The sequence below is a fragment of the Martelella alba genome (genome assembly GCF_005217455.1).
Lineage (GTDB): Bacteria > Pseudomonadota > Gammaproteobacteria > Enterobacterales > Enterobacteriaceae > Acerihabitans.
In genome coordinates this window covers 115,343-227,395 of the sequence record NZ_SZPQ01000001.1, presented here as the reverse complement: position 1 = coordinate 227,395, position 112,053 = coordinate 115,343, and the positions used below count along the sequence as shown (strand labels likewise).

Here is a 112,053-nt window from a genome sequence, read left to right as displayed (position 1 = left end):
GTTGGAAGGACATCTGGACCAGCCCCTGTCCCTGGACAATGTCGCCGCCAAGGCAGGTTATTCCAAGTGGCATTTGCAGCGAATGTTCAAGGAAGTGACAAGCCATGCCATCGGCGCCTATATCCGGGCGCGCAGGCTATCTAAAGCGGCGGTGGCGTTGCGCCTTACCGGTCGGCCGATACTGGATATCGCCCTGCAATATCGTTTTGATTCGCAGCAGACTTTTACCCGGGCATTTAAAAAACAATTCAACCAGACGCCGGCGCTGTATCGCCGTTCGGAAGAGTGGGATTCCACCGGTATTCGGCCGCCGATACGGCTGGGAAAATGGGACATGCCCCTTCCCCGGTATATTACCCTGCCCTCCATGCATCTGGTGGGAACCACCCAGAGCTATTCCTGTACGCTGGAGCAAATCAGCTCTTTTCGCTTTGAAATGCGGGTTCATTTCTGGCGCCAGTATCTTGGGGAAGCCAAGCGCATTCCCCCTGTTCTCTACGGCCTGAGCTACACGCAACCCAGCAATGAGAAGGACGACGAACAGGAAGTGTTTTATACCACCGCGATCGAACCCCGCAATGTGCCGGATAACATCGAAGGAGGCCAACCGGTGGAACTGGAGGGCGGCGACTATGCGCAGTTCATCTACGATGGGCCGCCAGACGGCCTGCAAAGCTTTATTTTGTCGCTCTACGGCACCAGTCTGCCGACGCTGAATATGACCCGCCGCAAAGGGCACGATATCGAGCGGTTCTTTCCTGAAGAGAAAGTGCAAAAAGAGGGGGCGCCGAATGGATCGATACCCCAGATTATCCGCTGCGAATATCTGATCCCGGTGCGGCGTTAACGCTGTAATTCATCCAACGCGGGCCTGTCCAAGTGAGAGATATCGCCCGCGGTTTCCACCACCCATCCCGGCGCCAGCCATGGGCTTTGCTGGAAATCCATCCGCGAGAGCGAGCAATTGCGCAACCGCAGCCGCCGTTCGGCATAAGGCGGTAAACCCAGCACGGTGCTGATAAGGCAGCCCAACGCCATACCGTGGCTGACCAGCAAGGGAACGCTGCCCGCCGGTAATTGCCGGCAATCGTCCAATACCGCGTGCATACGCCGCGACAGCTCGGTCATGGATTCGCCCCCAGGGATTCGTCCATCTGGGGTACCGTCCACCAATTGCTTTCGCCAACCTTCTTCCTCCGTCGTCAGCGTATCAATATCGCGCCTCTCCAGCACCCCCATATCCAGCTCGCGCAGGCGGGCATCCAACGCGACATCACAGCCGCAGGCCCGCGCGATTATCCCGGCGGTATGTCGTGTACGACCGAGATCGCTGCTGATAACATGGGTGACGCCAAGGGCCTTGGCGCGCTCGGCAACCTGTAGCGCCTGGCATTCGCCATTGGCGGTTAACGCGCTGTCGGACTGTCCCTGAATACGACGCAGGGCATTCCATTCTGTTTCGCCATGGCGAACAAGATAAACCTGTAACATGGTGGTTTTCCGTTATACTGCATGAAATTGTTCGGAGTGATAAAAAAAAATGTATCTCATCGCGGCCGCAACCACCAATCCGGCTAAAATCGACGCCATCCTCCAGGCCTTTATCGACACGTTCGGCCCGGACAGCTGCCGAGTGGACGGCATTGTAGTGGACAGCGGCGTGCCGCCCCAGCCCATAGGCAATGCCGAAACACGCCTCGGCGCGCGCAATCGGGCGGCCGCCGCCCGTCAAGCCTGTCCCGAGGCGGATTTCTGGGTCGGTGTCGAGGCTGGTATTGAAGATAATATGACCTTCGCCTGGATGGTGATTGAAAATGCGCAAATCAGGGGTGAATCGCGCTCTGCAGGTTTAATATTACCAGAAAGTCTATTACAGGGAATCACCGCCGGGCGAGAATTGGGCCAGGAAATGGCGCGATTGACCGGTATTGAGGATATCAAGCGCCGTGGCGGCGCCATCGGCGTGTTCACCCACGGACTGCTGACCCGCAGCAGCGTTTATTACCAGGCGCTGGTCCTGGCGCTGGCGCCTTTCCATAACAACATTTATCACCGCCGCTAGGACGCGGGGGCATTGAGCAATTGGTGCCGCAACCAGTCGATAAGCGCCGGCGACGCCGCCTTGAGGCTGTTGGAGCCGCGGGTGATGGTGGCGATGCCGGTGCCAAGTTCATTTTTCACTTCCCGCTGACTCATCTCCCCGGCCAGCAATGCCCGGACGATACGCACCCGCATACCGAGCGCCTCCCGTTCATCGGCGGTAAGCATCAATTGCAGCAAGGGAATGTGCAGATTGTCGGTGAAAGCCTGTCCCAGCAACGCGGCGAAGTACTGCCAGTCCTCATCGCGTCCTTTGGGTCCGCCGGTCTCGGTGTGCGCTGTATCCGTCATAATTAACCGCCATACTCGTTAACGAGTACAGCAGTCTACCTTATTTTTCGCCGATTCAATAGCGCCGCAACCACTCGGCGTCGGTCAGCACCTTGGCCGGCTGGCGCAGGAAATAGCGATAAAATGCATCGTAAGCCAGGACATTTTTGACATAAGCGCGGGTTTCGGCAAAAGGCATGCTTTCAATGAACGCCACCGCGTCGATGCGTCCGGCGCTATTGTCCAACCAGGCGGTAACCCGTCCGGGCCCGGCATTGTATGCGGCGCTGGAGAGAATGCGATTGCGGCCAAACATCTGATAGACATATTCCAGATATTGCGTGCCAAGCTGAATGTTCATTTGCGGATCCAACAGTTGAACCGGATTCATGTAAGCGGCGATATTGAACATTTGCGCGGTATGTCTGGCGGTGGTCGGCATCAGTTGCATCAAGCCGGCGGCGCCGACCGGCGATTGCGCCTTGGGATTCCAGGCGCTTTCCTGGCGGGCGATGGCCATGGCGTAACTCTGGTTGATGCCCTTGCCTTCGGTGTCCCGGCGGAATTCGTCGGCCCAGGCCAGCGGGAAACGCTCCTGGAGATGGTCCCAGAGCTTACCGATAATGGTGGCCTGGACACTCATATCCGGCCACTGCTGTTGCAGGGCATAACGGGCCAGGCCCTCCTGTTGCGGGCGGCTCAGGCTGGCCACCAGCCCGTCCCATTCCCGGCGGGCGAGATTATCCATCTGCCAGTACATCAACTCGCGTACCCGGGCGATTTCCGGCCGCTGCAACAATGCCGGGTCCGGCGCCTCCGCGGGCGCCACATTGATCATATATTTCACGCCCAGTTTTTGCGCCGCCACCATCGGGTAAAATCCCCGTTCCTGCATTAACGCGCGCAGGATAGGCTCCCCCTCGTCCCGCCGCCCCTGATTAAGCAGCAGTACCGCGCGCCAATAGCGCCATTCGTCCTTTTGCTGCGCCGCTTCCGGCAGGCGGGCCAGCCAGACGGCCACGTCCTTCATGTCGCCCTGCCCCAGCGACATGCGGATACGGCGCTCCAGCAGCGCGGTGGAATGCCCGCTCAGAATGACATTGTCCCGCCAGGCGGCTTGCTCCGGCGTGACATTGGCGCCCATCAATTGCCAGGCGACCCTCTCCTGCATCACCTGTTGCTGATCCGGGCTCATTTTCTGTAACCTGGCCAAGACCGGCAGCATGGCGCGGGCGTTTTCCACATCGCTGCGCGCCAGGCGGGCGAAGGCGATAAGCGTAGCCTGGCGAGTCAAATCGGTGGGACCGACACTGCGGGCGAAACCTTCCAGTGTCGCGGGATTGTCCTGCAACGCCGCCAACGCGCTGCCCATGGTCTGGTATTCCAGGGGTAATTGTTTGGACAGATAATTGACCAGGCCGGTGTTATCCTCCTGCATGGCCAACCGCATGCGCTCAAGGGTGGCCAGCGGCCCGCGTTCTCCCGCCTCATCCCAGGCGCCGAACAGCTTATTGCAACTGTCCGGCAGGGAATGCCCGTTCAGCCAGATTTCCTTGGCGCCGTCCCAGGCCGTTTGCGCATCGCCGGTGGCCCATTTGGCGTAATAGTAATTGCAGCGGGCGGCGATCGGCTTGGGCGGCTGGGGACTGAATGCCAGCAGGCTCTGCCAATCCTGACGCCTGGCCAGTTCGTTGACAAATCGGGACGACAGCGATTGCGCCGGCGGCAGGGTGGGATTAGCGGCGATGAATGCCTGAACATCGCCCATACTCGCCTGCGACAAATCCTGCGATAGCGCCCGATATTGCAGATAGGGGTAGAGAGGGTAGTTACGCAGGGTCGGCATGAGCTGCGTCACCACATCCATCTGATTATTGTCCCATGCCTGTTTAATCTGCATATAACGCTGACGTTGCGCGTCAATGGAATCCGCCCTGGCGAAACCCACACTGGCCAACAGGCATATCCCCACGCCGAAATATCGCCATCCGTCCACTTTGAACATCAATTTTTTTCCTCAACGTAAGTCTTGTTTCCGTCCGAAAACGGATGCCGGTCCGACCGGCCGGGCGTAAAACCCGTCTCTTGTCACCATGCTAGCTAAGCGGCCCGGTCTATGCCAGCGGCGACGGCGTAAATCCATGTTATTTACTTTTCCGGTGATAACGCCCTTATGGTCGTTCCTGTCCGGATGCTGACGCGGCAACGGCTGGGATCGCTCGCCGAAACCCGATACACTGCGTCGTCGACATGCCCGCCCGCCGACGCCGAGATCAGCTTTTTTCTCAGGGCCGGTGACATAACCATTACTCAGACCTCGGGATGATGGTTTTGACGTCGCGGGCCGCCGCTGCAATTGCCCGGGTCTGGCGACGCTGGAAATAAACGTTGGTGATAGAGGTTGCGGTGACCACCACGATCTCGATAATGACCGCCGCCTGGCTCCAGTCGATGTAATTAAACCAGTCCATGATTTTCCCTAGCGCGATCAGCAGGCCGGATGACGAATACGCCCCGGCCGTCGATATTTTTTCAGGCATTTTCATACTCCGACCTCCTCGATGTTCCGAGGTCCATGGTGATGAGAGGATCAGCCCCGATGCCGTAGGCGCGGGATCATTTATCTGTTCGTCAGATTTGGCAACGAGGCCGAAAGGGAGAAGCCACCTGATGGCAGCTAAAATAAAGTGGGTTCTATACCCATAAAAACATCGACACTCTATTTAATTATAGGTATTATACCCACATCAAGACAAGATAAGGTCACGATGGAAAGCGCTAAGTTAATCAAACTCTTGATGGATGATGGATGGATAGCAAGGAAACAAAAAGCCGCCAGCCACATCACACTTGAAAAGGAAGGGGTAAGGGAAATCATCACCATCCCGCATCCCAGAAAAGAAACCTCAAAAGGAATTTTACGACAAGTTAAGAAAATTTCAGGATTGAAGGTTATTTAACTCACGGGGCGGCGCAAGCTGCCCTTAATCGCGCTTTCCATCCTCAAATAAATAGTCAAGCGAGGTATTTATGATCTATCCAGTTTTCATTTTCGGCACTGCAAGCGGCGAATATGACGGTTATTTTCCCGATATCCCCGGCTGTTTTTTTGCCGGTGACACATTGGAAGATGCCGTCCGTGATGCCGAAAAGGCATTCAGTGTCCACGCCGAAGCGCTGACAGAGCGTGGCGAACACGTTCCCGCGCCTGCCGATCCCTCAGCCTACATTCACGATGAGCGCCTGGCTGAGGATGACGGTTTCTTGGGCTTCGTTGAGTTGGATCCGACAAAGTACGAAACCAAAGCCGTCAAGTTTAACCTTACTATGCCCGGCAATCTTATCACGGCCATTGACCGCTATATCAAAACAAACGGGCATTACAAAAACCGCTCGGCGTTTCTTGCGGATCTGGCTCGAAAAGAAATAGCCAGAGGGTGATTAGCATGGCCCCTATCTGGGGCCGCTCTTAAGCTTGCGGCGGAGTCCTTGCGATTTCTACTTTAGTCTGCTGGAAACGCTCTTCTTCCAGCTCAACCCCTATTGCGCTGCGCCGGAGTTCCAAAGCGGCTTTTATTGTGCTGCCGGACCCCATGAAAAAATCGGCCACTGTGTCGCCGGACCGGCTGCTGGTCTGGATGATATGGCGCATCATTACCGCCGATTTCTCGCATGGATGTTTGCCGGGGTAATGCCGGACCGGCGGGAATGTCCATACATCGGTATACGGAACCTCGGCATTAACGGCGAACGGCCGGCGCAATCGCGGGTACTGCTGGCGCAACTCGTCATATTCCACCACCAGCCCGGCATAGGTTTTGCTCAGGGCGTCATATTGTTCGACCAATCCTGAGTGCCGGCCCACCAGCAGACTATCAATACCGGCGGCAGCGGCCTTTTCAGCGAACAGCTTTCGCAACGCAGCGTACTGCGCCAGGTTCGGCAACGGCCATTGGCTCTCGGAAAACCCATGCGAGCACATCTGCGTGCCAGTGGCGACATTGATTTCAGCCGCCGACACGCCTAGCAGCGCACGCGCGTCGCGAAAATAGTCAATTAGGGGCTTGAATACCTGCGCTTTCAATTCTCGGCATTGGGTTGCGTAGCCAATCGCGCCCTTGGCGACCCCCTCAGAGCCATCATGTCCAGCGAACAAGATCCGCTCAGTGGCTGGAAAGTAGGTTCTCAGGTCTTCTTTGCGCATTCGCCGCCAGGGGCCTGAAGGTTTTGCCCGGATAATATGATTCAGTACATCAAAACGCTGGCGTACCAGCAATTCGGTGTCCGCTGCCAACCGTGATCCGAAAAACAGGTACAGGCTACCCACCGGTTTCAGCACGCGCCAGAATCATCAGCGCCAACCGGACTGAGTTATTATCGTCTCATACATACAGAAAACAGGATCCAGGTAAACATGCCGGGAGAGTCAGTCTGACGGACACGCTTTGCTGATGGTGGCGGCAAGAAATTCCATAACGACAGCAGCCGAGGGATCGCGTCTTAACTCCGGATAAGCGACCAGCCAGATATCTCTGACAGGTGGGCGCGAATTGACGGCCAGTTTTACCAGGGAACTGTCAGCATCTCCCATAAAGCAGGGTAAGGTGACAAGACCCAGGCCGCTTCTGGCGGCCTGTTGCTGTGCCATCAGATCGCTGGCCCTGAATATTACACGCCTTCCTTCCAGCAGTGATTCCAGCCAGTTTTGCTGCGTAATATGTTCAAGAGAGCGCTCATAAGCTATGAATACCCAGTCTTCAGGCGGGGTTTCCCGCCAGGAACGGGAAGCATAAAGGCCAAAATGCATTGTACCAATCCGGCGGATCAGCAAACCGGGGTCATCGGGTCTCGTCAGGCGTACCGCTATATCCGCTTCACCCTTACTCAGCTGAGCATGATGTGAGACGCCTGCCAACGAGAGCGCGATGTCAGGATGGCTTTGCGTAAAACCTGCTATGGCAGGCGCAATCAGCTGTGCGGCCACAGCGGGAGATGCACTGATCCTGATACTAAACGCAGGTGAAGTTGATAACGATTTTGCCCGTATATGAATCCGGTCTGCGATCCTGTTCATTTCATTCGCTACCGAGGCAATCACTTTTCCCTGTTCAGTCAGGCGGGTTTGCCGGGGTAAACGTTCGGTAAGGCGAAGTCCGAGCGAAGTTTCCAGCGCCGTTATACGGCGGCTTACCGTTGCGTGATCCACATTAAGTTCTTTAGCCGCGGCCGACATGGACCCTTTACGCGCCAGCGCGAGAAAACAATTTAAATCCTGCCAGTCCATTCATTCCCACCTTGTGCATATCCGCACATGCATAGCGCTTTTATACCCGTATTTTTCTGCATGTAAACGACTTTATAATTTTTCTCACTTAACAGTGAGGACAGGATATGCCAACCGCAATCATTATCAGCCAGCCAGGTGGACCCGAAGTACTCCACGCCACTGAAATAGAAATCAAAGCCCCCAGCCCTGATGAAGTTCAGATCCGGCATGAAGTGATAGGCGTTAACTTTGTTGATATTTACTATCGATCAGGCCTTTATCCCCTGCACTCTTCGCCAGCTATACCCGGCTTTGAGGGGAGCGGCACAGTAACGGCAATCGGGCATAACGTCCGGGGCTTTGCTCCGGGTGACAGGGTTGCCTATACCGGCAACCCGATGGGAGCCTATGCCGAAATAAGGAATATCCCGGCCAGTCGCCTTGTTAGCATTCCCCAGAGTATCGATATAAGAACCGCCGGAAGCTCTATGTTACGCGGACTTACCGCACATATGCTTCTTCATAAAGTGAGAAATGTCAGAGAGGGCGACTGGATTCTGGTACATTCTGCTGCCGGGGGACTTGGCCAGATTGTTACGCGCTGGGCAACAATGAAAGGCGCACGCGTCATCGGCACAACGGGCTCTGCCGATAAAGTTAAAATTGCGCAGGCAGCAGGGGCGAAAGAGGTTCTCCTTCATACCGACGCCGCATGGGCGGATAAGGCACGTGAAATTTCTGATGGTCGTGGCGTACATCTTGCCATTGATGGGATCGGCGGAACCCTGCTCTCCGCAACGCTCGGCGTGGTACGCCCATTTGGCACGGTGGCAAGTCTGGGCCAACCGGCTGGTCCCATTCCTCCGGTCCGCGTTGAAGAACTGGGGTTCGCCCGCTCAATCGCACTGATGAGGCCAAGCTCCATGGCTTATGCTGATGACGCAGAACTTTACGCGCAGGGAGCGAGAGATCTTATATCGGCCCTTCAGAACGGACTTATAAACCCTGTCGGGGCACAATATCCTCTGACTCATGCCGTTGAGGCGCACGCAGACCTTGAAGCTGGCCGCACCACAGGAAGCGTGATATTGACTGTTTAGCACAGGATGTGATCAGAAATTGAAAACACCGCCTCTGTGATTTTTACCGCCCCATTTCACGAGTTTCATTTTTAAGCGCCGAAGAGGTATCAAATACTGATACCTCTTCGGACCAGTACACTAAACTGCCAGCACGGGTCTACAGGCTTTAATACCCTTTCCAAAACAGATGCCGGCGTTAATAGGGTCGTTCAACTGCTTGAATCGGCCAAAGCCGCGCTGAAACGGCAGCAAGCCATGACAGGTTTTCGTCCATTGAAAATGGTCTCTGTTTTGCTGCGGGAACATGGCATAACGCGGAAAGATCCATGAACGTTGGTTTTTGCCCCAGCCATTAATGCCAAGGGAACAGGCGCCGGTGACCGCTATACGCCTACATCCATTGGTGATAGCTGGGATCGAACCGTAAAACGGGCTAAACTGCGCCATCGGAATGCCTATCAATCCCGACATGCTTATGCATGTCGGCTCTTGTCGACCGGGGCTAACCCGGTATTCATCGCAAACCAGATGGGCCATGCCAGCGCGCAGAGGGTATTCAATGTATATGGCGGCTGGATACCCGATCAGAATACCGAACAGCTCACTTTATTAAATGCTAAACTCGGAAAAAATGCCCCATACATGCCCCACAAACAAAGTGGGACATAGATAAACCCAGACAGCAAGAGGCTTATAACAACGTGGCTCAATACGTCTATACCATGCATCGCGTCGGAAAAATCGTGCCGCCGAAACGCCATATTCTGAAAAATATCTCTTTGAGTTTCTTCCCCGGCGCCAAAATCGGCGTGCTCGGATTGAACGGCGCAGGCAAATCTACCCTGCTGCGGATCATGGCGGGTATCGATACCGATATCGAAGGGGAAGCGCGGCCTCAGCCCGGCATCAAAATCGGTTATTTGCCCCAGGAGCCGCGCCTGGATACCGAGAAAACCGTGCGGGAAGAAATCGAGGCGGCCGTAAAGGATGTCAAAGACGCCTTGAGCCGGCTGGATCAGGTCTATGCCGCTTACGCCGAACCGGATGCGGATTTCGATAAACTGGCAAAAGAACAAGGCGAGCTGGAAGCCGTCATTCAGGCCCAAGACGGCCATAATCTGGATAACCAGTTGGAACGGGCCGCCGATGCGCTGCGCCTGCCGCCGTGGGACGCCAAAATCGGCGCCCTTTCCGGTGGCGAGCGCCGCCGTGTCGCCATCTGCCGCCTGTTACTGGAAAAACCGGATATGCTGCTGCTGGACGAACCCACCAACCATCTCGATGCCGAGTCGGTGGCCTGGTTGGAACGCTTCCTGCACGATTATGAAGGAACGGTGGTGGCCATCACCCACGACCGCTATTTCCTGGATAATGTCGCCGGGTGGATTCTGGAGCTGGACCGGGGCGAGGGCATTCCCTGGGAAGGAAATTATTCATCCTGGCTGGAACAAAAAGATCAACGCCTGGCGCAGGAAGCCTCGGCAGAGGCCGCACGGCGTAAATCCATCGAGAAAGAGCTGGAATGGGTGCGCTCCAACGCCAAAGGTCGTCAGTCCAAGGGCAAGGCCCGCCTGGCCCGTTTTGAAGAACTCAACAGCGTTGAATATCAGAAACGCAACGAAACCAGTGAACTTTTCATTCCGCCCGGACCGCGGCTGGGAGACAAAGTGCTGGATGTCGCCGGTCTGCGCAAGGCCTATGGCGATCGGGTGCTGATCGACGATTTGTCGTTTTCCCTTCCCAAGGGGGCCATTGTCGGTATTATCGGTCCCAACGGCGCCGGCAAATCCACCCTGTTTAAAATCCTCTCCGGCAAAGAGCGGCCGGACAGCGGCACCGTTACCCTGGGCGAGACCGTGCAATTGGCGTCGGTGGACCAGTTCCGCGACAGTATGGATAATGGCAAGACCGTTTGGGAGGAAGTTTCCGGCGGCCAGGATATTATGCGGATCGGGAATGTCGAGTTGCCAAGCCGGGCCTATGTCGGCCGGTTCAATTTCAAGGGCGTGGATCAGGGCAAGCGCATCGGCGAATTATCGGGCGGCGAGCGGGGTCGCGTACACCTGGCCAAGCTATTGCAGGTGGGCGGCAACATGCTGCTGCTGGATGAACCCACCAACGATCTGGATGTGGAAACCCTGCGCGCGCTGGAAAACGCCTTGCTGGAGTTCCCCGGCTGCGCCATGGTCATTTCCCATGACCGCTGGTTTCTGGACCGTATCGCCACCCACATCATTGATTATCAGGACGAGGGTAACATCGAATTTTTCGAGGGTAATTTTACCGAGTACGAAGAATACAAAAAACGGACCCTCGGCGCGGACGCCTTGCAGCCCCACCGCATCAAATACAAAAAGATGGCCTGATGATTCCCGCCAGGGGACGGCATTTATGCCGTCCCCTCTTCCCCCGCCGTCCAACGCCGGCGACGCGATCAGTCCTGCCCCAAAAGGCTGCGCACCAATTCAATGCATTTCAGAAAACGCTGGTCGTAGTCGGGCGCATCGATACGCACATAGGGGATGTTGTTGGCTTCGAGCATCGTCTCCAATAATTGCTGAAAAGCCTGGCGTTCCGAAGGGTTACCCAGGCTGCGCAGGCCGTCCGCCACCCAGGGGGTGTTGTTTTTCAGCAGAATCACTAAATCGAAGCGGTACTCGTCGATCATCGCCTGCACGAACGGATGCTCCCGGCCATGGTAGCGTTTGCAAAACGCCTGGGTCGTCACAAAATCGGTATCGATAAACGCCACTTTATTGGCGTATTTCACCGCGAAGTCGATATATTGCGCCTGTCCAAGGGCGATTTTATCGTAGTCGGAATACTGCAACGCCATTTCGTCGCCGCCCAGATGGGAAAATACATATTCGCGGCCATATTCCCAGGCGCTGCTGGTATTGAAGATGTTGGCCAGCTTGTTGACCATGGTGGATTTGCCGCTCGATTCGCCGCCTATCAACGCGACGGTCCGCACAAAGAACGGCTTGACCTCGGTGGGAATATATTCCCAATAGCGGAACGGATCCTGACGTATCTGCTCGCCGCTAATGGACATAAATGAACGGTTAGGATCAACCAGCACCGTTTCGATGCCCAGGTGCTCAGGGTATTGATCCGCATCCCGCGCCTCGCTGGTATACACCATTCCCGGTTCAATGCCTTTTTCCGCCATAAAAGCCCTGATGCCCCGGCTCCAGACATCCCAGCCATGGGGATACGGCTCCATGCCTTGTTCGTTGAAAGCGTGGATATGGATATTTTTCTGATACTTGAACGTTTGCAAAAGCCAGCGCAACCGATCGCTTAGCGTCGGCTGTTGCGACATGGCGCTGTCCTCGAACAGCCGCCGATCGCGCGACTCATCGAACCCCAGGATCACGTGCAGCTCATCCACCTGGCTGCTGGCGCGCTGGATAAGGTAGATATGCCCGGTATGCAGTGGATAGAACTTGCCGAACACCACGCCGATTTTCTTGACGCGCCGCGGGAACTCCAGCCCGAGAAAGCGATGGATCGCCTCAAGTTTGCGGGCGCTGGGGCTTTGTATTTTGGCGTTGAGCAACTGGCTGAGATAGCCCTTGGTAACGCCGCATCCCTCCGCGACCTGCTGCAATGTGCATCCTTGCTGTTTAATCGCACTCTTGAGGTAATCGAATGACGACATAAACCTCTCTCTCATAACCCTGTTTCATGGCGGGACGGGACCTGCCGGCCCCAAAGGCCCGGCCCCGCCGGGCGCCGCCCCGGTCGGCATGGCGTCCCTTGACGGCGCAACGCGCGGTTCAGTCCCATTCATCCAGGATGGCCAGTGCGTCGGCCAGCTTTTTCACGCCGAACACCTGCATGCCCTCCTGGCTTTTTTTCGGTACATTGGCAAACGGCACAATGGCCCGGCGAAAACCGTGCTTGGCCGCCTCGGCGATACGCTCCTGTCCGCTGGGCACCGGCCGAATCTCTCCCGCCAGTCCCACCTCGCCGAACACCACCAGATCCGCCGGCAAGGGACGATCGCGCAGGCTCGATACCATGGCCAGCATCAAAGCCAGATCGGCGCTGGTTTCATTGACCTTGACGCCGCCCACCACGTTCACGAACACGTCCTGATCAGCCATTTGCAGACCGCCATGGCGATGCAGCACCGCCAGCAACAGCGCCAGACGGTTTTGGTCCAGGCCCACCGCGACCCGCCGCGGGTTGGCCAGCATCGACCCGTCCACCAGCGCCTGGATCTCCACCAGTAGCGGCCGGGTGCCTTCCCATACCACCATCACGCTGCTGCCCGAGGTCAGCTCGTCGCCGCGGCTGAGGAAAATGGCCGACGGATTGCTGACCTCCCGCAACCCCTGCTCCGTCATGGCGAAAACCCCCAGTTCATTCACCGCACCGAAACGGTTTTTATGGCTGCGCAGCGTGCGAAACCGGGAATCGGCATCGCCATCGAGCATCACCGAACAGTCGATGCAATGTTCCAGCACTTTGGGGCCCGCCAGCGTGCCGTCTTTGGTGACATGACCCACCATCAGAATGGCCACGCCCTGGGTTTTGGCAAACCGGGTCAAGTAGGCGGCGGTTTCCCGAACCTGGGCCACGCTACCGGGCGAGGATTGAATATCCGCCATATGCATGACCTGGATGGAATCAATCACCATCAGCCGGGGTTTCGCTTCGGCGGCGACCAGGCAGATTTGCTCGATACTGGTCTCCGACAACATATTCAGGCCGGCGGTCGGCAGCGCCAGCCGCTGGGCGCGCATGGCGACTTGCTGTAACGACTCCTCGCCGGTGACATACAGGGTTTCCATCTGTCCGGCCAGGCGGCACAAGGTCTGTAGCAACAACGTGCTTTTACCGGCGCCGGGATTACCGCCGATAAGGATGGCGCTGCCCGGCACCACGCCGCCGCCCAGCACCCGATCAAATTCGCGAAAGCCGGTTGAAAAACGGGGCAACGCCTCCGGACTGATATCCGCCAGCTTGCGCACCCGGCTGACGCCGGCCTCGCCGGCGTAGCCGCTGAACCGTTCATTGCGCGCCGCGGCGGGCGAGGCGGCCAGCCGGATTTCGGTTATGGTGTTCCAGGCCTGGCAGGCGGTACATTGCCCTTGCCAGCGCGGATAGTCCGCCCCGCATTCGTTACAGACAAACGCCCGTTTTGCCGCTTTGGCCACAGATACCTCGCATAACGGTTAAAGCGTGTGGCGCGCCTGACGATCCGCGCTTTTGAGATTGCCGCTCAGAATGCACAGGATGCCGAGCAGATCCGCATGGCGAATCACCACCTTGCTTTGTTGGTTGACTTTAGGCTTGGCACGATAGGCAATCCCCAATCCCGCCGACTGTAACATCAATAAATCGTTGGCGCCGTCGCCGACCGCCACGGTCTGATGGCGCGGTATGGACAGCGCGTCCGCCAGCCGGGACAGTTCACGGGCCTTGTAATTTGCGTCGACGATAGGTCCGGTCACCCGGCCGGTGAATTTACCGTCGACGATCTCCAATTCATTGGCCGCCACCGATACCAGACCCAGCCTGTCCCGCAGTTCATCGGCGAAATAGGTAAAACCGCCGGAAGCAATGGCCACCTGCCAGCCCCGCGCCTTGAGCCTCGCCACCAGCCCGGTCAGGCCGGGCATCAGCGGCAGGCCCTCGCGCACCTGACGCAGAATATCCGCATCGGCGCCCTCAAGCGTCGCCACCCGGTGTCGCAGACTGGCGGCGAAATCCAATTCCCCGCGCATGGCGCGCTCGGTGACGGCGGCGACCTGTTCCCCCACTCCGGCCAGTTTGGCGATTTCATCAATACACTCTATCCGGATTGCGGTAGAATCCATATCCATAACCAGCAGTCCGGGTTCGCTGAGCCGGGGCGTTTTGCCGAAAGGCGCCACATCCAGTCCCTGTCGGTGGGCGAGCGGCAGCGCCGCCGGATTAAACGCGCCGGCCAGCCTCACCACCTGGTAATCTTCAACGTGCCAGGCGGAAACGATGACCATGGGGACGCCAAGGGCGCACTGAAAATGGCTCAGGGAAGCCTTGTCAAGGTGTTTGCCATACAACAGCCAGCCGGTATTCCCCGCCCAGTAGTCGAGCGGCATCACCTCGTCGCCGCTAAGCGACAGCGGCAAACCGGACCATTGCGAGAGGGTGTCGGGCAATCCGCAGTATGTCAGACTGATTGGCATTCGCTACTCCTGTTGTAGGCATACTCGCGATAAACGGCAAGATAAAACGACGCGCATCAAGCTATCCTATCGCCGGGGCTTCTGGCAACATAAAGCGTCTTTACTTGCATAGGTATGCCATGACCCGCGCCAAATTGTCGTTCCGATTACACCGCACCGTCATTGTCCTGATTTGCCTGACGCTGCTGGTGGCGCTGATGCAAGGCGCCGCCTGGTTCAGCTTGAGCCAGCAGATGGCCCGCTCGGCCCAGGTGGACGAACTGGCCGATACCCTGGTACGCCAGCTTGCCGATCAGTTGGCGCCGCTGATGGACGACAGCGACGGCAACAATGCCGCCATCCAGACGATTCTCGATAAACTCACCGCCAATAGCCGGATCCTCGACGCCGGCGTCTACGCCATGGACGGCAGTCTGGTCGCCCGGGCGGGAGAAAACGTCAGCGTCCGGGACAGGCTGGCTATCGGCCATCCCCGCGCCGGCGGTTATTTCAACCATCAGTTGGTGCGGGCCATTACCAACCAGGACGGCCCCTGCGGCTTTGTCAGGCTGACATTGGACACCCATATCCTCAAAACCGAGGACAAGCAGGTGGATAACACCACCAACCTGCTGCGGTTGATGATCTTGCTGGCGCTGGCCATCGGGATCATTCTGGCGCGCACGCTATTGCAAAACCGACGCAGCCGCTGGCAGCAATCGCCGTTTTTACTGACCGCCAATCATCCGGTGGAAGAACATAAACCCGAGGAAGAACGGCCCGACGACCCGCCTCCGGGCAATAAGCACCCTTAGGGCCGCCGTCGCGGATGGCGGCGGCGTTATGCAATCGGGCCGATAATCCCGGCATGCTCGACAGCGGCGGCGCATATCCCCGGCGTTTTAAGCATCATCGTCCAGCAGCACCGATTCCAGCGCCACGCGGATCATATCGTTAAAACTGGTCTGGCGCGCGGCGGCGTCCAGCGCCTCGCCGGTGCGGATATGATCGGATACGGTGCAGATTGTCAAGGCGCGCGCGCCGAATTCGGCCGCCACCCCGTAGATACCCGCGGCTTCCATTTCCACACCCAAGATGCCGTATTTTTCCATGACATCGAACATCTGCGGATCGGGGGTATAAAACAGATCCGCGGAAAACAGGTTGCCGACCCGGACCGTCACGCCGGCGGTCCGCGCGGCGTCCACTGCGTTGCGCAGCATGGCGTAATCAGCGATCGCCGCGAAATCATGCCCCTTGAAACGGGTGCGGTTGACCTGCGAATCGGTGCAGGCGCCCATGCCGATCACGACGTCACGGACGTTCACATCGCCGCGCAGGGCGCCGCAGGACCCCACCCGAAGGATCTTTTTCACGCCATATTCGGTGATAAGCTCTTTGGCATAAATGGAACAGGAGGGGATCCCCATGCCGTGCCCCATCACCGAAACGGAACGACCTTTATAGCGGCCGGTATAGCCCAACATGCCGCGCACATCATTTACCTGGCGCGGCAGGGTAAGAAAATGATTTGCGATATACTGGGCTCGCAGGGGGTCCCCCGGCATCAAAACCACATCGGCAAAATCCCCTGGTTCAGCATTGATATGCGGCGTCGCCATATATTTTTCCTTATTTTTATCAGAAACGTTCGGCCCACCGGGACCGGTCTACCACATCGCCGCGCCATACCGCATCGGCGAGAGGCCGAAATACTGCGCCACTGTCTGGCCGATATCGGCGAATGTGGCGCGATGCCCGTAGGAACCGGCTTTGACCCCGGGACCGTAGATCAGGACCGGCACATGCTCACGGGTATGATCGGTGCCGGTCCAGGTAGGATCGCAGCCATGATCGGCGGTCAGGATAAGCATATCCTCTCCCGTGACCTGCGCCATTAATTCCGGCAGGCGCCGATCAAATAGCTCCAGCGCCGCCGCATAACCGGCCACATCGCGTCGATGTCCGTAAGACGAATCGAAATCGACGAAATTGGTGAAGACAATGGTCTTGTCTCCCGCCGCCGCCATTTCCCGCAACGTGGCATCAAACAGCGCGTCCAGGCCGGTAGCCTTGATTTTTTTGCTGATGCCCACCTGAGCGTAAATATCGGCGATTTTGCCAATGGAAATCACCTGGCCGCCCTTTTCTTCGATCAGTTTCTGCAAGACGGTGGCCGAAGGCGGCGCCACGGCCAGATCGTGGCGGTTGCCGGTTCGCGCGAACCGGCCCGGTCCGTCGCCGATAAACGGCCGGGCGATGACCCGGCCGATATTATAACCGCCCTCATTAAGCAGTCTACGCGCGATTTCGCACAGGTCATACAGCCGTTGCAGACCAAAGGTCTCCTCATGGCAGGCAATCTGGAACACCGAATCCGCCGAGGTGTAAAATATAGGTTTGCCGGTCCGCATATGCTCGACACCTAAAGCGTCGAGTATAACCGTGCCCGATGAGTGGCAGTTGCCCAAATACCCCGGCAAGTCCGCCGAACGCACCAGTTGCTGCAACAGCGCCGGCGGAAAACTGTTTTCCGTCCGGGGAAAATATCCCCAGTCGAACATCACCGGCACGCCGGCGATTTCCCAGTGGCCGGAAGGCGTGTCCTTGCCGGAGGAAAGCTCGCTGGCATAGGCGTATGCCCCGATTATGCGGGCATGTTCATCCAGGCCCGGCGGAAAGCGGCCGGTGGACTCCTGGGCGGCTTTGCCCAATCCCAGCCGGGACAGGTTGGGGAGCGTCAACGGCCCCCGCCGGCCCCGGTCCGCCTCGCCGCGCAGGCAGCATTCGGCGATATGGCCGAGCGTATCGGCGCCCCGGTCGCCAAACTTGTCGGCATCCGCGGCAGCGCCGATACCAAATGAGTCGAGCACCATGATATAAGTACGTTTCATACGTTCTCCTGCTTGCGGCGCAACGCCCGATTAGGGCGCCGCGCCGTAAAATCATTGTCGCCGCCGAGGCTTAGCCGGTATGCGCCAAGGCGATGAAAGGTGGCGACATCGGACTATCCGTCAAGGCGTTCAATACGGCGATAGATCACCGGCAACGACGCCGGCGGTCTCGCGGCGATGACCATTGCCGAGCGTACCGTCCCGGCGGCCTGCATCCAGCTATCCTCGCTGGCGGCATGGATAACGGCCAGCGGCTGTCCGATCTCCACCGCATCGCCCAACCGCGCCACTTCCGTTAAGCCGACGCTGTAGTCGATGACGTCGCTGGCGCGCCGGCGGCCGCCGCCCAGGGCGACCACCGCCATCCCCAGCGCCCGGGTATCCATGGCCTCGATATAGCCGGCTTGCTCGGCCAGTACCGGCTTGCTCAGCGTGGCCGCGGGCAAATAATCGTCGTACCGGTCCAGGAAATCCCCCGGTCCGCCCTGCGCGGCGATCATCCGGCCAAAGCGTTCCGCCGCCTCGCCGTTGTCCAGGACGCGCAACAACCGCGTCCGCGCCCGCGCTTCGTCATCCGCCAGGCCGGCCGAAACCAACATTTCGCCGCACAGCGCCATCGTCACCTCGAACAATCGGGGATTACGCTGCGCGCCGGTGAGAAAACGCACGGCCTCGCGGACTTCCAGCGCATTGCCGGCGCTGGAAGCCAGCACCTGGTTCATATCGGTCAGCAGCGCCGTCGTCCGGCAACCGGCGCCATTGGCCACGCCGACGATGGCCTCCGCCAACGCCACCGATTGCCGGTAGTCCGCCATGAGGGCGCCGGAGCCGACTTTCACATCCATGACCAGGGCGTCCAGACTTTCCGCCAATTTTTTCGCCAGTATGGAGGCCGTGATAAGCGGAATGGAATCCACGGTCGCGGTGATATCGCGGGTGGCGTAAAAGCGCTTATCCGCCGGGGCCAGGGAATTGGTCTGGCCGATAATCGCCAGGCCGATAGTCTTGATCTGACCGCGCAAAGCCTCATCGTCCGGGAAGATGTCCAGACCGGGAATGGATTCCAGTTTATCCAATGTCCCGCCGGTATGGCCCAGCCCGCGACCCGACACCATCGGCACATAACCGCCGCAAGCGGCTATCATGGGGCCCAGCATCAACGAGGTGACGTCACCCACGCCGCCGGTGGAATGCTTGTCTACCACCGGGCCGTTCAGACGGCAGTCGCGCCAATCCAGCACATGGCCGGAGTCGCGCATGGCCAACGTCAACGCCACCCGTTCTTGCAGCGTCATGTCATGAAAAAAAACGGCCATCGCCAGCGCGGCGATCTGGCCTTCCGAGACGGTGTTATCCCGGATACCGTTGATAAAAAATCGAATCTCGTCTTCATTCAGCGTTTCACCGTCGCGTTTTTTGCGTATGATTTCCTGAGCGAGATACACAATAGCCCCCTGCGCGGCCCTATCGGCCATCAACCGGTAAAAAGGATTCGGCGGCGTATCCGCCGTATTTGTTACAGGCGCGTGAGCCGATCAGTAACCTTGCCCGGCGCGCGGCGCGTCATAGCCGAGCGCTTGGAGCAGGCTGGCCAGCAGGCTGGAGGCGCCGAAACGGAAGTGGCGCGCATCGGCCCAGTCCGGTCCCATCATGCGATCGGCCAGGGCCAGATAGGCCGCCGCCTCCTGCACGGTGCGAACGCCGCCGGCCGGTTTAAGACCGACTCTTTCCCCGGCATGGCTGGCGCGAATCGCCGTCAGCATAATCTCGGCGCTTTCCAGCGTCGCATTGACCGCCACTTTGCCGGTGGAGGTTTTGATAAAATCCGCGCCGGCGTCAATAGCAATATCGGCGGCCCGGCGAATAAGCGCCGCCTGCCGTAATTCCCCGGTTTCGAGAATGACTTTCAGCAGTACGCCGTGTTCGGCGCACAACGCTTTACAGCGGCCGACCAGGTCGTAGCCCGCTTGTGTTTCACCGGCCGCCAGCGCCCGATAGGGGAACACCACGTCAATTTCGTCGGCGCCGGCAGCGATAGCCGTCCGGGTTTCCCCCAGCACGGCCTCGATACCGTCTCCGCCGGCGGGAAAGTTGACCACGGTGGCGACGCGAATCCCCGGCGTACCCTGTTGATTGAGGGTTTGACGGGCAATAGGGATGAAACGGGGGTAGATACAGACGGCGGCGGTATTGCCGGCCGGACTTTTGGCCTGGGCGCAGAGCGCCGCGACTTTTTCATCGGAATCGTCGTCGCCCAGAGTGGTCAGGTCCATGAGACCCAGGGCGCGGCGAGCCGCGATGGTTAATTCGTTCATAGTACTCTCCAACGTTCCGGTTCCTTGGCAGGTAACCGAATCCATAAAAGGAGGGGGCATCCAACGCGACCCTCCGCATGTTGGCGAGCGGACTTGGTTCCTTGAAGAAGGCCCGGCCATACGTACCCGCCAGGCATCAGAGATCCTTCTCACCGCATAAGCCTTACCAGACATACGGGACGGCACCGCCCCGTCTTACGCGCGAGTGTATTTTTTCATATTTGACGCGAATATGCTGCCCGGGCTGTGAAAATTATGCGTTTGATCGCGTCAATTGGAGTAAAAACCGCCGATTAATGCGGTAAACCAAATAACGCGCAGGTATTGTGATAAATCACCTCGGCCAGGTGTTCCGGGGGGTCATCGCGCAGTTCGCATAACGCCTGGAATGTCTGACGCACCCGTTCCGGCCGGTTCGGCCGACCTTGAAAACCGCATAGCGGCATATCGGGCGCATCGGTTTCCAGCAACAAGCGTTCCGCCGGCAACCGGGCTATGGCCTGGCGGGTTTTGCTGGCGCGCGGGTAGGTGATGGTGCCGCCTACGCCGATATAATAACCGAGCCGGATAAATGCCTGCGCCTGCTGATAACTGCCGGCGAAACCATGCACCACGCCGGTACGGGGCAGATTGAAACGGCGCAGCAGGGCGGCCAGCCGGTCGTGGGTGCGCCTGGAATGTAAAATCACCGGCAAATTATACTGTTTGGCAAAATACAGCTGATCCTCCAGCAAGGCCGTCTGGCGGGCGGTGCAAGGGTCGTCCATATACTCGTCCAATCCGATTTCCCCCAGCGCCACCAATTTGTCGGGCGCCTGGCGCAAATAGCGCTCAAGCTGCGCCAGGCCTTCGTCGTTATGTCGGCGAATAGCGAGCGGATGCATTCCCAGCGCGGCATAAAGCGGCCCATGTTGCCGCGCCAGCGCCAACACGCCGGCAAAATGCTCAGCACTCACCGCCGGCACAATGATTTTCCCGACGCCCGCCTCGGCCGCCCGACGCAGACTGTCGTCCTCGTCGCCCTGAAACGGCGGAAAATCGAAATGACAATGGGAATCGATAAATGGAAATTTCATAGACTTTTGTAGCGCGGCGATTTTTTTTGCATTAAAACGCGATTTTTTTTGCAACGCAAAAAGTTAAGATTTTGCATAATGCAAAATTAATCGCATATCGTTAATCACCAGTCTCGGTAAAACGGCAGACTTGTCCATCGACAACGATATGGTTCAGCAGTAGCATGAATCGTCTAGACCACCATACTAGACAATAATGCATTTCTCTATTGATCGGATTTCAGCCCGCCATGAGCGGGCATTTTTGTATGCGGCCAGAGAGGAGAAGATGCGCTTAAGCCATCCGCAGACCGCTTTAGATAGTTATCCCTTTGAAATAATAATAGTTTTGATACAGTTTATAGAGCGATACAATCTCAGCATCAGTAAGCGCCCGAGAAAAAGCCAGAACCGCTCTAATAAAGCATGTGGTGGTTAAATTACCATCCACCGACCCGCCAATCTTTATGCTACCGGTAACGTTATAGGGTGCGGCGGATCCTTGCGCAATAGCAGATTGAAGCGTTCGTGGTATTAGGGTGTTGACCGCAATGAGTCCTGAATTATTGTTGTTCAAAATGAACCGCGACGAAAAGAAGTCCTCGGTTTGTCCGGACGGCAAGGCGGTTGGGACAATCTGAGTAGATAAAGAGCTGCCGCTAGAATTTAACCAAACGGAACCTTCATGTGTAGCGTCATACCACCGGACGCCTTTTGAACGCTGAGGGCTAGCCACTTGTATAACGCCTAATAGGGGGAATTGACCAGTACTTGCCCCAGCGATGGAAATCATGGTCATATCACTGGCATTGTAGTTACTGATTTCTATACCCGTATTAACATAAGCAGCATCGCTAAACGTTGCCCCATAAGCTCCCAATGCCGGAGAGCCCACAACGGTCATTGACGAGCCAACCCGGTTACGGGTTAACGATGCGCTATCCCCAGAGTCGAAATCCGCCTGCAAAATACAATTGGCAAACAATGAGGGAACTTTGGTAATGTCGTTAGGGTAATGCAAATTAATATCGGTCAAGTAATTGCCGGCGGTAAAAACCGAATCGGTGTGAATATCAATTTTAGCCATCATTAAGCCCTTAAAATGCGTGGTAGAACACCACTAAGTCGTTGTAGAGATTTTCGCCGGTTAAGGGCGAAACCCGGGTTTCTGAGTCATGGATATTGCCGCGCGACGCCAGGCCGTCTTGAGGGGAATTCCCGGCTATACCCGTATAGGCGTAAGCAACATAAGTTGCGGTTCCGGTTTTTATCACGGTAACAGTTTTTCCTGATACCGACACCGCCGAAATAACAGCGTCTGACGTTATGCCGTAGTTGCCGGGATCAGTCAAAAAGGTCGTATCGATGACCAAGTCCCCGACAGCGTTCGGCACATCAAAAGTAATTTCCGTCTCAGTCTGGGAAAAATTATTCGGCATCAAGCCGCTACTCGTTGCCCCATTTAAAACCGCAGCCAATTGTATCCCAGCTACATCCCCCTCAGTCCGATAAGAGGTATCGGTTAAATGGTCTTTGTCCTGGTAGTGCCGTCTATACTGGGTGGTGAGTAAGAAAAATAAAGCGGGATTATCCCGGATGACTTCATACTGGGCGTTTCCAATTGGATTATTGACGGAATTACCGGCTGTTCCCCCATAGGCCCTGGTATTTGAAAACTGGCATATCCCCATCTTTAGAACAAATGACGGGCTACCCATCAACTCCTGGATATATATTTCAAAACTACTTCTCAACGTTAAAAGGCGTTGCTTATAAACAGATGCCGAGGTGCCCCCCGCAGCATCCTGGTTACCATGGGTAAAGACCATGATGGGATGATATTTTAAGCCCATTTGCTTGGCAATCGCATAACCCTGCTGCATTGCCATTAGAGTTGTATTGTATGAGACGGTCCCCGCCGAAAGGTCCACAATGGTTTTACCCGACGCCCCGGTTGAAGAAACCAATACGGTATTGCCGTTAATCGTATGGAGCTGGTAACCTATACCCGATAAATTAGATTCCCGCGTGGAGCCCTTGCCGAAGTTTTCCCGCATCGGCACTAAATACTGAGCATCGGATAACACCATAGTGGTATCTGTTGCGGCAGCGTCAAATTTAGCGCCGCCATTGAAACAAAATGCATCATAGGGATACGGAGCCGTCACCGTAATGGGATTACGAACCGATACCGTACCACCCGCAACTGATAATGATTGCCCATCACCTACCACATGGTAAAGATAGCCGTCATTCTCATTCATCCTATTTGACGCATCCGCTGCCATTCTGGCAGCAACAAAATCATCCCCATTTTGCTGCGAAGCGAACTTTATATAAAATGTACCGTCGCCGTTATCCACCACAACGGGGTTTAAATTAAGAAATGAATCATTTGTTAATTGAGTAAGGGTTTTGCCGTTCTGTAGCAAATACAGGTTATTATTGTTTGAAAAGACCAGAGGGTTTGATGCTGCGGCCGTAGATGCGCTATTGCTTTCAACCGATTTTATCGTACCGTCTATATATTGAATGTAATTCGCATTACCTTCACTGTCAGCGCGAATATAGTCGATGCCGTCGAATTCGGGGTCGTTACTATAATACGTGAAAATATTCCCAATTTGATGCGACCCATCATCATAAAACGTCGCCAGTACGGAGCTGTCAGCGTCTTTGACGATATTCACAAAATTGGTTGCGCCCACTAATTTGACGGAACTACCGAACATCATCGACGCGGCACGTAAAAGACCACTGGACATCAACGCCAGGGCTGTGTTCCCGCTTTCATCCGCCCAGGCCCGCAGTACGCTAGATATTTTTGTCCCGTCGCTCTGATAGGACATAACGCCATTTTGTAATACCGACCCATCATCATAAAACGTCGCCAGTACGGAGCTGTCAGCGTCTTTGACCACCTGGTAGTAATTGCTCCCGCCAACGATTTTAACCGAGTACCCGAACATTAGGCTGGCGATGCGCGCGAGCCCATTAGTGAGAATAACCAGGGTGGGATTGCCGTCTTCATCAGCCCAGGCATGCGCTATGCCGGGAGCAGATTGAATTTCTGGTATGATGGCATAAACCGCATCCACCGCCTCAATGCTCGCATCAATCGCCGCCCCTGACGGATACGTTTTCAGCGCTCCGTTAGAATCGAGAACAGGCGTGGCCACCCCGGAAACGTTTTTACCCTCAACGGCCCAAACAGTATCATCATCAGAACGGTAAGAGAAAGATGCACCTTCTGGTATTTTCCCCGCATCAATTGCCGTCTGAGCAGTAGCTAAATCGGCGAAAGGAAGTTCACCAGACTTAATAAGTCCATTATAGGCTTCCAATTGAGCCTTAAGATATTGCGTCCTATTAGCCAATTGATTAGCTGGTACGTTTAATACGCCACCAGGGCCAGCTTTAGCCCGCTCGGTTTCTTCCAATTGATGAACGCCAGATTCCCATGACGGTGTTTCAGGTAAATCAGCCATTATTCACCTCGGTCGTGGTGTCAGTCGTGGATGTGGTGGCGGGGACAGACACAGCAAGCCATTGGATATTAGGTGCAGTCGATGTATCAACGCGATTCAATAAAACCCGATAGGACTGCAATGCGGTTAGTTGGGCTCTCTCAGCATCCGTGGCCATTTCTAAATTGACCGCGTCTTGCAAAATAGAGATTTGTTCTGTGGCAGACGCAATTAGGGCTGTCTTTTGGGTGTCAGCGACGGCAATGTCTGCCGCGCGCTGTGCATCTGTGTCCGTTACCCATTTCGAACCGTCCCATTTATCGTAAGGCGTGGCAGGAGATGATGTTGTAACATTATCGGACAATGGGCCAATGGCCGTGATAATCTCGGTCGCCAGCGTTTGAGTATTATATACTGTTACCCCACGATAATCGGCCATGACAGACCAGCTGGAATTATCATCGGAACGGACGATGGCCTGATTGTCCACTTTTCCTGGGGGCGCATCGAGACACGAACACGCAGGAATACCGACGCCTAATGCACAATATTCTTCACTTTGACAAAGAAACTCTCCCGTTGATGTATCAAAATGAAATACTGTCACCATCCCCGCCTGGGTGGCGATTTTATTATCGTCAAAAACCGCGTTCTTTTGGTCAGACATTATGCCGCCCTCACGATATAGTTAAAGGCAATATTTTTTACAGTGTTTTCAGAATTACCGGTTGAATTCACCGTAATGGTATGGGTATGCGAGCCCAGTGTTAAATTGTGATAATGAGAGCCGCTATTTGACGTCGTGCCGAAATCCGTGCCCATATTCGAGCCCACCGCCTGATCGCTACCGCCGGATTTTTGCATCGAGCTACCCCAGCCATGATTGTGATCACCCTGGGTATCGGTCTGTTTCGTGCCAAGGTCGGTCGACGATGCTGACGCACTATGGGTATGCGATTTTACGCCATCGGCTTCCTGACTGAGCAACGTTCGACCGGACGCTGGCAACCCCTTAATCGTCTGGCCGCGCAAATCAGGTAATACACCACTGGTATAAACAGCGGCTAAACTGGGGTAAACAGCGGCGCTAAATGACGCGCCATTGCAAATTAGATAACCCGATGGCGGCGTGCTGGTCGGCCACGGAAGCGGAATGCCATAAGGAACTGAAATATTGGCGTTCACCAATATCGCATTAATCGCCTGGAGTACCTGGGTATTATTATCACCGTCAGGATTGATATTGGCGGCTGATAACAATGACAGCAATTCACTTTCGACAGCGCGGAGTGCCGACTGAACATTATTTAAAAACAACGCGGGAACGGCAGTACCTAATGCCCCTGTTCCGGGGTTCCCATCACTAAACTCATTATTCGGTGCATCGACCGGCGGCATAAGGCTTTGCATACAGACTCCAGTTAATCGGTATCTTTTTCGACATAGCCCGTTAAGGGCTGTTCGCCATCCAACAAGGCAGTGCCATCGAGATAAAGCGGGTCTTGAATTTCAGACGCGTAACGGAAATAACACAACGTATGCGCGGGTTTCAGGTCGTTAAAGGTGCTTTCTAATATCTTGTCGCCTAATGTCATTAGCCGTTCACCGACCCGCGATGTTCCGGTACGAAAATAATAAATCGGTACCTGTAATCCATATACATTGACGCGCCAGGTAAAAATAATGTCGTCGATATAAAGCGTATCGCCGCACCGGCTTGTGCCGGCACGAAACGGCTGCAATTCATCAATGGTAATGGTGTAGCCAATACTCTTGGCTAAATTGATGAAATACGGAATATCTAGGCCGCCAGTTTCCGAGAGCTTGATTAAGATAATGTCCAGCCGTTCCTGATAGCCGCTGTCCGCTTTGGGCGTGATATTTAATACCCGCTCCCAATCCTGCAATAAATCACCGGCATAAAACGGCGTAACGCCATCCAGCGCGGCATTGGCTGAGCTGTCGACATTATCGAGCATATCGGCTTCGGCATTGATTTCAGCGGCCAGGCGGGGCTGGGCAGTGTCATAGGCCACGGGCGGGAGCAATGCGGCCAATAGAGTTTTATTACTCATAATTGCGATACCGTAATATTTCCGGCGCGGATCCACTCGACGACGGTATCGTTGACAGTGGGGGACACATTACCCGTAGGCGTAACAATAACCCGGTCGACCACGCCGGTGATATTTGATACCAATGCCTCCGCCTGTGAACGGATAAATGGGTCGCCCGGCGGCAGCTTATTGATGTAATCATCCAGGGCCGAGATAATTGCGGTCGTTGCCGCATCCAGCGTGACACCGTCTAATGAGACCTGAATTTCCAGGTCCACGGCTTTAATGGTCGGTCCCAATACCAGGCAATTTTTGGCCGTCACCGGCCGCACATCGTCGATATAGGCTTGTGTCGCGGCGATAATGTCATCGGACGGTAGTCCGCTGGCAGACGTGATAACCACATCCACCGTCCCCAGGCCCCGGCGCAGCGGGTAAACATAGGCCGCCGTCACGCCATCCACCGACATCGCCCAACGGCGATAATCGTATTGATTGCCGCCTGCCGGCGCGCGACGGATGATGTCGAGCAACCGGGCCAGCAACTCGGTATCGCTTTCCTTGTCCGTTCCGCCGGACATGATGCCGATGGCCACTGTGCTGTCGAACCCCGTGGGGGTACTGTTGAACGTGCCCGACGCGACGGCCGTGGTATTGCCGGCCGCGCCGGCGGTGGAGTAATTGGCGGCCACCGTCCCATTGCCGCCATTGTCCAGGGTTACGGCGGCGGTAGTGGTATAGGACAGGTCGCCACGAGTGATGATAAGACCCGCGTCAGCGCTGGCGCCTGGCTCGCCGGTGACAGTGATATTCCCGTTTGCGGTGGTGGCCGATTTGCGAAACAGATTGCGCGTACGCGCATGCCATTCGAGATATTCCGTATCCGCCGTGTCTGGAAATATTTGCCGGACTATCCAGCCCTGATACTGATAAATGCCGATGGCGAGGCTGGCCAACGCGCTGGCGCGGACATAATAATCGCTATCGACGCCAGTATCCGCACTCGGTAGTTGATTGCTGATGTCGCGCAGAAAATCGCTGCGAATATCATCAAACGTTGGCGTGATATACGGCATTACGCGACCCTCACCTGGTGCTGGTATTCGACGGTGTTGCCGTCTGCCTGGATAACGGTGATTAAAAGAAGCAGCCATCCTGGCTGCCCGGAAAACGTCTCAACCGTGATGCTCTTTGCCCGACCGTCGGTATCAGCCGTGAGCGGTGCGAGCGCCTCTTCGACATACTGGCGGGCGAGTTTCTGGACGCGGGTTACATCTTTCTCTCTCCTCAGCAAGTAGAGTTTTGACCCGACCGCCGGCTGGGCCCACCAGGAGCCGAGCGGGATGGTCAAACGCAGATACACTGCGTTAGCCAGGGTTTGGGTGCTGGTTCCGGTGTAATCGCCGGTTGTCGGGTCTAATAAATTGTCCACGCTGCCATGGTGGCAGCGCGAAGGGGAAATGAAGAGATGAAGAGGTTCAGTGGATTACATTTGCTGATTCGGCGGGTCTGTTACACCGGCCGGATCATCGTGATGATGGGTGTGTTCGTCATAAATAGCACGGATTTCGTCAATCGTCGATTTGCCGTCCGCTATTTCTTGCGTCCCTTTGAGTAGCGGCGTATCAAATTCCGCGCCATTAGTTGCCGCGACATTATAATCTTCCGATTCGACCGTGTATTTTTTGCATTTGACATGGTACTCGTCGCAATCGACATCAACAACGCGCCCTTTTTTGATGGCCACATAGGCGCCTTCGGCGGAATAAATAGCAGTCTCGCCGCTGGCCAACTGCGCAATTCGCAGCGTATCGTTTTCAGTCGCAATAATAATTGAATGCGACGTCTGACCGCCCAGCGGCAAAATAATGCATTGGGTGCCGGCAGGCGGGCAACTGGTGAACCCGAAATGCTGGAACATCTCGGCGTCTTGTAATTGCTCGCCGGCAAAACCGTTAAGCTGCACCTGCTGAATTTTAAGGGCACTATTAACGCGAGTTAAACGGCCCCTAAAAGCAAAGCGAATACCGCGCAAGGCGGCGCGAATGCGTGAATCAATTTGGTCCCACATCGATTATTCCCAAGTCTTTTTGACGTTTGCCTTTGCGGGCCTTTTTCTTCTTCGGATAGGCATCGGGGATCCAGACGCCGTCCTCTTTGAGGCGCAACGTAGTTACCGTGCCGTTCGGCCGGCCGCCGGAGAATTCCCGGCCCATCAGAAAATAGATGGCGTTAATCCCGTGTGGCTCGCTGATGACGTGAATGCGCTGCCCCGGCTGCCAGAGCGTTCCGTCGCTGGTACGATGCCCCTGCACGCGAACGACCAGGCTGTAACCCGCAAGCCGGGCGTCGGCCATCAACTTACGGGCGCGGTATTGGACCTGCGCCAGGTCGTCGGCGTCATGCATAACAACAATCTGCGGCCGGTAGTAACTGACCGTCGGGTCTTGAACGGTATAACGCAGCCCATGCTGGCCGGTCTCAGCAACGCCGGTTGTCATGACGTCGTCGCTGACCGTTACCGAGCTGCTATCGCTCACATCAATGATGCCCAACTGCTTGGAATTGGTGGTATGCGCGTGCCCTTGAGCCAGGACAGTGAGCTGTGAGAAACACCGCTCGATGCTGCTGTCATCGCTGATGCTGAGCACGTTGTTGCCCTCACCGCTGCGACGCATGATGAGGGTGGCAACCGGGTCGGCGGTATAGTCCGGTCCGCCGATAATCAGCGTGCCGTCGGGGGCAAACCAGGGCCACAGGCCGCGCCCGGCGCACGAACGCAGCAGCGTTTCCCAGGCACGCTCGCCAGGCTCGGCGGTGATTTTGTCATTGCGTATCGAGCTCTCGGCATGCAGCTCGATGTTCTTGATACCCAGCGGCCGGACGACCTGGGCGATCACTTCTTCCAGGCTGACCTGGCGGCTGGTGAAAATCGGCGAGGCGCAATCCACCAACACGGCCGCGCCGTCACGGCCGGCCAGGTTCAACGACACCTGGTCACGGGCGACTTGGCGGCCGGCCCGGTCTATCCGGCCGCTCATGACGACATCCGGCCCGACGCGCACCTGGACCGGGGCGCCGCGCACCACGTCGGCCGGGAAAATACCGGTCGATAAGCCAAGACGCATGGACCAGGCATCGGCAGGGATGAGGAAATCGCTATCGATGCTATAGCTGTTCCAGTCTGAATGCACTTTACCGCCGACGATGACCGAAATTTTGTCCTCGTCTAAGTCTTCCGCCTGCTGCTTATTCTGCGTAGCCATAGAGGACATTTCCCGGCAGCACGTTATTGGGGTCACGTAACGATGGATTAAGCAATTGCAGCTCGCTGGCGCGGGTATAATCGCCATACCACAAATGCGCCACCAGGTGAAGGTTGCCGGCGCTGGTGACGGTCCGCTGTATCAGCGGCGGCTTGGCGTTAATCAGCGCTAGCGCCATGGTCTGCACCGATAACGCCATGTCTTTGAGTTCGTCGATGACCGGCTGGTACTCCAGCGCGATGGACGTCGATGCGCTGCTGACGGTTTCCATCTCCTCGGTCCAGGTATCGCGCAGCAAATCGATGGCATCCTGGATGGCCTGGCGGGTGTTACCGGCGATGAGCTCGATGTCATTGGGCGTCAGTACAGCCGTCAGCGTTTCATCGCTCAGCAGGTCGGACGCCTGTTGCGCCAGCTCGATGGCCACACTGATGTGCACCGTCACAATCAGCTCTTTGATGTCATCGGTGGTCACGTTCGCCGGCATGGCCACCGGCGCGGTGGTATCACCCGTCACCAACCCGGACGGCATGGCGGCCACTTCATCGGTCTGGGTCTTCACCGCCGCCCAGTCGGCCATAACGACCGCCGGCGCACTGGCGTACACCGTCGAATCGCCGCTGATGGACGACATCGCCGCGTTGCTGCGCAGACTCAAGGATGACTGTAAATCGGTCATAAATGCCGACGGAAAGTTGACAAAATCCGTGGTGCTATTGACGAAACCGACCACATCACTACGTAAAATCGACATCATATTGAGGCCGGCGACGCCCAGCGCCTTTGCCCTGGCCAACTGCTGGCGCACCGTGCGAAGCGGCTGCATGGCGTTTTCCAGCAGGGTCGATGTGCTATCCAGGAGACTTTGCACCTGGTTGAAAATGGCATCCGCCTGGCTGAGTGGCCAATCACGCGTGAAGAATTTGATGTCGAGACCGGACTGCAAGAACTGGATATCAATGGTGCAATAGTCCGGGCTCTCGGCTTCGTGGTTCACTTGGTAGAGAAAGCACTGCATGCTCGGCATAGAGCCGAATACCGGGTGGATCAATTCGCCGGCGCCCTGGGTGTCGAGCGCCGCCAGGAACGATTGCAAGCGTGACTCGTAATCATCGCCCCAAAATACCGCCTGCACCTGGAGACTGCGGGGCTTGGCGCCCAGGTCCTCAATGTTGGCGCCGTTCTTATACGGATATTCGTGCTGGGCAATGTCGCGCTGAACACTGTCGCGGGTGTTGATAATGTCGAACTGAACGCCCCGAAACGACGCGTCCAGGAGAGAGTCAGCCCAGGCCATCAGTGCGGCCCTCCCTGCGGTCCCCGGGCGGCAGCCTGGCTGTTGTATTCGTTGGTCGCCTCGGCCACCACCTTGCCGTCAAGGACAAGCTGCGTGGTGATGTTGATGGGCGTTTGATAGCCGGAACGTTCCTGGTAAGTCGGCCTGGCGTAGCCATTCGCGGCGGGGGCTTGGAGATAGGTGGGTGGCGTCCACCAGGGCACGGTGCCGTTAGCCTCGTCGTGGTCTAACCTGTCCAGCCAATCCTGATTTTCTTTGGCGTAGCCCGGACCGAATTGATACCAGGGCTGATAAAGCTTACGGGCCTTATCAATCCGATCTTGGCTGTAGCGAGCATGCAATGCTTTCCACTGAGCCGGGCCGTTGGCAAGCTCTTCATCATCGTCGCGGGTGGTAAATGTCGCGGCAGCGGTAGCCGACATCCCTAAGCCGAGCATTTTTAACAGACCGGCTGCGGGTCCTGATGCTGCCGCACCGCCAGCCGCTGCGCCTCCAGCCCCAGCCGCTGCTGCACCCCCGGCAGTAGTCAGAAATTTGAGACCGGCAAACGCCCAGGCGGCGACTGTCATGGCTTTGATGGCTATCTCAGCGCCGGCAATGGCCTTGGTCAAGCCGGGATATGCGCCGGCATATTCGGTGAGGTCCCCAGCCAATTTACCCAGAACATCGGATAACGATTTTACCGAATCCATCTCGGCGAAGTCTTTGGTGTTCTGGAATTGGTTGACGCGGTAAAGATTGGTACCTTGGATCAAATCAAAATTTTGCTCACCCGCCTGCTGATTAGCGGGTAGTTCTCGCTCTTGATTCACACCCTTAATTACATCACTTCCGTATTTACGATTTGCGCGCCACGCGACCAAAGCCATCAATGCCTGGCGGTCAGCAATAATCTGTCCGATAGCTGAACCCTCCAGAATTTTGGCCTGAGATTCCATTATTTCCCGGCGAGCCGAATCACTGGTTGTACCTTTGAGTTGTGTCTCCAGATTTTGATATTCCGGATTATTAGCCACGATTTTATCGGTAAGACCGCTGAATGCCTCAAGGGCATTCATCCCTTTCGCCCGGGCTCTGACAAGAGTTCCAGGTAAATTAATTCCTTTACCGTTATATTTAATTCTTGCGGCAGCATTGGCCGCATCCTGACTGTTAATTTTTGTTAGCAAGTTAACAACGTTATTCCCTGCCTCATCAGGAGTGCCCGCACTTATCATTGAAGTCTGGTTAAAACCTAGCAAGACCGCGAGATCGCCAAGACCATTCATCCCAAGTGCATTAGCCGCTGCAAGTTGTTGGGGTAACCATTTGGCCAGGTTTTTTATTTCAAAAGAACCCAATTGCCCTGATTTAATTACCATATTCAGAGCTGTGGGTATTTGTGAGTCAGAAATACCAAAAGATTGTTTAAGCCTGATTGCTATCTGGGCCAGCTCTTTAGGGTCAGCTTCGGTCGCTGTTGAATATTTCTGAAGCATAGGCAACAACTTTTCAGCTGAACTGTAATCCACTGCACCTGACGCCAGTAATGTATCCAGTGTTTCGGCCGCTGTTTCCTTTGTCCCGCCTCCAACAGAGACCGAACGGCGGATAAGCTGGTCCATCGACTGCATTCCTTTGCGACGTCCAGCAGTATTCTGGTCGCTAAAGGCTGTATTGGCCATATAGGCCAGGCGCTGTTCGTAAGACATCTGATTGCGAATGGTGGGAGCTACTACCGCGCCGGCCGCCGCGAGTCCGCCGGCGACTGCCGTGACGTTGCCGCCCCACATGCGCATGCGCTCCATGCGCGACATCGATTGTCCGGCGCCGTTGAGCTCAGTGCGTAACCTTGACACCTGGTTGGTCATGGCGCTGAATGCCCGCGCTTGCTCATTGGCGGTCATGGTTCCGGTGCGCAGCAGCCGATTATAGGCGGCCTGGGTCTGGGCGATTTCGTGCTGGATAGAGCGTTCAGAGCGCACACCCAGCGTCTCCCGGGCGGAGGCCGCCCGCTGGTATTCCTGCTGCAAAGTACGGGAGGCACGGATGCTGGTCTGACTGGTCTGCTCACGGGTGCGGCCGAGTTGCTCCTCGGCTTTGCGGGCATTATTGACGTCAGTGGTGGTGTCCTGGAGCGCCTTGCGGATGACCTTAGAACCCTGATCGCGGGCCAGCAATGTCATCGCAAGCTGTAGATCACGGGCCATTACCGTTTCCTCGTCTGGGGTTTATTGCGCCGCCGTGACTTGATATGCGTGGCCCGGGATGGCTTTTTGCCATGCAGCCGGGCCAGCGCTTCAAGCCAGGATTCGAGCTCGGATAACGTCATTCCTGCGACACGGTCAGGGCTGATGCCGTAGCGTCCGAGGGCGAGAGTGGCGACGCGGAGTCCGTCAAGGCCGGCACTGCGCGCATCCGCTTTTTTTTAAGGCCGGCCAGTTCCGCATCGAGGATATCCATATCCTCGTCGGTCAAGCCGGCGAGCAGCACCTCGGCGGTGATCTCCTCTTTTGTCAGGGTGCCCAGGGATTGCAGCACCTCGGCCATCACGGCCACCCGGTAATACATCGACGCCGCCGGGCTATTGGTCTCGCCCCGGGCTTCCATAGTGGCCGCCAGGGCATCGACGGTATGACGGATAACCGGCAATGTGACGGTATAGTCATAATGAATGACGTCGCCCACCTGGACGCCGTAGAGCAATTTTCCGGACGCGTTCATCAGCCTTTCACCTTACGCAGTGCCTGTACCGTCAGGTCGCGGCGGGCTTCGTTATCGACCGTGTATTGCTCACCGGTCTGCGTGGTGAAACAATCCAGATAGCTGTAGAGCGGATTGCCCTCAAGGTCCATCATGGTCAGTTTCGAGCCTTCCATCGCATCCCAATCCGGCTCGGCCACGTCTTTGGGGATAACCACCGTGACGGTCAGTTGGTAATCCGCAATGCCCTGTGCAAAACCTTTCGCCCGGCCGGTGCTGTTCATCGTCTTGACCAACTTGCGTCCGGTATTGGTCTGTGTGCGCACATCGGTGACTTCGATTTCCTGGCCATCCATATACAGGACAATCGGCCCCACATATTCTTCAAGTGCCATTTAAAGGCTCCTTATAAAAGCAAATCGATGACGCCGGCAAACACATGCAGGCCATTGACCACATCCGACGGGATACGCGCATCGAGCCGATCCACATCCTGACTGTCGCGCTCTACGATGAGACCGTCCTTATTCGCCTCGACCTCTTCGATGATCTCCAGCTCTTCAAGCTTGAGCAGCACATCATAGAGCTCGCTTTTCACCAGCGGCGGGGTCCGGCTGGACAACTTGCTGCGCGGGAAGCGCAACGCAATCCGCTCGCGGCAGGCTTTACGCACATAATCGAGTGTGCGGATGGTGGTAAGGTCCAAAAGCGATACATCATCCACACCGCTCGCATTTTTGGTGTAGGTGGTGATGGCCCGGACGATCTCGACCACATCACCCGAGCCGATTTCAAACGGCGTCAGACCATTTTTCAGGGCGTTTTCCTGCTCGGTGCGCCCCGGGCGGCTGGTAATGTCCGTCACGTCAAGTGCCATGGTCAGCGTGTTGAGCGGCCGTGCCGGGTCTTCCTCGCTGGCGATGGCGGCGGCATAGGCGGCGGCGATTTCCGCCGGCAACAGTACCGAGCCGTTATGCCAGCCCAGCGTAATACGCCCGCCGTTGAGGCTAGCGGCGAGCGTTGTTCCGGCCGCCAAGGTGCCGGGCCAGCCGCCCACGCCAATGGCGCCGCGCTGCTCCATGGGTCCCGAGACAAAATCCAGATGGGTGCGCAACGCCGTCAGCGCCGCCTGGCTGGAAAACGGGCAAATGATAATGTTGTGGCCTGCGGCCACCACGGCGGCCAGCGCCGGCGCGATATCCGGGTCCGTGGCGCCGCCGGCCATAGCCGCTACCGCCACCGTGGTACCGGATGCGGTGGTCTGCGCTCTGAGCTTGATATCGTTGCCGACCGTCCCCTTGTTTTTGGCCGTCAACGTCACCACGCCGGCAGCCGCTGCTGCGGTCACCGGCAGGCCCGGCAGATTGCCGATAGTCGTCACCAGGTCCGCTGCAATCGCTGTCGCCGTATCGGCGGCGCTGACGGCCACATCGACCCGGGTATTACCGACCCACAGGCTGACCACGCCTTGAGCGCTGGCCGGCCCGGTAAGGGTCACCGTGCCGCTGGCGGCCAGGCCGGCTTCGGCATCCGCCACGCCGATGACCGTCAAATCCAGATAGGCATAGCTATTGATGGCCGCAATCGTCATCAGGTGCGCCACCGAGCCATAGCCGAAATAGACCGCCGCTTCGTCGGCACTGAAGACGCTGATGGGGGTCAGCGCCGCCTGGCTGCCGGCGGCGAGCATCGGGGCGAGTAGCAGTACCTTTTGCGCGTTGGCCGGCAAGGTGCGTACCGCCAGGCTGTAATTGAATTCCAGGTATTGCCCGGGCTTGCGGATGCTCGACCCGATGGTGTTAAACGAAATGTTCGGGCTCGACATTATTTGTCTCCTTTGCCGGCATCGGCGGCGGTCTGGGCGGTGGCCGTCTCAGCCGTGGGGGAAGTGGCGGCGGCCGGCGCTGCCTCCGTCACCCGGAGCAGGTCGCCTTCGGCCAACCGGCGCAGATAATAGGCGCTCTCGGCGACTTCAAGCGCCTCGGCGTCGGTGATGTAGCGCCGGGGATTGTCCTCACGCGGCACGCTGATACCGGTCCTGGCTTTAACTTTCATGATTGATGATGTCCTCCGCTGCGGCCGGGTCTTGGCCGTTCAGGAAATACTGCAAATCGGTGGTGAGCCAGTCCGGGTCGTCCGGGCTGCTGGCGCCGCCGTACTGGCCGAACAGTCGGTCCGGGTCGTCCGCCGGTAAATCCGCCGGCGCGAGCGGAAACTTGCCGTTCTCAAGCGCCATCGAGTCAAACCGGGTCTCGAACTCGCAAGCGAATACCGACATCGCGGCGGCTCTTACCTTGGTGTTGAACAACGTCTGGACCTTGCCCGGCATCAGATAGTCGATGCCCAGTCCCAGGTCCTGACGGGCCAACAAACGGCGCACCGCATAAATCAACTGATACGAACCTATCTCACCGAACGCCGGCCCGCCCTGGCGGGTCGCCTCGTCGCTGCGCACGCTGTGAGTGCCGACGATGACCACGAACCGACCGGTATCGCGCCACTTGTTGCGGGCGGTGCTGACCAGTTCGGCTTTCTGGATACCGCCGAACGTCACCCACACCGCCGGCAACCGGCGCACCACGTCAGCCGGCTCGCCATCGAGTTCGCCACTGTAGGAATGCACCCCCTGGACCAACTTGCCGAGCCCCTGGGTGAGCCTGGCGATAATGGCGGATTCGATTTGCGTGATAATCAAAACGCACCCCCATTCGTCTCATTACGCCCAAACACACGACCCGACGATGTAAACCGGGCCACGCTAGCGCCTTCAGCCACCTGGCCATTCGGTAAACGGCCCAGAGTAATACGGCCATCGGCCACCCGCTCCAGATAACGCAATGCATCCTCATAACGTTCCCTGATCTCCTCGGTATTCTGCGTTTCGGCGCCCGTCAGTTCATAACGAGCGATATCACAGCAGATGCCCACCAAGATCCCGGGCGTGTCCGGCCAGGGCACCGGATAACGGCCGGCCAGGTAACTGTCGATGCGGGACGATGCCCGCTCAAGACCACCGGTCAGCACGTCGTCGTCGATTTCGCCCGTAAATTCACGGTCGGAGAGCGCTATGCACTCGCGCTCGCCGAACTGGCGGACCATATCTTCCCGGGTCGCGTAGGTCATTATTTGCTGGCCTTGGTCGCGGTGGCAGCGGCGGCGGTCAATTCATCGACCTGGGACTGCAACGCGGTTTTGTCCGCCGTCAGTGCATCAACCTGGGACTGCAACGTCGCCTTGTCGGCCGTCACGGCATCGAGCTGCTTTTGCAGGTCGCCATCGGACGGCGCTTCCCCGTCGTACACGACCAGCATCGGCTCGGCCTTGAGGATGGCAATCTGTTCGGCGGTAAACGAACCGTCCGGCCAGGTCACCGGCTTGTCGCTGTGGGCCTTGCCACAGCGGCGGAAACCGTCGCGTTTCGCGGTAATCGTAATCACAGGCATTATGCAGTCACCCCGGTTGAGCCATACGCCATTTGCCAGAAGCCATAACCGCCGTTCGAGCGGGCCTCGGCGCCAAATTTATATTTTTTCAGCATGAAGACGTCGTCGCTGTCCATGTTGGTCTGCTCCACAAAGACCGGTTTTTTCCGTTCCTGATAGACCAGGGGTTTCACCGGCTTGGTGACATCGAACAGGTACCATTCGGTATCGGTGGCCAGTCCCGGCCACACCAATACCTTGGCGGTGCCTTTGTAGATGTTCGGGGTCTGGTCCGGAAAACGGTCAGCCGTCATCAGGTAGTTGGCCACATCCTCCAGCGCCGGCGGAACGACCAGCACCCCCGGATTGATGCGCAGGCTTTCACCTTCGTCGTCGCTGAAATTACGCATCGCGGCCCGGGCAACACCATAGGATGCCTGCGCGGCGGCCAGGGTGGCGTAAGACAAGGCTTTGGTGCCTTTGTTGGAGGCGACACCGGCGCCGACCGGGTGATCTGTATCGAAAAAATACTGGCCGTCATAGCACAGGTTGGTGAACCCGCCGCTGATGAGACGACCGATAATATCGGACGGCAGTTCGGCGGCCGATTGCCCCGCGCCCTGCGCCTGTTGGGCGTAGCCCAGCATGGTGTCGTCTTCGATATCGTTGCGGTCGACCTCAATGGTCGCTTCCCAATCCTTATTGCGGATGGTGTAGCTGAACCCTTCGAGCGCCTTAACGATTTTTTCGCCGATCCATTCCTTCATTTTCGGGAAGCGCGAAAGCCAGGCGTAATTTTCCTCTTTGGTCGTGGAGGGCACGACCATCGCCACCTGTTGCCAGTCGTTCGGCGTCTGGTTGAAGGCGTTTTGGAAGGTCGACTTCAACCCGACAAAGATGGTGCGCAGGTTTTGTTTATTCACTAACACGGGCGGTCTCCTTAAATTTCTACCCAGACGCCATCGGATTCGACGGCGATGACCGTGCCGGCAACCGGTCGGGCATCGTCATCACTGGTCGCGGCAACAGTAATGCTGTCCGAGACATAACACGGCTTGCCGACCGACGCCTGCGAAACGGCATCGCTCGACAAATTCGCGAACTTCCACGCCTTGCCCCGACGGACATTCACCGAGGTGGCCCCGGCCGCGCCGGCGGTGTTGTCGGCGTATTCATCGGACACGCCGAGAACCGTTAGCGCGGCGGTAGCCGCTGCCGGTACGGCCAGGCCGCTGGCATTGGCGGCCACCATATGACCGCCATAAATCATCGTGGCCGCCGCCACGGGCACGGCGACAATCTCGCCGTTGCGATAGGGGGTATTGCGATCCATTACTGGGCTTCCTCTTTAATGGTGGCGGGATCAATGCCCATCAGGCTCAATACCGCCGTATTGAGTTCACCGTCCTCGGATAAGACATCCTTGGGGCGAGAGCCTGACGGCGCTTGGCCGGCGGTTTGAGTACGGGATAACGCCGCGACCGGCCGTTGCTTGTCCAGGTAGGCCTGGAGCTCCTCGGGCTTGGTTTTCGCCAGGGCATGCGCCCAGGCTTTTTGCGCCGGCAGCAACCGGCCGTCGGACAGTGCGGCGGTGATGGTCTGCTCGGACTGTTTGAGCGACAGCTCGGCGAGACGCTCCTCGCCGGTGGCGCGGGCTTCGGCAATGGCCTGGTTCATGGTCTCGACGCTGACAAACCGGGTCGGGTCGGGGCTGTCGAGTTGGGTTGTGAGCGCGACGATGCGGGTTTCCTGCGCCGCAATCCAGGCCAGACCGCTGGCGGCGGCCGTGGCGTCATCCGCCGCTTTGATTTTGGCGATGAGCTTGGTCAGCTCGGCCAGAATGTCGTCCTTGGTCGACGACAGCGGCAAACCCAGGAACCAGCGCAGCTGTTCCAGCAAATCTTCCATTACGGAATCCTCAAGTGTGGCGACGGCCAGGAGCGAGGCGGCGGCAAGCATCACCTCGTCCATGCCGTCCAGGGCGGGCGTATTGGTCAGGGCCGCGTTAATGAGCGCCGTCACCTGGCCGGTGGTGTCGTACTGAAAAACCGGGGAAATAAACTTGTACTCGTTGGCATCGATGGCGCTGGCGGCGGCAGCGGTCCAGTCCACGTCAACGGCGAACAGCCCTTCGCCCTCACGCCATTCCAGCGTTTTGAACCAGCCGGAGGCCGGCGCCGGCTGGCCGTTTTTGGCCGCCAGCAGCGTCTGGTGCTCGTAGTCGATGACATAGGGCGTTTGCCGGGCATTGGCCTGGGCAATCAATACGGCCGCGCTGCCGGCATCGATATGCCAGGCATCGCATTCCGCCGGCCGGCCGTCGGCGGCGCGGAAGGTACCGGCCGGCAACAGCTGGATGACCCCGCGACTGGCGGCGTTGATGGCAAGTGAGAGTGAAGCGATGCGCGTTTTCATGCCGCTGACAGTAGCAAAGGGCGGCACGCGCAATAAGGTGAAGGGGTTCAGTCCGGATTGAAGGGAGGGAATATATCGCCGGATCATGATGTCACTCATGAACGGTGGGTGGCAATAGCGCTAATCGTTTTTAAACTGCTTTTAAAAACGCACGGAGGGGGTTTAGACGCACCATCATGGCCGTTTGCGGCGTCAACGGCGTAGCGGGCCGTTTAGCGCGTTTTATGATTGCGGGAGAATTACCGGTAAATCTGGCTGAAATAGTCCTGCGCTTTTTCTTCCATGTCTTCCACGTCCGTTTCGGTCAGACGCATGAATTCGCGCCGGGGCATGTTGATGGTGTACGACGGCAGCGTGTGCCAGGTCGAATGATCGGCGCCGTCCTTTTTGGCGAAACGATTGATGCGTTTCCCTTCCTTGTCGTTCTTGTAATACGCCTTTTGGCTGCGGGCCGGGATATTGATTTTGCCGCCGTTGTTGTGGATGCCGGCGTAGACAACATTGGTGCCGACCATCGCCCAGTCGTTATCACTGTAGGGCATGATAGACGTGGCCAGCCGTCCGGAGCGTTGCAGGATTTGGCCGGGACCGCGCCGCTTGGCATAGCGTGGGCTCCAGCCCATCCATTTCGGACGGCCCTGCTGGGCGAAGTTCTCCTCGACGGCGTCCCACATCAAGCCCGCCAGCTCGCGCATCAGTGGCTGGCGGTGCTCCAGCTTGTTGATGAGTTCGCCGAGCGAATGCGCGAAGTCGGTGACGTCAAAGACGATTTCATGTTGCGCCATTATAACGCCCCTTCCAGGACCGGCAGCGTGTTCAGGCTCTCCAGCGCCGCCGGCGTCAGCGCCCGGCCGCTGTCGGACAGTTGCAGGGTGTAGCCGGTGACGGCATCGCCCGCCGTGGCCCGCACCGCGTGCAGGGCGTCCTCGGCGCGGATGACATAGACCAGGTCGGTATCGTCCAGCAGTACCGCCACCGGCTCGCGCAATTGCGCCGGTAGCGTCTCCCAGACCGGACCCGGCGCGGTCGTCACCGCGCTGTCGGTGACCGTCAGCACGGCGGAGCTGGGCGCCAGACCCCTTCGGTTCAGCCCATCCAGTACGCGTTGGCTGATGGCGCCGGTGTGGCGCAACGAGCCGGTCGGCTCGCGCAGCAGCGTCTGGTCGACGAATTTGCGCATGTCGCCGGTCAGCGCGTCCAGCAGCTGCGGCTCGGAGAGCGTCTCGCGCACCGCCTGGACGGCCAGCGCCGGCGGCGCCGAGGCGGAGCGGTCCATCAACCGCTGACCGAGACCGGCCAGCCAGCCCTGGCCCGGGTTGTGGCCAAAGCCGGCATCGGGGGTATAGAGTTGGTCTTTGTAGCGGAACGCCTGAACCTCGCGGGTGTCGTCCGGGCCCCAGGCCTGCTGCACGGTTTCGAGATGACCCTCGCTCGACCAGACGGTGATGTTGTTGCGGTCGACGTCTTTTTGCGTCCGGGCGCGGATGCGGCAGCGGCAATGATAGCCGTCGGGCGGGTAGGAAAATTGCCAGATGGGGTCATCATAGCGGGCGGTCAGTCCGTTCAGGGCGGCATGCGCCGGGCGAGTCCGGAGGTCCATCACCGCCACACGCGTCCAGAACGGCCGGTCGGCGACATTGGCCATTTGCTCGGCGTAACGCCCGGCGCCGTACGCGGCCTGCATATTGGTTTCAAAGATGGTGCGCAGCCGGCGCGGCGTCAATTGCTTGCCTTCCAGCACGCCGTCGTCATCGGCAACCAGTTTGGCTTTATCGGCCAACCAGCCCTTTTGCGTCAAAGTCGGGGTGAGATCGCGGCGAAACTGCTCCAGCGTTTTGCCGTTGGCCAGTGCGTCTTGCAGACTTCCCCGGATATCCTCCAAGATGTCCTGCTTGAGCACGCCGGCCACCGTGAACGCGGTGGCGTGCGCCCGGGCTTCGACGTCATGCCAGTTAAAGCCCATGGCATAGCCCTTTGACTGGAAATACTCGATAGCCGCCTCGGGACGCAGACCGAGGGCGTAACTGAGATCAACGCCGTCAGCGGTCGGCATTGAGACGCCCCCAGATGTCGGCGACGAAAATGGCCTGCTCCAGCAGGGTCAGCAGTTCGGCGTCGTCCAGGTCCGGGTAGCTGGCCGCGATGATGTTTAAGGCGTCATCCGGCGTCTGGCCGGCTTGCAGAGCGTTGACCAGCGGCGCGGTGAGTTTTTCCATGGCGCCGGCGATGGCCTCCGGCACCGGCCGGCCATTGTCGAGCGCGTCCTGGGCAGGGTCGGCCAGTTCATTGGCGCTGGTCAGTGCGACCAGCTTGCGCCAGGTGCGGTTGAGCGCGGCCGGGGATGCTGCGGCGGCCGGCGGCGCGGCGACCTGCAACACCTCTTCCCCATTCTGCGGCTCCGGGATGCCGAGCTTTTTATGCACCCAGGACGCCGGCATGGTTTTGAGGCCGGCATCCACCAGGTTTTTCACGCCGGTGGAAAACGACTCAATATCCTCGATGTCGCGTGTATCAAACAACAGGCTGGGCAAGCGGCGGCGTGGGACCTCATACCCATTGATGCGCAGCAGCATATCAATCATGCCGCGAAAAAATCCTTCAAGCTGCCGGGCATCGGCCACCAGGATGTCATGACGCACCTCGTTATGCACATTGCCCAGGGCATTGGTCGACGTTTTACCGTCCGCCTGGCTGGTCAGCGTCGCGCCTAAAATGACTTTGGACTCGGTCCGTTCGCACCAGTCGATCATGGCCACAAACGGGTCAACCTGGCCACTGGCGGCACTTTTGAAATCGATTTGAGTTCCCTGGGGGATGACGCCCGAGGCGTTATGGCCGAGCATGATCAAGGCCTCATAGAGCGCATCCTTGTCCTGGTCCGTGGCGCCCGGCATATAAGTGCCGACCCGTGCCGGCAGGCCGTAGATTTCCAGGAATTCCGCCAGGTCGCGAGAAGCAAAATTCTTGAAGAGATAGGGCCAGACCAGCACGCGGTACAACCCCGATTGGCCGGTAAAGCCGGTTTTGGCGTTGTGCTTATGCACCATCCAACCGAAGGGCCAGAGTTCCGCACCGCCGATGGTTCCATCCGATAGTCGGATATGATCGCCCAGGTCCGGCCGGGCCTCAAACCAGCGATGCGGACGCAGATACGCGGCCGACGGCAGCCAGATATTTTCCTCCAGCTCCCATTCCAGCTCCTGGCAACTGAAGCCATGGCCGATGGCGTCCGCCGCCTGCAAGATGATGTCCTCCAGGTTATCCAGGCTGTCGAACCACTCCTGGACCATCGCGGCGCTGTTTTTCTCATCGGCCGAAGGATTGCGGGGCGGCTCGATGCTCCAGTCCAGCCCCAGCAACGCGTTTTTGCGCTTGGCCATCTCGGAAAAAATGTGGCCGTCCTTTTCAACCATGTCATCGAACAGGTCGGCTTGGGCGGAAAGGTAACCCTGTTCGGCCTCCCGGAGAATGCGCGGCAGCCGGCGAATGGTCAGACCCCGGGAGGGGTGATCCGGATATTGCCGGTTTAACTGAATCAACCGGGTGGTTTGCGGCGCCTGGGTGACGGCTTTGTCAAACGGGCGTCCGTACTGATCTACAATCTTACCCATTACCATCCTCCACTGCCAAAGCGGCCGTATTTGCGGGCCCGGTCAGAATGTCTGCTGTCATCATCGTCTTTCTCATTGTCAGGGCGTTTGGGTACGTGACGAAATCCGTCCATTGAACCGAAGGAATTACAGAGCGCCCAGAGCATATGCAGGGCGTCCGGGCCGTCATCGTGATCGGCCTTGGGGAAATGGCGCAATTGCTCGATAAGCGTGGTCTGCGACGGATGCAGCCGTATCAGCTTGTTGAAGACATGCGGTTGCAGGGACTCGATACGCAACAGCTTATCCGAATGCGGGATAACCGGCATGGCCGGCACAGGGACGCCTAATTCTGCGGAGCGCTTGACCAGCTCGGTGCGCAGGAATTCCTGGAACTGCACCGCCTCCACCGACCAGCACAGACAGCGATATTCGCGCTGCAATTCGATGGTGTCGGAGATGATTTTATCCGGTAGGCGCTTTTTGACGGCCGCCTCTACCACGTCCAGCACGCGGGTCATCCGGTTGAATCCGCCGACCAGCAGCGCCGAAGGGTCGCGACTGTTGCCGTTCTTGCCCAGGCTCGGGTCAATGGCGCCAAAAAAGACCCATTCACTTAACCTGTTTACCCAGAAAGTAATGCAATTCGCAAACGGCGCATCTTCGCCGCTGACCGGGTCATTCTGGTATTCGCTATCGAAAGTCGAATGGCCGTCACGGGCGCGGATCAACATCAGTGTATAGAGCGGGCGCGCCGACCAGGACACCACCGCGCCGGCGTCCATCTCGTCGCGATGCAGCTCATAGAAGGCGCGGGCCAGGACTTCGCCGTCCTCCTCGTTGTTGCGCAGCACTTCTTCCCACTTTTCCCACAGCGTCATGTCCGAGGGCCATTGGATCATCGCCTTGAACCGCCGCCGGCGCCAGAGCGGGTTTTTTAGCGTCCGGGACAGCACCGAGTCGTAATGCAGGATGGTGCCGATGTAGATCACATCGAACTTGCCGCCGGCCTCGCCCAGGGGCAGGACGGTCTTTTTCAGCCAGTTGTCCAGCTTGTCGCGCTGGTCTGGGTTGCGGACCAGCTCGTCATTCTCGATATCATCCAGTACCGCCAGGTCGGGGCGATAAGGGCCATGACGCAGACCGCGCAGTTTTTTACCGCTGCCAGCGACCTGCACCTTGATGTCGGTGGCGGTCAGGATGGTCCCCATCTGCCAGACCCGCCCCGCGCCGCATGCATTGGGAAAATCCATCTTCAGGCGGGGATTCCAGCTCAGCTCGGCCTTGATGGCTTCGAGCATCGGATAGGCCTGGTCGATACTGTCCATGATGATGACCGGGTAATGTTTCAGCTCAAGGATAATATTCCAGAGTACAAACAGCTGGCTGACGATGGTGGATTTAGCCTCGCCACGCGGTGCGGCGATGGCGTCTTGCTGGCTGACTGGATTGCTGACGATTTCGGGCAAGCGCTGGAACAGGAACTTATGCAGCTCCGATTCATCATGATGGCGAATATAGTGCGGGAAGTAGTTTTGCACGAAATAGCGAAACCCGGTCACCCGGTCTTTGACCTTCGCACCGCGCTCGCGCACGGCGTCGGGCGAGGGGTCGAACCCGACCTGTTCGGCTTCAATCGACCGACGCAACGAGGCGGCCAACTCTTCAAGTTGGGCGCCAAATTCCTTTTTAGTAAGGTTACTTTTCTTCCGGCTAGCCATATTAATCCTTTAAGGCCGCATTAATAGCATTGATGATGCGGTCTTTGGCTTGCCAGGACGATTCACCGTAACCGGGTTCAAGCCAGAGTTTCACGCCATTGGCCCAGATATAGACGTCGCCATAAGACCCGCTTTCTACACGGGTGATGGCACTGGCCATAACCCAATTTTCTTGACTGATTTTGATAAGCTGATCGGCCATTCCAACTCTTCTCCAAGATATCTTTGTTATCGTCTTTTCAGTCGAACCGAAGGGGCATATCGTTAAATCGCTCCCCTCGCGTTGCTCACTTCTAAAGGAAACAAACATGGATTTAACAGCCATTGTTACAACGATTTCTGGACTCAAAACCTCAATCGATATGGTAAATACAGCCTTAAAGACCAAAGAAGATGTGGCTGTAGCTACCGCTGTCTTTAACCTTCGTTCCCAGCTAGACGCCCTTCAAGAACAGCTATTTGAATTACGAACGGATTATGAGGCGATTTCTCGCGTTAAAAACACGATTGAAGCTGAACTCATGGCACTTAAAAAACAGATAGTGGACGAGTCCCGCTATTCGCTTTGCGCGCTTCCCACGGGAACGTTCGTATATCGTCTTAACGAAGCACATCGCGCCACCGAACCCGTGCATGACCTTTGTCCCAATTGCTACGGTCAACACATCAAATCCATATTGCAATTTGGTGGTTATAAGAATTCGCATAAAACCCTCCAATGCCCTCGATGCCAAACTGAGATTCTCAGCGAGCTAGTGCCCCTAAAAATACCTGTCGTCCCAAGGCTAAAAAGCGGGTGGTGAATCTTCTCAATGAGTTACGCCCGTTCGGGCGAAACTCGGGTTCAGAAACACCACTCAATATTTCTTGGCAAACGCAATCGCATCGGCCAGTACGTCGCTGACGTCGTGCCCGGCGACCAACAGGATGGTTTCCAGCTTGTCGGCGATTTCCTCTTCCGTCTTGGCCGCTTTTTTCACATACGCTACGGAATCGTCCCACACCTCATCAATGGCATGGTCGGCCACTTTGAGCAGCACCTTGACGCGGTTAAACATGACATCCTTCTCGGACGCGGCTTCCGGCGCGGCCGGCGCGGGGGCTGGCTGCGGCGGCACAACCTCCGTCACTGCGCCGGCATTGCTGTCCTGTACCGTCACGGTCTGGGCAACCTGGCCCGGCGCCGCGCCTGCGGCATTCGGGTCGACCACAGGCGTGGCGGCTCCCGCTGCCGGAAGCGTGCTTTGCAACACATCAGATTGAATTTCGCTCATTTTCGTACTCGCTTTGCTAAAGAGGCGTTTAAGCCAGGTGAAAGAAATCATGGTTTCGGCCCTCGATATCAGCCATATAACTGTTCCATCTCGGCGCCAAAGGGCGCCAGGATTTCCACGAACGCCGCCAGATGCTGCGGGTATTTTTCCCCGACAAAGGTGGCCAGCTTTTGAACCACGTCGAGCGCAACGGCCAGCTCGCTGGTTTCCGGCAAGATTTTTTTACTGGCCGACACCGCCTTATTGAAGGCGTCCGCCAGACTGGCCAGGAGCTCAACGCGCTCTTTGGGAGAAATGTCTCCCCCGTTGCAGTTAATGGCCTCCAGCGTGGCCTGGTACTGCGTCACCAACCCGGTCAGCACGGCGCGGCCGATATCTTCCAATCCATTGCTGGCCATGATGTGCGCAGCGCGCAGCTTGTCCCAGTCATCCCCATTCTCGCGCGCCTCTTTTTTCCAGCGGCTGGCGGTCGCGAACGCGACGCCGGCCTGGGCCGCCGCGATTTCCAGCGAGAGCTGGTTAAAAATGTAACTGCGACGAAGCCGGTCCCTGACTTCCTGCGGATGCGCCATATCAGATTCCTAAACGTGTTTTAATAAGCAACACCACTGTAGTGACCATACCGCCGGACAACGCGCCGGCTATCCCGCCGCGCCGCATGGCGGCGGTATCGATGACGTCCATGCGCTTATTAAGTTGGTCCAACTGGCTGGCGATGCCATCCAGTACCGCCGGCGCACAGGCTTGCAATTGAATATCATCCAACTGGGCGCTGATGCGTCGCAGTTCGGACAGTTCAGAATGGCTCACAGATGGCGCGGCGCGGCGCGTGCGCCGGCGTTTGCGGGTGGTGGTGGCTGCCGTCATTTGTCCGCCTTCCTATCGAGCTTGATATCGATACGCTCAATCGATTTTTTCAAATCGTTGAGCAAATCCTTAAGCGCCGCTAAATCATGGCGGGCATCGTCGCGGCGCTGATATTCGGTCCTGATGTCTTCCACGGCCTTATGGAGGTCGTTAATCTCCCGTTGCTGGCCATGCAGGACAAAACCGCCCAGGAAGCCGCAAATGGCCAAAACAATGTTGAACGCCATTTCCAGGCTCATTATTTGCCTCCCGTCGCCGCCGGCGTCGCGTACAGCGCTTTTATCGAATCAAGCTTGCTCTTCAGGGTTTGGCACCAGGCGCCGTAACTGCTGGCGTGGTTGAGGAGTCCGGCGGGGCTGAGTCCGCCTCCGGCGGCGCCGGCATGTCCGGTATCGTCAGCATGGCCGCCGGTGGTATCTGGCAGACGCTTATCACATTCGGGGTAACCAAGGGCTGAACGGTAGAGGCACAGGCTGTTAGGGCCAATGCCGTTATAGTGAGCGCCATCTTGTGCAATAACATTCGCAATGCTCCTTTGGAAGGTCTCGCGGGCACGGGATAATTCGTATTCTTTCGCCAGCAGTTCTGATGACCGTTCATCGGCCTGCTGCTGGTATTTCGCCGCCAGAGCGTTGGCCGCCGTGAGTTCATCGGCGTGCTGTTGCGCCTCGGCGGTCGCCGCCTTTTGGGTGTCGAGCTTGAACGCAGCGAAATCTTTTTGCACCGTGGCGGTCGCACCGTTGGCCGCATCGATGGCGGACTGGTCCAGCCGTTTGGTGACCAGATAACCGCCGCCGGCGCCGATGGCCAGCATCAGCAAAATGATGATGAGGACAAGCCAATTGGCTTTGAGGAAACTAAGCAGCAGGCTGGCCATTACCGCCTCCGATATTGTTCTTGTACGCGACGAACTTGGAGGCGACGCTATGGCCGCCCCAGGTCAGGACATAGGCCCAAAACATCCAATCCGGCAGGACCAACTTGAAGGCGTACCACACCACCACGCCGGTGGTGGTGATAAAGCAGCCCAGCACCATGCAGTCATTGGTCGACAACTTGCCGGCCGGATTGGTGATCAGCTCTTTGATGGACATAACACCCCCACGGCCACCTGGTAACGCGCAACGCGGTCAGTCAGCCCCACCAGGGCGGGATTGATTTTGCGGGTAACCGCGATCATGTCGCTTTTGTCCGCCGGCGCATTGATGCCCCAACGCTGCCAGAACCAGGCCGCCGAACGCGCCGCCTGCAAGGGGTCGGTCAGCAGTTCTGGCGTGGACAGCAGGTCCAGCGCCAGGGCTTTGCCGCACTCGCGGTAATTGTCCTTGAAGGTGATCTGAATCAGGCCCCGGCCGCGATAGCGATAACCGTCGCCGGAACTTTCCGGACCGTTGCCGCTCCGGTTGGCGTAGGCGCGATTGGCGAGCTTTTGGGAATTACGCGCATAGCCTTTCGCGAACTCGATTTCTTCCGGGTCAACCAGGCCATCATGGTCCAGGTCAAAGCCGGTTTTGAACAGTATGGCGATGCGCTTGGGGTCGGTGTAATACAGGCTTTCGGCCAGGACTGAGTAACCTTGGCTTTCGTGCGCGGTCTGCGCGATAAAGGCGGCCTGGCGGCGCGGGGTATCGATACCGAATTCAGCCATAGCGGCGGTGATAGGGGTAAACCATTTTTGCGCCAACTCAGCGGTGATACCGGCGGCGCGGCGGAACTCATCGGAATTCATTTACTGGCACCACACGATTAAAATGTGGTGTCAGTATCGCAAGAGGGAGGGTTATGAATAAGGTGAAGGGGTTCAGTGGGATTATTGAGGCAATGCGTTCAGAGCTTTCCAAACAACATTCCAAACTTGTGGATTATCCGTGGGGGAAACCTTTTTGCAATCAATTGATTCATTGGCGTAATCTGTTGAGTCAGCTATTTTTGCATTAGACATAAGAATTACCTTTCTCCAGGCACAAGCCCTTATATCATCTTGTGGGACATAATCTTTATCGCCAGGATTACCTTGTCCTTTTTCTTGTCCATATATGAATGCAAGGTTTCGTTGTGATTGATAATCCCCAGAAAGAGCCTTTTGTGCGAGACCTAATTCAAAATTAGATGCCGCATGAACTGAAAAAACTAAACACGAACTAATTAAGATAATCTTTTTCAAAATAAATCCCCTTGATGAGAATTATTCTTTATTTTTTTTGGGAAAGTAATTGCCAAGCAAAGCGATCACTAAATCCATACTTCGGGCATAGGAAGGTCAAGGCCATCAACGACGAGGTACCCTGGTTTTTAGCCTGTTCGAACTCGGCCAGAAACCGGCGGTTGCGCAGTTCTCGTAAAGCCCGATCACAACGCGGCAGATACGGTTCCTCACCCCCAAATGCCTTAATCAGCAATTTCGTATTTTCATCGCCAATGGTATCGCGCAGGAGAGCTGCCCGGGCCGCGCCAAGCGCGCGCAGCCCTTTGCTGATGGGGAAGGTGGTGCCACCGAACGCCGCTAGCAGGCGCTCGGTGGCCGGGAAGCCAATCAGGTCGGCTATCTGAATGACCGACGGCGGCAGGAGTTCAGTTACCTGCTCCAGATTCATGATTATTCTCCCGTTTGCCTCGACGTTTCGCGTCGATAATAAGGGCCTGCATCAGCTTTGTGAACTGCTCTTGCGTCAACCAGTCCAGGCGCTGAACCTGAAACATATGCTGACACATTGTCTGAGCATAATCCCACGGCCGGCCGGCGTCCGCAAGCAGCGCCTCTATTTTGCCGAGAACCTGCCGCTTACTCAGCCCTGGGTTGGGGCGCCGTCCATGGCGCTTTGCAACCTTGCGAGGGAATCCCTGTTCATGCATGTATTCTCTGAGTTTTTGCAGTTCTTCCAGGCTGCAACGAGTCGAGGATGTTTTCCCGGTCAGGCGATAGAGCACATGGCGATAGGTATCGTCATCCCATTGCAAAAACGCCTGACCGGCCTTGATGGCGCCGATAAGCGCCTTGGTATTGGGCGTCATAGCGCAGCCCTCCCCGAGGTGTAATCGGCGATAACGCGGCCCTTGGCATCGAAATACCGTATCTGATGAGTGGGGTGACAATTGTAGGCTTGTTTGCCGTACTTGAGCTGATTGGCAAAAACCACATCGAGATTAGCGCTGCTGTTCATCCCGATGATGGTACCCAAATCGCCGTCGACCTCGACCATCATACCGATACGGGCAAAATCAATGCCACGGGCGCGCTTCATGTCTTCAATGAATTTATCGGGCTTATTCATGATTGCCCTCCGTGCTGGATGATGGGGTGGCGGCGAGCATGGCCCTATACATGCCACCGGGGTCTTCTTGAAATTCACTGACCAATGTACCCGCTACGAGCATTTCCGCAGTTGGCTCAATCGGAACCAATTTCCACCCAGCCGGCAAAGACGCGGCTGGCTGCATAGCCGCCTGGCACGCACTAATAGCCGCATCCTGTAGCAGTAACGGCGACTCGCCCCGCTGATCCAGCATCATGCAGAAGTTTGCTACATCAACGAATGTGCCGTCGTTTCCCTTCGTCAGGTGGTGAATAAGCATGTCAGCTAATTGTTCACCGCTTACCTCTGCTGGGACTTCCCATCCTCTTCGGCCCTTGGCTCGTGATGCTTTCATCTTGCGTTTCATCACGATAGCGAAACGGTCAATTGCTGCGTCGTCTGGATGGGCTGGCGGCTTGCCGAGCTTAGCCGCTCGGTGGGCGTTCCAGCCGGCAATAAATCCTGGGTCAATGACATCAGCATCTGGATCGGGTGTCATTTCATCCAAATCTGACATTACCTGAATGGGTTGAGCGGCCATTACGGCGCGGCGGCGCTGCAATTCTTTGAGCCAGCAAATCAACTGAGAAAAGTCTGTTTCGCCTTTCCCTTCCCAGTCTTCCATGTGGTCAATTTCAAACTGCAACTCTTTTGAATCCGGCATTTCTCCCGGCGCATGAACAGGGCAAGGCCATTCCAGTCCGCCGCTACCGCTGGGGCAGGTGCATTTTACAACGGGCTTATTCCAATATTCCCCACCTGAATACGTCCAGCCATTCCGGGAAAGGGTTTTAACGGCCGCCTCCTGAGCCTCCGTAGGTCCATAGCTTTTCGTTTCCATAATCACTCCTTAGGCTCTAATTTATTGACCGACACGCCGCCCATGCGACCGACAACGCGCACGACGACATTGCCGTTAAACATGCACCACGCTTCCGAACGGGTGACCACGTCCTGGCTATCAGGGACACCTGGAAGCGGGTAGTAATTGAATCGGCTACCGATGGGATATTGTTGGTTAAACCGCCGGGCGCTAACGTTCCTGAGTAGTCTTTTCATTACGCGAGTCTCCACTTGGCTTTATAGCGCTCGACCGCCTGTTTCATTGCCCGGCGTATGTTTGCGCTATAAATCGTGGCGCGGGCAGAGTCATAAAATTGAAAGCGCAATTTGAAGGGATAGGCCGCATCGTCAATCAGGACGCTATCATCACTAAGATGATAAATACGCTTCGCCCCATTATTCTGATATTCAACAGCAGTGACATTTATCATTCTTTTCTTTCCCCTCTTTGAAGACGAGAGCGGGCAACCGCCGCATTGAATGCCTCGGTGGTCTCGAATAAAAAATGCAAGTCCCGGCATTTAGCGCGGTCGAATTCCTCGACGGCGCCTTTGCTGTGTTCCCAGCCGTTGAGCAGGTATATGGCGTCAGCCTGTTCCAGCATGGCCAGGGAAATTTTCAGGTAATGATGATGTTCTAAGCCGTCCGGCAATATGGCCGGATTAAGAACAATGTACCCGTGATGCTTCCGTAAGCCGTCGGCAATATGATTAAACGCCGGCCGGTTATAATCAGGGTGTCCGGTCATCGGGCCGGAGATAAACACTACTGATGCGCGCATAATATCCGCCCCCAACGCTGGCAAAATTTAGCCCGGTTCAGACAAGAGGCAATATTTTCCGGATTGCCCGTCGTGCGATGCGCGTGAAACCAGAGATTTGCCGACTCGATATAAAAGCCCAAGGTTTCCTTATTCACGGCTTCATGCGTCAACAAGTTAAACATATCTTTATCAGGCTTATTTTTTGGCTGTTCCAATGTGTCTTGGCTTGTCCGTTTGGCCGCTGCTGCTGAAAGGTCATCACCGGCCATACCATAAAGGCGAGAGCCTCTAATACCTTGCTTAACAACAGAACCATTCTTGATATGGTATGCGAGCAATGCGGCGACTTTTGTTTTATCCACGCTGGTATGATGAGACAGCTCCGGTAACGTCGCCGGGCCATGTGTTTTCAAATACGCCAGCAGTAATTGAGTTCTGTTTACCGTTTCCATTATTCACCCCGAGAGTTGAATGCAATTTTGGTTTGTTCCTGTCCGGAAACGCCTTGATTGAGTTTGGCGTTAAGGCCCGAGAAATAGCCCTCTGTGCGTGCCCGATCATCATTGCCCGCTTTCTTGGCTCCTCTGGATTCAAAAGTTTTAATTCGACCTGATTCCTCCATCCAGGTTAAATACGCAATAATCAATTTTTCTTCCTGTTCGGGAATGGCAAATTCCGTCACAATTTTATGTACCCCTATGACCCATCCCTCACAGAATTGGTCGGCCCTGGCAGCCTTGTTTCCCCGTTTGGTATTACCATGCAGGCCGTTGATAAAATTATTCCTGGCCCCCTTCAATTGCCGGGTGAGCACATCAAATGCATAAGCCGCGATTTCCGGGCGTTCATGCGGTCCGTAAAATACAGCTACTCGTTTCGGCATGCCGCTGCGGTAGACATTGTTGCGCGAAAAGAAATATTTCACTCCGAATGCCTTCGCAATAACCCGAGCCAGATTGTTCATATAGCTCGGAATGGCGTTAGCATTTGAGGGTGCGCCCTGGCTGTTCACTTCGTTGATATCCGCCAGACCCACATCCGTTCGCGTTATGCCGTGGGCCTGCATAAGCGTCTGTGCCTTACTCATGGCGCTGGCGGCTTCATGCGGATTGGTGGAGCGCTGCGCGAGGCTCAGCAATTTTTTGATTTTCTGCAAATAACGCTTTGCTTCGTCATTTATCATTTCAGCACCTCACAGACAGCCAGATACAGATAAATAACCTCACACCAAAACAACGAACACAGCACAAAAATAATGAGCAGCACTTCTGACCTGAGCCGGTAATTAACTTCATCATTTATTTTCATATACAGATTCCGCAGAATTTAGGCGTAAGTGTGCCCGTGACGCAATTACGCCATTTTTAAAAGTGAATTAAATTCCGTTTAATTAACTGGCGGGCGTTAACGATTTCACGTTAGCAAACCAGGGCTCCAGATTGATTTCCACTATCGTGGATTCTTTCAAATCCCGAGCCACATCCACCGTTCTAACCGCCTTACCTCCACGTAACGGAGATGGTGGTTTATAGATAAAGCTCTGCCCGACAGCATATTGCTGATTGAATTCCTTTGCCTTCATATCACACCGCCGACATATCAAGGGCAATGGGACGGTATTGGTCTGAATCGCCAATCCGTTCATAGACCCGGATATAAGAACTGCTGCCCACCACCTGGATGGCCTCGCCAATGGCTTTCATCGCCATCAACCAACGCCCGTCCTCAATCTCGTAGCGGCGCAACGCCAGGACGGCCGACGTGCTGACCTCGCCCTCCTTATCGGTCGAGAACGCCCGGTTAATCAAGACTTGCAATTCGGGGCGGGCGTCCTCGGTCCAGTCAGCCAGGCATTCATCAATCAGCGCCTTGGCCGCCTGGAGGCGTTCGTCAAAGGCGAGGCGGTCAGCCATGGCCCGCTGGACTTTATAACGTCCATCGAACGTATAGAGTGTCACGTTGCCCTTTTTACCGCCTAATTTGACGTTATATTCATTGGCCGACAGGTCAACGAACGCGGCCACATCGGCGAATACGTCTTCCTTGAACTTGGCCATCAGCTTATTAAGCTCGATAGCCTTGGTGACAATCTCCCCGACCAAGGCGTCACGGGATTTATCGATATCCTTTAACAGCTTTTCCGGAATTAAAACGCCTTTGGCGTCGACCCAATAACCGGCAGGCGCGGCGGTAGTGGTGAATTGTTTATTTTCAGTGGACATATTTCTGTTCCTTTTCGGTTTTTGCGTTCAGCATTTGATTAACTTTCAACATGGCATGCGTGGCCACGCTGGCAGACGTGCGGTAGGCCAGTTCATTGGCTAAGGTATCGTCCCGATCATCAATATCGACCTGGCACGACACATCAAAGCCATTCCCGCGCCGCTTAATGGAAATAATGATATTCGCCATCGTTACTCCTCTGGGGGTATATAAGTTTCTACCGTCGTATCCGTCACTACCTTTAAGTACAAACCATTACAATGCGGACAGGTCGCCATCGTATCCCAGACGTCGCCGGACGGAGCGGCCGGGGTTTCAATCACTTTCTGGCAACGTGGGCAAGAATATTGCAACAATGTGGTGCCATTTTGTCTGGCACGCGCAATATATTGCAGGTAAAAATACTTTGGCTCGGCACATGCCATAGACAGAAACAAACTACTCATCGCCATCACCTCCAGATAACGCGAAAATCGCGCCAATGAACCATTTTCACAGTACGGTGAACGCCATTTTCAATTTCGGTGATTTCCACCGCGCGTTTTTCCCACGCTGAAAAAGGACGGTCGACAACAATGACCGGGCGTTTATATTTGGTATTGACGTTCAAGACCTTTAAGCCGCGCTGCATTAAGCGGTTAATGGGCCGCATTAATGACGGGCTATTAATTGGCATAGTATTCATGGGGTCCTCAATTAATCAGCATTTCAGCACACTTGTGAACAGCGGAAGCGGAAGGCTTCACGCCAGTAATCGAACTGGAGCGAATCACGCCACGCAGTAATTTAAACAGCCTCCGAGCATTGCCATGCGACGCTTTATAAAAGGCTTCGCTAATGTCTTTTTGCTCGGCTTCGGGTATAAGGCTGGCCGCGATTTCGGTAATGTCCTCCGGCGGTAATGCATCCCCCAATTGCAACGCAAAACCCACACGGGAATAAAGCTGCTTGTATTCACCGCGTCGCCCCTTGAGATTGATAATCAGGCGGGGCATGCCGGCAAGAATGATGCCCACACCTGATTTGTCATGGATACGCCGCAACGTCTCAAGGGCTCGGTATGGGAGGTTTTCAGCCTCATCAATCATCAGTAGCCGGCCTGAGTCACGCAACGCACTGATACATGCCTCGCTAAGCTCATGCATATTGCCGCGCTTGGTCAGATTGAGGCGGGCGCACAGCTCTTCCAGGACGACGCGGGCGGTATAGCCTGGGTCGGCCTCAATCAGAATGGCATCGCGCTGGCGCGCCGCGTATTCGCGCAGCATCATGGTTTTACCCATGCCGGCATCGCCGTAAATGACATTGATATCGCCGTCAATATGCGCCATCCGCATCACTTCCATCCCTTTACGGGCGGTGATGGTGGCGATAAAACCTATTTCCACCCGCTGAGACCGGTCCTTTTCCCGTTCGCGGGTCAGGAAGTTTTCCACCAGCGCATCGAGATTTGAGGTATCACCGGCATATTTACCCTGCAAATACTGATTAATGGTTGCGGGGCTTTTGCCGATAGCGCGGGCAACTTGAGTCTGGCTATAACCACGCCGTTGCATTAATTCATTTAAGTCCTGCTGGTTACTCATTTTATTTCCTCGCATTTACCGGCGACCGCCGTTCTTTTTCAGATACTCATCGCGATCCGTTTCCAGAAAAAAGAACGGCTCGTCATCAATTTTTGGTTCAGGTGGCATAAAGGCGCCAAAGTCCGGCAGGGTATTGCCGCCCAGTAACGGCCGGGCTTCGGCATGAACTTCATCGCGCATGTCATCAAGCCTTTTCAAGCGGCGCTGGGTACGCTGCTGCTTAAGGGCTTCCACTTTGCTGATTGGCTGAGCGGCGACTTTATTGCCGTTGTAAATGGCTTTACAAACAAAGGTGCCGTCCATTTTCCGCACAATAACTTCTGATGCATCGTGAATATCAAATGCTACGCGGACCTTTTCTCCATCAACCATGGTCAGGTCTTTAGAGAAATAATCATTATTCAAAAGGCTCAACCATCCGCGTTGAGCCACCCTTATTTCTTCCGGCATAAACATTTCGTTAAGTTCGACGTCGGTCAAATACTCTATTTCGTCGCCTTCTTGTTCCAAGACCATTTTTCGATAGGCGGCAGGGGTCAAATGGCGGCCATTGTATTTAGGTAACTCGCTGTGCTCATGTTGATGGTTGTACTTTTCGACCTCTTCAGAAATGACATCTAACAGTCGCTGCCAGGAGGGCAGCATGCGCAAGGCGTTACGCTGAACGGGCGACAATTCATAGCCTTTGTCCACTGCATTGATGGCCGATTTGATTTGCCGTTCGGTTATGCGCAGGTTTTCTCTATCGGCCGATGAACCATTAAATGTTTCGAACTCCATTGCGATGCGCCGGGGAATAACTTTATTAAGCCGTTCAATGAGACCACGAGACTGGGCCCGACCGGGAATACTGGTAGGGTGATCTATTCCGACACGGCCGAAAATACCGGTGATTTCCGCGTCAAATGTCTTGTTGGCTTCACCACCCCCATTATCGGAGTAGGCAATCAGCGGTTTCCCATGGTGTTTCATGGCATGCCGATAAGCATCGGCGACGGCTACAACGTTTTCTGATAAGGCAAGGCTCCAGCCAACGCAATAACGCGTCCGGCCATCGAGTACCAGGGTCAGTTCGGGAGTAAAGGGCCGCCCGTGTATCGGATGCGCCACTTTCATATCGAGTGATTTACCGTCGGTGATCCAGCAGCCGTTAACCGGCATTTGTGACCAATCGCGCTTTTGGTAAATCTCATATGCCAACACAGCTGAACCTGTAACACGTCCCCTTACTCGCTCACGGCGCGGTAGTTTCGCCATTGCACGGCGGACAGCATCATAAGAAGGGCGAGCGTCAATCATTGCGGGCTGGTCGTTGTAAATACGCTCCCATTCCGTACTGAATTTTGCGTAAGCCTCTCGCAAGCAGGGGCCATTCAAGTTTCGCCAATGTGCCAAAAAATCAGGTAACCATTTAATTTGTTCCGGTTTCTTTGCCTTGAGATAGCCGGGAGCAAGCATGGTCATACGCTCTATACCTGGATTAGTTGATTCAAAAACACTCAGCCATTCCTGCAAGCTGCGTTCGCCCACGCCAATACGTCCGCCCTTGCGAGCGTTGGCCAGCTCGGCAGAAGTTTTAAGGTGCGCCGGCAGGGTGCCGTTGCGTGATGCGGTCGCGATATAGTGAACAGCGGCGGTACGTGACATGCCATGATCGCGGAGCCGCTCCACTTCCATGGACAGAGCCGCCCGGGCGTCGGCAATTTGTTTTTGCTGGGCAGTCAACTTACCGACTTCACGGTCGAGCAATGCCGGGCACTGGCGCAGGATCTCCAGTTCGCTACGCGGTTTCGACCTCTTAACCCTGGTGGTCATTGACTCTATTTCTTTAGGTTTTTCAGCCAGAACAGACTGATAGATTTTCTCTCTCAATACGTCTTGGGCTTGTTTCGGTAAACAATTTATTTCGTAAACAAAGCCACCGCCAACCCCTTTCCTTTTTTGAGTTAGCCAACCTTCTTTTTTTGCGCGTTCACGTATGTTTCGTGATGTTTTTGGTAAGCCTGGCAGACTCATTTGGGCCAATTCTTCCGCGCTATAGTGAGATTTCATACTCATAAGAAAAATCCTCAAACGCGAAATCACTTATGTACATGTACAAAAGAGTCGTTAAAATCACATTCATATCGGCTAGGCCATATAACCTCTGGGCTAATGCCTATCGCTTCTGCGATAATCATTTGTCCCTTTGGCCACTTTCTATCCAAAGCATTGTTCAAGGCAGTAGGTGTCTTGTAACCATGATGTTTAGAGAGCCCACGAAGAGACCAGCCGCGTTTGTGCAAAGCCGCTACTATGTCAGCACGATGCCAGTCCTGAGATGTTTGCGGATTTTTTTTGTTCATCTTTTTTGCTCATTTACTGAAGTCATGAACAAAGATTATTCGCAAATGCGCTGAAAATCAACTCGGATAAGTTAATTAAATTTCGTATCCGAGATGAACATCTCACTCTTTTGGGCTGCTTTAAATAAAAAGTAATATATTTCAATTGATTATAATTAACTCAGATGAGGTGAATTAATGTTGCTAGAACATCCCAAAGAAGAAAATCAACTCGGATGCGAAGGGTTCCATTCTCGTTTGCGTGAATTGGTTGCAAAATTCAAGAGCACAAGTGCTTTTGCTTCCGCTGCCGGGGTATCTCCTTCAGGAATAAACAGGCTACTGGATGGGGGTTATCCTACTTTGCCGATTTTGCTTGCATTAGCGAAGGCGGGCGGTGTTTCTGTCGAATGGCTATCTACAGGAGGGAATAGCTTAACTACTAAAAATCAAATCCTTACAAACGATTCGACTGCTATTACTGATGTAAAGGGTAATGAAGTCGATCTCAGTGAGTTCGTTTTTGTGCCACGCTACAACGTCTCAGCCGCTGCTGGTTACGGGGCCTGGAATGATGATGAAACACCGATGTTTACGGTATCTTTTAGACGATATTGGGTTACCCATCATCTTAAAGCAGATCCGGCTAAACTATCTGTCATTAGTGTCTGTGGAGATTCAATGGAGGGGGTATTGAACGATAAGGATATTATCCTTGTTAACCATGAAGATAAGGATCCACGCGAAGGTATTTATGTTTTACGCATAGATGGTCAACTTCTTGTTAAACGAGTCCAACGATTTCCTGGCGCCTCATTGCGCGTGTCGAGCACCAATCCTGTCTATGAGCCCTTTGTAATCAATCTTAACGACATTCCTAGTGATTTCGATGTGGTTGGAAAAGTAGTTTGGTATGGCAGAGTGATTTAAAAAGCTCTTAAAGATATGCTAAACGCTTGCAGTTTCTTATCAAAACAATGCAAAAATAATCGCGTTTTTACCTAAAATTTCTCATTTTGAAGCGTGTCGTGCAAAATCGGCCCGCACCTCCGAGAACCGCATCCTATAAGGCTTTTCGCTTAATTTTCGTCGCGGATCCCACTATGCAAAAACGATCACCTCCCCACACTTTTCCGACGATATGCGGCATTTCCCTTATCCGGGTCACACGTCCAGCCGCCACGTCGCGGTAAGAAAGAAATGCGTATTGAAAGGGGAAGTGTAATGCAAGCCAGGCGGCTTGGCGAGGAAGGAAGCGCCGCCGGTAAAGGCAACCCGTGATGCCCGGTATGGACGCGAACAACGATGGCGGTCACTCGCGCCGGCGCGTTGTCCGGCCAACCGCGGCGTCTCAATGCACGCGTTTGGATTCCGTGTCGGCGGACGGTTGCACCGATTTGCCGTAATCTTCCTGAATCACGCCAGAGAGGTAATCGTTACTGCCGGCGACCCAGGCGCAATCGCTGTCAAACCATTCCGCCCATAATAACCACATCTGGCTCTTCCACTGCTTTAATCTGCCAACAAAGATGTCGCTATTCATACCCCCTCCCCGGAATTCAACCCGTCTAGGCCACCATCTTACAGGAGTATTTTGACAGTAATATTCCCGCGGGAAACGGGAATATTCTTGATTATAGCGGGATGCTATACTCCCCGGCGGCCGGTGAACAAGCTTATCAGGAAGATTATAATGCCGACCACGAAGACAATTTTGGCCGCCCATGCGGCTGTGCCCGCCAGGCCGCCGAAACCCAAAGCCGCCGCGATCAAGGCGATAACCAGAAATATGATGCCCCATCGAAACATAAGTCTCTCCTCACCCCAATAATGGAAAGTTGTGTCAAGTCTGCCCTGCCCAGGAAAACGGCTGTCCCCGGTTAGGCCGGTACCCGTCGTTTTTCACCTCGTTGCCGTATCGGCGGTTTTACCGCCTCCGACTCCGCGGAATTGAAGCCCCGGAAAACCGCCGACTGGCCGCGTCGTGAAATACTGGGAATGACATCGTCGTTACGGTGCCTGGCCCGGAATCGAGGCCCATAAGACGCCTCGATCCCTAAACTTTTATGATTTGACCGTCAGATCATTTTTGACGCTTTTCACCCCGTCCACTGCTTTGGCCACGCTTTCGGCCCGGGCCGCCTGCCGTTCGGTTTTCACCTGGCCGCTGAGTTGCACCACTCCGCTCTCAGTGCTGACTTTAATTAAGCGCGACGGCACTATTTTGTCGGCGAGGAATTTGGCTTTAACTTCGCTGGTGATGGCCGAATCACTGACGTAGCCTTTAACCGAAGAGGCCTGCCCTTCTTTCAGATGCAGTTGGTTATCCACGGAAGAAACGCCTTCGACCCCTTTGGCCGCGGTCACCGCGTGATCGACTTGCTCCTGATCGGCGACATATCCGCTCAGCGTCACCACGCCATGCACGGTGGTCACGGAAATATCGTTGCTATTGATACCCTTATCGCTGACCAACGCGCTTTTCACTTTGGCGGTCACCGCGCTATCGTCCATATAGTTTGCGGCGCTTTTCATGGTGTTATCGATTTTCGCAGCGGTACTGCCCGGTTCGGTTTTGATCGTGTCGTTGGCCAGGGCGCTGGTGGCGCCAACCAATACCGTACTGATAATCAAAGCCGTAATGGTTTGTGAAACTTGACTGTTTTTCATCGATTTTTCCTTTTTAGCTATCCACCCGAACGGGGTGTGGACGCCGCAATTGCGGGTTGCCTAACCGTCATCGCGCCAAAGGCGAACGACGGTATCCAAACCATCAATGCGCCGTGACATCACAGCGGCTTATGTGATATTCAGGATGAAGTGTTTGTGTTATGCCTTGGCATAAACAGAGTGTTATCTTTCTCTTGGCGAAACCGGCAGATATTCACACCGATTCACTCGGTACGCGGAGATTTTTACGCTATTTACCAGCGACACCTTAACTATAGTCCAGAATGGTCAGATTGCCTGCCCGGCGGGGGAAAAATCATCATAAAAGAAGAATTAGCAAGGATTTAAGAACAATCCGTTGTTTGGCAAGCGGGGATACGGGCCGCGGCGCCCGCCGGCATCATGCCGCCCCGCCGGCGAACACCGGACGGAGCGGGATATATCAGCGGCGCTGATGATTAATGCTCGCGGGTTTTATGGAATTGCACGTCCGGATAACGTTCCTGCGTCAGATTCAGATTGACCATGCTCGGCGCGATATAGGAGAGGTTATCGCCGCCATCCAGTGCCAGGTTCATTTCGCTTTTACGTTTAAACTCTTCCAGTTTCTTCGCATCCTGACATTCGACCCACCGCGCGGTGGAAACGTTGACCGGTTCATACAGCGCCTCAACGTTGTATTCGCTCTTAAGACGGGCCACCACCACCTCGAACTGCAACACGCCCACCGCGCCGACTATCAAATCGTTGTTGGCGATGGGACGGAAAACCTGCACCGCGCCCTCTTCGGATAATTGCACCAACCCTTTGAGCAGTTGCTTTTGCTTCAACGGGTCCCGCAGCCGGATACGACGGAACATTTCCGGCGCGAAATTGGGAATGCCGGTGAATTTCATCTGCTCGCCCTGGGTAAAGGTATCGCCGATCTGGATGGTGCCGTGGTTATGCAAACCGATAATATCGCCGGGATAAGCTTCCTCAATGTGGGCGCGATCGCCGGCCATGAACGTCAGCGCATCGGCGATGATCACGTCCTTGCCGGTTCTGACCTGGTAAAGCTTCATACCGGTTTCGTAGCGTCCGGACACCACGCGCATGAACGCCACGCGGTCCCTGTGCTTCGGATCCATATTGGCCTGGATCTTGAACACAAATCCGCTGAACCTATCCTCGCCGGCGTTCACTACCCGGGTATCGGTCTTGCGGGGCATGGGCGGCGGCGCCCAAGCCACCAACCCGTCCAGCATATGGTCGACCCCGAAATTGCCAAGCGCCGTACCAAAAAAGACCGGCGTCAACTCGCCGCTCAAAAACGCCTCCAGTTCGAAGGGATGGGACGCGCCCTGCACCAGCTCCAGCTCTTCGCGCAGCTGTGCCGCCAAATCCTCCCCCACCGCCTGATCAAGGGCCGGATTGTCCAGACCCTTGACGATGCGCACCTCCTGGATGGTATGGCCCAGGCCGCTCTGGTACAGGTAGGTTTCATCCCGTAGCAGATGATAAACCCCTTTAAACAGCTTGCCGCAACCGATAGGCCAGGTAATGGGCGCGCAGGCGATTTTCAGTTCCCGCTCCACTTCATCGAGCAGTTCGGTGGGGTCGCGGGTATCGCGGTCGACCTTATTCATAAACGTCAAGATGGGCGTATCCCGCAAGCGGGTGACATCCATCAGTTTACGGGTGCGGTCTTCGACCCCCTTGGCGGCGTCAATGACCATTAGGCAACAATCCACCGCGGTCAGGGTCCGGTAGGTGTCCTCGGAGAAATCCTCGTGCCCGGGCGTGTCGAGCAGGTTCACCAGCGCATCCCGATAAGGAAACTGCATCACCGAGGTCGTGATGGAGATGCCCCGCTGCTTTTCCATTTCCATCCAGTCGGACTTGGCGTGATGGCTGGAACCGCGGCCTTTGACCGTCCCGGCGGTCAGAATGGCGTTTCCGTACAGTAACACCTTCTCGGTAATGGTGGTTTTACCCGCGTCAGGGTGCGAAATAATCGCGAATGTCCGCCGAGCCGCTACCTCCGCGGCGTAAGAATCACTCTTCATCTCTTGTTTCTCGCTGGGTACATCGTTCAAGACCAAATCCGGCTAAAATTCGCCTACGCCAGATTCTACATGGAGTGGGCGGGTATTGACAGCATGCCGAAGCCGCCTATCCCAACGGCAGGGCCATGACGATGGCGTCTTCCCGGCCCACGGCGGCCGGATAATAGTCGCGGCGCACCGTGACATCGTTGAATCCCAGCGACCGGTACAATGCGATGGCCGCGATATTGGACTGGCGGACTTCCAGCCACAGCGTCAGTATGTCGCGTTGCTCCAGCTCGCCAATCAGGTGCTCAAGCAGCGCCCGCCCCAGGCCGCGCCGCTGGAAATCGGGGTGCACGGCGATGTTGAACAGCGTCGCCTCGTCAAGCACGGTCTGGGTAATGGCAAACGCCGCCAGTGTGCCGTCGACGGCCAGTTTCAGGTTCAGGTAGCGTTCGCCCTGGTTATCCGCAAACGTCTTGGCCGACCAGGGAAAAGCATGGCTGGCCTGTTCAATATGCCAGGCCGCCCGCATATCAGCGGTGTTCAGGTAAGAAATCTTGTTCATAACGACAAATTTGTTGCCATAAATCGCGTTTAGCCGCGGCATTTTCCCTCAGCGCCGCCAAAGGCGGGCTGGTCAGATAACGGCCGTTGGGATGGTCCACCGGACCCAAACCAAGATACCAGGCCTGGCAGGGGATGCCGCCCGGCAACATCTGAACCTGTTCCGGCGTCACGCCATACAGTTGCGACGGCGCCAAGCCCAGGCCGCGCGCCACGTCCTTGACCAATGGGTGGTCGGCCGGCGGCGGCGCGTCCGCTACCATCAGCAAACGGACGCCGGGGGGCAAAGCCACCGCCGCTTCTCCCGAGAGCGCCGCCGGGCGGCGCAGCGTCCATTGGGTGATGCCCAGTTGTTGCAACAGCCAGTCGCGTCTTGCAGTCATGTTTACCGTCCGCCGGGTAAATTATCGCTTTCATGCTATCAAACCCATCGAACCCCGGGCAATAAAGCACTATACTCCCCGCTCGTCTTAATGAGGAGCCTTTGTGTCATGTCAGTATTTACCCCGGCCAGCGAAGTGTTGCTTCGCCACGAAGACATCTTTACCGGTAAACAGGTACTGTTCGCCGGCGATATCCAGGATGCGTTGCCGGCGGAAACCGCCGCCGGGCGCGCGCGGGCGCACACTGCCTGGTATCACCGCTATCGGGCGTTGCAAGCCCAAATGGGCGGGGAAAATGTTCGCTTCGGACTCATTGCCGAACCGGAATTCGTCCAGCCGAATGACACACTGGTCTACTATTGGCCGAAAAACAAGCCGGAAGCCCGGTTCCAGTTATTCAATTTGCTGTCGCTGTTGCCCACCGGCGCCGATGTCTTCGTCGTGGGTGAAAACCGTAGCGGTGTAAGAGGCGCGGAGGCTTTGCTGGCGGAATACTGCCCATTGGCGAAAATCGATGGCGCGCGGCGCTGCGGTTTGTATCATGGCAGATTAGTCGCCGCCCCGCGCTTCGAACGTGAGGATTTCCGGGGCCGCTATACATTGGAAGGCGTAACGGTGGAGACCCTCCCCGGCGTCTTCAGCCGGGACGCGCTGGATAACGGCAGTCAATTGCTGTTATCCACCTTTACAGAACCGGTTGCCGGCGCGCTGGCGGATATCGGTTGCGGCGCCGGCGTGCTCGCGGCTATCCTGGCCAAACGGTTTCCCGGCCTCGACCTGACCCTCAGCGACGTGCATGCGCCCGCGCTGGCCGCCAGCCGCGCGACCCTTGCGGCCAATGGTCTGGACGGCGCCGTGCTCGCCAGCGATGCCTATTCCGATCTGCCGGGGTTGTTTGATGTCATTATTTCCAATCCGCCTTTCCACGAAGGCCGGCAAACGGATTTGCAAACAGCGGAGAAACTGATCCGCGGCGCGCGGACCCACTTATGCCCCGGCGGGCAATTGCGTATCGTCGCCAATGCCTTTTTACCGTATCCGGCCATCTTGGACGCGGAGTTCGGCAGCCATGCCGTACTGGCCCAGACCGGCCGATTCAAGGTTTACCAGGCGATAAACACCCCCCCTCGCAGGAAAAACCGGCCGGGGAAATAAACCCGGCGGGAAGGATAGCGTTTTTTTTGCGCTAAAGCGCCGCTGGAGCTTAAATAATCATTGACCTTGACGGTAAAACCTCTAGAATTCGCCTCCGTGGCGCGTGGCGTGAACCATGCGGTGTCAGGCGAAGGTGGCGGAATAGGTAGACGCGCTAGCTTCAGGTGTTAGTGTCCTTGCGGACGTGAGGGTTCAAGTCCCTCTCTTCGTACCAGCACACACGGCCACAACCCGTCGGTGTATCCGGCTAACAAGCGAAGGTGGCGGAATAGGTAGACGCGCTAGCTTCAGGTGTTAGTGTCCTTACGGACGTGAGGGTTCAAGTCCCTCTCTTCGCACCAGCAGGTGCCGTGGCGGGTCAAAAACAGACAGGCAAAGATGTGGTACGCGAAGGTGGCGGAATAGGTAGACGCGCTAGCTTCAGGTGTTAGTGTCCTTGCGGACGTGAGGGTTCAAGTCCCTCTCTTCGCACCAATCATCTTATCGCGAGGTATCGGCCGTTCCGGCGCTTCCTTTATTTTCTTTGTTTTCGCTTTAATCCATCATCCCATTAAGGTTATTGCGGATGTCTTATGGATAATTCCCCGTGATATCCCCATCTTATAGCGACGGATGACAGCAAGGCGTAAAGCTGTTAAATTAACCCGTCGTCCCAAACATGCCCTATCCATTAACGATATCAGCTTAATTGCACTGAAATGATTTCGGGTCGCGGCAAGCGAGCGGCACATTTTTCTGAATCGTTTAAACCCGCCAATGGGCGGTACTTTAGTGAAAGGCACGATGCCTCTCACGCTAACACCGTGGTTTACACCAGTGATGTCGCCGGGATGCGCCAGGACGGCTCCGCCGGAAGCGGAGAGAAATATCGTCGCCTGCCGCGCGCCGGGACGGGCCGAAAAGGCCGGAGCATGCCGGCAATGCGCAGTATGACGAGTATACGCGTTCTTCCCCTGGTTCGCGGTGTCTGTTTATGTATCGTCTAACAACGGCTGGAGCTTACCTGTCAGGACATGATAACGCGTTACAGTTATGAGGAATTACGTAAAAGCAAGCATCGACTGACGTTGCTATTGTTTCTATTTCTGAATTTTTCGCTCTCGCTATTTTATATCTTTTATGCCCTCCATAATTCTTTTTCCGCCACATTGCCATCCGTCATAATGGTGATAATGTGTGGACTAAGTTTTGCGGCCTGTTATTCAAAATTGAAAAGCTATGCGAAGCAATTGAATTTTTTTGCACTTTTGAATGGTCTGTTATGGTCCTGGCATCTCCATCTGCTATTTGATAATAACCTACCGCAAGAAGGCGCTTTTTTGTTATATAGCCTGATGATGATTATTTTCATCGGCGTCTTAACGCTGGCGGATAACATATTTGCTTTTTACCTTTACTGTCTGCCCGCAGCATTTGCCGCCGGGATGTTGGATAAATTCAGCCATATAGTCGCCTTGCTGTTTACCGCGGCCATGGTGGCAATCGGTTTCGCCTTGCGCCACTGTCTGCTGAAATACAACGAGGACATGACGTCCGAATGGGTGAAAAGGCTCAGTGAGGAACGTGAGAAATTCAGTGATCTCAGCATGATAGATCCGCTTACCGGGTTGTATAACCGTCGGGGCCTGCATAACAGGCTGGAGAACCTGCCGGTGAATAGCGCCGCCAATCATTATATCCTGCTGTTGGATATCGATCATTTCAAGGCCTACAACGATAACTATGGCCATACCATGGGCGATAGCGCGCTGGTCGCCGTGGCGGCGGCCATCCGCGACGCCGTCCGCTCCCGGGACATTGTGGTGCGTTACGGCGGCGAGGAATTCCTGGTGTTACTGATCGATGTCGACAAAAACGCCGCTGTAGGCGCGGCGGAAGCCGTCCGCCAGGCGGTGCTGGATTTGAAAATTCCCCATAAGTTCAATGAAGCGGTATCGACCACGGTTACGCTTAGCGCCGGTATCGCCCTGATGTTGGATCATGACATACCGGCATCGCTAAGCGCCGCCGACGCCGCCCTTTATTTGGCCAAAAGCCGTGGCAGAAATTCCATTGAAATTGCCTTGATGGATGATGACCGATATAGGGTTCCGCCGGCACAGACCCAAACGGCGGGCCAAGAGAAATAACGATTCCCGCCCCGGTCGTTTTCAATCCGCCCCGTCGCGGGTTTACATCCGATGCGCCGGACCGCGGCGGCAAAGGCGAGACGCCTGCATTGACGACTCATCCCGGCCGTCAATGGCGCGACACTGACCAAAACGAGACAGCGTTCTTCGCCGCTAAAAACGTGACCGGCTTCGTGATGGGAGTGAATGCGCGCGGTCCACGAAGACGCTGCTCAAAGTTTGACGGAGCCATTTGCTCCTCACCCGTTTCGGCACTAGTCTTAGGTGAGTCCAATACTCATTGAGAAGGAGGACATCATGGCTAAAAGAATCGCTGTATTAATTACCGATGAATTTGAGGATGCCGAATTCACCTCCCCGACGCAAACCTATCAGCAGGCCGGCCACCACGTCGTCACTATCGACGACAAAGCCGGCAAAACCATTGTTGGCAAACACGGCGAAGCGAAAGTGACGATTGATAAGGCTATCGACGACGTCACGGTGGACGAATTCGACGCTCTGCTGCTGCCGGGCGGCCATTCGCCGGATTCGCTGCGCGGAGACGATCGGTTCGTTGCGTTTACCCGGGACTTCGCCGCCAGCGGTAAACCGATATTCGCCATTTGCCACGGGCCGCAGTTGCTTATCAGCGCCGATGTGGTGCGCGGCAAGAAAATGACGACGGTTAAGCCGGTAGTGGTGGATTTACGCAACGCCGGCGCCGATTTTTTCGATAAAGAAGTGGTTATCGATAACGATACATTGGTAACCAGCCGAACCCCGGACGACCTGCCCGCCTTTAATCGCGAGTCGTTGCGGATCCTTAACAAAAAATAACCGGGCCGGCGGTTGCGGCCCGTCCGCCGCGGCTTTAATCGGCCTGCGGCGGATGTCGCAGCCAGCTTATCTTGGTGCCAAACCCTAGCGTATTATTCGTGAACTTGATTTCGTCCAACCGCAGGCGCCAGATGGGCGTACCGGCGATTTTCGCCAATGGGAAACGCGCGGTGTACAGTTTGCGCGCGGACTGCGCTTCGTCCCCCTCCAGCCGGCGGACATCGCCGCGATACTGGATCCCCTTGATACGGCTGACCGTTACCGTTTGATCGTTTATCGTGCCGGCCACAGAGTGATTCTCCGCCAGCAGTCCCCCGTGGCGGGTATTCCCATCAGTGAGCATATACAGGCACATTGTGGCTTCGTCCAGCGCGTAGAAGCAGTTGGCGCACCAGAGGGTTTGCCCGTTCCCCACGCACAGCGTCAGAACATGCTGTTTTTTTAGATACGCGACGATGGCGTTAAGATTTGTGTCAGTGTTCACTTTTATTCCATGTAATTTATATGGTTATTTTGCAGAATATAGCGCTCCATCACATTTTGTCCATGGCTGCCACCGAAAAAACCAGCACGTTGCCATAATGGCTCTCTCGTCCGCCAATGATATGCGTTACACTTGGGAACATTCGCCATGAGCGCGGGGAAGGGGGAATGACCGCCAACTGGCATCTTTATGTGATCCGTACCGGCAAGGGCATCCTTTACACCGGTATCACCACCGATGTGGGCCGGCGTCTGGATCAGCACGCGCGCGGCGCGGGCGCCAAGGCGCTGAGGGGCAAAGGTCCGCTGACGCTGGTTTTCCAATGCCCGGCCGGCGATCGGCGCGCCGCCTTGCGGTGGGAGTACCGCATCAAGCAACTTAATCGCCGGCAAAAAGAACAGTTGATCGCCAGCGGCGCGCAATCCCTTGAGGCTATCTGGGCCAAGCTGCGCGTCGAACCCTGTCCGGCTAAAGCCATCCCGCTTAAAAATTCACCTGATCGAAAGGTTCGGCAAAATCAATCCGGCCACTGACGTCCGCCGGCGCCTCTTCCGACAGCGTGAATATCTGCAATCCCGCGGCGGCCAGCGGGTGGCGGCAGTGCAGGCATTGTTGTTCGGCGGGGACGAAACCCAGCGTCGAGAAATAAGCGTCATCCCCGGCCACCACCACGCCGCTGTAGCCGAACTCGTTTAACGCGTCGAGCCCCTCATAAATCAATTTGCGGCCGATGCCCTGCCCGCGATGCCCGTCATCCACCGCCAGCGGCGCCAGCGCCACCCACTGGCAATCCTCGCCGTCGATCCATACCGGGCTGAACGCGGCGTAACCCACGACGCCGCCCTCACTGTCGGTGGCGACAATGCCCAGCGTCAACAAGCCGTCCTCACGCAACCGATGCACCAGTTCCGCCTCGGCATCCCGCTGGAAAGCACGCCGCAGCAGGCTATCGATACCCGGCGCATCCACCGGGATTTCCACCCTGATTAGCACGACGGCGTTACGCGGGTACCCTCAAGGTCCGCGCCCTCTTTCATTCCGGCTTCGATAAATTCAGCCACTTGCATTAAAGCGATACGCAGTAGATTCGGCATACTGGCCACGTCAATGGAATCCATCAGATTTTTGACATACAAACCCAATTCGGTGTCTCCTTCTATGCGTAGTCGGCGTTGGAAAAATAAGGTGTCGGGATCTTGCTTGCGCGCCATGATAAGAATCAGATCATTGGCGTCGCCGCTAAAACTGACGTCGGCCCGCGCCTGTCGTTCGACTCGCAACCTGTTCCCATCCAGGGTCATGTACCAGCGTAGCGCCAAATCGTTGACCTCGATCTTAAGCCACCGGCCGGACAAAAAGTCCAGATCGCCTTCCTCCAGCGCCTCATGGAATTGCCAACGCAGCACGTGTTCAATTACCCGGCGCTGCAAGGCGAACGGCGTCAGTGTAATCGGCAAGCGCAATAGTGACGGTCCCCGGCGCACAATATGTGCTCGTAGCATATCCAACACGATTTCTGCTCCTCTAGAATTCTTTCATCATTCTGCCACAGTGAATAAAGCCGGTAGGGGCCTATATCAATTATTTCCGACATAAAAGGCGCTTCTTCCCACCTCTCTCACGTCGCGCCGGTATTCACCCATTGGAGCTTTCACTGTTGCCATTACGCCATAAGCTGCCTCAAATCAAAATACCGCGTGCCATTCTTATTTAAAATTATTCCTTTATGTCGCGATCAATCGCCTATAAAACAATCTGTTGGCGTTTGATCATTTTATGCCCCGCGCCCTGTCGGCCAGGGCGTCTTAAGCCATCGGGAGCCATATGGAATTGCTCTGTCCCGCCGGAAATTTGCCGGCGCTCAAAGCGGCGGTGGAAAACGGCGCCGATGCGGTGTACATCGGTTTGAAAGACGACACCAACGCCCGCCATTTCGCCGGTCTGAACTTTACCGAAAAGCGGCTACAGGAAGCGCGGGACTATGTCCACCGCCACCGCCGCAAACTGCATGTGGCCATTAACACGTTCGCCCATCCCGAGAGCTATGCACGCTGGCAACGAGCGGTGGACACCGCGGCGCAGGCCGGCGTCGACGTGCTGATCCTCTCGGATTTGGCCATGCTGGAATATGCGCTGGAACGTTATCCGCAAATAGAGCGGCATGTCTCGGTACAGGCTTCGGCGACCAACGAGGCCGCCATCCGTTTCTATCAGCGCAATTTCGCGGTTTCAAGAGTGGTTCTGCCGCGGGTGCTTTCCATGCATCAGGTCAAGCAACTCGCCTCGGTCAGCACCGTGCCACTGGAAGTGTTCGCCTTTGGCAGCCTGTGTATCATGGCTGAAGGCCGCTGCTACCTTTCCTCTTATCTGACCGGGGAATCGCCAAATACGGTGGGCGCCTGCTCGCCGGCGCGTTTCGTCCGCTGGCAGCAGACCGAGCGGGGCATGGAATCACGCTTGAACGAGGTGCTCATCGACTGTTATCTGCCTGAGGAAAACGCCGGCTATCCCACGTTGTGCAAAGGCCGCTACCTGGTGGACGGCCAGCGTTACCACACACTGGAAGAGCCCACCAGCCTTAATACGCTATCGCTGTTACCGGAATTGATGGCCGCGAATATCGCCTCGGTGAAAATCGAGGGGCGCCAGCGCAGTCCTGCCTATGTCAGCCAGGTGACCCGGGTCTGGCGCCAGGCCATCGACAGTTGTCTGGCCGACCCGCAAGGCTTTCAACCGCAAAGCGCCTGGAATGAGGCGCTGGGCGCCGTATCCGAAGGGGCCCAGACCACCCTGGGCGCCTATCACCGCCGCTGGCAGTAACAGGAGTTCGAGATGAAATTCTCATTGGGTCCGGTGCTGTATTTTTGGCCGAAACCGGAAATCGAGGCGTTCTATGGCATGGCCGCCGGGAGCAGCGCCGATATCATCTATCTGGGCGAGACCGTTTGCAGCAAGCGCCGGGCGTTGAAGACCGCCGATTGGCTGGAACTGGCCGCCGCCGTGGCGCAAACAGGCAAACAGGTGGTCATCTCGACCCTTGCCCTGATCCAATCCCCTTCTGAACTGACCGAACTCAAGCGATACCTGGATAACGGCGATGTTCTGTTGGAAGCCAACGATCTGGGCGTGGCGCAATTGGCGGCGGAACGGGGCCTGCCGTTTGTCGCCGGACCGGCCTTGAACTGCTACAACGCCTACGCGCTGCGCATTCTGCACCGGCAAGGCATGATCCGCTGGTGCATGCCGGTGGAGCTATCGCGGGAATGGCTGGCGAACATACTCAGCCAATGCGCGCAACTGGGGCTAAGCGGCAAGTTCGAGGTGGAGCTGTTCAGTTATGGCCACCTGCCGCTGGCCTATTCAGCCCGCTGCTTTACCGCCCGTTCCGAAAACCGTCCGAAAGACGAATGCGAAACCTGCTGTATCCGTTATCCTCAAGGCCGGCAAGTCCTGTCCCAGGAAAACCAGCCGGTGTTCGTGCTAAACGGGATCCAGACGCAGAGCGGCTATTGCTATAATCTTATTAATGAACTGCCCTCCATGACAGGACTGGTGGATGTGGTGCGTCTGTCGCCGCAAAGCCGTGAAACCCTTACCATGCTGGAGCGCTTTCGCGCCAATCAGGAAGGCTTGCACCCCGGACAGTTGACCCGCCAGGCCGAATGCAACGGCTATTGGCGCCGGGTGGCGGGCCTGAATCTGGTGGACTGACGTTCCCGCCACGCGAAGGGGCCGTGTTTACGGCGTTATCCGCAACCGGCCGCCATGGCCGGTTTTTCGTCATGAATCGCGCCGCCGCGCCTTATCAGCGCCGTTCTTTTTCCTCCGACGGCACATTTGGTGTCTTGCGTCTGGGGCGCCGGCGGCATAATCCCAAATGAGTGCCCGGCGGCCAATGCCGGAAGCGTTTAACGGATGCGAGCCCAACTATGACAAAACTGACCATTCCCTTTTCCCTTCTCGACCTATCGCCGGTGCCGCAGGGGTCAAGTCCCCGCCAGGCGTTTGAATCCTCGCTGGATTTGGCCCGCCATGCCGAGGATTGGGGTTATCACCGTTATTGGCTGGCGGAGCATCACAATATGACCGGCATCGCCAGCGCCGCCACCTCGGTGTTGATAGGCTACCTCGCCGCGGGTACCCGATCTTTGCGTCTGGGGTCTGGCGGGGTCATGTTGCCGAATCATTCGCCCTTGGTGATCGCCGAACAATTCGGTACCTTGGCGACCCTTTATCCCAACCGGATCGATCTGGGGCTGGGACGGGCGCCGGGGACCGATCAGCGCACAATGCTGGCCTTACGCCGCCACCTCTCGGGCGATGTCGATAATTTCCCCCGCGATGTACAGGAATTATTGATGTACTTTGACGACGCGCAGCCCGGCCAGCCGGTGCAAGCGGTGCCGGGACAGGGCCTGCATGTGCCGCTCTGGTTACTGGGTTCAAGCCTCTATAGCGCGCAGTTGGCCGCCAAGCTGGGTCTGCCGTTCGCCTTCGCGGCCCACTTCGCCCCGGAAATGCTTTGGCAGGCGTTGAAGATTTATCGCGAAAACTTCACGCCTTCCGCCGCGCTGCAACAGTCCTACGCGATGATTTGCATCAATGTCGTGGCCGCCGATAGCGAGCGTGACGCCCGGTTCTTATTCACGTCAATGCAGCAGCAATTTATCAATTTGCGTCGCGGGCGACCCGGCCCATTGCCGGCGCCGGTAGAGCATATCGACGCATTATGGTCGGCTGGGGAGCAATACGGCGTTGAACAAGCGCTGCGCATGTCGGTGGTGGGTTCCCCGGAACAGATCCGCGAGAGATTGCAAAAGGTGATCGCCGACACCGGCGTCGATGAACTCATGATTAACGGTCAGATATTCGACCACCAGGCCAGGCTGCGCTCCTTCGAGCTTGCCATGGCCGCGCGGGCCGAACTGGCGGGATAGGGTTTTCGCTCCCGCCGTTCAGATAATAAAACCGCCGTAACGGCGGTTATATTATTGTCATACGCAGGGTTACGCTTTACCGGCGGCGCCTGCTTACCCAGTCGTCGAGTGGATTGTCACCCGACGTATTCAGGATATGCCGGCATACCCGGGTTGCCGTCAGGCCTCGCCGCCGAAACGGCGGCGTCCGGCAGACGAACCGGCGTTGTCGCCGTCACGACGCGGCGCGCGCTGACCATCGCGACTGAAACGGCGCTCGCTGCCGCCATTATCGCGGCGATCGCTAAAGCTGCGCCGGGATGCGCCCCCTTCGCGGCGATCGCCGCCGCCAAAGCCGCCATTGCGAGGCGCGCCGCCACGGCGGTCGCCGCGCGGTTGGGCCTCGCCCACGAACTGCATGTTCATCGGCTTGTTCAGGATCCGCGTACGGGTGAAATGCGACAGCATGTCGCCCGGCATGCCCTTCGGCAGTTCAATGGTGGAATGGGAAGCGAACAGTTTGATGTTGCCGATATAGCGACTGCTGATATCCCCTTCATTGGCGATGGCGCCGACAATGTGCCGGACTTCAACGCCGTCGTCGCGGCCCACTTCGATACGGTAAAGATCCATTTCGCCCACATCGCGGCGTTCGCGGCGGGCGGGACGTTCAAAACCGTCCGAACGGCGATCGTCGCGATCGCGGAATTCCCGACGGGGCCGGCGTTCGATAACCGGATCCGGCGGCAGAATCAGCGGACGTTCGCCCTGCGCCATTTTCAACAGCGCCGCGGCCAGCGTTTCCATATCCAGTTCGTCCTCCGGCTGAAGTTTCGCCAGAAGCGCCCGGTACATATCCAGATCGCTGCTTTCCAGTTGCGTCCGCACCTTGGCGGCGAATTTCTCCAGACGGCGCTGACCGAGCAACTCGCCGGACGGCAGTTCCACTTCCGGGATTGTGAGCTTCATGATGCGCTCAATGTTGCGCAGCAGCCGGCGTTCGCGGTTTTCCACAAACAGCAGCGCGCGGCCGGCGCGCCCGGCGCGCCCGGTACGGCCGATGCGATGGACATAGGATTCGGAATCCATCGGAATATCGTAGTTCACCACCAGGCTGATACGATCGACATCCAGCCCGCGCGCCGCCACATCGGTGGCGATCAGGATATCCAGCCGGCCGTCTTTCAGGCGATCCAGCGTTTGCTCCCGCAATGCCTGGTTCATGTCGCCGTTGAGGGCGGCGCTGTTATAGCCGCTATGCTCCAGTGCCTCGGCCACTTCCAACGTGGCGTTTTTGGTGCGCACAAAGATGATGGCGGCGTCGAAATCCTCGGCCTCGAGGAAACGGACCAGCGCTTCGTTCTTGCGCATGCCCTGTACCGTCCAGTAGCTCTGGCTGATATCCGGGCGAGTGGTCATGCTGGACTGGATCCGCACTTCCTGCGGGTTCTCCATGAAACGCCGGGTAATACGCCGAATCGCTTCGGGCATGGTGGCGGAAAACAGCGCCGTCTGATGTTCGGCCGGGATCTGGGCCATGATGGTTTCGACGTCTTCGATAAAGCCCATGCGCAGCATTTCGTCGGCTTCGTCCAACACCAGGCCGTTAAGCCTGGAAAGATCCAGCGTGCCGCGCTTGAGATGATCGAGCAGGCGTCCAGGCGTGCCGACGACAATCTGGGGCCCCTGGCGCAACGCGCGCAGTTGCACGTCGTACCGCTGGCCGCCGTACAGCGCCACCACATGTAATCCTTTCATATGCTTGGCGAAATCAGCGCAGGCTTCGGCGACCTGTACCGCCAGCTCGCGGGTGGGCGCAAGCACCAGAACCTGCGGCGCGGCCAGGTTCGGATCGATATTTTGCAGCAGCGGCAGCGCGAACGCGGCGGTCTTGCCGCTGCCGGTCTGGGCCATGCCCAGTACGTCGCGGCCCGCCAGCAACTGCGGGATGCACTCGAGCTGGATTGGCGATGGTTTTTCATAGCCCAGATCGATAAGTGCTTTCAGAATGGGATCGGACAATCCCAAATCAGCAAAAGAGGTTTCAACTTCAGACATGTACACGTGCCTCATTTCATTATGGCGGCCAGTCTACATACCTCGTTGTGAAAATTTTCAGTTATTTTCATCAAAAGTGTGAACCGGCTCAAATTGGATTAAAAACAGACGAACAAACCCTCACCCTCGCAGGTGATGAAAAAGGAAAGGGCTGATAAGTTAAGTTCGTCAGCTATTGCTGGTCCGATTCTGATAGGTCGTCTTGCCCTTGGCCCAAAAGCGCCAATTCCAACAATGCATAGCGGTGCTCAACAAAATTGTGAACGTTGTTAGCGACCGTCAGTTTGAACAACGCCGAAGCGGAGTTCTTGTCCCCCAGACTCAGGTAGTGTTTACCTAAATAGAAGTCAGTTTCACTGAGATGCTCGGCGAGCGAAGTGTTATCCGTTGCGTCCGCCTTAAGGCGCTCCATCAGCGTTCTTTCGCTGATGTCCCCCAGGTAGAACTCGACGATATTCCATCCCCATTGTCCTTTGTTCGCTTTTTCATAACGCTGAGCCAGCGCCTGTTTGGCTTTGTCGGCATTGATTTGCCTTTCAGCCAGATACAGCCAGAGCGAACGGAACGGATCATTTGGGTCGTCGTGATAAAACGCCAGCAGATCATCCTGCGCCAAACGGTAGCGACCGCCATAATACAGCGCGATGCCACGGTTCAAGTACGCGTAATTGTAAGTTGGATCAAGCTCTAATACAGAATCAAACGCCTCATAGGCAGCATCAAAATTGCCTGCCTGCGTTAAATATATGCCGAGATAATTAAAAACTTCCGGCATATCGGGCCGGATAGCCAGCGCTTGTGAAAAATCATTTCGCGCCAACGCTCGCAACCCTAAGCTATCATACAGCACTCCGCGCTCATATAACAGCTGTGCTCGTTCATCATCGGTTAGCGCCCGGCTCGCCAGGATTTGTTCCATACGCGCCAGGATGACCTCTTGCTGCAACGTCGGCTGTAGAGGAACAGCCAAAACGTCATTCTCACTACGCCAATCAATGTTGCTGCATCCTGCCAGCATAATCGCCATCGCAACGAACCACCAGCGCAAGTAAGGCCTCATTTCCCACTCCCGAAGAAAAACATTGGATGAACGTCCTGTCCCCCATCGGCTTTACACAAGGCATCCAACCCTTGTGATACGATCAGCTTCCGGCCTGGGCCGGGAGCTGTAAAATGCGCTAACAGTAAAGTAATAATACTCTTTAATTGTTATCGTGCCGATTATTCTACTTCAGGTACAGCCGCATCCTGGCCGGAAACGGTCGCTTCTTTGATGCTCAAGCGAATACGTCCCTGACGATCGACTTCCAGAACCTTCACCGGTACTTCCTGACCCAATTGCAGATAATCAGCCACTTTTTCCACGCGCTTGTCGGCAATCTGGGAAATATGCACCAAACCTTCCTTGCCGCCGCCAATGGCGACAAAGGCGCCGAAATCGACAATTCGGGTAACTTTACCATTATAGACCCGGCCCACTTCAATTTCAGCGGTAATCTCTTCGATACGACGAATGGCGTTGCGTGCCTTTTCGCCGTCGGTGGCGGCAACCTTGACCGTGCCGTCGTCATCGATTTCGATGGTCGTGCCGGTTTCTTCGGTCAATGCGCGGATAACCGAACCGCCTTTACCGATAACATCCTTGATTTTGTCGGGGCTGATCCGGATGGTATGGATACGCGGCGCGAATTCGGAGATATCGCCGCGAGGCGCATTAATGGCTTGTTCCATCACGTTCAGGATATGCAGCCGGGCGCCTTTCGCCTGGTTCAACGCCACCTGCATGATTTCGCGGGTGATGCCTTCAATTTTGATATCCATTTGCAGCGCGGTAACGCCGTCGCGGCTGCCGGCCACTTTGAAGTCCATATCCCCGAGATGATCTTCGTCGCCGAGGATATCCGACAACACCACAAAGTTATCGCCTTCCTTTACCAGCCCCATCGCGATGCCGGCGACCGCCGCCTTGATGGGCACCCCGGCGTCCATCAGCGCCAGAGACGCGCCACACACCGATGCCATGGAAGAAGAACCATTGGATTCGGTGATTTCCGACACGACCCGGACCGTATAGGGGAATTCGGCGGCTTTCGGCATCACGGCCAGCACGCCGCGTTTCGCCAGACGGCCGTGACCGATTTCACGGCGTTTCGGCGAACCCACCATACCGGTTTCGCCCACGCAGTACGGAGGGAAATTGTAATGCAACAGGAAACGATCGGTACGCTCGCCGGTCAGTTCATCGATATTCTGAGCGTCGCGTTCCGTGCCGAGGGTGGCGGTGACCAGCGCCTGGGTTTCACCGCGGGTGAACAGCGCCGAGCCATGGGTGCGCGGCAATACGCCGGTACGGATATCCAGCGCGCGGACCATGTCCTTCTCGCGCCCGTCGATGCGGGGTTCCCCGCGCAGTACACGGCTGCGCACCACGGTTTTTTCCAGGCTGCCCAGCAAATCGAGGATTTCACCTTCATTGAGGGTTTCATCCTGAGCCAGCAGGGTGGCGACCACCTCCGCCTTGATGGCATCCACTTCGGCGTAGCGCTGCTGTTTCTCGGTAATGCGATAGGCGTCGCCCAAGCGGCCTTCGGCCAGGTCCGCCACCCGGGATTTCAGCGACAGGTTTTCCGGCGCCGGCTGCCAGTCCCAACGCGGTTTGCCCGCTTCGGCGACCAGCGCGTTGATATTCTGGATAACCACTTGTTGCTGTTCATGGCCGAACACCACCGCGCCCAGCATTTCGTCTTCGCTTAACAGTTGCGCTTCGGATTCCACCATCAGCACGGCGTTGGACGTCCCGGCCACCACCAGGTCCAGCTTGCTGTCCGCCAGTTCCGCCTGGGTCGGGTTGAGAACATACTGGTTATTGATATAGCCGACGCGCGCCGCGCCGATGGGACCGTTAAACGGAATACCGGACAGGCTCAGCGCGGCGGACGCGCCTATCATGGCCACGATATCCGGGCTGACCTGCGGGTTCACGGAAACCACCGTCGCGATGACTTGCACTTCATTGAAGAAGCCTTCGGGAAACAGCGGGCGGACCGGCCGATCGATCAGGCGGGAAATCAGGGTTTCACCTTCACTGGGACGGCCTTCACGGCGGAAGAAACCGCCCGGAAAACGGCCGGCCGCATAGGTGCGCTCCTGATAATTCACTGTCAACGGAAAAAAGTCCTGGCCTTGTTTGGCTTGTTTGACGCCTACCACGGTCACGAATACCGCGGTGTCATCCATGCTGGCCATCACCGCCGCGGTGGCCTGACGCGCCATCATGCCGGTTTCGAGCGTTACGGTATGTTGTCCGTATTGAAATTTGCGTACGATCGGATTTAGCAAAATAGTTTCCTTATTTCAGGACGGTTCCTCGCCGGTAACCGCCGTTGAGTCATTGATCTTCTTTTGCATCCTCGCGACTAATGAGAAGCTTTGCCCGTGGAAAAAAGCTTCTCATTAGCCGCGCGAATCTCAGCAGCGGAAGATTCCTTCATGGCAAAAATAACTGACATAGAACAATTATTATTGCCTACTAGCAGAAAGGGGCCAAACGAGGCCCCTTTCTACCAAATCTGTCTGGTTTAGCGACGCAGGCCCAGGCGCTCTATCAAGCTGGTGTAACGCGCGACATCCTTACCCTTCAGGTAGTCAAGCAGCTTACGACGCTGAGACACCATCCGCAGTAGGCCACGGCGGCTGTGGTGATCTTTTTTATGTTCCGCAAAATGACCCTGTAAATGGTTGATTTGAGCGGTCAAAAGAGCAACCTGCACCTCGGTGGAACCGCTGTCTTGGGCATTCCGGCCGAAATCGCTAACGATTTTTGCTTTAGCTTCAACGCTTAGAGACATTATAACACTCCAAAATTATTGTGAAACACACAGGCGCCGATCTCTAATTCAGCAACCCAATTAATAAGCCGCGCTATTCTACTCTCAGTGCGGCGGAATCGCAAGGCGCGAGCGGGTTTAACCGCGATCTTCCGCCACCAGCCGGCGCGGCGCGATGCGGCCCGGTCCAATGATTTCACCCACGCCGAAAAACCGCCGCGCCGGCCCTTCGGTCAGACGAACCAACGTGGCGTCGCCCGGCATGGCATCCAACGGCGCCGTTACCGTTTGTCCCTGGCGGGCACAACCGGCGGCGACGGGCGGCAAGTTGACTTCCGGCATGGCGGCCACCGCGCTGTCCATCGGCAACAGCAGCCGGTCCAGCGCGGCCGGTCCGCCGTCGGGGCAATCCGCCCCGGCCAGCGTTTGCAACTGCGCCAGGGTCACCATACGCTCGGCGGGATAACCGGCGACGGACAGGCGGCGCAGCATGGCCACATGGGCGCCGCAACCCAGCATTTCGCCCAAATCGTCGATAACGGTGCGAATATAGGTTCCCTTGGAACAGTGGATTTCCAGCTCGAGACAGTCGCCGTCCCAGCGGATCAAATCCAGCCGGTACAGGGTAATCGGCCTGGCTTCCCGCTCGACCACAATGCCCTTGCGCGCATACTCGTACAGCGGCCGCCCTTGATGTTTAAGCGCCGAGTACATGGAAGGCACCTGCAAGGTTTCCCCGCGAAAACACTGTAACGCCTGCTCCAGCCGATCCCGGTCGAACGCCACCGGCCGTTCGCTCACAACAGTACCCTCGGCGTCCGACGTGTCGGTGCGTTGACCGAGCCGGGCAATGACCCGATAGCATTTATCGGCGTCCAGCAAGTGCTGGGAGAATTTGGTGGCTTCTCCGAGACAAATGGGCAACATGCCGGTGGCCAGCGGATCGAGCGCGCCGGTGTGGCCGGCCTTGTTGGCCTGATACAACCGTTTGACCTTTTGCAGCAGATCGTTGGAAGACAAGCCTTGCGGCTTGTCCAGCAGTACGATGCCGTTAATGTCGCGGCCGCGACGACTCGGGCGCCCCATCAGTCTTCCCGATCCTCGTCCCGCCCCGTTTCGTGGCGGCGGGCGCGGTCGTTTTGCACTACCCGGCTGACCAGGTTGGACATCCGCATACCTTCCACCAGCGAGTTATCATAGGCAAAAGTCAATTCCGGAACGACCCGCAGGCGCATGGCTTTGCCGAGCAGACTGCGGATGAACCCCGACGCATCCTGCAAGGCGGTGACGCCGGCTTTGATTTGCGCGGGTTCATTATCGTTGAGAAAGGTCACGAAGACTTTGGCGTAAGCCAGATCGCGCGAGACCTCAACCCCGGAAACCGTCGCCATGCCCACCCTGGGATCCTTGATTTCGCGTTGCAGGATGATGGCAATTTCTTTTTGCATCTCCTGCGCGACGCGTTGGGTACGGCTGTATTCTTTAGCCATGATAACTTCTCCAGACAAAACAGGGGGCAAAATGCCCCCTTGGATACACCACCGACGCAGCCGGGCGCGACTTGACGTCACAACCGGCGCGGTCCGGCATTTTAGGCGATAGTGCGCTGTATCTCGACGGTTTCGAAAACTTCGATAACATCGCCCGGACGGACGTCGTTATAGTTTTTCACGCCGATACCGCATTCCATGCCGTTGCGCACTTCGTTGACATCATCTTTGAAACGACGCAGCGATTCCAACTCGCCTTCGAAGATCACCACGTTCTCGCGCAGCACCCGAATGCGGTTATGGCGCTTGACCACGCCTTCGGTCACCATACAGCCGGCAATGGCGCCGAACTTCGGCGAGCGAAAGACATCGCGGACTTCGGCCAGGCCGATGATTTCCTGCCGGTATTCCGGCGTCAGCATGCCGCTCATGGCCTGTTTGACTTCATCAATCAGATCATAGATGACCGAGTAATAGCGTAGATCCAGGTTTTCCGCTTCAATGACCCGCCGCGCGGAGGCATCGGCACGGACATTGAACCCGAGGATAATGGCGTTGGACGCCGCCGCCAGCGTGGCATCGGTTTCAGTGATGCCGCCGACGCCCGACCCGACAATCTTGACCTTGACTTCCGCCGTGGACAAGCCTTCCAGCGCATCGCCGATGGCCTCAACCGAGCCCTGGACATCCGCTTTCAGCACGATGTTCAGTTCGGATGTTTCCCCCTCGGTCATATTGGCGAACATGTTTTCCAGCTTGGACTTCTGCTGGCGCGCCAGTTTGACTTCACGGAATTTGCCCTGGCGGTACAGCGCCACTTCACGGGCTTTCTTCTCATCCCGCACGACCGTGGCTTCGTCACCGGCCGCCGGCACCCCTGACAGACCGAGAATTTCCACCGGAATAGACGGGCCGGCGGAGGAGACTTCCCGCCCCAGTTCATCCCGCATCGCGCGGACCCGGCCGTACTCGAAACCACAGAGGACGATATCGCCTTTATTGAGCGTCCCTTCCCGAACCAGCACGGTGGCCACCGGGCCTCGGCCTTTGTCGAGGAAGGATTCGATAACCACCCCGCTTGCCATGCCGGCGCGGATGGCGTTCAGTTCGAGCACTTCCGCCTGTAGCAAAATGGCGTCCAGCAATTCGTCGATACCGACGCCGGATTTGGCCGACACGTTCACAAACTGGCTATCGCCGCCCCATTCTTCCGGAATGACGCCATATTGGGTCAGCTCGTTTTTGACCCGGTCCGGATCCGCTTCCGGTTTGTCTATCTTGTTCACCGCCACCACCACCGGTACCTTGGCGGCCTTGGCGTGCTGTATGGCCTCGATGGTCTGCGGCATCACGCCGTCATCGGCGGCCACCACCAGCACCACAATATCCGTGGCCTGCGCGCCGCGGGCGCGCATGGCAGTAAAGGCCGCATGCCCCGGGGTATCCAGGAAGGTGATCATGCCGTTCTCGGTTTCCACATGGTAGGCGCCGATATGCTGGGTGATGCCGCCCGCCTCGCCGGCCGCGACCTTGGTGGAGCGAATATAGTCCAGCAGCGACGTCTTGCCGTGGTCGACATGGCCCATGATGGTTACCACCGGCGCGCGGGGTTCGGCCGCCACCCCGGTGTCGCGGTCGCTCATGACCATTTCTTCCAGTTCGTTTTCGCGACGCAGGATCACTTTATGGCCCATTTCCTCGGCCACCAGCTGCGCGGTTTCCTGGTCGATGACCTGATTGATGGTCGCCATGGCGCCCAGCTTCATCATCGCCTTGATAACCTGCGAGCCTTTCACCGCCATCTTGTTGGCCAGTTCCGCCACCGTAATGGTCTCGCCGATGACCACATCGCGGTTAACGACCTGGGCGGGCTTATTGAAACCCTGTTGCAGCGTACTGGGTTTACGCTTGCCCTTGCCGCCGCGGGTGACGGCGCGGGCTTCTTCGCGATCGGCCTTGGATTCCGACAGACGGCTGGTCTTTTTCTGCTTGGTGGCCTTGCCGCCGCGCGTCCGGGCGCGGCGCTCGCCTTCAACCTTGCGATCGTTTTCATCTTCCGCCTCGCGGGCATGGTGCGAGGTAGTGACATGATAATCGCTGTCGTCGTCATCGCTTTCCTGCGTATCGTCCAGCCACTTATCGCCATTTTCTTCAGCCATGCGCCGTGCTTCCTCGGCAGCGCGGCGGGCATTTTCTTCGACCTTGCGACGCGTTTCCTCTTCCGCCTTGCGTCTGAGCTCGGCGGCCTCGGCTTCACGGCGGGCTTTTTCGGCCGCCTGTGGTGACTTGGTCATATGATTGGTCTGCTGGTTGGTCAATTTTTCGTTATCCGCTGCGGTATGCTTTGCTTGTTCAGCGGCCTCACGCCTGGCCTTTTCTTCAGCCGCGCGTTTTGCTTTTTCCTCGGCTTCGCGTTTGGCTTTTTCAGCGGCTTCCTGCTGCGCCCGCTCACGCTCTTGCGCTTCGCGAAGGGCCAGCTCTTCCGCCTCACGTTTAGCCTGCTCTTCCGCTTCCGCCTGTTCAGCAGACTGCGAATCGCGTTGCACATAAGTCCGTTTTTTACGCACTTCAATTTGTACAGATTTACTTTTACCGCCGGTACTCGGAATATTCAAGGTACTGCGCGTTTTACGCTGCAACGTCAGCTTATTCGGCGCGTTGCCGCGTTCGCGATTCAGGTACGCCAATAATGTTTGTTTCTCATGCTGGGTCACAGAATCCGCCGCGGTCTTATCGATTCCAGCATCAGCAAACTGCTGTACCAGGCGATCGACCGGAGTCTGAATTTCTGCGGCGAGCGATTTTACGGTTACATCTGTCATGCTGTTCCTTTCCTGCTACAGTTTATTACGCGTTGTCGCCAAACCAACAGATATTACGGGCGGCCATAATGAGTTCACCGGCCTTTTCGTTACTCAGCCCTTCAATATCCGACAGGTCATCGACACCCTGTTCGGCAAGATCTTCCAGCGTACAAACACCGCGCGCCGCCAGCTTGAACGCCATACTCCGCTCAAGCTGCGGCAAATTAAGCAGGTCTTCAGCCGGCTTGCCACCGCCGCGAGTCTCTTCTTGCGCCAAGGCGAGCGTCGTCAGCGCGTTTTTCGCCCGTTCACGCAGCGCTTCCACCGTTTCTTCGTCAAGCCCTTCGATTTCCATCAATTCCTGCATCGGGACATAGGCGAGTTCTTCCAGCGAGGAGAAACCTTCCTCTACCAGCACGGTGGCAAACTCTTCATCAATATCCAGATATTTGGTGAATATATCGATGGCGGCATGGGCTTCGGCCTGATGTTTCGCCTGCAAATCCTCGACGGTCATCACATTCAATTCCCAGCCGCTGAGCTGGGAAGCCAGACGGACATTTTGTCCATTTCGGCCGATGGCCTGGGCGAGGTTGCCGGATTCCACCGCGATATCCATGGTGTGCTTATCTTCATCGACCACAATGGAGGCGACATCGGCGGGGGCCATGGCATTGATCACGAACTGGGCCGGATTATCGTCCCACAGTACGATATCAATTCGCTCGCCGCCCAGTTCGCTGGATACCGCCTGAACGCGCGCGCCCCGCATGCCCACGCAGGCTCCGACCGGATCGATGCGCTTATCGTTGGTTTTCACGGCGATTTTCGCGCGGGACCCCGGATCGCGGGCCGCGGCTTTAATTTCAATCACTTCTTCGCCAATTTCCGGCACTTCAATGCGGAACAGCTCAACCAGCATCTCGGGGCGCGAGCGGCTGACGAACAACTGGGCTCCGCGGGCTTCGGGACGCACGGCATAAAGCACGCCGCGGACACGGTCGCCGGGACGGAAGTTCTCACGGGGCAGCATATCCTCGCGGCCGATGATCGCTTCAGCGTTATTACCCAGGTCAAGACTGATGTTATCGCGGTTGACCTTTTTTACCACGCCGGTGACGATTTCGCCTTCATGCTGGCGGAACTGTTCCACCACCATCGCGCGTTCGGCCTCGCGCACTTTCTGGACAATAACCTGTTTTGCGGTCTGGGTGGTTATCCGATCGAAAGCCACCGACTCGATCTGGTCTTCCACATACCCGCCCAGTTCCGAGCTAGGATCCTCGAAGCGGGCGGCTTCCAGGGTAATCTCGCGGGTCGGCAGCGTAACGTCTTCAACGATGAGCCACCGACGGAACGTATCGAAATCGCCGGTCTTGCGATCGATACTGACGCGAACCTCGATTTCCTGTTCGTATTTTTTCTTGGTCGCCGTCGCCAGCGCGGTTTCCAAAGCTTCAAAAATCTTTTCGCGAGGAACGGCTTTTTCATTGGAAACTGCTTCAACAACAGCCAGAATTTCTTTGTTCATCCTAGTTGCCTCATTAAAACGTTAAAAGTGGGGTACCAGGTTCGCTTTCTGGATATTGCTCAAAGCGAACGTTTCGTCTTTTCCTTCCACCGTCACCGTGATCATCTCGCCGTCAACCGTTTTAATGACTCCCTGCCACTTGCGACGATTCTGTGTGGCAATACGCAATACCACGCTGACTTCCTCGCCAATAAACCGAGTATAGTGCGCGGCGGTAAATAACGGGCGATCGAGGCCCGGCGATGAGATTTCGAGGCTGTAAGCCACGGTAATCGGATCCTCGACATCCAGTACCGCGCTGACCTGGTGGCTGACATCAGCGCAATCATCGACAGTAACACCCTCATCGCTATCGATATAGATACGCAACGTCGCCTGGCGCGCGCGGATAAATTCGATCCCCACGAGCTCGAAGCCCAGGGCCTCCACCGGCGCGCTCAGCATCTCCGTCAACTTTTGCTCTAATGTGGACAAGCCTACCCCCAAGACATAAAAAAAGGGCTAATCAGCCCAGTAGTTCTATCGTTAAATAACAAAAAACCCCGAAAATTCGGGGCTTTTTTCGACTGGGACCCTGTAAGCCGAGACCGGCTTAACAACATTCCAAAGAATCTTTTTTCAAACTCCGCTGCGAAAAAACCATCACGATGCTTAACGACAGTATATTTGAAAAAGAACTCTAAGGGAATGTGGTTGCGGGGGCCGGATTTGAACCGACGACCTTCGGGTTATGAGCCCGACGAGCTACCAGGCTGCTCCACCCCGCGTCTGAAATCGTTGCGAATACTACGCTGATACCAGCGAAAAAGCAAGTTAACATTATGTTAGAAAAGGCGGTTCGACATCGACCGCTGAAAAGGGAATACCCCACGGAGAGTCAGGATAACGCCAGACAGGCCGTTGTGACGAGATAGCGCCACAACGGCCGCCCGTGACGCCGCTAAACCCGTCTTAAAACACGCCCCGCATCCTGTCGCAGAATGTTGCCGTCGGCATAGGCCAACCGGCCGTTCACCCAGACTTTTTCGATACCCTCGGCTCGAGTACGGGGCTCGGCGAAACTGGCGCCGCTTCGCACCGTTTCAGGATTAAACAGCACAAGATCGGCATAATGGCCCGGCGCTATTCGCCCCCGGCGTTCAATTCCCAGTTCGCCCGCCGCCAGGCCGCTCATTTTATGCACCGCCGTGTGGAGCGGAAACAGACCCAGCTCACGACTGTAATGGCCCAAGACCCGGGGGAATGTACTCCATAATCGCGGATGGGGATGCTTATCATGCGGCATCCCGTCCGACCCTATCATCGTGGGAGGGAACGCTAGAATACGCCGCACATCCTGTTCGTCCATCATGAAATAAATGGCGCCGGCCGGCATGAGTTTGCGCGCCGCGTCTTCGGGGCTGAGATCCCAGGTTCTGGCGATATCCTCCAGCGATTGGCCGGCCAATTCGGGGTAAGGCTCGGACCAGCTCACCATGACTTTCGCCGCTCTGGCGATAAAGGCCGGATTAAGCGTGGTTGAAGACGCGTTATAGGGATAACAGTCCAGCGATACCGGCTGGCGCGTTCTGGCGGCCTGGATACTGGCCAGCGTCTCCACCGAGCGGCCGTGATTTTTAATCCCGGCCAGCTTGTGATGGGAAATCAGCACGCGCACGCCCAGTCGCCGGCCTATCTCATAGGTTTCCTCAAGGGAATCGAGCACGGCTTCCGCTTCATTGCGCATATGCGTGGCGTATAGAGCACGGTAGCGCGCCAAGGGTTCGGCCACCGCCACAATTTCATCCGGATCGGCGGCTTGTGCCGCTGGATAGAAGGTGCCGGTTGAAAAGCCGAATGCGCCGGCGGCGAGCGAGTCTTCCAATAATTCGCGCATCCGCGCGCACTCGGCGTCAGTGGCCTTGCGCGTCAAAGGCCCCGTCATGACGCTGGCGCGCAAAGTGGTATGTCCCACCAAACAAGCGGCATTCACGGCAATGCCGCGGGTCTCCAGTTCGGCCAGGTAATCGGCGAAGCGCGGGAAACGCAGCCATTCCGGCGCGGCGATCAAGTCCAGCGGCGCCGGTATGTCCTTTATGTCGGCGGGGGCCAGGCTCAATCCGCAGTTACCGGTGATAACCGTGGTGACGCCCTGCGACAACTTGGCGTCCATCATGCCGGCCATCAGCAGCGCCCGATCGTCATGGGTATGCACATCGATAAAGCCCGGCGCCAGCGCCAAGCCGCGGACATCGGTTTCCCTGGAGCCGACAAGCACGCCAGGCGGCGCCACCGCCCTGATATATTCGTCTTCAATAGCGATATCGGCGATGCCCGGCGGGCGATCGTCCCCATCAAAAATCAATGCATTACGAATTATGAGCTTTTCATTTTCCATATTGTCTTCCGTCGCTATCGTCCATCACTCCGCCGCCGCCACGCATCGCGCCTTTGCGCCGGCCCAGGGTTAAATCAGTCCGCCAGCCCCTGTTCCCGCAGTTTGCGCGGCAATCGCGCCATTAATGCGGTCAATTCCGCCAGATCAATCTTATCCAGCACCGGACCGGGTTGGCGTACCGCGGCGCTTTTGATGACGCCGCGCCGCCGCAGCGCTTCCTTACGTAACCCCAGGCCGATACCGTACTGAAATTCATGGCGCAACAACGGCAAATAGCAGTCGAAGATGTCTTCGCCGCGGCCCGGATCTCCCTGGGCATACGCGCGACAGACCTGGACCAGCATTTCCGGCCAGGCGAAACCGGTCATGGCGCCGTCCGCGCCGCGCGCCAGTTCTTGCGGCAAGAACAGACCGCCGTTGCCCACCAGTACGCTGATGCGACGTAGCCCCCGCGCGGCGCTTTGATCGCGCAATTGACTGAGTTTGCGCATGCCCGGTAAATCCTCATGTTTGAGCATCACCAGTTGCGGCAACGCGTCGATAAGCCGCAAGATGACCGGCACCGAGGTATGCACTTTTGTCGCCTGGGGAAAATCCTGCAAACACAGGGGAATATCCCGCCCCAGGCTCTTTGCGACGGTGAGGAAATAGCCCTCTACCTGAGGATCGGTCACCAGGTTCGGCCCCGGCGCCAGCATTACGCCGGCCGCGCCCAGCTCCATGGCGGTTTTGGCCAGCCGTTCCACATGCCTATGGGAGGCGTGGCTAACGCCCACGACCACCGGGACCCGTCCGCCCACCCGTTTAAGCACCCGCCGCATAAAAACCAATGCTTCGTCTTCAGTCAATTTGTGCGCTTCGCCCATCATGCCCAGGATGGTGATGCCGTTGACGCCCTTTTCAAGATAAAACTCGGTGAGACTGTCGGCACTGGCCAAATCCAGTTCCCCCTGGTCGGTAAACGGCGTGGCGGAAATAATATAAACACCGGTGGCTTGTTCATTAAGCGTGTTCATGTCACCCCATGGTCCTGTCAAATAGTGGTGAATCGCGCCACGATGCCGGCGCGAGCCTGAGTAAGGTGGTGGACCATCGCGTCACGGGCGCCTCCGGCATCCTGGGCGCGAATCCGCTCCATGATAGCGATGTGTTCCTGGCAACCGGGGTCGAACCTGGCCGGCGTGCCATTCTGGTCGAAAGTCCGCGCTTTGATGCGCAAATCGAAAATCATGCGTTCGAGCATGGCGTTGCCGCAATGGGCCGCCACGGTCAAATGCACCAGATTATCAATGCGGTGGTTTTCCAGGGCGGAGAAATTGCGTGCCTGGCGATGCGCGATCAATGCGCTGATAACCGACTCGGCCTGCTCGCCGGGCATCCGGTTGGCGGCGGCCGCCGCCGCCTCCCCTTCCAGCAGAATACGCAACTGAAGAATTTCCAGGTATTCCCGCAACGTCGGCTCTTTGACGATTAACTGCCCGCGCCCCACCCGCGTGGCGAACCCGCCGCCCACCAGCCGACTGAACGCCTCGCGCAGCGGTGTGCGGGAAACGCCCAATGCCGCCGCCAGTGTGCGTTCCTGTAGCGGGACATTGGTGGGGATACGCCCCAATTGGATCATTTCCAATAAGCGCCGGTAGGTTTCTTCGGTCAGATCCGGCGTCGCGGCATTGCGTAACAGACTTTCCACGCCGGTGTGTGTTTCAGTCATATCCAGTTCACTTCTGTTGATTGAATAGATTTCAGACAAGCGGCGATGCCCTCTTGCAAACGCCTCCAACGCGCCAGTCCTTCCTCGGCGTCAACCGCCCGGAACCCCAGCCCCTGTCCCGGGCGCAACTGCCCCACCCGGGGGAATTCCGCGCCGATGAGAGTGGCTATTTTCGGGTAGCCGCCGGTCGTCTGGCGATCATGCAAGGCGAGGATCGGCTGCCCGTTACCCGGCACCTGGATGCTGCCGGGCACCACCGCATCGGATACCATATCCGCGCCCTGGCGATGCGCCAGGGCGGGGCCGGCCAGGCGGTAGCCCATCCGGTCCGCCTGCATACCGATGCGATAACGCCCGTGGAAAAACGTGTAAAGCGCCGTGGCGGTGAACGCGTCCTGCTGCGGTCCCGGCACCACGGCCAACGGACCGGCGCCGTAGAACGGCGTCAAAAGCGCATGGGGGCAATGCCGGCGGCCGATACCGGTATCCCGGCCCAGGGGCAACCTGTCGCCCTTCATCAGCGCTCGCCCCCGCCAACCGCCCAGCGCGGCGCGGGTTAGGGTTGCGCGGCTGCCCATGACCGGCGCGACATCCACCCCGCCGGCCACGGCCAGATACGCGCGCAGGCCGCGCTGCACCCGGCCGAGCACCAGTTCGCAACCGGCCGGCAGCCGATGTCCGGTCCAAGGGGCGAGCAACCGGCCATCCGCCTGTGCCTCCAGGGCGCCGCCCACGCACAACAGGCACTCGCCGCCGCCGATACGGTAGCGGCCGCCATGCGCGGTCAACTCCAAAGCCGCGCAGTCCGGCGTATTGCCCACTACCGCATTGGCCAGCCGGAACGCGATAGCATCCATCGGCCCGGAAGCGGGTACGCCGAGATGGGCGAACCCACGGCGACCGCTGTCTTGCACAGTGGTGAACACCCCGGGGGAAAGCACCTCCAGCCAAGCCATCACGCGGCCTCCGGCGCGGGCAACCAATCGGGCGACGCGCAATCGTCCGCCAGCCGGCTGAAATCCCCGGCCGAAATGGGGTCGAAACGGATTTCATCACCTGGCCGAAATAGGCAGGCCTGTCGGCGGGCCGGGTCGAAAGTACGCCACGGCGTGCGGCCAATCAAATGCCAGCCGCTGGGTCCCGGTACCGAGCTCACGGCGGTTTGCTGACCGCCGATGTTGATGCTGGAGGCCGGCGTCATCCCCCGCGGGGATAACCGGCGCGGTGTGTGCAACGGGACCGGCAGGCCGCCGAGATAGGCGAAACCAGGCAGAAATCCCACCATATAGACCCGGTAAGACGCGCCGCTATGCAGTGCAATCACCTGCTCCGGCGTCATCCGGTGGCATTGGGCCAGCGCCGCGAGGTCCTCTCCATACTCGCCGCCATAGCAAACGGGCACCCGCCAGCGGCGACGGGATATCGGCCGGCCGCAGGACAGATTGAGCCGTGCTGAAACCTGTTCGCACAAGGCGTTATAGGCTACCGTCAACGGATCGAAAACCACCGTCAAGGAGCGGTAAGTGGGGATGATTTCCTCCACGCCCGTCAGCCCGTCCAGCGCCGCGGCCAATTGCAACACTCGCGCGTTGAGGCGATCCTCGATACGATCGCCGAACTCGATCAGTAGCGCCTGCTCGCCGACGGCGACGAAGCGGGGATAGTCGTTCACGCCGGCTCCTTGAAATGTAAGGCATGCTCCCCTTGAAAGCCGAAGATCACTGTCTGTCCGGGAGTACGCGCATCCTGCGGCAAATCCACCGGGGCATACGCCACCAGATGTTGCCCCTGATGTTCAAGGAGCAGTTTCCAGTGCAACCCACAGAATGTCGCCATAACGATATTGCCCTGATAACGGTGGCGCGCATCAGGACTGATATCGCCGATCTGGAGATGCTCGGGCCGGATGCCCACCACCTCCGCGCCGTCCCAGGCCAGAAAATTGCATTCGCCGAGAAAACCGGCGACGAAGCGATTGGCCGGCCGCCGATACAGGGTTTGCGGCGTACCGTCGGCCACAATGGCGCCTTTGTCCATGATAATGATCCGATCAGAAAGATGCATGGCTTCTTCCTGATCGTGGGTCACGAACACGATGGTCAGCCCCAAATCCCGATGCAATTGTTTGATTTGCAGTTGGATGGACTGGCGAAGATGCTTATCCAAGGCCCCGAGCGGCTCGTCCATCAACAGAATATCCGGATTGAAAACCAGCGCCCGCGCCAACGCGGTACGCTGCTGCTGGCCGCCGGATAACTCACCGGGCAGACGCCGGCGATAGGCTTCCATGCTTACCAGCGCCAGCGCCTCGCTCACCCGTTTCTCGATATCCGCCGACGCCAATCGGCGCATACGCAGCGAAAACGCCACATTCTCGAACACGGACATATGCGGAAAAAGCGCATAATTCTGGAATACCATACCAATATTGCGATCGGCAATGGGCGCGCGGGTTACATCCTTACCGGCGATGCGCACATTCCCCCGATCGGGCTGCTCAAAGCCGGCTATCACTTTGAGTAAGGTGGTTTTACCGGAGCCGGAGGCGCCCAGCAGCGTGCAGAACTCGCCACGCGCGACGCTCAGATCGATGCCGGGCAGCGCTACGGTGGGCCCGTAGGTTTTACGGATCGCGCTTAGCGCCACGTCTTTACCTTGCAACTGCCGCATGTTTGCCTCCATTACGTTTTAACAAGCCTTGGATGACCAGCATACCCGCCGTGGCGGCGATCAATACGCAAGAGGCCGAAATTACCGTGGGATCAAAATCAAACGCCAGTCCTTCGTACATAAGTTTCGGCAAGGTCCGGTTGCGAACGGTGGTCAGGAATAACGCCATGACGACATCATCGAAAGAAGTGACGAAAGCAAATACCGCGCCGGCCAGTATGCCGGGAATCAGCGCCGGCAACATCACCCGCCGGAACATCTGCCAGGGTCCGGCGCCAAGGCTATAGGCCGCCAGTTCCAGGTTGGGATCGAAACCTTTCAAGGCCGCGCACAGGGTAATGAATGTGTAAGGGACCGCCAGCACGGTATGGCCCAGCACCAGGGCGAAGGAATCATCAATGATCCCCCAAGGCCCGCACAGATAATACAGCGCCACCGCGGTGATAATGGAAGGCACCGACATCGGCACGATAAACAGCATTTCCAGCCAGCCTTTGCGGGACGAACGCCACTTGTGAATTCCCAGCGCGGCGAGGGTCCCCAGGGCCATTGACAGCAGGGTAACCATCAGTCCGACCTGAACGCTTTGCCCCAACGCCGCCATCCATTTGTGTTCGGTGAAGAAATTGACGTACCAATGCACACTGTAGGCCGCCGGCGGAAAAGTCGGGTATCTGGCGGCGTCGAAGCTCATGGGTATAACGATAACAATGGGCAAAACGAGAAAAACCGCCACCAGCGCGCCGATTCCGGCGCCGATGCGCCCGCCGCCGCTGCGCCGCGCGGCGGCGGCCTGGCTGCCTTTGCCGTTGGTTCCCGTCATCAGTTTATCCAGGCCGAACAGCCGATTGAACAACCAGAGCGAGGCCAGGGTCGTCACCAGCAATACGCACGCCAGCGCCGCGGCGATGCCCCAGTTCAGTTCGTCGGTGATATTGTGGGAGATCAGTTCCGCCACCATGCGCTGCGCCGGCCCCCCCATCAGCGATGGCGTAATGTAATAGCCCACCGCGTTCATGAAAACGATAATGGCGCCGGCCACCACGCCGGGACGGGTCAACGGCAGTATCACCCGCGTAAAAAGCCCCAGGGAATCCGCGCCGAGGCTTTGCGCCGCTTGCAGCAAAGAACGGTCCAGCGACCGAAAAGAGGAATAAAGCGGCAAAACCACGAACGGCATCAATACATGCACCATGCCGATAAACACGCCGGTGAAATTATACAAAAATGCCACCGGATGGTCGGTGATATGCACCGTCAACAGCAGTTTATTGAGCGGGCCGTTTTGTTGCAGCAGTGCTATCCAAGCCGATGTGCGCACCAGGGCGCTGGACCAGAAGGGCAGTAAAACCGCGAAAAACAGCACCCTGGCCGTACTCCGGCGCACAGACGCCATCAACCAGGCCAGAGGATAGCTCAGAACGATACACCCCGCGGTCACCGCCAAAGCGATAATCACGGTATTTTCCAACGCGATGCGGTAAATCGGGGTGTTCCATAAATGCCTGTAGTTTTCCAGGCTGAAATGGCCGTGCGTCAGGAAACCCTGCTTAAGCAGTCCGGCGATGGGCCAGACAAAAAACAGCAGTAAGAAGAGCGATAACGGCAGCGTCGCCAGCATGGCCAATGTCGGCCACCTCGGCCGCCGTAACGCGATGAATTCGTCAGTCAACGTCGTTGCCACCTTATAGACTTCCTTTGAGGCGGCTGCGGACGACAACGCCGCAGCCATATCGCCATAGCCCCGCGAGCACCGGTACCCAAGCCGATGCCGTCCCTCTGCCCGCGGGCGTGCCGCCATTATTGGGCGCGCACCTGGTTGTAGCGCTCGATGATCGCCGGGCCGTTTTTATCCCACCAGCTTGCATCCATAAATAGCGTGTTCTTCAACCGGTCGGGAGTGGAAGGCAAACGTTGCTTGCGCGCATCATCGATATACGGCATGGCTTGGCTTGTGGTCGGACCGTAGGCGATGTATTTGCTAAATTCGGCCTGATGTTTGGGGTCAATGATGTAATTAAGCAATTTCAGCGCCGCATCGCGGTTATGGGCGCCTTTGACCAGCGCGAAGTACCCCACCTGGGCTATCGAGTTATCCCAGGACATTTTGATGGGCACGCCGGCATCGATACCCGCCTGGAAACGTCCGTTCCAGCCCAGCGCCATCACCACTTCGCCGCTGGCCAGCGCCTGTACCGGCTCCGCGCCGCTCCTCCACCATTTGGTGACATAGGGTTTAATCTTTTTGATTTGGTTCATGGCGCGATCGACGCCCTCGGGCGTGCTTAATGTCTTGTAGACATCTTCGGGCTTGACGCCGTCGGCAATCAGCGCCGCCTCGATAACCGTCGCGGGTTCATCCTGCAAGGTCCGTTTACCGGGAAACTTCTTGACGTTCCAAAAATCTGCAAAAGTTTTTGGCTGCGGTTTCCCATCCGGGAACGCGGTGGTGGAGTAGCCGATAAGCGTGGAAAAAATTTCCGATGGAACACCGTAGTCATTACGCGCGCCGGGAATGACGTGTTGCTGATTGACCATTGCCGGAGTGATCTTCTCAAAAACGCCCATTTTGATGCCACGCATCAAGCGGGAACTGTTTTCGGTGACCACATCCCAGGAAACGGTGTGGGTATCCTGCATGGCTTTTAATTTACTGACCTGCGGATCGGTATCTTCCACGACATCAATACCGGTTTCCTGGCTAAAAGGTTTAAGCCAGGCTTGCCGAATGGCGTCCTGATAAGCGCCGCCCCAACTGGCGAAGTATAACTCCTGCGCGCGCACGGACAGGCTAAGGCTCATGGTCAACAGGCCCAATGTCAGACAGCCTGCTTTCAACAATGGTTTCATCGGCTCACTCACTCCTTATTTAAACATGCGCTACGCTTGCCAACACGTAGCCGGGGGAACTTCATCATTTGGCATTCTCATTGCATGCATTTGGTATACCAACTATGTCTGGAGAGAACTATGCAAGAAGTGGACCTGAATTCAGACCTGGGCGAAAGTTTTGGCCAATTCGTCGTCGGCAATGACGACGCCATGCTGGACGTGGTGACGTCGGCCAATGTCGCCTGCGGCTTTCATGCCGGCGATGCGCTGGTCATGCATCGCACCGTGGAAAACGCCAAGGCGCGAGGCCTTGATGTGGGCGCGCACCCCGGTTTTATGGATTTATGGGGTTTTGGCAGGCGCGCCATTACCGGCACTCCGCCAGGAGATATCGGTAAAACCGTGATTTATCAATTGGGCGCCATGCAGGCGGTGGCGCGCGCCTGCGGGCACATCATGACCCATGTGAAGTTGCATGGCGCCATGGCGACCCAAGCGTTCACTGACCCTGCGTTATCCGAAGCGATTGTGAACGCGATTCGCGCCGTGGATCGGGACCTGATTTTGGTGACTACGCCCCATAACGCAACGGAATACGCGGCGCGCCAGGCGGGATTGCGCGTGGCCTGCGAGGTTTTCGCCGATCGCAGTTACGGTGAAAACGGTCTGACATTACCGCGCCATTTGCCGGACGCCGTGATCCACGACCCGGAACGCGCCGCCGAACGCGCCATGCAAATGATTGAAGAACAAGCCGTCCGCACCATAAGCGGCGTCAAAGTACCCATGCCGGTTCATACCCTATGCGTCCACGGCGATAACCCCCAGGGGGTGGCGATCGCCCGACGGTTGCGTGAAAGGCTGACCGATGCGGGCATTGCGCTGCGCCCGCTGAGTCAGTTACGTCATTTATAGGCCAGTGCGCTTAAAAGGCGCAAAGAATGGGCAATCATCTTGCATTTGCACCGCATTGCCCATCCTTCCCCCTCTTTTATTGCAAAGCGGAATATTAACGTCATCAAGGAGCTTTATGTCACATGAATTCATCGCCCCGCGCATGCGCCGGGTACGCCCGTCGCCCACTGCCGCCATTGCCGATCGGGTCAGAGATCTGCAAAACCAGGGCATCGAGATCATCAGCCTCGGTCTGGGCGAACTGGACTTCGATACGCCGCCGGCCATTTGCCAAGGGGCGATCGACGCCATCACCCGGGGCGAAACCAAATACACCGCGGTGGGCGGTACCGTCGCGCTGAAATCGGCCATCATCGGCAAATTCGCCCGTGATAACCATCTGGCGTTCCAGCCGGAGGAAATCATCGCCGGGGCCGGCGCGAAGCAATTGATTTACAATGCGTTGCAAACAACGCTTCATGCGGGTCTGGAAGCGATTATTCCCGCTCCGTACTGGGTTTCCTACCCTGATATGGTGGCATTGGCGGAGGGTCGCCCGGTCATCGTGCCCACTCGGGAACAAGACGGCTGGAAACTGACCGCCGACGCCTTATCGACGGCCATTACCCCCCATAGCCGCTGGCTCATATTGAATTCTCCGGCCAACCCTACCGGCGCCCTGTATCACCGGCACGAGTTGCAGGCGCTGGCGGAGGTGCTTTTGGCGGCGCCGCACATCCTTATTCTGTCCGATGATATCTATGAAGCGCTGCATTACGACGGCACCGCTTTCACTACCCTGGCACAGGTGGAACCCCGGTTGCGGCATCGGATTTTAACGGTGAACGGCCTGTCGAAGGGGTTTTCCATGACCGGTTGGAGACTGGGCTATGCGGCAGGGCCGGCATGGCTTATCAAGGCGATGACGATACTGCAATCGCAAAGTACATCCAACCCGAGCTCTCTGGCGCAGGCGGCGGCCGTCACCGCGCTGACGCAACCCGCTGACTTCCTTCCCGACTGGCTGACGACGCTTGATAAACGCCGCCGACGAATATTGGCCATGCTTGATGAGACGCCAGGACTTTGCGCCGCGCCGCCGCCGGCCGCATTTTACGTTTTTGTCAATTGCGGCCGCCTGCTGGAAAAACGTGCGCCCACCGGGCAATGGCTTGCCGACGATATCGCCGTCGCCGATTATCTGCTGACCCAAGCCCATGTCGCCGTTTTGCCCGGTTCGGCATTCGGCACGCCGGGCTATCTTCGCCTTGCTTACGCGTTGGATGATGAGTTGCTGGATATGGCCTGCCGCCGCATCACTGCCGCCTGCGCATTGCTTTAACGCGCAGAGGCGAAGAGCAAAGAAGAGACGTCCGATGGCGTCGCTTAGCGCGGTTCGACTGGCTGATGAGAACCAATGCCGGCGCGCGGCGAGACCCCTCTCAGGGCTTGTTTGGCGAGTTGACCGTTGAACAGGGCAGGACGCTGGCGCAGGACTGGCCGGCCTGACCCGGTGAACCGCCCCGCTTTCCCGGGAAAGTTAACAACAACGGGGTTGCTTATTATTCGCGGGATTCAGATAAAAAAATAGACGTTCAACGACGTCTATTCATTTGCTATTGGTACCGAGGACGGGACTTGAACCCGTAAGCCCAATCGGGCACTACCACCTCAAGGTAGCGTGTCTACCAATTCCACCACCTCGGCACAACATTGGGTAAATCCATTAATGTCGTCTGGCAGACATTAATGCTGGTGACGATAACGGAACGCCACCTCATTACTGCGGAATATCGCTACTGTTCTTCGCAGGCGCTTGCACAGGCGCTTTTTCCGCCGGTTGCGGCTGGCTCAGGTCGTCCCATTGGCTGCCTTTTTTGCTGTGATCGCCATTCAGGTTGCCCAGCACCAGGCTCAGGATAAAAAATAATGTCGCCAGCACAGCCGTCACGCGGGTCATGAAATTGCCTGAACCGCTGGAGCCGAACAAGGTGGCGGAAGCGCCTGCGCCAAAGGAGGCCCCCATATCGGCGCCTTTACCTTGTTGCAGCAGAATCAAGGCCACCAGCCCGACTGCCACCAACAGGAATATGACTAACAGAGCTTCATACATAATTGAAAATCCTTGCGGGTTTCTACCGCATGTTAAGCAATGGCGCCAGTCTCGACCACTAAAATCTCCGACTGAAGCGGGTCTGAATACTAACGAAAGCTTTGCGTACACGCAAGGGCAAATTTGGGCAACCCTACCGTTTGCGGAAAAAAACGCCAGACCGCCGATAATGCCCCGGATACGCCGGGGCCTGACCTCAGCCGGCGGCTTTCACCGCATCGGCTATCTGGTTGGCAAAAGACTCCACTTGCGCGCGATCTTCCCCTTCCACCATGACCCGAATCAAAGGCTCGGTGCCGGAGCGGCGCAATAACACCCGTCCCCGGCCGGCCAGGGCATTTTCCACGTCGGCCATCGCCTGCTTGACCAATACCGACTCCAGCGGATCGCCGCCGGTAAAGCGCACATTCACCAGGTTTTGCGGTAATAAGCGCATGCCGGCGCACAGCTCATGCAGCGTCATCCCGTTGCCAACCATGGCGGACAACACTTGCAAGCCGGCGATGATCCCGTCCCCGGTGGTGGTTTTGTCCAACAGAATGACATGCCCGGAATTTTCCGCGCCGATGCGCCAGCCTTTTTCCTGCATTTTTTCCAGCACGTAGCGGTCGCCCACCCTGGCGCGGACAAACGGTACGCCCAATTGCCGCAACGCCAGTTCGAGCCCCATGTTGCTCATCAACGTGCCGACCACGCCGCCGGTCAATTCGCCATGCTGCAATTTTTGCCGCGCGATGATGTAGAGGATCTGATCGCCATCCACTTTATTGCCCAGATGATCGACCATAATGACCCGATCGCCGTCGCCGTCGTAGGCGATGCCTAAATCGGCCTTTTCTTCCTGTACCCGGCGTTGCAATAGCCGCGTGTCCGTGGCGCCGCACTCCCGGTTGATGTTCATTCCGTCCGGCTGGCAGCCGATGGCCACCACGTCGGCGCCCAGCTCGCGCAAAACGCTGGGGGCGATATGATAGGTGGCACCATTGGCGCAATCCACTACGATTTTCAAGCCTTTCAGGCTGCTATTGCCGGGAAAAGCGCCTTTGCAGAATTCAATATAGCGGCCGGCGGCATCAACGATGCGGCTGGCCTTGCCCAGTTCGGCCGACTCGACGCACGTCAGGCTTTTTTCCAGTTCCGCTTCAATGGCGCGTTCCACTTCATCCGGTAATTTGGTGCCTTCAATGGAAAAGAACTTAATGCCGTTGTCGTAATAAGGGTTATGGGAAGCGGAAATCACGATCCCCGCCTCCGCCCGGAAGGTGCGGGTCAGATAGGCGATGGCCGGCGTCGGCATAGGGCCGGTAAAGGCCGCTGAAAGCCCCGCCGCCGCCAGTCCGGCCTCCAGGGCGGACTCCAGCATATACCCGGAGATGCGGGTGTCCTTGCCGATAATGATTTTCTTGGAGCCGTGACGGGCCAGCACTTTACCAGCGGCCCAGCCCAGTTTGAGGACAAAATCCGGGGTAATGGGGTTATCGCCCACTTTGCCGCGGATGCCGTCGGTTCCAAAGTATTTATGTTCAATCATACAAATAGGGATTCCTTCACAGAAAGGGTCGCTTCGACAATTCGCATCGCGTCCACCGTCTCCTTGACATCATGAACGCGGATAATGTTCGCCCCCTGCACGGCGGCGATAACCGCGCAAGTCACGCTGCCGATGGTGCGCTGGTCGGGGGGAACCCGAATCAACTCCCCCACCATGGATTTACGCGACATGCCCACCAGCAACGGCAGACCAAAGTGTCGGAAATCGCCCAAACGGGCCAGAAGACGGTAATTATGCTCCAGATTCTTGCCAAAGCCGAAGCCGGGATCGATCAAAAGGCGATTTTTGTCAATGCCCGCCGCCTGGCAATCGGCGATACGGCCGGCGAAATACCGATCCACCTCGGCCACGACGTCCTCATAGCGGGGCGCCGTTTGCATCGTCCGCGGCTCGCCCTGCATATGCATCAGACAAATAGGCAAACCACTGTCGCGCGCCGCCGCCATCGCTCCCGGCCCGTCAAGGGAACGGATATCGTTGATAAGATGCGCGCCGGCGGCGGCGCAGTCTCGCATCACCGCGGCCCGCGAGGTGTCCACGGAAATAAAGGCATCGAAACGCCGCGCCAGCGCTTCGACCACCGGCAAGACGCGATCCGCCTCTTGGTCGGGACCCACGGCCTGCGCGCCGGGGCGGGTGGACTCGCCGCCGACGTCGATAATGGTGGCGCCCGCGTCCAGCATTTCTTGGGCATGATACAAGGCCGCATCCAAACGCTGATATTTGCCGCCGTCAGAAAACGAATCGGGCGTGACATTGAGTATTCCCATGACGTTCGGCGTACCGAGATCAAGAATACGTTGCTTGACCTGAAGCTGCATGACTTAAGGGCCCTCTCAAACTGATCCTGGCCGGCTATTCTAGCAAAGGACGGCGGAAAAAACGGCCGCGCGTCCCGCATTCCGGCACAAATAAAAACCCCGGCGCTAGGGCCGGGGCAGATTTATCGTCGTACTGCCAGCGGACCGGAATTCGGCCCGCCGTTTGGCGTCATATCCGATTACCGAACTGCTCCGACAGGGTATTGCCGGGATTCGGGGTAGTGGGCTCATCCACCGGCGTCGGCGCTTTGGGGGTATTATTGTTGTCGGAAGAATGATTGCTGGCTGAATCATCCCAGCCAGCCGGCGGGCGCACGGCCTTACGGCCCATCAAATCGTCGATTTGCGGCGCATCGATGGTTTCGTATTTCATCAGGGCATCCTTCATGGAGTGCAGGATGTCCATGTTTTCCATCAACAGCGTCCGGGCGCGGGTGTAGTTGCGCTCAATGATCGATTTCACTTCCTGATCAATGATCCGCGCCGTTTCATCGGACATGTGCTTGGCCTTCGCCACCGAGCGGCCAAGGAACACTTCGCCTTCTTCCTCTGCATACAGCAACGGCCCGAGCTTCTCCGAGAACCCCCACTGGGTCACCATGTTACGGGCAATGGATGTGGCCACCTTGATGTCGTTCGAGGCGCCGGTAGACACCTTTTGCGGCCCGTAAATGATTTCTTCCGCCAAACGGCCGCCATACAAGGTGGAGATCTGGCTTTCCAGTTTCTGGCGGCTGGCGCTGATGGCGTCGCCCTCCGGCAGGAAGAAAGTGACCCCCAAGGCCCGGCCGCGGGGAATGATCGTCACCTTATGCACCGGATCATGCTCCGGCACCAACCGGCCGATAATGGCGTGACCCGCTTCATGATAAGCGGTGGATTCCTTTTGCGCCTCGGTCATGACCATGGAACGCCGTTCGGCGCCCATCATGATTTTGTCCTTGGCCTTTTCGAATTCCACCATGGACACCACGCGCTTGCTGCCGCGCGCCGCGAACAACGCCGCCTCGTTCACCAGGTTGGCCAAATCGGCCCCGGAGAATCCGGGCGTCCCACGCGCGATAACCGACGGGTCGATATCGCTCGCCAGCGGCACCCGGCGCATATGCACTTTAAGGATCTGTTCACGGCCGCGGACATCGGGCAGCCCCACCACCACCTGGCGGTCGAACCGGCCGGGGCGCAGCAAGGCCGGGTCAAGGACATCAGGCCGGTTAGTGGCCGCGATAACGATGATGCCCTCGTTGCCTTCAAACCCGTCCATCTCCACCAGCATCTGGTTCAGGGTTTGTTCCCGTTCGTCATGGCCGCCGCCCAGGCCGGCGCCGCGCTGGCGCCCCACCGCATCGATTTCATCGATAAAGATGATGCAGGGCGCGGCCTTTTTGGCCTGCTCAAACATATCCCGAACACGGGAAGCGCCGACGCCCACAAACATTTCCACGAAATCAGAACCGGAAATCGTGAAGAACGGCACCTTCGCTTCGCCGGCGATGGCTTTCGCCAGCAACGTCTTACCGGTCCCCGGCGGGCCGACCATCAGCACGCCTTTGGGGATTTTGCCGCCCAGTTTTTGGAAACGGCTCGGTTCGCGCAGGTAATCCACCAGTTCGCTGACTTCCTCTTTGGCTTCGTCACAGCCGGCCACATCGGCAAACGTCGTCTTAATCTGATCCTCGGTCAGCATTCGGGCCTTGCTTTTGCCGAAAGACATCGCCCCCTTTCCGCCGCCGCCCTGCATCTGCCGCATAAAGAAAATCCAAACACCTATCAGCAAAAGCATGGGGAACCAGGAGATAAAGATCGAGGCGAGCAGGCTGGGTTCCTCTGGGGGTTCACCGACCACTTTTACATTATGAGTCAGGAGGATATCCAGCAATTTGGGATCGTTGACGGGAATATAGGTGGTGTAGCGGTTGCTGTCTTTGCGGGTAACGGTAATCTCACGACCGTTAATCCGCGCTTCCCTAACCTGATCCTGATTCAGTTCTTGCATAAAGGTGGAGTAATCCACCTTGCGGCCATTGGACTCGCTGGGCCCGAAGCTCTGGAATACCGACATCAGCACGACTGCGATGACCAACCAAAGAATCAGGTTTTTCGCCATGTCACTCAAGGGATTAACCTCATTTTACAACGGTGTTAACAATTAGCGTAGGGTACTATATTTTGCGCCCCGTCGCCACAATGTACACTTCGCGCGATCGCGCGCGCGAAGCCTCTGGCTTACGAATCTTTACCTTCGTAAACAGGGAGCGTATTTCCCGCAGATATTCATCAAAACCTTCTCCCTGAAAGACCTTAACCAGAAAATTGCCGCCTGGTGCCAGCACGTCCCGGCACATATCCAAGGCCAGTTCAGCCAGATACATGGCCTTGGGAATATCCACTGCCGGGGTACCACTCATATTCGGCGCCATGTCAGACATGACGACCTGTACCTTTTGTTCGCCTACCCTTTCCAGCAGCGCCTTAAGCACAAGGGGATCGCGGAAATCGCCCTGCAGAAAATCTACGCCCACGATGGGGTCCATCGGGAGGATATCACAAGCGATAATACGCCCTTTTCCGCCGATTTGCGTGGCGACATACTGCGACCAACCGCCAGGGGCCGCGCCCAGGTCCACCACGGTCATATCCGGCCTGAAGAGACGGTCGCCTTGCTGTATTTCTTCAAGTTTAAACCAGGCACGGGAACGCAGTCCTTTTTTTTGTGCCTCAAGTACATATTTATCGCTAAAGTGTTCCTGGAGCCAGCGACTCGAGCTGCCGGAACGCTTTTTGGTCGTCATTTTATTTTCCAACTATCCTGAAAAAGGGCTTATTGTAGGATCGAGGCTCTCATGCGCCGGTTATAATCACGACCAATGTGGTGATAACTACGAGATGGCGGTAGAATGTGCCGTTTTCAATCCCAGTGTAAGTAAAAAAGACAAATGAATCTGAACAACAAACAAAAACAGCACCTGAAAGGTCTGGCCCATCCGCTCAAACCGGTCGTTATCCTGGGCGGCAACGGCCTGACGGAAGGCGTGCTGGCTGAGATCGAGCAGGCTCTCGCGCATCATGAGCTGATTAAAGTCAAGATCGCCGCCGAAGACCGCGACGCCAAAACGCTCATTGCCGACGCCATTGTGCGCGAGACCGGCGCCGTCAAGGTTCAGATTATCGGCAGCATCCTGGTGCTTTACCGTCCCTCCGAGGAACGCAAAGTCAGTCTACCTCGCTGAACCGGCGGATTCTGCTGGAAAGGTGCCATGGTGTTTAATATAGGAAAAGGCCGCTTACGGCCTTTTTCCTTTCTTTACAATTTCCGGCGTCCACAACAGATGCGCGTTACTGGTACGCGACCTTCAGGATCTCGTATTCCACATCGCCGCCCGGCGTGCGAATCAAGGCGACATCCCCCTCTTCTTTGCCGACCAGGCCGCGGGCCATGGGCGAATTGATGGAAATCAGGTTGTGCTTGAAATCCGCTTCATCGTCGCCGACGATGGAATAGGTCTGCTGTTCCTCGTTTTCCAGATTGAGGATGCTGACGGTACAACCGAAAATCACCCGGCCGTTGGCCGGCATCTTGGTGACATCGATAATCTGGGCGTTGGACAGCTTCGCTTCGATTTCCAGGATACGTCCTTCGCAAAATCCCTGTTGTTCGCGCGCGGCATGGTATTCCGCGTTTTCCTTCAAATCGCCGTGTTCGCGGGCATCGGCGATGGCTCTGATGATTTCCGGGCGACGGACGCTTTTTAAAAATTCGAGCTCTTCCCGTAATTTTTCAGCACCACGCAAGGTCATTGGAACTGGAGTCATAGCAATACCTCTAATGATTCATCCTGCAATACTCTTCATCCTGCCAATCGCCGCTTCGTTGGCCGCGCGCGGACGCACCGTCGCGGAAATTTCCGCGTTCACGGGTAAGCCCGCGCCCGCCGACTCGGCGCGCTCGACAGGAACTCGAGTGTAAAAAATCGCCGTTCTGATAACGTTCTCAGTCGTCACGGCGCAACGTTATTTCGCCACTACCCAAGCGAAAAGCAAAAAAAGCCAGGCCTGAAGAACAGTTCAGGCCAAGGGCGTTTGCATTTTGATACGTATTTTAACCCAGAGTTCCCCACGGGTCATCGTTTACTTTAACCCGGTTTGCACCGTAGTATTGCAGCACGTTACTTTGCCATTGCCGGAAATTATGCGTTTTTTACGTTTACTCACAGGATTGATCAGCGTTTTCATGCTTTCCGCCCAGGCGGCGCAGATTGAAAATTATATGGATTTACTGCCGGAAGGCGCGAATTTGGCGTTAGTGGTGCAAAAAGTCGGTTCTGCCACCCCCGTCATAGACTACCATAGCCAGCAGATGGCCTTGCCCGCCAGCACGCAAAAAATCCTCACCGCCCTGGCGGCTTTGCTGGAGCTGGGACCCGACTACCGTTTCACCACCACGCTTGAAACCGACGGCACCGTGGAAAACGGCGTGCTACACGGCGATCTTAAGGCCCGCTTTGTCGGCGATCCGACCCTGACGCGCCAGCAGTTGCGCAATATGGTGGCGCAACTGCGCCAGCAAGGCATCCGCAGCATAACCGGTAACCTGGTGATTGATACGTCGGTGTTCGCCAGCCATGACAAAGCGCCCGGCTGGCCCTGGAATGATTTGACCGAGTGTTTTAGCGCGCCGCCCGGCGCGGCTATCGTCGATCGCAACTGTTTTTCCGTTTCGCTGTACAGCGCGCCGAAACCGGGCGGCATCGCTTATGTGCGCGTCGCCTCCTATTACCCGGTGAATATGTTCAGCCAGGTACGCACCCTGGCGAAGGGTTCGCCGGAAATAAAATATTGCGAACTGGACGTGGTGCCGGGCGAGCTGAACCGCTATACCCTCACCGGCTGCATGCCTCAGCGCGCCGAACCGCTGCCGTTGGCGTTCGCCATTCAGGACGGCGCGAGTTACGCCGCCGCTATTCTGAAAGACGAATTACAACAGGCGGGTATCGCCCTTGGCGGCACCTTGTTGCGCCAGACCCATCCCACGCCGGCGGGCAGGGTGCTGGCGCAAACATCGTCGGCGCCGTTGCACGCCCTGCTGAGAATCATGCTGAAAAAATCCGATAATATGATAGCCGATACGGTGTTTCGCACCATCGGCCGCGAGTATTTTAAAGTGCCGGGCACCTGGCGCGCCGGCTCGGACGCGGTGCGGCAAATTTTACGCCAGCAAGCGGGAATCGACCTGGGCAATACCATCCAGGTGGACGGCTCCGGCCTCTCCCGTCATGATCTGCTGTCGCCGGCCACCATGATGCGGGTTCTGCAATATATCGGCCAGCACGACCAGACGCTGGATTTTATTTCAATGCTGCCTTTGGCGGGCCATGACGGGACCTTGATGTATCGCGCCGGGTTACATGAGGCCGGCGTCGACGGCAAGGTGTCGGCGAAAACCGGTTCTCTACAGGGGGTTTATAATCTGGCGGGCTTCATCACCACCGCCAGCGGCCAGCATCTGGCATTCGTGCAGTATCTTTCCGGCTATGCGGTACTGCCGCAGGATCAGAAAAACCGCCGTATCCCGCTTATCCGCTTCGAGAGCCATTTATATAAGGACATTTACCAGAATTATTAAGCGAAAGCCCGCTGCCCCGACCAGGGCCACGGGCGTCGGCCACACGGTCGCCGCCCTGGCCCCCACCGGGGGAGGCTAACGCCAATCAGCGCTCATAGAAGGTTTCCACGCCGTCTTCGTCGTCTTCGTCCCAGTCATCATCAAGCAGATCGTCTTCATCGGCGTCGGTGTCCGTGCTTTCCAACTGCTCACGATGATAGTCATCCCATTTGAACGCGACTTTTTCCGGCTCGACATCCTGCGCCGGCCGGTCTTTCGGGTGCGCGTTAAGAAATGACATCACATCCCAGCATAATGCCTTAACGCCGTCGCGATTGGCCGCCGATACCAGATAGTATTTTTCGTCCCAGCCCAGCGCCTCGGCAATAGCCTTGGCCCGCTGCTCAGCCTCTCCGGCCTCGAGTAAATCCAGCTTGTTGAACACCAGCCAGCGCGGCTTACTGGCCAGCGTCTCGCTATAGCGTTCCAGCTCCCGGACGATGACGTTGGCATTCTCCGCCGGGTCGGACCCGTCCACCGGCGCCAGGTCGATAAGATGGAGCAACACCCGGCAACGCTCGAGATGTTTTAAAAACCGGATCCCCAATCCCGCCCCGTCGGCGGCCCCTTCGATAAGTCCCGGGATATCGGCGATAACGAAGCTCTGCTCGTTATCCATGCGCACCACCCCCAGACTGGGCACCAGTGTGGTGAAAGGATAATCGGCCACTTTGGGCTTGGCCGCGGACACCGCCCGGATAAAGGTGGATTTGCCGGCATTGGGCAGCCCAAGCATGCCGACATCGGCCAGCAACAACAATTCCAGCAGCAATTGGCGATTTTCCCCCGCAGTACCGTCGGTCTTTTGGCGGGGCGCCCGGTTTACCGATGATTTAAAACGGGCATTGCCCAAGCCGTGGAAACCGCCTTTGGCCACCATCAGCCGCTGGCCGTGACGCGTCATGTCCCCCATGACCTCGCCGGTATCCTGATCCAGGATCCGGGTACCCACCGGCACCTTGATGGTGATGTCCTTGCCGCGCTTGCCAGTGCAATCACGACTCTGACCATTTTGGCCGCGCTCGGCGCGAAACGACCTCTCAAACCGGGAATCGATGAGGGTATTGAGATTCTCGTCGGCCAGAGCAAAAACGTCGCCGCCGTCGCCGCCATCGCCGCCATCCGGCCCACCGTTGGGAATGTATTTTTCCCGCCGGAAACTAACGCAACCGTTGCCGCCGTCTCCGGCAGCCACTTGAATGGCCGCTTCATCAACAAATTTCATGGGGTTTCTCCGTCATTCATTTGCCGGGCGGCTTGACAGGCAGCACCGGTCTTGATTTCGCTTGCCCTGGCCACCAGCGGTGACCGACGGCGGAGAACATCGCGCCCGCCACCACCACGAATGCCCCCACATAACCCAGGACATTCAGTGCCGGCGCGGCAAAATAATCCGGCCAGAACAAGGACAGCAAATCGGAAAATAATAAGGTAAACAACGGCGTCAGCGTGACTATGGCGCTGACCTGCGCCGCCTGCCAGCGCGCCATGGCCTCCGCCAGCGCGCCATAGCCGATAAGGGTATTGGCGCCGCAAAAAATCAGGCTGGCCAGTTGCCAACCGCTTAAATGCAGTACGGCCAAAGGCTTGGTGACCGTCGACAATGCCAATGCACATAAAATATACAACACAAACAGGATCTGTTGCGATCCCAGACGCCGCAGCAACACTTTCTGGGCCACGCCGTAGCAAACCCAGACCGCCGCGGCGCAGACGCCCAAAATGACCCCTAGCGTGTAATTCGTCAGCCGGGTGAAAATCTCCACCAGGCTGGTATTGAAAAACATCACCAGTCCGATAATCAGCAGTATAGCGCCGATGACCTGGGTGATGCGCATCCGCTCTTTCAATATCAGCACGCTCGCCGCCATCATGCCAACCGGCGAAAGCTGGCCTATCACCTGAGAAGTGGTGGGGCTCAGATATTGCAGCGATGAACTGAACAGAACGAAATTGCCCAGCAGGCCGGCGGTGGCGACCAGTACCAGTAATAGCCAGCGTTTGCGAAAAAACAACCACATCGGCGGCAGTTGGCGGCGGGGGGCCAGGATAAAGGCCAATCCCACGCTTGCCATCAGAAAACGGTACCAAACCACGGTATAGGGCTCCATATCGGCAAGCACCTGTTTCATGGCGATGGGCAACGCCCCCCAACACATGGCGGTGGTGAGCGCCAGCGCAATACCCCATCCCGCCTGCTGTCCCGCTTTCTGATTCGTCATTTTGGGTGTCTAAGACAAAATGTGACTGGAATGGAAAGTAAAAAGCCCCGCAACGTATTGCGGGGCTTACTCTGAAATCGCAGCGAGCGAAATCGAAAATTTATTCAGCGACGATGCTGACAAACTTACGGTTTTTCGGTCCCTTCACTTCGAACAGGATTTTGCCTGCCGCCAGGGCGAACAGAGTATGGTCTCTACCGCAACCGACGTTGGTGCCGGGATGGAAATGCGTGCCGCGTTGACGAACGATGATGCTGCCCGCCGGAACGGCTTCGCCGCCGAAACGCTTGACGCCAAGGCGTTTACTTTCCGAGTCGCGACCGTTGCGGGTGGAACCGCCAGCTTTTTTATGTGCCATGAGTGTGTGCTCCTCTGTTAGGCGCCGATGCCGGTAATCTTCACGTCAGTGAACCACTGACGATGGCCCTGCTGCTTACGATAGTGCTTACGGCGACGGAACTTAACTATCGTCACCTTTTCGCCGCGACCGTGCGCAACGACTTCGGCTTTTACCTTTCCGCCATTGACGAAAGGAACGCCAATCTGGATGTCATCACCGTTAGCGATCATCATCACCTGGTCAAACTCAACAGTCTCGCCTGTTGCGATGTCCAGCTTTTCCAGACGAACGGTCTGTCCTTCGCTGACACGGTGTTGTTTACCACCACTTTGGAAAACCGCGTACATACAAAACTCCGCTTTCCGCGCACTCAACTTGAAATCGTCCACAGTGCGCTATAAATATTCACAATAGGGCGCGAATTCTACGCAAAAAACCGACTTATGACAAGAGCAGAATACATACAGGCCGTGAAAAAGTGGCGGGTGACGCGTCTATCATTTATCTCTTGCCGTTTTCAAGTACAATCAGTAACACAGTTTTCGCCATTTGGCGCGATGGGTAGCGTTACTATTCTCCCCAACGGTAATTAATAAACCCGAAAGAAAATAATGAACCTCGATCAAATTACTGAACTTACCGCCCGCGATATGGCGGATGTCAACGCGATCATTCTTGGACAGATGAATTCCGAGGTCGCGCTCATCAACCAACTCGGCCACTATATCATTAGCGGCGGGGGCAAGCGTATCCGGCCCATGATCGCCGTGCTGGCGGCGCGCGCCCTGGGCTATCAGGGCGATAAGCACGTTACCGTGGCCGCCCTGATTGAATTTATTCACACCGCCACCCTGCTGCACGACGATGTCGTGGACGAATCCGATATGCGCCGGGGCAAGGCCACCGCCAACGCGGCGTTCGGCAATGCGGCCAGCGTGCTGGTGGGGGACTTTATCTATACCCGGGCCTTCCAGATGATGACCGGACTGGAATCGCTGCGGGTCCTGGCGCTCATGGCGGAGGCGGTGAACGTCATCGCCGAGGGGGAAGTGCTGCAATTGATGAATTGCAACGATCCGGACATCAGCATCGAAAGCTATATGCGGGTGATTTACAGTAAGACCGCCCGGCTATTCGAAGCGGCCGCGCATGCCTCCGCCATCCTGGCCGGCGCTACGCCGGCCCAGGAGGCCGCCCTGCGCGATTACGGGCGCTATCTCGGCACCGCGTTCCAGCTTATCGACGATTTACTGGATTATAGCGCCGACGGCAAAACCCTGGGAAAGAATATCGGCGACGATCTCAATGAGGGCAAACCCACGTTGCCGTTGCTGCACGCCATGCGCAATGGCAATCGCGAGCAGGCCGCGGTAATCCGGGGCGCCATCGAGCGGGGCAACGGGCGGCATCTGCTGACGTCGGTGCTTGAGACCATGCGCCAATGCGGCTCGCTGGAATACACCCGCCAATGCGCGGAAGCCGAGGCGGACAAGGCGATTTCCTGCCTGGCCGATCTGGACGAAAGCCCGTTTCGCCAAGCGTTGGAAAGCCTGGCGCACTCGGCGGTACAACGGCAGTTTTAAGCGCTATCTTCGCTTTGAGGGAAAAGGCCTTCCGCCGCTTTCCCATCGTTTACCGCCTGGGCGTGATTCCCAGGCGCATCATGAACTTCTCGATTCCCTCGCGCATCACCAGGCTGATGACGTTATCCCGTTCCTCCGGCAGGAACTGCTGGTAGATGGCCATCCAGGCCGATAACGGGTCGGCTTCCGGCTCGGCGGCTTTTTTTCCGGCGCGGTAAGATGGCGGGGCCTCCTCGCGCATCTCTCGCTGGGTCAATGCCCGCTGGACTTCCAGGGGCAGGCTTTCCAATGCGTATTCCAGTCCTCGTCCTTGTCCGCCGGTGCGCAGTTGCCGTTTCCAGTTTTCCCGCCGCGCACGTCCCGTGAGTCCCTGCCGGGTGTCGGGAAGCCCTGCCACACCTAAAAGCTCTTTGGTACTGAACCAGGCTTTTTTCATATCGTTGCATTCCAAAATGGGGATGCCCATTACAAAAATGACTATTTCTGGAAAATTTTTGAAAACCTTTGGGAAAATAAATGCTATATATTTTCCATAGAGAGTCCTTGTTTCCAATTCGTTTGGGTTAATTATGTTATTTATTACATTGAGTTCTCCCTAGCTCATAGCAATGGAATGGTGATATGAGTGAACGGAAAGACGATTGGCACCCGGCAGACATCATTGCGGCACTGCGTAAACGTGGCACCAGCCTGGCAGCGGTCTCACGGGCCGCCGGTTTGAGTTCGTCAACGTTGGCGAACGCACTGAGCCGGCCGTGGCCGAAAGGCGAATGGCTGATAGCGGACCGGTTGGAGATACATCCAGCCGAAATCTGGCCCAGCCGTTATATAGACCCCGAAACGAACCTTCTGATCGACAGGAAACGCCTGATACGCTCGCGATGAAAGGCTCGGACATACGGAGATTTCCCCGTCTCTGTTGTTTGTTAACTAATCCCGATGGGCTTCCGCAAGGAACTCATCGGGATAATCAAGACGCTTAAGGAGGTTAAGCACACCTTCACGCAATATGAAGGCCACAACGAAGTCACGTTCAGCATCGGAAAGCTGCCGATGTATTTCCATCCAGGTGGAAGACGGTTCCTGAGCAGACAATGTATATTCCGGCGAAGCAGACCGCAATGTCAGTGTCTTTTTAACCGTTTCGGGCAAACTTTGCCACGAGTACTCGACAGCCTTTCCTCTTGCGCCTTCGCGTCTTCGTTTTTGCCAGCCCTCTTCCCGTGCCCGGCGGTTCAAACCTTGCCTGGTTTTCGGCAATCCGCCGACGCCAATCAACTCATGGGTTGCAACCCATTCCCTTTTATTTGCCATAGTCTCGTCCCCCTCCTTGTCATGGTGATAAATTGACACTATCGCCATACCCCGCCGCGCGATCTGTCCGTTTCCCCCGGACGAATCGGTGATGGAGTTCCGTCGTTCATTTACCGTACCGTGTAGACTGTTACCGGTAGTCTTAACGGTTTCGATTCATTACATCACAAAAAAAGCGGCAAGTGCTACAGGCTAATTGAAATTTGAGATCAATGCTGGTTTTTTACACACACAAGCAGAAATAATCATTATTAATCAATCTAATAATGCCACAACTTCAAGTTTCCAAAGACATCATTTTTGCTCATTTAAATGCAACTACCTTACAGAAATAGGCCAGCCGGTTCACGGGTGGAATTCACCCAAAACCGGTCAAGATTCAAAAAAACCTGTCTATGCCCTGACGGGTTGATGTTGCGTCGCGGCGGCCAGCGAGCGACAAATCGCCGGGAACCCATTTGCCCCCACGGCGGATCGGTCAGGAGACAGACTGTCCCTCATGCCGCCCCGTGGATATAGGGATGGTCAACGTAGCCGACATAGAGGCGACTTAAAGTATATCGAGTGTGTAACCGGTGGCGATACAGTGATGACAATGCCACGCGAGACGGAAACAAGAAAGTAAAAACACCAGGCGGAAATGCCCGCCCCGATCAGGGACGGGCTAGGGCAACTCACTGATTGACAAAATTCACACCCATTTCAATATCTTTTTTCAAAACATCGCGCATCTGCTGCAACACTTGCTGTTCGTAGGCGCTAAGTGATCCGATAGGCAAATACTCCGCCACGCCTTCTTTCCCAAGCAGCAGCGGTTGGGCAAAAAAGCGGGTAAAGGCGCCATCGCCTTCAACGTAGGCGCATTC

Annotated in this window: 125 protein-coding genes, 5 tRNA genes and 1 pseudogene (2 of these 131 only partly in view); 25 read left to right on the top strand and 106 right to left on the bottom strand. The window is 56.8% G+C overall.

Features of this window, described 5'->3' with window-relative positions; genetic code table 11:
* On the top strand, positions 1-847 hold the 3' portion of the coding sequence (gene robA, locus FCN80_RS01200; protein ID WP_136987996.1) for an MDR efflux pump AcrAB transcriptional activator RobA. Its footprint begins 38 nt before the window's first position; the window shows 847 of its 885 coding nt (coding positions 39-885); its start codon lies off the left edge, out of view; it ends in the stop codon at positions 845-847.
* On the opposite strand, the gene gpmB is transcribed toward robA, so the two are convergent.
* On the bottom strand, positions 844-1,491 hold the full coding sequence (gpmB, locus tag FCN80_RS01195; protein WP_136987994.1) for a 2,3-diphosphoglycerate-dependent phosphoglycerate mutase GpmB: 648 nt from the start codon (positions 1,489-1,491) through the stop codon (positions 844-846). The genes robA and gpmB overlap by 4 nt on opposite strands.
* Before the next feature lie 49 nt (positions 1,492-1,540).
* Here gpmB and yjjX point away from each other — a divergent pair, with 49 nt between their 5' ends.
* Positions 1,541-2,062 carry an inosine/xanthosine triphosphatase gene (gene yjjX / locus FCN80_RS01190; RefSeq protein ID WP_136987993.1) on the top strand — a complete coding sequence of 174 codons (522 nt, stop codon included), beginning with the start codon at positions 1,541-1,543 and terminating at the stop codon, positions 2,060-2,062.
* On the opposite strand, the gene trpR is transcribed toward yjjX, so the two are convergent.
* The 3 genes from trpR to FCN80_RS01175 form a co-directional block, all read right to left on the bottom strand.
* Positions 2,059-2,391 carry a trp operon repressor gene (gene trpR, locus FCN80_RS01185; RefSeq protein WP_136987991.1) on the bottom strand — a complete coding sequence of 111 codons (333 nt, stop codon included), beginning with the start codon at positions 2,389-2,391 and terminating at the stop codon, positions 2,059-2,061. The genes yjjX and trpR overlap by 4 nt on opposite strands.
* Before the next feature lie 55 nt (positions 2,392-2,446).
* A complete protein-coding gene (gene sltY / locus FCN80_RS01180; protein ID WP_136987989.1) occupies positions 2,447-4,375 on the bottom strand; it encodes a murein transglycosylase in 1,929 nt (642 codons plus the stop codon).
* Between the two features lie 301 nt (positions 4,376-4,676).
* Complete coding sequence (locus FCN80_RS01175; protein ID WP_136987987.1) at positions 4,677-4,916, bottom strand: phage holin; 240 nt, start codon at positions 4,914-4,916, stop codon at positions 4,677-4,679.
* Between the two features lie 222 nt (positions 4,917-5,138).
* Between FCN80_RS01175 and FCN80_RS01170 the strand changes: the two genes are divergently transcribed.
* A complete protein-coding gene (locus tag FCN80_RS01170; protein WP_136987985.1) occupies positions 5,139-5,330 on the top strand; it encodes a type II toxin-antitoxin system HicA family toxin in 192 nt (63 codons plus the stop codon).
* A gap of 70 nt (positions 5,331-5,400) precedes the next feature.
* On the top strand, positions 5,401-5,811 hold the full coding sequence (locus FCN80_RS01165; protein ID WP_136987983.1) for a type II toxin-antitoxin system HicB family antitoxin: 411 nt from the start codon (positions 5,401-5,403) through the stop codon (positions 5,809-5,811).
* A gap of 28 nt (positions 5,812-5,839) precedes the next feature.
* On the opposite strand, the gene FCN80_RS01160 is transcribed toward FCN80_RS01165, so the two are convergent.
* Positions 5,840-6,709, bottom strand: a complete 870-nt coding sequence (locus FCN80_RS01160) for a DNA methyltransferase (protein ID WP_136987981.1) — start codon at positions 6,707-6,709, stop codon at positions 5,840-5,842.
* 87 nt (positions 6,710-6,796) lie between these two features.
* Positions 6,797-7,654, bottom strand: coding sequence for a LysR family transcriptional regulator (locus tag FCN80_RS01155; RefSeq protein WP_136987979.1), 858 nt, complete (start codon positions 7,652-7,654; stop codon positions 6,797-6,799).
* 107 nt (positions 7,655-7,761) lie between these two features.
* Here FCN80_RS01155 and FCN80_RS01150 point away from each other — a divergent pair, with 107 nt between their 5' ends.
* Positions 7,762-8,736 carry a quinone oxidoreductase family protein gene (locus FCN80_RS01150; RefSeq protein ID WP_136987978.1) on the top strand — a complete coding sequence of 325 codons (975 nt, stop codon included), beginning with the start codon at positions 7,762-7,764 and terminating at the stop codon, positions 8,734-8,736.
* A 120-nt stretch (positions 8,737-8,856) separates the two neighbouring features.
* On the opposite strand, the gene FCN80_RS26370 is transcribed toward FCN80_RS01150, so the two are convergent.
* Positions 8,857-9,165: a hypothetical protein gene (locus tag FCN80_RS26370; RefSeq protein ID WP_170975290.1), complete on the bottom strand. Its 309-nt coding sequence runs from the start codon at positions 9,163-9,165 to the stop codon at positions 8,857-8,859.
* A 254-nt stretch (positions 9,166-9,419) separates the two neighbouring features.
* On the opposite strand from FCN80_RS26370, the gene ettA reads away from it, so the two are divergent.
* Positions 9,420-11,084, top strand: a complete 1,665-nt coding sequence (gene ettA / locus FCN80_RS01140) for an energy-dependent translational throttle protein EttA (RefSeq protein WP_136987977.1) — start codon at positions 9,420-9,422, stop codon at positions 11,082-11,084.
* A 68-nt stretch (positions 11,085-11,152) separates the two neighbouring features.
* Here the strand turns inward: ettA and nadR are convergent, their stop codons facing one another.
* The 3 genes from nadR to serB all read right to left on the bottom strand — a co-directional run bounded on the left by nadR (position 11,153) and on the right by serB (position 14,900).
* Positions 11,153-12,382: a multifunctional transcriptional regulator/nicotinamide-nucleotide adenylyltransferase/ribosylnicotinamide kinase NadR gene (gene nadR / locus FCN80_RS01135; RefSeq protein WP_136987976.1), complete on the bottom strand. Its 1,230-nt coding sequence runs from the start codon at positions 12,380-12,382 to the stop codon at positions 11,153-11,155.
* A gap of 118 nt (positions 12,383-12,500) precedes the next feature.
* Entirely contained in the window at positions 12,501-13,886 is a 1,386-nt protein-coding gene (gene radA, locus FCN80_RS01130; RefSeq protein ID WP_136987975.1) for a DNA repair protein RadA, read from the bottom strand.
* A gap of 18 nt (positions 13,887-13,904) precedes the next feature.
* The gene (gene serB, locus FCN80_RS01125; RefSeq protein ID WP_136987974.1) at positions 13,905-14,900 is read right to left on the bottom strand and encodes a phosphoserine phosphatase; all 996 of its coding nucleotides are present in this window, start codon (positions 14,898-14,900) and stop codon (positions 13,905-13,907) included.
* A 119-nt stretch (positions 14,901-15,019) separates the two neighbouring features.
* Here serB and FCN80_RS01120 point away from each other — a divergent pair, with 119 nt between their 5' ends.
* The gene (locus FCN80_RS01120; protein WP_136987973.1) at positions 15,020-15,694 is read left to right on the top strand and encodes a YtjB family periplasmic protein; all 675 of its coding nucleotides are present in this window, start codon (positions 15,020-15,022) and stop codon (positions 15,692-15,694) included.
* Positions 15,695-15,781: 87 nt separating this feature from the next.
* Here FCN80_RS01120 and deoD read toward each other — a convergent pair whose 3' ends face one another.
* The 31 genes from deoD to FCN80_RS00965 all read right to left on the bottom strand — a co-directional run bounded on the left by deoD (position 15,782) and on the right by FCN80_RS00965 (position 45,262).
* A complete protein-coding gene (gene deoD / locus FCN80_RS01115; RefSeq protein WP_136987972.1) occupies positions 15,782-16,501 on the bottom strand; it encodes a purine-nucleoside phosphorylase in 720 nt (239 codons plus the stop codon).
* A 48-nt stretch (positions 16,502-16,549) separates the two neighbouring features.
* On the bottom strand, positions 16,550-17,773 hold the full coding sequence (gene deoB / locus FCN80_RS01110; protein ID WP_136987971.1) for a phosphopentomutase: 1,224 nt from the start codon (positions 17,771-17,773) through the stop codon (positions 16,550-16,552).
* Between the two features lie 113 nt (positions 17,774-17,886).
* Positions 17,887-19,218, bottom strand: coding sequence for a thymidine phosphorylase (gene deoA, locus FCN80_RS01105; RefSeq protein WP_136987970.1), 1,332 nt, complete (start codon positions 19,216-19,218; stop codon positions 17,887-17,889).
* 90 nt (positions 19,219-19,308) lie between these two features.
* Positions 19,309-20,088, bottom strand: coding sequence for a deoxyribose-phosphate aldolase (gene deoC, locus FCN80_RS01100; protein WP_136987969.1), 780 nt, complete (start codon positions 20,086-20,088; stop codon positions 19,309-19,311).
* Between the two features lie 293 nt (positions 20,089-20,381).
* Positions 20,382-21,164: a TatD family hydrolase gene (locus FCN80_RS01095; RefSeq protein ID WP_136987968.1), complete on the bottom strand. Its 783-nt coding sequence runs from the start codon at positions 21,162-21,164 to the stop codon at positions 20,382-20,384.
* Between the two features lie 295 nt (positions 21,165-21,459).
* A complete protein-coding gene (locus FCN80_RS01090) occupies positions 21,460-22,233 on the bottom strand; it encodes a hypothetical protein (protein WP_170975289.1) in 774 nt (257 codons plus the stop codon).
* A 7-nt stretch (positions 22,234-22,240) separates the two neighbouring features.
* Complete coding sequence (locus FCN80_RS01085; RefSeq protein WP_136987966.1) at positions 22,241-24,631, bottom strand: hypothetical protein; 2,391 nt, start codon at positions 24,629-24,631, stop codon at positions 22,241-22,243.
* Positions 24,624-25,277 carry a tail fiber assembly protein gene (locus FCN80_RS01080; protein WP_136987965.1) on the bottom strand — a complete coding sequence of 218 codons (654 nt, stop codon included), beginning with the start codon at positions 25,275-25,277 and terminating at the stop codon, positions 24,624-24,626. Before FCN80_RS01080 ends, FCN80_RS01085 begins: the two co-directional genes overlap by 8 nt.
* Positions 25,277-26,020, bottom strand: a complete 744-nt coding sequence (locus FCN80_RS01075; RefSeq protein ID WP_136987964.1) for a phage tail protein — start codon at positions 26,018-26,020, stop codon at positions 25,277-25,279. Before FCN80_RS01075 ends, FCN80_RS01080 begins: the two co-directional genes overlap by 1 nt.
* An 11-nt stretch (positions 26,021-26,031) precedes the next feature.
* Entirely contained in the window at positions 26,032-26,685 is a 654-nt protein-coding gene (locus tag FCN80_RS01070) for a YmfQ family protein (RefSeq protein ID WP_136987963.1), read from the bottom strand.
* Positions 26,682-27,743: a baseplate J/gp47 family protein gene (locus tag FCN80_RS01065; RefSeq protein WP_136987962.1), complete on the bottom strand. Its 1,062-nt coding sequence runs from the start codon at positions 27,741-27,743 to the stop codon at positions 26,682-26,684. The genes FCN80_RS01070 and FCN80_RS01065 overlap by 4 nt, the downstream gene beginning before the upstream one ends.
* The gene (locus FCN80_RS01060; protein ID WP_136987961.1) at positions 27,743-28,099 is read right to left on the bottom strand and encodes a phage GP46 family protein; all 357 of its coding nucleotides are present in this window, start codon (positions 28,097-28,099) and stop codon (positions 27,743-27,745) included. Before FCN80_RS01060 ends, FCN80_RS01065 begins: the two co-directional genes overlap by 1 nt.
* A gap of 54 nt (positions 28,100-28,153) precedes the next feature.
* Positions 28,154-28,738: a phage baseplate assembly protein V gene (locus tag FCN80_RS01055; protein ID WP_136987960.1), complete on the bottom strand. Its 585-nt coding sequence runs from the start codon at positions 28,736-28,738 to the stop codon at positions 28,154-28,156.
* Positions 28,722-29,933, bottom strand: a complete 1,212-nt coding sequence (locus FCN80_RS01050; RefSeq protein WP_136987959.1) for a phage baseplate assembly protein — start codon at positions 29,931-29,933, stop codon at positions 28,722-28,724. The genes FCN80_RS01055 and FCN80_RS01050 overlap by 17 nt, the downstream gene beginning before the upstream one ends.
* On the bottom strand, positions 29,917-31,230 hold the full coding sequence (locus FCN80_RS01045) for a DNA circularization protein (protein ID WP_136987958.1): 1,314 nt from the start codon (positions 31,228-31,230) through the stop codon (positions 29,917-29,919). Before FCN80_RS01045 ends, FCN80_RS01050 begins: the two co-directional genes overlap by 17 nt.
* Positions 31,230-33,419, bottom strand: coding sequence for a phage tail tape measure protein (locus FCN80_RS01040; RefSeq protein ID WP_136987957.1), 2,190 nt, complete (start codon positions 33,417-33,419; stop codon positions 31,230-31,232). The genes FCN80_RS01045 and FCN80_RS01040 overlap by 1 nt, the downstream gene beginning before the upstream one ends.
* Positions 33,420-33,537: 118 nt before the next feature.
* Positions 33,538-33,933 (bottom strand): hypothetical protein, encoded by a 396-nt coding sequence (locus FCN80_RS26630; RefSeq protein WP_230492418.1) that lies wholly within the window; start codon positions 33,931-33,933, stop codon positions 33,538-33,540.
* The gene (locus FCN80_RS01030; RefSeq protein ID WP_136987956.1) at positions 33,933-34,307 is read right to left on the bottom strand and encodes a phage tail protein; all 375 of its coding nucleotides are present in this window, start codon (positions 34,305-34,307) and stop codon (positions 33,933-33,935) included. Before FCN80_RS01030 ends, FCN80_RS26630 begins: the two co-directional genes overlap by 1 nt.
* An 11-nt stretch (positions 34,308-34,318) precedes the next feature.
* Positions 34,319-35,737 carry a phage tail sheath subtilisin-like domain-containing protein gene (locus FCN80_RS01025; protein WP_136987955.1) on the bottom strand — a complete coding sequence of 473 codons (1,419 nt, stop codon included), beginning with the start codon at positions 35,735-35,737 and terminating at the stop codon, positions 34,319-34,321.
* Positions 35,737-35,967: a DUF2635 domain-containing protein gene (locus FCN80_RS01020; RefSeq protein WP_136987954.1), complete on the bottom strand. Its 231-nt coding sequence runs from the start codon at positions 35,965-35,967 to the stop codon at positions 35,737-35,739. Before FCN80_RS01020 ends, FCN80_RS01025 begins: the two co-directional genes overlap by 1 nt.
* Positions 35,957-36,607 (bottom strand): DUF1834 family protein, encoded by a 651-nt coding sequence (locus tag FCN80_RS01015; RefSeq protein WP_136987953.1) that lies wholly within the window; start codon positions 36,605-36,607, stop codon positions 35,957-35,959. The genes FCN80_RS01020 and FCN80_RS01015 overlap by 11 nt, the downstream gene beginning before the upstream one ends.
* The gene (locus tag FCN80_RS01010) at positions 36,604-37,035 is read right to left on the bottom strand and encodes a gp436 family protein (RefSeq protein WP_136987952.1); all 432 of its coding nucleotides are present in this window, start codon (positions 37,033-37,035) and stop codon (positions 36,604-36,606) included. The genes FCN80_RS01015 and FCN80_RS01010 overlap by 4 nt, the downstream gene beginning before the upstream one ends.
* Positions 37,035-37,355: an HI1506-related protein gene (locus FCN80_RS01005; RefSeq protein WP_136987951.1), complete on the bottom strand. Its 321-nt coding sequence runs from the start codon at positions 37,353-37,355 to the stop codon at positions 37,035-37,037. The genes FCN80_RS01010 and FCN80_RS01005 overlap by 1 nt, the downstream gene beginning before the upstream one ends.
* Entirely contained in the window at positions 37,355-38,263 is a 909-nt protein-coding gene (locus FCN80_RS01000) for a Mu-like prophage major head subunit gpT family protein (protein ID WP_136987950.1), read from the bottom strand. The genes FCN80_RS01005 and FCN80_RS01000 overlap by 1 nt, the downstream gene beginning before the upstream one ends.
* Positions 38,264-38,274: 11 nt before the next feature.
* The gene (locus tag FCN80_RS00995; protein ID WP_136987949.1) at positions 38,275-38,667 is read right to left on the bottom strand and encodes a hypothetical protein; all 393 of its coding nucleotides are present in this window, start codon (positions 38,665-38,667) and stop codon (positions 38,275-38,277) included.
* Positions 38,667-39,836 carry a phage protease gene (locus FCN80_RS00990; RefSeq protein WP_230492417.1) on the bottom strand — a complete coding sequence of 390 codons (1,170 nt, stop codon included), beginning with the start codon at positions 39,834-39,836 and terminating at the stop codon, positions 38,667-38,669. Before FCN80_RS00990 ends, FCN80_RS00995 begins: the two co-directional genes overlap by 1 nt.
* 152 nt (positions 39,837-39,988) lie before the next feature.
* Positions 39,989-40,534 (bottom strand): phage virion morphogenesis protein, encoded by a 546-nt coding sequence (locus FCN80_RS00985; protein WP_136987948.1) that lies wholly within the window; start codon positions 40,532-40,534, stop codon positions 39,989-39,991.
* On the bottom strand, positions 40,534-41,802 hold the full coding sequence (locus tag FCN80_RS00980; protein WP_136987947.1) for a phage head morphogenesis protein: 1,269 nt from the start codon (positions 41,800-41,802) through the stop codon (positions 40,534-40,536). The genes FCN80_RS00985 and FCN80_RS00980 overlap by 1 nt, the downstream gene beginning before the upstream one ends.
* On the bottom strand, positions 41,789-43,360 hold the full coding sequence (locus tag FCN80_RS00975; RefSeq protein WP_136987946.1) for a DUF935 domain-containing protein: 1,572 nt from the start codon (positions 43,358-43,360) through the stop codon (positions 41,789-41,791). The genes FCN80_RS00980 and FCN80_RS00975 overlap by 14 nt, the downstream gene beginning before the upstream one ends.
* Complete coding sequence (gene terL, locus FCN80_RS00970) at positions 43,360-45,060, bottom strand: phage terminase large subunit (protein WP_136987945.1); 1,701 nt, start codon at positions 45,058-45,060, stop codon at positions 43,360-43,362. Before terL ends, FCN80_RS00975 begins: the two co-directional genes overlap by 1 nt.
* 1 nt (position 45,061) lies before the next feature.
* A complete protein-coding gene (locus tag FCN80_RS00965) occupies positions 45,062-45,262 on the bottom strand; it encodes a hypothetical protein (RefSeq protein ID WP_136987944.1) in 201 nt (66 codons plus the stop codon).
* A gap of 106 nt (positions 45,263-45,368) precedes the next feature.
* Between FCN80_RS00965 and FCN80_RS00960 the strand changes: the two genes are divergently transcribed.
* Positions 45,369-45,863, top strand: a complete 495-nt coding sequence (locus tag FCN80_RS00960; RefSeq protein WP_136987943.1) for a hypothetical protein — start codon at positions 45,369-45,371, stop codon at positions 45,861-45,863.
* 54 nt (positions 45,864-45,917) lie between these two features.
* On the opposite strand, the gene FCN80_RS00955 is transcribed toward FCN80_RS00960, so the two are convergent.
* From FCN80_RS00955 to FCN80_RS00835, 23 genes are all read right to left on the bottom strand, one after another.
* The gene (locus FCN80_RS00955; protein ID WP_136987942.1) at positions 45,918-46,385 is read right to left on the bottom strand and encodes a hypothetical protein; all 468 of its coding nucleotides are present in this window, start codon (positions 46,383-46,385) and stop codon (positions 45,918-45,920) included.
* Positions 46,386-46,402: 17 nt separating this feature from the next.
* The gene (locus FCN80_RS00950; RefSeq protein WP_136987941.1) at positions 46,403-46,906 is read right to left on the bottom strand and encodes a DUF1804 family protein; all 504 of its coding nucleotides are present in this window, start codon (positions 46,904-46,906) and stop codon (positions 46,403-46,405) included.
* Between the two features lies 1 nt (position 46,907).
* Positions 46,908-47,201, bottom strand: coding sequence for a hypothetical protein (locus FCN80_RS00945; protein WP_230492416.1), 294 nt, complete (start codon positions 47,199-47,201; stop codon positions 46,908-46,910).
* Positions 47,198-47,440, bottom strand: coding sequence for a hypothetical protein (locus FCN80_RS00940; RefSeq protein ID WP_136987940.1), 243 nt, complete (start codon positions 47,438-47,440; stop codon positions 47,198-47,200). The genes FCN80_RS00945 and FCN80_RS00940 overlap by 4 nt, the downstream gene beginning before the upstream one ends.
* A complete protein-coding gene (locus FCN80_RS26625) occupies positions 47,440-48,078 on the bottom strand; it encodes a hypothetical protein (RefSeq protein ID WP_230492415.1) in 639 nt (212 codons plus the stop codon). The genes FCN80_RS00940 and FCN80_RS26625 overlap by 1 nt, the downstream gene beginning before the upstream one ends.
* Complete coding sequence (locus FCN80_RS00930; RefSeq protein WP_136987939.1) at positions 48,059-48,295, bottom strand: hypothetical protein; 237 nt, start codon at positions 48,293-48,295, stop codon at positions 48,059-48,061. Before FCN80_RS00930 ends, FCN80_RS26625 begins: the two co-directional genes overlap by 20 nt.
* Complete coding sequence (locus tag FCN80_RS00925; RefSeq protein WP_136987938.1) at positions 48,277-48,930, bottom strand: glycoside hydrolase family 19 protein; 654 nt, start codon at positions 48,928-48,930, stop codon at positions 48,277-48,279. Before FCN80_RS00925 ends, FCN80_RS00930 begins: the two co-directional genes overlap by 19 nt.
* Before the next feature lie 81 nt (positions 48,931-49,011).
* Positions 49,012-49,365 carry a hypothetical protein gene (locus FCN80_RS00920; RefSeq protein WP_136987937.1) on the bottom strand — a complete coding sequence of 118 codons (354 nt, stop codon included), beginning with the start codon at positions 49,363-49,365 and terminating at the stop codon, positions 49,012-49,014.
* Positions 49,366-49,393: 28 nt separating this feature from the next.
* Entirely contained in the window at positions 49,394-49,795 is a 402-nt protein-coding gene (locus FCN80_RS00915; RefSeq protein ID WP_136987936.1) for a Mor transcription activator family protein, read from the bottom strand.
* On the bottom strand, positions 49,773-50,213 hold the full coding sequence (locus FCN80_RS00910) for a gp16 family protein (protein WP_136987935.1): 441 nt from the start codon (positions 50,211-50,213) through the stop codon (positions 49,773-49,775). The genes FCN80_RS00915 and FCN80_RS00910 overlap by 23 nt, the downstream gene beginning before the upstream one ends.
* Positions 50,210-50,473 (bottom strand): hypothetical protein, encoded by a 264-nt coding sequence (locus tag FCN80_RS00905; RefSeq protein ID WP_136987934.1) that lies wholly within the window; start codon positions 50,471-50,473, stop codon positions 50,210-50,212. Before FCN80_RS00905 ends, FCN80_RS00910 begins: the two co-directional genes overlap by 4 nt.
* Positions 50,466-51,335 (bottom strand): hypothetical protein, encoded by an 870-nt coding sequence (locus tag FCN80_RS00900; protein WP_136987933.1) that lies wholly within the window; start codon positions 51,333-51,335, stop codon positions 50,466-50,468. Before FCN80_RS00900 ends, FCN80_RS00905 begins: the two co-directional genes overlap by 8 nt.
* A 2-nt stretch (positions 51,336-51,337) precedes the next feature.
* On the bottom strand, positions 51,338-51,553 hold the full coding sequence (locus tag FCN80_RS00895; RefSeq protein WP_136987932.1) for a hypothetical protein: 216 nt from the start codon (positions 51,551-51,553) through the stop codon (positions 51,338-51,340).
* Positions 51,553-51,768 carry a hypothetical protein gene (locus FCN80_RS00890; RefSeq protein ID WP_136987931.1) on the bottom strand — a complete coding sequence of 72 codons (216 nt, stop codon included), beginning with the start codon at positions 51,766-51,768 and terminating at the stop codon, positions 51,553-51,555. Before FCN80_RS00890 ends, FCN80_RS00895 begins: the two co-directional genes overlap by 1 nt.
* On the bottom strand, positions 51,765-52,118 hold the full coding sequence (locus FCN80_RS00885; RefSeq protein ID WP_136987930.1) for a DUF4406 domain-containing protein: 354 nt from the start codon (positions 52,116-52,118) through the stop codon (positions 51,765-51,767). The genes FCN80_RS00890 and FCN80_RS00885 overlap by 4 nt, the downstream gene beginning before the upstream one ends.
* Entirely contained in the window at positions 52,103-52,552 is a 450-nt protein-coding gene (locus FCN80_RS00880) for an ANR family transcriptional regulator (RefSeq protein ID WP_136987929.1), read from the bottom strand. Before FCN80_RS00880 ends, FCN80_RS00885 begins: the two co-directional genes overlap by 16 nt.
* Positions 52,552-53,283 carry a DUF2786 domain-containing protein gene (locus tag FCN80_RS00875; RefSeq protein WP_136987928.1) on the bottom strand — a complete coding sequence of 244 codons (732 nt, stop codon included), beginning with the start codon at positions 53,281-53,283 and terminating at the stop codon, positions 52,552-52,554. Before FCN80_RS00875 ends, FCN80_RS00880 begins: the two co-directional genes overlap by 1 nt.
* Complete coding sequence (locus FCN80_RS27170) at positions 53,280-53,408, bottom strand: hypothetical protein (RefSeq protein WP_306767821.1); 129 nt, start codon at positions 53,406-53,408, stop codon at positions 53,280-53,282. Before FCN80_RS27170 ends, FCN80_RS00875 begins: the two co-directional genes overlap by 4 nt.
* A 275-nt stretch (positions 53,409-53,683) precedes the next feature.
* The gene (locus FCN80_RS00865; RefSeq protein ID WP_136987926.1) at positions 53,684-54,322 is read right to left on the bottom strand and encodes a DUF3164 family protein; all 639 of its coding nucleotides are present in this window, start codon (positions 54,320-54,322) and stop codon (positions 53,684-53,686) included.
* Positions 54,312-54,512 (bottom strand): hypothetical protein, encoded by a 201-nt coding sequence (locus FCN80_RS00860; protein WP_136987925.1) that lies wholly within the window; start codon positions 54,510-54,512, stop codon positions 54,312-54,314. Before FCN80_RS00860 ends, FCN80_RS00865 begins: the two co-directional genes overlap by 11 nt.
* Before the next feature lie 503 nt (positions 54,513-55,015).
* Positions 55,016-55,909, bottom strand: a complete 894-nt coding sequence (locus tag FCN80_RS00845; protein WP_136987922.1) for an AAA family ATPase — start codon at positions 55,907-55,909, stop codon at positions 55,016-55,018.
* A gap of 15 nt (positions 55,910-55,924) precedes the next feature.
* Entirely contained in the window at positions 55,925-57,967 is a 2,043-nt protein-coding gene (locus FCN80_RS00840; RefSeq protein ID WP_230492414.1) for a Mu transposase C-terminal domain-containing protein, read from the bottom strand.
* Positions 57,968-57,990: 23 nt separating this feature from the next.
* A complete protein-coding gene (locus FCN80_RS00835) occupies positions 57,991-58,254 on the bottom strand; it encodes a helix-turn-helix domain-containing protein (RefSeq protein ID WP_136987921.1) in 264 nt (87 codons plus the stop codon).
* Positions 58,255-58,431: 177 nt separating this feature from the next.
* On the opposite strand from FCN80_RS00835, the gene FCN80_RS00830 reads away from it, so the two are divergent.
* The gene (locus tag FCN80_RS00830) at positions 58,432-59,163 is read left to right on the top strand and encodes a LexA family transcriptional regulator (protein ID WP_136987920.1); all 732 of its coding nucleotides are present in this window, start codon (positions 58,432-58,434) and stop codon (positions 59,161-59,163) included.
* Between the two features lie 421 nt (positions 59,164-59,584).
* On the opposite strand, the gene FCN80_RS00825 is transcribed toward FCN80_RS00830, so the two are convergent.
* The 6 genes from FCN80_RS00825 to FCN80_RS00800 form a co-directional block, all read right to left on the bottom strand.
* A complete protein-coding gene (locus tag FCN80_RS00825) occupies positions 59,585-59,776 on the bottom strand; it encodes a CsbD family protein (RefSeq protein ID WP_136987919.1) in 192 nt (63 codons plus the stop codon).
* Positions 59,777-59,880: 104 nt separating this feature from the next.
* Entirely contained in the window at positions 59,881-60,042 is a 162-nt protein-coding gene (locus tag FCN80_RS00820) for a DUF1328 domain-containing protein (RefSeq protein ID WP_136987918.1), read from the bottom strand.
* A gap of 255 nt (positions 60,043-60,297) precedes the next feature.
* The gene (gene osmY, locus FCN80_RS00815) at positions 60,298-60,903 is read right to left on the bottom strand and encodes a molecular chaperone OsmY (RefSeq protein ID WP_136987917.1); all 606 of its coding nucleotides are present in this window, start codon (positions 60,901-60,903) and stop codon (positions 60,298-60,300) included.
* A 458-nt stretch (positions 60,904-61,361) separates the two neighbouring features.
* Positions 61,362-62,951, bottom strand: a complete 1,590-nt coding sequence (gene prfC, locus FCN80_RS00810; RefSeq protein WP_136988280.1) for a peptide chain release factor 3 — start codon at positions 62,949-62,951, stop codon at positions 61,362-61,364.
* 106 nt (positions 62,952-63,057) lie between these two features.
* Positions 63,058-63,501: a ribosomal protein S18-alanine N-acetyltransferase gene (gene rimI, locus FCN80_RS00805; RefSeq protein WP_136987916.1), complete on the bottom strand. Its 444-nt coding sequence runs from the start codon at positions 63,499-63,501 to the stop codon at positions 63,058-63,060.
* Positions 63,470-63,883: a DNA polymerase III subunit psi gene (locus tag FCN80_RS00800; protein ID WP_136987915.1), complete on the bottom strand. Its 414-nt coding sequence runs from the start codon at positions 63,881-63,883 to the stop codon at positions 63,470-63,472. Before FCN80_RS00800 ends, rimI begins: the two co-directional genes overlap by 32 nt.
* A gap of 108 nt (positions 63,884-63,991) precedes the next feature.
* Here FCN80_RS00800 and rsmC point away from each other — a divergent pair, with 108 nt between their 5' ends.
* From rsmC to FCN80_RS00770, 6 genes are all read left to right on the top strand, one after another.
* On the top strand, positions 63,992-65,038 hold the full coding sequence (rsmC, locus tag FCN80_RS00795; protein WP_136987914.1) for a 16S rRNA (guanine(1207)-N(2))-methyltransferase RsmC: 1,047 nt from the start codon (positions 63,992-63,994) through the stop codon (positions 65,036-65,038).
* A gap of 127 nt (positions 65,039-65,165) precedes the next feature.
* A tRNA-Leu gene (locus tag FCN80_RS00790) sits at positions 65,166-65,252 on the top strand.
* A gap of 40 nt (positions 65,253-65,292) precedes the next feature.
* Positions 65,293-65,379 (top strand) — tRNA-Leu (locus FCN80_RS00785).
* A gap of 46 nt (positions 65,380-65,425) precedes the next feature.
* A tRNA-Leu gene (locus FCN80_RS00780) sits at positions 65,426-65,512 on the top strand.
* An 845-nt stretch (positions 65,513-66,357) separates the two neighbouring features.
* The gene (locus FCN80_RS00775; protein ID WP_230492413.1) at positions 66,358-67,167 is read left to right on the top strand and encodes a GGDEF domain-containing protein; all 810 of its coding nucleotides are present in this window, start codon (positions 66,358-66,360) and stop codon (positions 67,165-67,167) included.
* Positions 67,168-67,464: 297 nt separating this feature from the next.
* Positions 67,465-67,986 (top strand): type 1 glutamine amidotransferase domain-containing protein, encoded by a 522-nt coding sequence (locus tag FCN80_RS00770; protein WP_136987912.1) that lies wholly within the window; start codon positions 67,465-67,467, stop codon positions 67,984-67,986.
* 34 nt (positions 67,987-68,020) lie between these two features.
* Here the strand turns inward: FCN80_RS00770 and FCN80_RS00765 are convergent, their stop codons facing one another.
* The gene (locus tag FCN80_RS00765) at positions 68,021-68,470 is read right to left on the bottom strand and encodes a YhbP family protein (RefSeq protein WP_136987911.1); all 450 of its coding nucleotides are present in this window, start codon (positions 68,468-68,470) and stop codon (positions 68,021-68,023) included.
* A 167-nt stretch (positions 68,471-68,637) separates the two neighbouring features.
* On the opposite strand from FCN80_RS00765, the gene FCN80_RS00760 reads away from it, so the two are divergent.
* A complete protein-coding gene (locus tag FCN80_RS00760; RefSeq protein ID WP_136987910.1) occupies positions 68,638-69,003 on the top strand; it encodes a GIY-YIG nuclease family protein in 366 nt (121 codons plus the stop codon).
* Here FCN80_RS00760 and FCN80_RS00755 read toward each other — a convergent pair.
* Together FCN80_RS00755 and ubiT are read right to left on the bottom strand one after the other, a co-directional pair.
* Complete coding sequence (locus FCN80_RS00755; RefSeq protein ID WP_136987909.1) at positions 68,954-69,463, bottom strand: GNAT family N-acetyltransferase; 510 nt, start codon at positions 69,461-69,463, stop codon at positions 68,954-68,956. The two genes, FCN80_RS00760 and FCN80_RS00755, sit on opposite strands and share 50 nt — an antisense overlap.
* Complete coding sequence (ubiT, locus tag FCN80_RS00750) at positions 69,457-69,972, bottom strand: ubiquinone anaerobic biosynthesis accessory factor UbiT (RefSeq protein WP_230492440.1); 516 nt, start codon at positions 69,970-69,972, stop codon at positions 69,457-69,459. The genes FCN80_RS00755 and ubiT overlap by 7 nt, the downstream gene beginning before the upstream one ends.
* A 322-nt stretch (positions 69,973-70,294) precedes the next feature.
* On the opposite strand from ubiT, the gene ubiU reads away from it, so the two are divergent.
* From ubiU to FCN80_RS00735, 3 genes are all read left to right on the top strand, one after another.
* Complete coding sequence (gene ubiU / locus FCN80_RS00745) at positions 70,295-71,290, top strand: ubiquinone anaerobic biosynthesis protein UbiU (protein WP_136987907.1); 996 nt, start codon at positions 70,295-70,297, stop codon at positions 71,288-71,290.
* 12 nt (positions 71,291-71,302) lie between these two features.
* Entirely contained in the window at positions 71,303-72,181 is an 879-nt protein-coding gene (locus FCN80_RS00740) for a U32 family peptidase (RefSeq protein ID WP_136987906.1), read from the top strand.
* Positions 72,182-72,399: 218 nt separating this feature from the next.
* Complete coding sequence (locus FCN80_RS00735; RefSeq protein ID WP_136987905.1) at positions 72,400-73,407, top strand: luciferase-like monooxygenase; 1,008 nt, start codon at positions 72,400-72,402, stop codon at positions 73,405-73,407.
* A gap of 159 nt (positions 73,408-73,566) precedes the next feature.
* Here FCN80_RS00735 and FCN80_RS00730 read toward each other — a convergent pair whose 3' ends face one another.
* The 19 genes from FCN80_RS00730 to FCN80_RS00640 all read right to left on the bottom strand — a co-directional run bounded on the left by FCN80_RS00730 (position 73,567) and on the right by FCN80_RS00640 (position 94,704).
* Positions 73,567-75,444, bottom strand: coding sequence for a DEAD/DEAH family ATP-dependent RNA helicase (locus FCN80_RS00730; protein ID WP_136987904.1), 1,878 nt, complete (start codon positions 75,442-75,444; stop codon positions 73,567-73,569).
* Between the two features lie 11 nt (positions 75,445-75,455).
* Entirely contained in the window at positions 75,456-75,515 is a 60-nt protein-coding gene (gene yrbN / locus FCN80_RS27345; RefSeq protein ID WP_136988279.1) for a protein YrbN, read from the bottom strand.
* Between the two features lie 101 nt (positions 75,516-75,616).
* Positions 75,617-76,504, bottom strand: a complete 888-nt coding sequence (nlpI, locus tag FCN80_RS00720) for a lipoprotein NlpI (protein WP_136987903.1) — start codon at positions 76,502-76,504, stop codon at positions 75,617-75,619.
* Positions 76,505-76,665: 161 nt separating this feature from the next.
* A complete protein-coding gene (pnp, locus tag FCN80_RS00715; RefSeq protein ID WP_136987902.1) occupies positions 76,666-78,783 on the bottom strand; it encodes a polyribonucleotide nucleotidyltransferase in 2,118 nt (705 codons plus the stop codon).
* 239 nt (positions 78,784-79,022) lie between these two features.
* Complete coding sequence (gene rpsO, locus FCN80_RS00710) at positions 79,023-79,292, bottom strand: 30S ribosomal protein S15 (protein ID WP_136987901.1); 270 nt, start codon at positions 79,290-79,292, stop codon at positions 79,023-79,025.
* Between the two features lie 117 nt (positions 79,293-79,409).
* Entirely contained in the window at positions 79,410-80,357 is a 948-nt protein-coding gene (gene truB, locus FCN80_RS00705; protein ID WP_136987900.1) for a tRNA pseudouridine(55) synthase TruB, read from the bottom strand.
* Positions 80,357-80,761, bottom strand: a complete 405-nt coding sequence (rbfA, locus tag FCN80_RS00700) for a 30S ribosome-binding factor RbfA (protein WP_136987899.1) — start codon at positions 80,759-80,761, stop codon at positions 80,357-80,359. The genes truB and rbfA overlap by 1 nt, the downstream gene beginning before the upstream one ends.
* Before the next feature lie 101 nt (positions 80,762-80,862).
* Positions 80,863-83,583, bottom strand: a complete 2,721-nt coding sequence (gene infB / locus FCN80_RS00695) for a translation initiation factor IF-2 (RefSeq protein WP_136987898.1) — start codon at positions 83,581-83,583, stop codon at positions 80,863-80,865.
* A gap of 25 nt (positions 83,584-83,608) precedes the next feature.
* Complete coding sequence (gene nusA / locus FCN80_RS00690; RefSeq protein WP_136987897.1) at positions 83,609-85,096, bottom strand: transcription termination factor NusA; 1,488 nt, start codon at positions 85,094-85,096, stop codon at positions 83,609-83,611.
* A gap of 21 nt (positions 85,097-85,117) precedes the next feature.
* On the bottom strand, positions 85,118-85,570 hold the full coding sequence (gene rimP / locus FCN80_RS00685) for a ribosome maturation factor RimP (RefSeq protein WP_136987896.1): 453 nt from the start codon (positions 85,568-85,570) through the stop codon (positions 85,118-85,120).
* 216 nt (positions 85,571-85,786) lie between these two features.
* Positions 85,787-85,863: transfer RNA gene (locus FCN80_RS00680), tRNA-Met, on the bottom strand.
* Between the two features lie 173 nt (positions 85,864-86,036).
* Positions 86,037-87,473, bottom strand: coding sequence for an N-acyl-D-amino-acid deacylase family protein (locus FCN80_RS00675; protein ID WP_136987895.1), 1,437 nt, complete (start codon positions 87,471-87,473; stop codon positions 86,037-86,039).
* Positions 87,474-87,547: 74 nt separating this feature from the next.
* Positions 87,548-88,489, bottom strand: a complete 942-nt coding sequence (locus FCN80_RS00670) for a dihydrodipicolinate synthase family protein (RefSeq protein WP_136987894.1) — start codon at positions 88,487-88,489, stop codon at positions 87,548-87,550.
* Between the two features lie 17 nt (positions 88,490-88,506).
* Complete coding sequence (locus FCN80_RS00665; RefSeq protein WP_136987893.1) at positions 88,507-89,184, bottom strand: GntR family transcriptional regulator; 678 nt, start codon at positions 89,182-89,184, stop codon at positions 88,507-88,509.
* Positions 89,181-90,140, bottom strand: coding sequence for a 5-oxoprolinase subunit C family protein (locus FCN80_RS00660; protein ID WP_136987892.1), 960 nt, complete (start codon positions 90,138-90,140; stop codon positions 89,181-89,183). The genes FCN80_RS00665 and FCN80_RS00660 overlap by 4 nt, the downstream gene beginning before the upstream one ends.
* Positions 90,140-90,856 (bottom strand): 5-oxoprolinase subunit PxpB, encoded by a 717-nt coding sequence (gene pxpB / locus FCN80_RS00655; protein WP_136987891.1) that lies wholly within the window; start codon positions 90,854-90,856, stop codon positions 90,140-90,142. The genes FCN80_RS00660 and pxpB overlap by 1 nt, the downstream gene beginning before the upstream one ends.
* Entirely contained in the window at positions 90,853-91,854 is a 1,002-nt protein-coding gene (locus FCN80_RS00650) for an ABC transporter ATP-binding protein (protein WP_136987890.1), read from the bottom strand. The genes pxpB and FCN80_RS00650 overlap by 4 nt, the downstream gene beginning before the upstream one ends.
* The gene (locus tag FCN80_RS00645) at positions 91,835-93,538 is read right to left on the bottom strand and encodes an ABC transporter permease subunit (RefSeq protein ID WP_230492412.1); all 1,704 of its coding nucleotides are present in this window, start codon (positions 93,536-93,538) and stop codon (positions 91,835-91,837) included. The genes FCN80_RS00650 and FCN80_RS00645 overlap by 20 nt, the downstream gene beginning before the upstream one ends.
* A gap of 116 nt (positions 93,539-93,654) precedes the next feature.
* A complete protein-coding gene (locus FCN80_RS00640) occupies positions 93,655-94,704 on the bottom strand; it encodes an ABC transporter substrate-binding protein (protein WP_136987889.1) in 1,050 nt (349 codons plus the stop codon).
* A gap of 120 nt (positions 94,705-94,824) precedes the next feature.
* Here FCN80_RS00640 and FCN80_RS00635 point away from each other — a divergent pair, with 120 nt between their 5' ends.
* Entirely contained in the window at positions 94,825-95,601 is a 777-nt protein-coding gene (locus FCN80_RS00635) for a LamB/YcsF family protein (protein ID WP_136987888.1), read from the top strand.
* A gap of 115 nt (positions 95,602-95,716) precedes the next feature.
* Positions 95,717-96,922 (top strand): pyridoxal phosphate-dependent aminotransferase, encoded by a 1,206-nt coding sequence (locus tag FCN80_RS00630; protein WP_136987887.1) that lies wholly within the window; start codon positions 95,717-95,719, stop codon positions 96,920-96,922.
* 278 nt (positions 96,923-97,200) lie between these two features.
* On the opposite strand, the gene FCN80_RS00625 is transcribed toward FCN80_RS00630, so the two are convergent.
* The 6 genes from FCN80_RS00625 to rlmE all read right to left on the bottom strand — a co-directional run bounded on the left by FCN80_RS00625 (position 97,201) and on the right by rlmE (position 102,870).
* A tRNA-Leu gene (locus tag FCN80_RS00625) sits at positions 97,201-97,287 on the bottom strand.
* A 73-nt stretch (positions 97,288-97,360) separates the two neighbouring features.
* The gene (secG, locus tag FCN80_RS00620; RefSeq protein WP_136987886.1) at positions 97,361-97,693 is read right to left on the bottom strand and encodes a preprotein translocase subunit SecG; all 333 of its coding nucleotides are present in this window, start codon (positions 97,691-97,693) and stop codon (positions 97,361-97,363) included.
* Positions 97,694-97,889: 196 nt separating this feature from the next.
* Positions 97,890-99,221 carry a phosphoglucosamine mutase gene (glmM, locus tag FCN80_RS00615; protein ID WP_230492439.1) on the bottom strand — a complete coding sequence of 444 codons (1,332 nt, stop codon included), beginning with the start codon at positions 99,219-99,221 and terminating at the stop codon, positions 97,890-97,892.
* Entirely contained in the window at positions 99,221-100,066 is an 846-nt protein-coding gene (folP, locus tag FCN80_RS00610) for a dihydropteroate synthase (RefSeq protein WP_136987884.1), read from the bottom strand. Before folP ends, glmM begins: the two co-directional genes overlap by 1 nt.
* A gap of 169 nt (positions 100,067-100,235) precedes the next feature.
* On the bottom strand, positions 100,236-102,182 hold the full coding sequence (ftsH, locus tag FCN80_RS00605) for an ATP-dependent zinc metalloprotease FtsH (RefSeq protein ID WP_306767820.1): 1,947 nt from the start codon (positions 102,180-102,182) through the stop codon (positions 100,236-100,238).
* Positions 102,183-102,228: 46 nt separating this feature from the next.
* Positions 102,229-102,870 carry a 23S rRNA (uridine(2552)-2'-O)-methyltransferase RlmE gene (gene rlmE / locus FCN80_RS00600; RefSeq protein WP_230492411.1) on the bottom strand — a complete coding sequence of 214 codons (642 nt, stop codon included), beginning with the start codon at positions 102,868-102,870 and terminating at the stop codon, positions 102,229-102,231.
* A 132-nt stretch (positions 102,871-103,002) separates the two neighbouring features.
* On the opposite strand from rlmE, the gene yhbY reads away from it, so the two are divergent.
* The gene (gene yhbY / locus FCN80_RS00595) at positions 103,003-103,296 is read left to right on the top strand and encodes a ribosome assembly RNA-binding protein YhbY (RefSeq protein WP_136987883.1); all 294 of its coding nucleotides are present in this window, start codon (positions 103,003-103,005) and stop codon (positions 103,294-103,296) included.
* 106 nt (positions 103,297-103,402) lie between these two features.
* Here yhbY and greA read toward each other — a convergent pair whose 3' ends face one another.
* Complete coding sequence (gene greA / locus FCN80_RS00590) at positions 103,403-103,879, bottom strand: transcription elongation factor GreA (protein WP_136987882.1); 477 nt, start codon at positions 103,877-103,879, stop codon at positions 103,403-103,405.
* 376 nt (positions 103,880-104,255) lie between these two features.
* On the opposite strand from greA, the gene dacB reads away from it, so the two are divergent.
* Positions 104,256-105,689: a serine-type D-Ala-D-Ala carboxypeptidase gene (gene dacB, locus FCN80_RS00585; RefSeq protein WP_136987881.1), complete on the top strand. Its 1,434-nt coding sequence runs from the start codon at positions 104,256-104,258 to the stop codon at positions 105,687-105,689.
* Positions 105,690-105,897: 208 nt separating this feature from the next.
* Here dacB and cgtA read toward each other — a convergent pair.
* The 4 genes and pseudogenes from cgtA to rplU all read right to left on the bottom strand — a co-directional run.
* Positions 105,898-106,953, bottom strand: a pseudogene (gene cgtA / locus FCN80_RS00580) (Obg family GTPase CgtA); the annotation flags it as partial.
* Between the two features lie 16 nt (positions 106,954-106,969).
* Positions 106,970-107,950, bottom strand: a complete 981-nt coding sequence (locus FCN80_RS00575; protein ID WP_136987879.1) for a DMT family transporter — start codon at positions 107,948-107,950, stop codon at positions 106,970-106,972.
* Positions 107,951-108,050: 100 nt separating this feature from the next.
* Positions 108,051-108,308 (bottom strand): 50S ribosomal protein L27, encoded by a 258-nt coding sequence (rpmA, locus tag FCN80_RS00570; protein WP_136987878.1) that lies wholly within the window; start codon positions 108,306-108,308, stop codon positions 108,051-108,053.
* A 17-nt stretch (positions 108,309-108,325) separates the two neighbouring features.
* Positions 108,326-108,637 (bottom strand): 50S ribosomal protein L21, encoded by a 312-nt coding sequence (gene rplU / locus FCN80_RS00565; protein WP_136987877.1) that lies wholly within the window; start codon positions 108,635-108,637, stop codon positions 108,326-108,328.
* Positions 108,638-108,901: 264 nt separating this feature from the next.
* Between rplU and ispB the strand changes: the two genes are divergently transcribed.
* Positions 108,902-109,873: an octaprenyl diphosphate synthase gene (gene ispB / locus FCN80_RS00560; protein ID WP_136987876.1), complete on the top strand. Its 972-nt coding sequence runs from the start codon at positions 108,902-108,904 to the stop codon at positions 109,871-109,873.
* Positions 109,874-109,922: 49 nt separating this feature from the next.
* Here ispB and FCN80_RS00555 read toward each other — a convergent pair whose 3' ends face one another.
* A complete protein-coding gene (locus FCN80_RS00555) occupies positions 109,923-110,309 on the bottom strand; it encodes a DNA-binding protein (RefSeq protein WP_170975288.1) in 387 nt (128 codons plus the stop codon).
* 185 nt (positions 110,310-110,494) lie between these two features.
* Here FCN80_RS00555 and FCN80_RS00550 point away from each other — a divergent pair, with 185 nt between their 5' ends.
* On the top strand, positions 110,495-110,758 hold the full coding sequence (locus FCN80_RS00550; protein WP_136987874.1) for a helix-turn-helix domain-containing protein: 264 nt from the start codon (positions 110,495-110,497) through the stop codon (positions 110,756-110,758).
* A gap of 45 nt (positions 110,759-110,803) precedes the next feature.
* On the opposite strand, the gene FCN80_RS00545 is transcribed toward FCN80_RS00550, so the two are convergent.
* Both FCN80_RS00545 and mdh read right to left on the bottom strand, forming a co-directional pair.
* Positions 110,804-111,187, bottom strand: coding sequence for a DNA-binding protein (locus FCN80_RS00545; protein ID WP_136987873.1), 384 nt, complete (start codon positions 111,185-111,187; stop codon positions 110,804-110,806).
* A gap of 674 nt (positions 111,188-111,861) precedes the next feature.
* Positions 111,862-112,053, bottom strand: the 3' end of a protein-coding gene (gene mdh, locus FCN80_RS00540; RefSeq protein WP_136987872.1) for a malate dehydrogenase. 747 nt of this gene lie beyond the right edge of the window; only the last 192 of its 939 coding nucleotides appear in the window; its start codon lies beyond the right edge, outside the window; its stop codon occupies positions 111,862-111,864.

Bases quoted from the DNA above. Each gene is read 5' to 3' on its own strand.
- prfC (WP_136988280.1), bottom strand. From the start codon at position 62,951: ATGAAGAGTGATTCTTACGCCGCGGAGGTAGCGGCTCGGCGGACATTC.
- FCN80_RS00825 (WP_136987919.1), bottom strand. From the start codon at position 59,776: ATGAATAGCGACATCTTTGTTGGCAGATTAAAGCAGTGGAAGAGCCAG.
- rplU (WP_136987877.1), bottom strand. From the start codon at position 108,637: ATGTACGCGGTTTTCCAAAGTGGTGGTAAACAACACCGTGTCAGCGAA.
- FCN80_RS01080 (WP_136987965.1), bottom strand. From the start codon at position 25,277: ATGTCTGACCAAAAGAACGCGGTTTTTGACGATAATAAAATCGCCACC.
- FCN80_RS00925 (WP_136987938.1), bottom strand. From the start codon at position 48,930: ATGAATTCCGATGAGTTCCGCCGCGCCGCCGGTATCACCGCTGAGTTG.
- FCN80_RS00965 (WP_136987944.1), bottom strand. From the start codon at position 45,262: ATGGCCGATCAGCTTATCAAAATCAGTCAAGAAAATTGGGTTATGGCC.
- FCN80_RS00555 (WP_170975288.1), bottom strand. From the start codon at position 110,309: ATGAAAAAAGCCTGGTTCAGTACCAAAGAGCTTTTAGGTGTGGCAGGG.
- FCN80_RS01070 (WP_136987963.1), bottom strand. From the start codon at position 26,685: ATGAGTAATAAAACTCTATTGGCCGCATTGCTCCCGCCCGTGGCCTAT.
- FCN80_RS00670 (WP_136987894.1), bottom strand. From the start codon at position 88,489: ATGAACACGCTTAATGAACAAGCCACCGGTGTTTATATTATTTCCGCC.
- FCN80_RS01095 (WP_136987968.1), bottom strand. From the start codon at position 21,164: ATGAAATTTCCATTTATCGATTCCCATTGTCATTTCGATTTTCCGCCG.
- folP (WP_136987884.1), bottom strand. From the start codon at position 100,066: ATGCAGCTTCAGGTCAAGCAACGTATTCTTGATCTCGGTACGCCGAAC.
- rpsO (WP_136987901.1), bottom strand. From the start codon at position 79,292: ATGTCTCTAAGCGTTGAAGCTAAAGCAAAAATCGTTAGCGATTTCGGC.
- FCN80_RS00840 (WP_230492414.1), bottom strand. From the start codon at position 57,967: ATGAGTATGAAATCTCACTATAGCGCGGAAGAATTGGCCCAAATGAGT.
- FCN80_RS01150 (WP_136987978.1), top strand. From the start codon at position 7,762: ATGCCAACCGCAATCATTATCAGCCAGCCAGGTGGACCCGAAGTACTC.
- FCN80_RS00635 (WP_136987888.1), top strand. From the start codon at position 94,825: ATGCAAGAAGTGGACCTGAATTCAGACCTGGGCGAAAGTTTTGGCCAA.
- FCN80_RS00650 (WP_136987890.1), bottom strand. From the start codon at position 91,854: ATGCGGCAGTTGCAAGGTAAAGACGTGGCGCTAAGCGCGATCCGTAAA.
- FCN80_RS00665 (WP_136987893.1), bottom strand. From the start codon at position 89,184: ATGACTGAAACACACACCGGCGTGGAAAGTCTGTTACGCAATGCCGCG.
- FCN80_RS00820 (WP_136987918.1), bottom strand. From the start codon at position 60,042: ATGTTTCGATGGGGCATCATATTTCTGGTTATCGCCTTGATCGCGGCG.
- FCN80_RS01020 (WP_136987954.1), bottom strand. From the start codon at position 35,967: ATGAAAGTTAAAGCCAGGACCGGTATCAGCGTGCCGCGTGAGGACAAT.
- FCN80_RS00880 (WP_136987929.1), bottom strand. From the start codon at position 52,552: ATGGAAACGGTAAACAGAACTCAATTACTGCTGGCGTATTTGAAAACA.
- FCN80_RS00985 (WP_136987948.1), bottom strand. From the start codon at position 40,534: ATGGCGCAACATGAAATCGTCTTTGACGTCACCGACTTCGCGCATTCG.
- terL (WP_136987945.1), bottom strand. From the start codon at position 45,060: ATGGCTAGCCGGAAGAAAAGTAACCTTACTAAAAAGGAATTTGGCGCC.
- FCN80_RS01175 (WP_136987987.1), bottom strand. From the start codon at position 4,916: ATGAAAATGCCTGAAAAAATATCGACGGCCGGGGCGTATTCGTCATCC.
- FCN80_RS01075 (WP_136987964.1), bottom strand. From the start codon at position 26,020: ATGCAAAGCCTTATGCCGCCGGTCGATGCACCGAATAATGAGTTTAGT.
- FCN80_RS01010 (WP_136987952.1), bottom strand. From the start codon at position 37,035: ATGACCTACGCGACCCGGGAAGATATGGTCCGCCAGTTCGGCGAGCGC.
- FCN80_RS26630 (WP_230492418.1), bottom strand. From the start codon at position 33,933: ATGAACGCGTCCGGAAAATTGCTCTACGGCGTCCAGGTGGGCGACGTC.
- FCN80_RS00545 (WP_136987873.1), bottom strand. From the start codon at position 111,187: ATGGCAAATAAAAGGGAATGGGTTGCAACCCATGAGTTGATTGGCGTC.
- FCN80_RS27170 (WP_306767821.1), bottom strand. From the start codon at position 53,408: ATGAAAATAAATGATGAAGTTAATTACCGGCTCAGGTCAGAAGTGCTG.
- yjjX (WP_136987993.1), top strand. From the start codon at position 1,541: ATGTATCTCATCGCGGCCGCAACCACCAATCCGGCTAAAATCGACGCC.
- FCN80_RS00890 (WP_136987931.1), bottom strand. From the start codon at position 51,768: ATGATAAATGTCACTGCTGTTGAATATCAGAATAATGGGGCGAAGCGT.
- FCN80_RS01030 (WP_136987956.1), bottom strand. From the start codon at position 34,307: ATGGCACTTGAAGAATATGTGGGGCCGATTGTCCTGTATATGGATGGC.
- deoD (WP_136987972.1), bottom strand. From the start codon at position 16,501: ATGGCGACGCCGCATATCAATGCTGAACCAGGGGATTTTGCCGATGTG.
- sltY (WP_136987989.1), bottom strand. From the start codon at position 4,375: ATGTTCAAAGTGGACGGATGGCGATATTTCGGCGTGGGGATATGCCTG.
- FCN80_RS00675 (WP_136987895.1), bottom strand. From the start codon at position 87,473: ATGGAAAATGAAAAGCTCATAATTCGTAATGCATTGATTTTTGATGGG.
- rimI (WP_136987916.1), bottom strand. From the start codon at position 63,501: ATGAACAAGATTTCTTACCTGAACACCGCTGATATGCGGGCGGCCTGG.
- nadR (WP_136987976.1), bottom strand. From the start codon at position 12,382: ATGTCGTCATTCGATTACCTCAAGAGTGCGATTAAACAGCAAGGATGC.
- FCN80_RS00975 (WP_136987946.1), bottom strand. From the start codon at position 43,360: ATGGGTAAGATTGTAGATCAGTACGGACGCCCGTTTGACAAAGCCGTC.
- deoC (WP_136987969.1), bottom strand. From the start codon at position 20,088: ATGAACGAATTAACCATCGCGGCTCGCCGCGCCCTGGGTCTCATGGAC.
- FCN80_RS00630 (WP_136987887.1), top strand. From the start codon at position 95,717: ATGTCACATGAATTCATCGCCCCGCGCATGCGCCGGGTACGCCCGTCG.
- FCN80_RS00955 (WP_136987942.1), bottom strand. From the start codon at position 46,385: ATGATTTCTTTCACCTGGCTTAAACGCCTCTTTAGCAAAGCGAGTACG.
- dacB (WP_136987881.1), top strand. From the start codon at position 104,256: ATGCGTTTTTTACGTTTACTCACAGGATTGATCAGCGTTTTCATGCTT.
- FCN80_RS00900 (WP_136987933.1), bottom strand. From the start codon at position 51,335: ATGGAAACGAAAAGCTATGGACCTACGGAGGCTCAGGAGGCGGCCGTT.
- FCN80_RS00740 (WP_136987906.1), top strand. From the start codon at position 71,303: ATGAAATTCTCATTGGGTCCGGTGCTGTATTTTTGGCCGAAACCGGAA.
- FCN80_RS00895 (WP_136987932.1), bottom strand. From the start codon at position 51,553: ATGAAAAGACTACTCAGGAACGTTAGCGCCCGGCGGTTTAACCAACAA.
- FCN80_RS00735 (WP_136987905.1), top strand. From the start codon at position 72,400: ATGACAAAACTGACCATTCCCTTTTCCCTTCTCGACCTATCGCCGGTG.
- FCN80_RS01055 (WP_136987960.1), bottom strand. From the start codon at position 28,738: ATGTGGGACCAAATTGATTCACGCATTCGCGCCGCCTTGCGCGGTATT.
- FCN80_RS00910 (WP_136987935.1), bottom strand. From the start codon at position 50,213: ATGACGCCCAATACCAAGGCGCTTATCGGCGCCATCAAGGCCGGTCAG.
- FCN80_RS26370 (WP_170975290.1), bottom strand. From the start codon at position 9,165: ATGGCGCAGTTTAGCCCGTTTTACGGTTCGATCCCAGCTATCACCAAT.
- FCN80_RS00960 (WP_136987943.1), top strand. From the start codon at position 45,369: ATGGATTTAACAGCCATTGTTACAACGATTTCTGGACTCAAAACCTCA.
- FCN80_RS01085 (WP_136987966.1), bottom strand. From the start codon at position 24,631: ATGGCTGATTTACCTGAAACACCGTCATGGGAATCTGGCGTTCATCAA.
- infB (WP_136987898.1), bottom strand. From the start codon at position 83,583: ATGACAGATGTAACCGTAAAATCGCTCGCCGCAGAAATTCAGACTCCG.
- FCN80_RS01065 (WP_136987962.1), bottom strand. From the start codon at position 27,743: ATGCCGTATATCACGCCAACGTTTGATGATATTCGCAGCGATTTTCTG.
- FCN80_RS00575 (WP_136987879.1), bottom strand. From the start codon at position 107,950: ATGACGAATCAGAAAGCGGGACAGCAGGCGGGATGGGGTATTGCGCTG.
- FCN80_RS01045 (WP_136987958.1), bottom strand. From the start codon at position 31,230: ATGGCCTGGGCTGACTCTCTCCTGGACGCGTCGTTTCGGGGCGTTCAG.
- osmY (WP_136987917.1), bottom strand. From the start codon at position 60,903: ATGAAAAACAGTCAAGTTTCACAAACCATTACGGCTTTGATTATCAGT.
- FCN80_RS00640 (WP_136987889.1), bottom strand. From the start codon at position 94,704: ATGAAACCATTGTTGAAAGCAGGCTGTCTGACATTGGGCCTGTTGACC.
- FCN80_RS00940 (WP_136987940.1), bottom strand. From the start codon at position 47,440: ATGAGCCTGGAAATGGCGTTCAACATTGTTTTGGCCATTTGCGGCTTC.
- ubiT (WP_230492440.1), bottom strand. From the start codon at position 69,972: ATGCTACGAGCACATATTGTGCGCCGGGGACCGTCACTATTGCGCTTG.
- secG (WP_136987886.1), bottom strand. From the start codon at position 97,693: ATGTATGAAGCTCTGTTAGTCATATTCCTGTTGGTGGCAGTCGGGCTG.
- FCN80_RS00760 (WP_136987910.1), top strand. From the start codon at position 68,638: ATGACCGCCAACTGGCATCTTTATGTGATCCGTACCGGCAAGGGCATC.
- FCN80_RS00660 (WP_136987892.1), bottom strand. From the start codon at position 90,140: ATGGCTTGGCTGGAGGTGCTTTCCCCCGGGGTGTTCACCACTGTGCAA.
- FCN80_RS01120 (WP_136987973.1), top strand. From the start codon at position 15,020: ATGACCCGCGCCAAATTGTCGTTCCGATTACACCGCACCGTCATTGTC.
- FCN80_RS00550 (WP_136987874.1), top strand. From the start codon at position 110,495: ATGAGTGAACGGAAAGACGATTGGCACCCGGCAGACATCATTGCGGCA.
- FCN80_RS00800 (WP_136987915.1), bottom strand. From the start codon at position 63,883: ATGACTGCAAGACGCGACTGGCTGTTGCAACAACTGGGCATCACCCAA.
- FCN80_RS00830 (WP_136987920.1), top strand. From the start codon at position 58,432: ATGTTGCTAGAACATCCCAAAGAAGAAAATCAACTCGGATGCGAAGGG.
- greA (WP_136987882.1), bottom strand. From the start codon at position 103,879: ATGACTCCAGTTCCAATGACCTTGCGTGGTGCTGAAAAATTACGGGAA.
- FCN80_RS00915 (WP_136987936.1), bottom strand. From the start codon at position 49,795: ATGAATCTGGAGCAGGTAACTGAACTCCTGCCGCCGTCGGTCATTCAG.
- nusA (WP_136987897.1), bottom strand. From the start codon at position 85,096: ATGAACAAAGAAATTCTGGCTGTTGTTGAAGCAGTTTCCAATGAAAAA.
- FCN80_RS00835 (WP_136987921.1), bottom strand. From the start codon at position 58,254: ATGAACAAAAAAAATCCGCAAACATCTCAGGACTGGCATCGTGCTGAC.
- FCN80_RS00995 (WP_136987949.1), bottom strand. From the start codon at position 38,667: ATGGATCGCAATACCCCCTATCGCAACGGCGAGATTGTCGCCGTGCCC.
- FCN80_RS00730 (WP_136987904.1), bottom strand. From the start codon at position 75,444: ATGTCTGAAGTTGAAACCTCTTTTGCTGATTTGGGATTGTCCGATCCC.
- FCN80_RS01155 (WP_136987979.1), bottom strand. From the start codon at position 7,654: ATGGACTGGCAGGATTTAAATTGTTTTCTCGCGCTGGCGCGTAAAGGG.
- ispB (WP_136987876.1), top strand. From the start codon at position 108,902: ATGAACCTCGATCAAATTACTGAACTTACCGCCCGCGATATGGCGGAT.
- FCN80_RS00860 (WP_136987925.1), bottom strand. From the start codon at position 54,512: ATGGCGAATATCATTATTTCCATTAAGCGGCGCGGGAATGGCTTTGAT.
- FCN80_RS01040 (WP_136987957.1), bottom strand. From the start codon at position 33,419: ATGGCCCGTGATCTACAGCTTGCGATGACATTGCTGGCCCGCGATCAG.
- yhbY (WP_136987883.1), top strand. From the start codon at position 103,003: ATGAATCTGAACAACAAACAAAAACAGCACCTGAAAGGTCTGGCCCAT.
- FCN80_RS00980 (WP_136987947.1), bottom strand. From the start codon at position 41,802: ATGCCGACCGCTGACGGCGTTGATCTCAGTTACGCCCTCGGTCTGCGT.
- FCN80_RS01170 (WP_136987985.1), top strand. From the start codon at position 5,139: ATGGAAAGCGCTAAGTTAATCAAACTCTTGATGGATGATGGATGGATA.
- FCN80_RS01025 (WP_136987955.1), bottom strand. From the start codon at position 35,737: ATGTCGAGCCCGAACATTTCGTTTAACACCATCGGGTCGAGCATCCGC.
- FCN80_RS00945 (WP_230492416.1), bottom strand. From the start codon at position 47,201: ATGACGGCAGCCACCACCACCCGCAAACGCCGGCGCACGCGCCGCGCC.
- FCN80_RS01050 (WP_136987959.1), bottom strand. From the start codon at position 29,933: ATGGCTACGCAGAATAAGCAGCAGGCGGAAGACTTAGACGAGGACAAA.
- FCN80_RS01005 (WP_136987951.1), bottom strand. From the start codon at position 37,355: ATGCCTGTGATTACGATTACCGCGAAACGCGACGGTTTCCGCCGCTGT.
- FCN80_RS00875 (WP_136987928.1), bottom strand. From the start codon at position 53,283: ATGATAAATGACGAAGCAAAGCGTTATTTGCAGAAAATCAAAAAATTG.
- rbfA (WP_136987899.1), bottom strand. From the start codon at position 80,761: ATGGCTAAAGAATACAGCCGTACCCAACGCGTCGCGCAGGAGATGCAA.
- rpmA (WP_136987878.1), bottom strand. From the start codon at position 108,308: ATGGCACATAAAAAAGCTGGCGGTTCCACCCGCAACGGTCGCGACTCG.
- FCN80_RS00950 (WP_136987941.1), bottom strand. From the start codon at position 46,906: ATGGCGCATCCGCAGGAAGTCAGGGACCGGCTTCGTCGCAGTTACATT.
- serB (WP_136987974.1), bottom strand. From the start codon at position 14,900: ATGCCAATCAGTCTGACATACTGCGGATTGCCCGACACCCTCTCGCAA.
- gpmB (WP_136987994.1), bottom strand. From the start codon at position 1,491: ATGTTACAGGTTTATCTTGTTCGCCATGGCGAAACAGAATGGAATGCC.
- rsmC (WP_136987914.1), top strand. From the start codon at position 63,992: ATGTCAGTATTTACCCCGGCCAGCGAAGTGTTGCTTCGCCACGAAGAC.
- FCN80_RS00885 (WP_136987930.1), bottom strand. From the start codon at position 52,118: ATGCGCGCATCAGTAGTGTTTATCTCCGGCCCGATGACCGGACACCCT.
- FCN80_RS00930 (WP_136987939.1), bottom strand. From the start codon at position 48,295: ATGTCCATCAAAGAGCTGATCACCAATCCGGCCGGCAAGTTGTCGACC.
- deoB (WP_136987971.1), bottom strand. From the start codon at position 17,773: ATGAAACGTACTTATATCATGGTGCTCGACTCATTTGGTATCGGCGCT.
- FCN80_RS01090 (WP_170975289.1), bottom strand. From the start codon at position 22,233: ATGATGGCTAAAATTGATATTCACACCGATTCGGTTTTTACCGCCGGC.
- FCN80_RS00865 (WP_136987926.1), bottom strand. From the start codon at position 54,322: ATGTCCACTGAAAATAAACAATTCACCACTACCGCCGCGCCTGCCGGT.
- ubiU (WP_136987907.1), top strand. From the start codon at position 70,295: ATGGAATTGCTCTGTCCCGCCGGAAATTTGCCGGCGCTCAAAGCGGCG.
- truB (WP_136987900.1), bottom strand. From the start codon at position 80,357: ATGGGGCGCCCGAGTCGTCGCGGCCGCGACATTAACGGCATCGTACTG.
- FCN80_RS00770 (WP_136987912.1), top strand. From the start codon at position 67,465: ATGGCTAAAAGAATCGCTGTATTAATTACCGATGAATTTGAGGATGCC.
- FCN80_RS00845 (WP_136987922.1), bottom strand. From the start codon at position 55,909: ATGAGTAACCAGCAGGACTTAAATGAATTAATGCAACGGCGTGGTTAT.
- FCN80_RS00905 (WP_136987934.1), bottom strand. From the start codon at position 50,473: ATGAATAAGCCCGATAAATTCATTGAAGACATGAAGCGCGCCCGTGGC.
- nlpI (WP_136987903.1), bottom strand. From the start codon at position 76,504: ATGAGGCCTTACTTGCGCTGGTGGTTCGTTGCGATGGCGATTATGCTG.
- FCN80_RS00990 (WP_230492417.1), bottom strand. From the start codon at position 39,836: ATGATCCGGCGATATATTCCCTCCCTTCAATCCGGACTGAACCCCTTC.
- trpR (WP_136987991.1), bottom strand. From the start codon at position 2,391: ATGACGGATACAGCGCACACCGAGACCGGCGGACCCAAAGGACGCGAT.
- FCN80_RS01165 (WP_136987983.1), top strand. From the start codon at position 5,401: ATGATCTATCCAGTTTTCATTTTCGGCACTGCAAGCGGCGAATATGAC.
- FCN80_RS26625 (WP_230492415.1), bottom strand. From the start codon at position 48,078: ATGGCCAGCCTGCTGCTTAGTTTCCTCAAAGCCAATTGGCTTGTCCTC.